Genomic DNA, 115,343 nt, shown 5'->3' on the forward strand with positions numbered 1-115,343 from the left:
TATGAGAGATATCCTTGCTACAAGGGGCATTATATCGTCTTCAATCATTTCCAACCTTGATTTTTCGGTCCTCGAATAGCATGATATAGACATTCAACCCAACATGGTTTGCGGAGGGGAATGCTTTTGAGTAATGCATATTTGAGATGGTTTACCTCGGATCATCAACAATTTCCGTTTTTTATTCAGTACGGTGGACATGTTGAGGACATGGAGCTTCATAATCATATGGATTTTACGGAACTTGTGATTGTTCTGAATGGTCATGCAACCCATGTGGTGAACACCGAAGAATTTTTTATTAAAAAAGGGAACGCATTTGTGATTAATGGCGACACCCATCATGCGTATAAAGACCCTCATGATTTTAGGATCTGTAATATTATGTTCAGTCTCGAGATGCTTGCTTCGGCCGGTCCCGATCTGAGAAAATCTAACGGCTTTCAGGCGTTGTTTGTTTTGGAACCGTTTTATCGTAATATTCAATCATTTCCGAGTAAACTTTCGTTATCCATTTCCAGTCTGGAGTATGTGGAATCACTGATATCGTTCATGATTGAGGAGTATCAGAGTAAACAGCAAGGGTATCAGACGATGTTGATCTCACGTCTTACGGAGATGGTTGTTTATTTATCGAGACAATATGATACGCAGGAGAAAGGGATTGAAGGTAATAATCTGATGCATCTGGCCAATGCCATTTCATTTATTGAAGATCATTATCTGGAGCCACTGTCGTTGGAGGATATTGCGGGGAAGTCGAATATCTCCATAAGGCATCTGAACCGGATTTTTCGATCCTATTATCAGATGACCCCGATCTCTTATCTGCAGAAGTTGCGTCTGGAGAAGGCTTGTCATTTGTTGAAAAACGGGAATCTGTCCATCACGGAAATTTCGTATGAATGTGGATTTAACGACAGTAATTATTTCACCCGCCAGTTCAAGAAAGCCTTTGGTAAGTCTCCCAAAACATACAGGCAGAATCATTAACACCCGAATGAATATGATGTGTGAGCCGGGAGAGGTGAACAGAAATTCTGGGCCGAGATTCGCCAACGTATAAATCCAAAAAAATAAGCAGGACCATCTTACGAGGAGGTCCTGCTTTCGTATTTTCAAGGGTTTTTAATAATCCAGAAGCCGTCCGTGATCATGCCACTGACCGTACATTTTATTTTCCTTTGTGTTGGTTATGAACTTATCTAATCTGCTCTGGAATAATGCTGGCTGATTCTTAACACTTTGGATCGTATCGATCCGAACGTTTTGATACAGGTTAGGGAAGGCCATGAAATTTGCATAAACCTGATGGTCTTCTTTCAGCCTTTGTTCGATCACACCATCAATTATGAAAGCATTTGGCTCCATAACAGGAAGAACCTCTCTACCCTCGTCATGCATGAAGCCCAACTTTTCAAGTCGACGGACACGTTCCTTGTTCAATTCTGTCCATGAGCTACGTTTGCTTCGGGGAGATAATCTCTGTGCCAATCGAGTCTCGGATATTTTCTTTTTGACCCCATCGATCCAGCCAAAGCATAGCGACTCCTCAACCACATCCAAATACAGCAGAGTATCCGGAGTGGGTTTCAAGCTAACCATGACCCAGCAAGATTTCTGGACTTTTCCATGCTCCTGCAACCAACTTCTCAATTCTTCCCTCGATGTCACGGGGATACAATGTACATTCTCCATCGCATCGTTGTCTATACTTGAGCCGGTTCTTGATACCAGAAGAGAGAATAGTCGTTCATGACGGAGGCATGCCCCAACTGACGCAGCATGGTAGACACATTGCCTCGGTGGTAGGTCCCGTGATTGACCAGATGGAATACCATTTCCGATAAGCTGGTTTCGCGGACGCCGGCAAATGGATTATCGAGCAGCACGGTTTGTTCAAGATTAGTTTGGCCTTGGAGCCATTCGCTGTATTGTGCCGACAGATCGGCAAACATTTGCATGTACTCATCTATTGAACCGTGAATTTCACCATTGAGAGGCATGCATGCCTGGAGTGCCTCGGGCATACCGGTGCCCGTTAACACCAGATACCACATCTTATCCACTGCGTAGATATGGCTGAGGGCATGGGCGATGGTTGGAAATGAACTGTTCACTTCCTGACTCAGCACAGAAGAGGGAAGTTCTTTGATTCTGTTCAGGATGGTTTGATTAGCCCATGCGTTGTAGTTATACATTTGTTCCGGATGATTCATGAATGATCGTCTCCTTTAATTTGGCGAGGGATGTGGTTACTTACTAAAATGATTATAAAAAAAGAAGTATGACAACAGCGTGTCATACTTCTTCATAGAGTTTAAGTGCGTCTCGAAGCTGTTCTTTCAGAATACCTCGTAATTCAATCGGTTCAAGCACCTCAGCGCCACTTCCCAAACTAAGCAGAAACGACCATAACCACTTGGCTTGTAACGGTTGATAAACCGAGATGCGCATCGTCATACTTCCATCCTCGTGAAATTGCTTATCTGCCTGTTGAAAATGGTCCATGGCTTCCGCTAGCGCTTCCGGGTTCACCCGAAATACAACATCACTTACCTGATCTTGCCATGATGGATCTGACACAACATTCTCTTGGGGAAGCTCAAGGTGGGGGTGGAAGTGTTCCGATGTCAGTTGCACGTTCATCATCCGGGACAGTCGGAACTCGCGATAATCCTGCCGTGTCTGGCAAAATCCGTATACATACCAATTACGATATTTAAAATGAAGTCTTAAAGGTTCCAGATGGCGGGGTGTATGTTCATTCTTTGTATTGATGTAGTCAAAACGGACAACCTGATGATCCGTAATCCCTTTACGCAGATGAGGAAGGGCGTCAGGTTCTGTTCGGCGAGTCTCCAGATCCACCGACAGACTTGAGGTTTGATGCTCCGGTCCAATCGTTTGCAGACGTTCAATCGTGCCTTGTGCACGTGCATCTTCGAATACTGTGGATAGACTGCTCAGGACCGTGATCAGGGAATCCACATCATAAGAACCGAGCAAGCTTTTATCCATCTTGTATCCGTCCATCATGCCGTAGCCGCCTTTGAGTCCCTGATGGGAGACGACCGGGAAGCCGGCGGCACAGATTACATCAATATCCCGATAGATCGTTCTTGGGGACACCTGAAACTCTTCCGCCAAGGTGGAAGCAGACAATACTTCGTGGTTCAGCAGTTTATATATGATTGAGATTAATCGCTCCAATTTCAAAAGGTATCCCCGCCCGTTATTCCATTTTGTCATTACAGGCCATTATTATATCACAACAAAAAAAGAGTGCTGGATAGCACCCTTTCGAAGACACATGATTGTTGTTGTGTTGAACAGTTACGTTAGCAGATCGGTCGAACTTCATATCGAGTGAATAGTCAGAGATGGCTCTACTCTTCTTGCACGTTATAGAGAACCCGAGCGAGCAGATTCTGTCCATAGTTTCCAAAGTTTTTGCCAAAGATTGTTAAGCCCCGTTTGTTCAAAGGTCCGTCGGTAACCGCAATGCGGAAGTGAATATCGCTTTTGTAATCCAGCCCAATCTGGTCCAGCGTTACATCCGAGATACGACATCCGTCGATATAGCTGCCCTCTTGCGTAATCCGAATCAGCTTCAGCATGCCGTACTGATTCAAGTGCGGAGGCCACCATTCAGGATTAAAGGTACCGCGTGTATTGCCAAAATCCCCCGGACTTGTCCAGCAGCCAATCTCAATCCCATTGACATAGAAGTAAATATCCGAAGGGTAATTGTCACAAAAGCCAGGGGCCTCCGAACCCAGTTCCATCGACAACTGAATTTCGCTAAAGGACTGATTAGGTTTGAGATAGTTTGGAATCCGATACTCGAGATAACCTTCGGCCAGCCAGATCATCTCCGCATCAATTCGTAGTGGATCAGCAAAGTACCGCGGATCATCGAACTCTCCAACAATGCTGTCCCGGGTAGCGAGACCACATGTAGGTGCGGCCTGATAATCGCTGTAATGACCGACCTGAATTTCCACCTCATAACGATTGTTAATCTCTTGTGAACGCAGATCAACCATCAATTTTTCCTCATTGAGATAACATATCTTCTGGATTCCATGTTTGCCAACAGCGGTGTTGATCTCGATCAATCCGCTCTCTTCAAGCTTCTTGATGTGCATTGTGATGGCACCATTGCTCAGTCCCAGCTTGGTTGCAAGATCATTGAGATTAAGGCTTTGGTTCTTGGCCAGCAGCTCAATGATCTGAATCCGGATTTCCGAACTGAGCGCTTTGAAGATATTCACACCCGACATCAGATCTTTAATATAAATCATAGGTGGATTTCCTTTCCCCGTTCTGAACAAAGTCTTCGACACAGACATTTGCACATTTATATGTTTTATTTCAGATAATTATAAATCATTCCCTCATGGAAGGGAAGGGTGGAGAAATAGAAGCCAAAACCCTTGTGTATAGCGCAAATACGAATATATAATCTATATTTAGTTCACTATTCCGGTTAAAATAAGTGTTAATCAGTTCACATATATTTGAAATATACCATTGAAATGTCATGTAACCGCTTTTATAATCCTATTATACCTAAATTGATTCATTACTTCATGAACCTAATTAACCATTTGATCGGAAAGGTGGAGTTTGGTTTGGAAAAGTTAAGCAATGTGAAGAGGGTTATGTGGAAACGGTTGGCGTTACCGGCATTACTTGTGATGGTATTACTGCTGGCAGGTCAGTCAAAAGCTTTGGCGGCGTTCTGGAATCTGACCGGAGATACCGCTGTTCATGATCCGTCGATTATCAAAGAGGGCAGTTCCTGGTACACTTTTTCAACCGGCCCGGGTATTCAAGTATTGAAATCCGATAATGGATCGTCCTGGTATCGTGTTCCACAAATCTTCTTAAGTAAGCCATCCTGGTGGGCTTCTGCCGTTCCGGGACAAAGCGGATTGGATGTATGGGCACCGGACGTAGAGCAGTATAACGGAAAAGTGTGGCTCTATTATTCGATCTCGACCTTTGGCTCCAATCGGTCTGCGATTGGTCTTGCGTCTGCGAACAGCATTGGAGCAGGGCAATGGAAGGACGAAGGATTGGTGCTTCAAACCACGACCGCCAATAATTACAATGCCATTGATCCGAATCTGGTCATTGATGCTTCAGGCAATCCATGGCTGGCTTTTGGTTCGTTTTGGAGCGGTCTGAAGATTGTCAAACTGGACAAAAATACGATGAAACCGACAGGAAACATAACTTCCATTGCGGCGCGCCCGAATAACGGAGGTGCTATTGAAGGACCAAGTGTTGTATATCGTGGCGGCTATTATTACCTGTTTGCTTCCATCGATTCTTGCTGCCAAGGGGTGAACAGTACCTACAAAATGGTCTATGGACGTTCGACCAGCATAACAGGCCCTTATGTGGACAAAAACGGAGTCAATATGCTGAATGGTGGCGGGACGGTACTGGATACAGGCAATGTGAAATGGAAAGGTCCAGGTGGTCAGGACGTGTACAACGGCAATGTCATTGCACGACACGCCTATGATGCAGAGGATAATGGCAATCCGAAATTGCTGATTAATGACTTGCTTTGGGACTCGAATGGCTGGCCGAAATATTGATTTATTTTAGATAAATATAAAATGTTTTATAAAAGTATTGACTAAAGTGATCTGGATTTGATAAATTTAACAACAGAAATCTTATTTCATCCAATTGAATACGGTTACAAGTCCAGATCAGGAGGGGTTCAGATGGTAAAGAAAAAGAGTTGGGTCACATTTATGCTTCTTATGCTGGTAAGTGCACTGGTACTTGCGGGCTGTGGAGGAGGCAGCAGCGGTGCAAATGGGGACAAGGAGTTAACGTTTATGTTCCGTGGGGGGACAGATGAGCAGAAAGCATACCAAGCGGTGGTCAAGAAATTCGAAGAAGATCATCCGGGTGTGAAAGTCAAAATTATCGTAACGGCTGCGGATCAATATGCAACCAAGCTGAGAGCGGCAATTACCGGCAACAGCTTGCCTGACGTATTTTATATCAATCCGGGCGACGTGAAGGCGTATGTGAACAGCAATGTGCTGATGAACCTCACTTCGTATATTGAAAACAATCCGGATGTGGATCTCGATAATATCTGGAAATACGGCGTGGACCTGTACCGTTATGATGGCCAAATGGCAGGACAAGGTGACATCTATGGTATGCCGAAGGATCTGGGGCCATTTGCACTGGGTTACAACAAAACGTTGTTTGAAAAAGAGGGCATCCCACTCCCTGACAAGGATAAACCATACACATGGGAAGAGTTCATCAAGGTGAACCAGCAAGCGACCAAGGATACCAATGGAGATGGTAAATCGGATGTATACGGTACTGGATTCAACGTACAGTGGGCCCTGCAATCCTTTGTATGGAGCAACGGTGGGGATTGGTTGGATGAGACCAAAACAAAGGTAACAATTGATGATCCAAAATTCGCTGAAGCCTTGCAATTCTTCGCGGATATGCAGAACGTATACAAAATTACACCTTCCATTGAGGAAGCGCAAACATTGGATACGTATCAACGCTGGATGAAAGGTGAAATGGCTTTCTTCCCAGTAGGCCCATGGGATATGAGTACATTTGAGAAATTACCTTTCGATTATGATTTGCTGCCATTCCCTGCGGGATCTACTGGTAAATCGGCAACGTGGATCGGATCTCTGGGAATCGGAGTATCCGCGAAAACGAAACATCCGGAAGAAGCGGCAGCATTGGTGAACTACCTAACGGCTTCGAAGGAAGGCATGCAGCAACTGGTAGATGCCAAGGTACAGATTCCGAACTTGCTTGATATGGCAGACGAGTGGGCCAAAGATACATCCACGAAACCAGCCAACAAACAGGAATTCATTGATATTGTTGAAGATTACGGCCGGGCACTGCCAGGTAACTACACGTACAATGCAGAATGGTATGACCTGTTCTTTACGGACATCCAGCCGGTATTGGATGGCAAGATTACAGCCGCAGACTATGTGAAGCAGCAACAACCAAAAATGCAAAAACTGCTCGACAAAGCGGTTGAACAAGAAAAGAAATCTCAGAAATAGTAGATAGGAAAGGGTGATGCCGGCAGCCTGCAATCATGCTGCTGGCATCATTCGTATTGGAACTTATTGGATTCCATACGGGCATGTGGCATTCGTTGATCGGCAAGGTTCAATCGAAGAATGCCACATGCTGATACTAGAAACAGGGGTGAACGCCGTGATTACGAAATCGAGTTTGTATCGCAAAGAGATGCTGTACGGATATCTGTTTATTTTACCTCCGATTCTTGGATTGCTGATCTTTGTCATGTTCCCGTTCCTCTACTCCCTTTATGGTTCCTTTACGGATTGGGACGGACTGGGACAGATGAACTTTATCGGTTTGGCCAACTTCAAGGATTTGCTGACGGATGACCTCTTCTACAAAGCGATGTTTAATACATTCTTCCTGATGCTCGGTATTCCGATTGGATTGTTGCTCGCATTGTTGCTGGCAATGGGTCTGAATCGTAAAATTCCCGGCACCACGACATTCCGAGTAATCTATTACATCCCGGTCATTTCTTCCCTTGCTGCCGTGTCCATCATGTGGAACTGGGCGTACAACGGGGATTACGGTCTGGTGAACCAGTTCCTTGACCTGTTTGGGATTAAAGGGCCTAACTGGCTTGCGAACAAAGACACGGTCAAACCAGCTCTGATTATTATGACAGTGTGGAAGGGTCTGGGATACACGATGTTATTGTACTTGGCGGCACTGCAAAGTGTATCACGTACATACTACGAGGCGGCTGAGCTGGATGGAGCCAATGGGTTCCAGATCTTCCGCAATATCACCTGGCCTATGGTGAAGCCAGTTACCTTTTTCCTCATTGTTACAAATATTATTGGGGGTTCCCAGATCTTCACCGAGATGAACATTATGACACCTACGGGTGGTCCCGAATATTCTTCGGCATCGATCGTTTTCTACATCTGGCAGAAAGCCTTCAGTAACTTGCAGATGGGTTATGCCTCAGCGATGGCCATGATTCTTGGTATTTTCATTTTTGTCATTACCCTGGTGCAATTCAAAATGAACGAAAAATCAGCCTATGATGGGGATTGATTGTCAAGGAAAGGAGTGAACCGGAGATGTCTTACAGTCAAAAGAGGAAATTAACAAACTCGATCATTTTTATCGTACTCGCGATTGGTGCGATTGCGATGATTGCACCACTGATCTGGATGTTGTCCACGTCATTGAAGGAGAAGCAGGATGTGTTCGCGCTTCCGCCTGTATGGATACCTGAAGTATTCCAATTTGGAAAGTATAAAGAAATCTGGGAAGCAGGCCCGCTGCTCAGCGGGATCAAAAACAGCCTCATCGTTGCGGTGAGTGTAACTGTGGTGGGTACGTTTACGTCCAGTATCGCTGCCTTTGCTTTTGCCAAGTTAAGATTCCCACACAAAAACAAACTGTTTCTCGCATTGCTGGCATCCATGATGATTCCTTATCCGACAGTCATGATCCCACAATTCATCATGTTTGCAAAGCTGGGCTGGGTGGATACGCTGTTACCACTGATTGTTCCTGGCCTGTTCGGTAACGTCATCATGATCTTTTTCCTGCGTCAATATCTGCTTAGTGTGCCTGATGCGATTATTGAAGCAGCAAAAATCGATGGAAGTTCCTACTTCCGGCTGTACTCCAGTATTACGTTTCCACTCATCAAACCGGCGATTGCTGCACAGCTGATTCTCTGGTTCATGGGCATCTGGAATGATTATCTGGCACCGATTATCTATCTGAATTCACCGGAGAAGCAGACGTTACAGCTCGTTATCGCGAACTTCAATGCCACGTATGCGATTCAAACCGATTACCCACTTATTATGGCGGCGTCGATTGTAGCCCTGTTACCGGTATTAATCATCTTCCTGATCTTCCAGAAACAGATTATTGAATCGGTTGCCATTTCGGGAGTCAAGGGATGAACCAGCGGAAGAAATTCCGGCGGTGGTCGAATTCAGGAAAAGGAGTGGTTGCTTCCATGTTGTTATTGATGGTTGTTGGAGCTACGGGTTGTTCAGGAGAAACGGTGTCCCGTCCGGTCTTTCCTGAAGCTCCTCAAGATACTCAGTTGTATGACACCTCCATTTTGGACGATGAATCACGCTGGACGGTGAACAATGCGCATGATCCGGCCATTATCAAAACAGACCAGGGATACTACGTCTATTCCACAGACGTTCGTGTAGCAGGAGAAGCGAAACCCGGCGTCATGGTACGCAAATCAGATGATCTGATCCTCTGGAAGTGGGTAGGTCAGGCTCTGCCGGGTATTCCGCAAGAAGCGCTGGACTGGACAGGTGCAGTCAATCTGTGGGCACCCGATGTGATCCAAGTTGGCGATACCTATCGGATGTATTATTCGGCTTCTTCTTTTGGCAGTACCCAGTCGGCCATTGGTCTTCAGACATCCTTATCTCCCGAAGGTCCATGGACAGATGAAGGACTGGTTGTAAAAACTTCTGCGAATGAACAGGACAAATTAAATGCCATTGATGCCAATCCCATCGTAGATGCCGAGGGCAATTCGTGGATGGTATATGGTTCGTTTTTTGATGGAATCTATATTGCCCCACTCGATCCGGATACCGGGAAATTCAAGGACGAGGGTTATGGTACTCGCATTGCTGCTCGGGATCGTGCAACTGAAGAGGGCGCAGTGGAAGGTCCATACATTGTGTATAACCCGGAGTTCAAAAAGTATTATCTGTTCGTCTCCTATGATTCCTTATTCGAGGACTATAACGTGCGGGTTGCGCGTGCCGATTCAATCACAGGACCGTATACGGACATAAACGGCAATAACATGCTGGATACGGAGTATCTGCCGCAATATGAGATCGGCACCAAAATTCTCGGCAGTTATCGCTTCACAGAAGGTGAAGGCTGGGTTGCGCCTGGACATAACTCCGTGTTGAAGGACGGAGACGATTATTACATCGTGCATCATGCACGGGGTGAGACGGATAAAAACTGGCCATATCTGCATGTACGCAAAATGTTATGGACGAAGGGCGGCTGGCCTGTCGTTTCACCTGAACGGTACGCAGGTGAGACCACACAGGATATTCCGAAGTCCATGATTGCCGGGGCGTGGGAAGGAATGGCACTTGATCCGTCCGTGGAAGGGCAGATTCAAGCCGTGCCTTATACCCTAACAAGCAACGGTAAAATTAAAAGCGAAAAAGGTTCAGGAACCTGGACCCTTGATGACAAACAAACACTGACACTGAAGTGGAAAGAAAGCCCATGGGGCGGAGCCTCCACAGAAGAGCTGAAACTGCTGCCGTCCTGGGACTGGGAGAGAAGCCAGCCCGCGCTGGTGGTGACAGGTCTTAATGACAGCGGTGTGGCGGTCTGGGGCAAGCAGATCAGCGCAGCGGAGGAGTAAGGGGGCGAGCAGCGAGCGCGGTAAGAGCGAGCTGCCGCTCTAAAGGTGCACAAGCAGTGAGGGGGAGGAAGGAGCCGCAGGAGCGAGTTTGGCATCCGATTTCAACCGCCAGGAGCGGTGATAAAAAGAAATCGGAGGACAAGAGAGCGCCAAGGTCCTACCACCCCCGAACGTCCGCTGTGCATGACAAAGTTGGCCTATGTCTGAGGCCAATAATGCACTAAATATGGGGAGAGTTGACCCTGCGAAGCGGTCAACCCCATAAGACCGAGCCAACAAAAAGGCTCGAAGTGAGGTTGTAACCCAGCGAGCGCGGTAAGAGCGAGCTGCCGCTCCGAGGGTGCACAAGCAGTGAGGGGGAGGAAGGAGCCGCAGGAGCGAGTTTGGCATCCGATTTCAACCGCCAGGAGCGGTGATAAAAAGAAATCGGAGGACAAGAGAGCACCAAGGCCCTGCCACCCCCGAACGTCCGCTGTGCACCACCCAAAAAGGTTTTCGCTTTTTTCGCAATTGGGTTACATTCCCCAACTTCGAGCCAAACAACATTTGAAAGAAAGGGGAGCATTCCCATGACTGATTCTATTACATTTACTAATCCCATCCTGGAGCAGCGCGCTGATCCGTGGGTGTACCGTCATACAGACGGGTACTATTATTTCTCCGCTTCCGTACCAGCCTTTGACCGGATCGAGATCCGGCGAGCAGAGACGTTGGAAGAGTTAAGAGATGCTGAGCCGGTAACGGCTTGGACCAAGCGTGACACGGGGCCGATGAGTGCCAACATCTGGGCACCGGAGATTCATTTTATCGATGGCAAATGGTACATACACTACGCTGCGGCTCACACCAGTGAGACCAACGAAGGACTGTTTGATCACCGGATGTATGTTCTGGAGAACGATTCCGCGAATCCACTCGAAGGAGATTGGGTAGAAAAGGGACAGATTTACACACGGTGGGAATCATTCGCGCTGGATGCAACAACCTTTGAACATAAGGGGATTCGCTATCTGGTCTGGGCGCAGAAAGATCCTGATATTGTGGGCAACTCCAACCTGTACATTGCCGAAATGGAGAACCCATGGACGCTACGCGGCGAACAGGTTATGATCTCTACGCCAGAGTACGATTGGGAGATCATCGGCTTTAAAGTGAATGAAGGCCCAGCCGTGATGCATCGGAATGGGCGGTTGTTTATCGGCTACTCGGCCAGCGCGACCGATTACAATTATTGTATGGGTCTGCTCACCGCAGATGAAAATGCCGACTTGCTTGATCCGGCTAGCTGGGTGAAATCACCCGAGCCTGTATTCCAGACTTGTGAAGCGAACGGCCAATACGGTCCGGGGCATAACAGCTTTACGGTGTCACCGGATGGCAAGACCGATATTCTGATTTATCATGCGCGTAATTACAAAGACATCGAGGGTGATCCCTTGTATGATCCGAACCGTCACGCCCGTGCTCAAGTGATTCATTGGCGTGAAGATGGCACACCTGATTTCGGTGTTCCGGTTCCAGATGGCAGCGCAGTAGCTGAAGCAAAATAAGAGGTAATGAAACCTTGAATACGAGAACCCTTAGTTAGCGAGTGATGCTGATTAAGGGCTCTTTTGTATGTGAACGATAAGATAGAGTGCCTGAACATATGTATCCTGGACACAAAACAAAGCAACCACAACGATGATTTCTGCGTATGAGAAAGATACAGATTACGATGCAGAACCTATTAGGAGGATCACATATGGATTCACGCGAGACGTTGGACTTGGAGCTTGAACAGATTTTGAAATGGGAGAAACAACAGAAAGACTTGTTTATTTGGGATAAAATCGGGCGTTTGCCCTTTGCGATGTTGGATAGAGTGATGCCTAAAGCGCTGAAACAGAAGATCGGCGATTCCCTGAATGACGTGGGTCAGTATGTGCAGAATGGGGGCAAGTTCCTCGTACAGAAGAAAAAAGTAGCCAAGTTGCTGCAAGAGGAAGCCGAGAAGTCCGGTTATTCCATGATAGATACGTCCTATCGTCTGGAGCAGGAAGCTGAAGCGGAGGGGACAGCGAAGATTCATAGTGTGGAGAATCTGCCACTTCAAGTGCTGGACCAGGTGGCTGATAACATTACCGAGAGCCGAACCAAATTTGCTGCGGCGCAGGGAGCAGCTACAGGGTTTGGTGGCATTGTAACTATTGCAGCAGATATTCCGATGGTGATGGGGCTTTCTCTGAAGGTACTGCAGGAGATGGCTCTATGTTATGGTTATGATCCGGATGAACCGCTGGAGCGTATCTTTATCGTCAAATGTCTGCAATTCTCTTCCGCCGATATTGTAGGCAAGAAAGCGATCATTGAAGAACTGGCCGCCTACGACGATCCGGACAAGCCAATTGAAGTGGTATCGCAGATGCAGGGCTGGCGGGAAGTGTTTAACTCCTACAGTGAATCCTTTGGTTGGAAGAAGCTGTTCCAACTCGTGCCTATTGCCGGCATGGTATTTGGTTCAGTGAGCAACAAAAATACGATCCGTGATGTAGCCGAAGCAGGTAAAATGTTGTACAAAAAACGGCTGATCCTTCAGCGTTTGAAGTAACATTACAGAAGAATATTTATATTGAAAGAGTTGAATTTGATATGTTAAACAAACAGGGTTTCTATGATCTTTTGGATCGCAATAATATCGTTTACGAAAGTATTGAACATCCCGCAGTATACACGATGGAGGAAATATTCTCTTATCAAATTCCACATACAGAACGTATCGTTAAAAATCTGTTTCTGCGTGATGACAAGAAACGCAACTATTATCTGGTGACGATTGCTGGAACGAAGTCCGTTGATTTGAGAAGTTTAAGCGAAAAGATACCTAGCCGCAAATTAAGTTTTGCCAGTGAAAAGGATTTGTTGGAATTCCTCGGATTGGAAAAAGGGCACGTCAACCCTATGGGGGTTTTTAATAATATTCAGAAAAACGTGACTGTAGTTTTTGACAAGGATCTAGTTGGTCAGAAAATCGGAATTCATCCGATGGAAAATACGGCGACGGTATTCCTTGAATTTGAAGATGTGAAGGAACTAATTACAGCTCAAGGCAGCAACGTTGTCATGTGTGACGTGGAATAAACGGTTGAACTAAATACGAGAACAACAAATATAAAAAAGGGTTCCTGCCAGTCTGTGAATACAGAGTTGGCAAGAACCCTTTTGTTATGGTTCAAGCATTTTATTCATACTGCAAATGTAAATGACTAAAGTGAAACCTAAAGAACTCAGCAGACGTTATTCGGCGATATTTTACTAATTCCAATTGCTAAAGAATCTCAGACACGCTATTTCTGCATTTCACGCGCACATTCCAAGGTTTTCGGCCTTTTTCTCTGGAATAGCGTTGCTTAGATTCTTTAGATTGCGCAACCGGCAGTAATCGTTCAAATAAGTGCTGTCAGGTTCGTTAGCGCAAGATAACGTCTTATAAGGACGATGCTGCCACGTAAGGATTGGATCTAGTATAGAATAAAAAGTGGACACCTGTTGATGTATTTTTTACTCTTCACTGCCGTTTTCTTTCGCCCAGATATTGAGTAATTTATCGGATGGAAGCAAGAACGTGAAGATCCCGAGCAGGGGCAGGAAGCTGCACATCTGCATTACGGGTGATACACCGAAAACGTCAATCCAGTTGCCCAGCACGAGTGCGCCCAGGCCTCCCATTCCAAATGCCAGACCTGTGATCAGGCCGGAGACCGTTCCGATTTTGCCCGGAATCAGCATCTGTGCGTACACAACCGTAACCGAGAAGCTGGATAACATGATAAAACCAATAATGGTTAGTAGTACGCCTGTCCAGAACAGATTCGCATAGGGCAGCAACAGAGCCAGCGGAGCAGCTCCAGCCATGGACAGGAAGATCAGGTTACGTTTGCCGAATCGATCTGCCAGTGGGCCTCCGAAGAATGTACCAAGTGCTCCAGCAGCCAGGAACAAGAAGATATAGATCTGCGCGTCCTCTGTGGATAATCCAAAGGTATCTTTCAGATTAAACGCGTAGAAGCTGCCAATGGAAGCGATATACCAGGAACGAACAAAGACAAGCAAAATCAATAGCGTAATGGCGGCAGTAATCTTTTTGCGTAAAGCAGGATTGGGTGCACGACGGGCAGCAGCCTGTCTACGCAGATATCCTCCCGATTGCAGCATGCGTCCATACCAACGGGCTATGTAGATTTGGACTGCAATCCCCATGGCAGCAATGCCTGTAAATCCAATGGCACCGAACAGTCCAAACGGGATAAAGATCCAGCGTGTAAGCAATGGGGCAAGGGACTGCCCGGCGTTACCACCAACCTGGAAGATGGACTGTGCCAGCCCACGGCGCTGACCAGCAGCCATATGGGATACCCGTGAACCTTCCGGATGGAAAGCAGCAGAACCTAGACCGACAAAAATAACGGAGATTAGGACAGCCATATAACTGTCAGCAAAGGCCAACAGCAACATGCCAGTAAATGTAAAACCCATGCCAATGGGCAGGATAGATGGCGTCGGTTTTTTATCTGCAAACCAGCCTACGACAGGCTGCATAATGGAAGCGGTAAAGTTGATAGCAAATGATATCCATCCGATCTGAGTATACGTGAGATGCATGGAATCTTTCAAAATCGGAAAAATGGCTGGAATAACCGACTGGATCGAATCATTGAAAAGATGGACCAAACTGATGGCAATAAGTATCCGGTATACGGTGCTTTGGGCATCCGATCCGGGTGGGGCTTTCGAACGCGCTGTGGCGTCCTTGGTTAAAGTGGATTGAGTAGACATGTACAATTCTCCTTTGGTCGCGGTCACGAGGGATCAGCGCCTGATGTTGTAATATATGCGTGTAAGCATATTGTTACATAATAGGATAGATTGATTGGACCGACAAGGGGAACAAGGGAAAACATTGATGAATTCAACTCTATTTCCAAGGTGTTTATTAATAGCATTGCATTTACAAAACAAACGTATTACTTTAGCATCTACTGTAAGAAGACCCATATTTATGTATAAGAAGGATAGAGGAGGGATGTATATGAAATCCTTATCACCTTATAAATCCGCCAAACGTGAATTGGTGATGACTATTTTGTATATGGCTGTAATAACGTTTCAGGTTATCTATGTAGCACCGGAATCTCTATCTGCTGCTATCGTCATATTTATCATTTTTCAGTCAATTGGTGTGCTGATGTTGAGACATTACATCAAAAAAGTCAAAGAACTAAAGAAAGATCAGTCTACTTGAACGCATTGCGATCCCATTGTATTGAGAGACTGAGTTTCTAAAGGTTTATACTAAAAAGCCGAACTCCTTCAGATTTGAAGAGTTCGGCTTTTCTGTGACCAATAATTTATTTTAGTTATAGCAGAGTTGATTTACCCGCCAGTTTAACGATTATCAATCGTCTCCGGATACATATCATGATTCATCATACGGTGGTCGGCCATCTGCTCGTACTTCGTTCCCGGCTTACCGTAGTTTGTGTACGGGTCAATGGAAATACCGCCGCGCGGTGTGAATTTGCCCCATACTTCGATGTAACGCGGGTCCATCAGCTTGATCAGGTCATTCATGATGATATTCACACAATCCTCGTGGAAATCACCGTGGTTGCGGAAGCTGAACAGGTACAACTTGAGTGATTTGCTCTCCACCATTTTGATATCAGGAATGTAGCTAATATAGATCGTTGCAAAGTCTGGCTGACCCGTAATCGGGCACAGGCTGGTGAACTCCGGGCAGTTGAATTTTACAAAATAATCACGGTACGGATGTTTGTTATCAAAGCTCTCCAGAATGCCCGGATCATATTCAAACGTATATTTTACGTTCTGGTTGCCCAGCAACGTCACATCTTGCATCTCATCAGGTTGTCTCATCGGTTATTAAACGCTCCTTGTTTCCGTCAAAGCCCGAAGCTTCGCGGTATATATGAATAGGCCATTTTGCCTGTTGAATTCTCTTATTTTCCAAGGACATTTCGTCCTCATCCTTACATCATGCTGCCCATCACACGCCGCGTTTGTTGCCCCATACCAACGTATGTAGCTGCGGAAGAACACGAACATCATTCAGGTCATCGGAGGCGCTAACTTGGTCGATCAGCCACTCATAACGAGCAAGCAGTGAGGACGCCAGATCTGGCGTATCGGCGGAAGTCACATCCGGGTTCCCGGTTTGTAAAAATAAATCCGTGCCCGGATACCGCGCATGCACACGGCGGGCATAGTCCAGGTCTGTCTCATCGAAGATCACGATCTTCAGACTGTGACTTCGTTCTACCGGGTCAGCGGCCAGTCTTCCGATCAGATCATCCAGCACGGCCCAATCGGTGTCCATGCCAGAGCTGGGTGGCTTAGGCGAGATGGTGACTTCGTCAATGTCCGCCAGCCAAGGCTGCCAGCGGGAGCCCTGCGTCTCCACCGCGGTGCGGATGCCGTTCTCCCGCAGCAGGGCAACCAATCCGCCCAGCGAAGCAAGCAGGGCGGGATTACCGCCAGAGATGGTGACATGGGAGAAGCGGGTGCCGCCAACGCGGCGCAATTCTTCCCATACATCCTCTGGCGTAATCATTCGAATCTGGTCCTTGCCACTGCCGTCCCAGGTAAAGGCCGAGTCGCACCAGGAGCAGCGATAATCGCAGCCCGCGGTGCGAACAAACATTGTTTTTTGCCCGATGACCATGCCTTCGCCTTGAACCGTCGGACCAAAAATCTCCATCACAGGGATGCGAGCTTCTTGGTTACGTTCGCGCGACTGTCTATGTTCTACAACACTACTCATCGATCATCCACTCCCGTCTCGCTTCCGCGTAACTGGTTGGTGTCTCGAAGAGTCGGACAAACTCCGTCCGCCCACCGTCTGTCAGGCCGGCATAGGGTTCCGTCTGGAGCGCATGTTCCATCTGTTCGAACAGCCAAACGACCATATTTTCAGCCGTTGTATTCATTAAAGGAAGTGTCTCGTTGAGGTACTGATGATCCAGATATCCCTCAATCTGAGTTTTCCATATATCTTTGATATGTCCAAAATCAACCGTCAGCCCGGTCTCACCCGGATAACCGCTGATGCCAAAAATAACTTTATACGTATGACCATGCAGGTTTTTGCACTTGCCTTCATAACAATGCAGGTGATGTGCTGCGTCAAAGGTGAATTCTTTGCTTACAAGCACACGTTTGCGGTGATAGCGCAGCTGGGTGGGTAGAATATCTTCTCCGATGCGTTGCAGATGCTCTACAATACGGAATGTTCCTGGCTCTCTCATCGTACATCCACTCCCGTAGATCCGGCAGCACGTTGCTGTATATAACGATCCAGTCCGGCTTTGCGCAGTTTGCAAGCAGGGCATTCTCCGCATCCATCGCCGATCACGCCGTTATAACAGGTCAAGGTACGCTCGCGTACATAATCAAAAGCACCGAGATCATCGGCCATCTTCCACGTTTGGGCTTTGTCCAGCCACATGAGCGGGGTGTGAATGACAAATGGATAGTCCATCGACAGATTAAGTGTCACATTCATCGACTTTACAAATGAATCCCGGCAATCTGGGTATCCGCTGAAATCCGTCTCGCATACACCTGTAACCAGGTGACGAGCTCCTTTTTGTTTGGCCATAATGGCTGCAAAACTAAGGAACAGCAGATTCCGTCCATCCACAAATGTACTTGGCAGTTCGCCTTCTTCATGTGTAATTTCCACATCCGTGCGAGTGAGCGCATTGGGTGCAAGCTGGTTTAACAGGCTCATATCGAGTACGGTTTGTTGTACGCCCAGATCACGAGCAATCTCGGATGCACATTCAATCTCCAGCTTGTGACGCTGACCGTAATCAAACGTAACAACCTCGACTTCGGCAAACTGTTGTTTGGCCCAGAACAGACACGTGGTACTATCCTGACCGCCGCTGAATACAACGACTGCTTTTTCTTCGTTCAACATAAAAAAACCTCTCTATCTTCTTGAGATCAAACCATGCGCTTAGGCATAGAGTGTCGGAAGAACAGAGAAGTTCATGAACTGGCATCCATCAAAAAACACACCTTCTCGATAACCGCTTCAAAAAAGCAGGCAAGAGTAAGTGTCCTTAGTTTTTTACGTACATGATTGCATGGTGACCGCAACGTGTACGCAAGACTTATACTGACCATCACATCGTCAAGTCTAGTCTTATAGAGGGAGTTCGCGAACCTCTCCCATGCCACAGGCATGGATTTTCTTCTTCAATTGTCTGAATCATTATAACATGAAACCGCGCGGTGACCACCCCACTGGAGCATAGTGGCAGCTAATCGATCGGCTCCACCAACTAGCAGCTTATTGGATCCGTTTATTTGATCAATACATTGCCGAAAGGGATAACTTCTTTCAGAATTCGTTTGAACAGTCCCTCATCGTTAAGATCCTGTTCCAAGCGGCGATTCTCACGTCCAGCCTGAAAGAGTACAGATCCATGTCCTGTCATCTTCCAATGATAATTCATATGCTGACTGGCAAGGTTGTTACCATATACGGTGAGTTCAAGATGTGCATTTTCGGGATAGGCAATAATGCTGCCAGCATCCACATAGAGCGGCGCTGTAGGATGAAGTTCCTGTTGGCAGACTTGGCCTTGGGTGAGCAATCCGATCTTGCCTTTGCCGGAAAATTTCATTTTCACTGCATCACGGGTGATCAGCATGTTTTTGATTTTCTGGATTTTGGTATGCATGGTTACACCATCAGAGTAGAAGAACAGGTGGCGGAAGTCATAGAGCAGATCACTGTTCTCCGTGAGCTCCACTTCCTTCATCGTGAATCCGGGAGGCAGGGCAGCCACAAATTGGCAAGGTCCGGTGATTTCGGATTTAATCAGCTTTTTTTTGCGATATATGCCCGTGATATTCATGAATTTGTCATTGCGACTCCCACTTGGACCGCGGAAGGCCACAATTTGCTGCGGATGCAAAATATGAAGGCGGTCATCTTTAATCAGTGAAAATGTAACGACTTGTCCTGCTCCGCTTGCTTCAGCATTGTTCAGGTGTATGTTCATGCAGTTGCTCCTGTTCTTTTATACTCGGCCGGAACGGCGACGCATTCCCCAGCGCATCACACGAATCAGAACAAAGTAACCCAATATGAGCGAAACGACAGTGATGATCGTCGTCTGAATTCGTTTGGTAGTAGCTGCTTTGGCATCCTGGTCCTCCTGTAATTTACTTACCATTTCAGTGAGTTTCTGGTTCTGAGCCAGCAGTTGTTCGTTCTGGGTCTTAAATGCTTCGACATTGGCCTGGGCTTGTCCCAACTGAGCAGACGTTTGATTTAATTGCTCCATTGTTTGCTTATAACTTTCCTGCAGAGCGTTCACTTCTCCGGGCAATTCGGAGACTCGTTCCCATCCACTGTATATATCCGTAAAAATATTGGCACTGGCAGCACTTACTGTCGAAGCGATCGAAACGGTAAATAGAATGCATGTGGTGAATAACACCCGAATGAAATAACCCTGAATGGATTTTGGCATCGTTAACACCTCTTTCTTCGGTTAGATAGATCAAGCGCCGAATTCGTCGTCTATTGTTGAAATACGGCTCTTACATTATACGTCAAAACCGGGACGATGGGTTCAAGATGATATCGTTTTATTACCCGAAATATTTAAAATGATTTAGGAACAAGGCTGTTTAACTTACAAATCTGCCGGGTAATAGAACGATAGGCAAGCACACCGGACCGTTTAACAGATCTTTTACTTCAGTTCCGGGTGCATGCTATTCACAAATGCGCAATTTAATGAACGATACCAATATATCCGATTGAATATAAGATCGTGAACATGAAGGAGTAGAAACATATGTATACAGCAGATCAGAACACATCAACCAAAACAATCATGATCACTGTTAATGGAGAGCCAGTAGGGCGTAAGCTGGTCATTGACAGTGTCACCTATGCACCGGTAAACGAAGTAGATGGAGTACAATATTTACACAAAATGGGAAACGATCATCCTACTGTTTAATTTGGGACTTGTCATAGATAAGTGATTGATAAGCTTGGCCTAGTGCCAGGTTTTTTCGTCGTTTATTGTCGTATTGAGACGGATTTAGGGATATAAAACTAATATATTGGAAAAATTTAATGAGAACATGTGTTCCGTGACAATATAGTGTCCATTCACCCTGATAACTTAGAAGATAATACATATAAATCGGGGGAGAGACTACCAGTGAACTCAGTCTTTGAAGTATCTTATTCGTGGAATAAAGAGGCCATACCGACAGGGGGAGCCGACCCCGTATATATGATGGTAGAGTGGCGTAACGGTGCCCCTGCCAAAAGACTTAGGAAAATAGCACCCAAAATTGTATCAAGAGATTTGGAACTTTTGCTCAAACCGGAATATGGAGTACAGCTAAAAGGCATCTATGGATGTCGTTCCAAGGAAACGGATATTGGCTGGTTATTGAGGCTTGGGGATATGTACAAGGGAGAAAGTAAACAAATTTTGCTTGAATTCGTCATGGGACCCCGTGTATCAGGAAAAGCTGCCGTATGTTCAGCCTACTGGAGCACAAGGAAGTTGAAGCAAAGTCAACGTGTGTTGTTACGAAGAGAACAGTTGTATATTCAGTACACCAGTCATCTGGGCATGTTGCGACAGCCGGAAGATCCCAAGGTGGAGAAGACGATCAAATTAAGTGAAACCGTGCCCCTGATCAAACAAGCCCTGCGCGCCTACGAAAGAGGCCGGGTTCAGGAGGGAAGTAATATGTTGCGTCGCCATGCTGATGCGTTGTTAATTGAAGCTGCGCGGAAGCAAGATTTGGACTATTACGCGGAAGCCGAGATCGTTGAAAAACTACGTTATCACTATGAGATAACGTTTACAACGGGATATCATGATCGTGAAAAAAAGATATTAGGAGAATAGGGTTGATTTCAGATGGTGACGGTATAGAGAGAGTCTACATATTTGAAGGTGAAGTTTAGGAGAAGGTCGAATGTATGTATCAATATCATATTAAACAATGGATGGAGTTGTATCAAATTTATTGAAACAACATCGTGGAGGGTCCGGCAAAATGACAGACCGACTAATCCGATTAATGCGCATTATCACACTGGTGCAGGCCAAGCCGGGTATACTGGCACGTGAGCTCGCCCAGCGATGCGAGACGACGGAAAGGACGATATACCGCGACATGGAGGCCCTCAGTGCAATGCATATCCCGATCGCCAATATGGGACACGGACAAGGGTACATGTTTATCAGCCAATTTGCCATGTATCCGCTAAATTGGTCTGATGAAGAAGCCCAAGCTTTCATGCATCTTGCTGAAGTTATGGAGAATATTCGTCCTTTGCTAAAACCTGCTTTTGAGAGCGCTTATGAGAAAGTGGTTGCTGCGAGTCAGAAAAACAAAACAGAACGAGTGGAATGGTCGGAGCAAATTAGTGGATTGTTCAAAGCGGGATTGCCAGCATGGCAAAATGAAAACAACGATTCGCAGAATCAATCCCTGATTACCCTGCTTCAGTCTGGCATTTCACAGAACACCATTGAAGGGGAGTATCTGTCTCAAGGTAAAAAAGGGATCGTACGCATAGATCCTTACTGTCTTATCCCTCGTGAATACAGATTTGAGCTGTTAGGGTATTGTCACCTGTCGGAGAAACTTCGAATATTTCAGGTGAGCCGGCTGCAAAGGATACGGATATTGCCACGCACGTTTCGCAAAGAGGATTATCTGATGCAATCGCACTTCCGCATTCCTTGGGCATACGAGGGAAGTGCGGAGTGGACTGCGTTCAAAATTCGATTTGCACCCCATGCTGTGGAGCGTGTGATGCAGGAGCAATTTTTTATGCGACCCATCCTAACCATTGAACCGGAAGGTAGCCTGTTATTTGAAGCCATATTAAGTGATGTTGACGAATTTCTCGTATGGATATCTAAATATGGACCTGATGCGGAAATTCTCGAACCTGAGATCTGCCGCATCAAGATGAAAGAACGCCTAAACTATTGGCAACAAATGTACAATAAAAATTGAGATTAGAATGCCACCTATCCTAAGGCAAAACACGATTAAGTACTGTGCTGTAGACGGTTACTCTTTGGTTTTGAAAAGGCTTGCCAGATTGCCAAAAGGGGATTCTTTCTCTTCATCTTCTGTGGAGCTGGAATAGACAACCTTGGATGTAATGCCCTCATCATCGGCTGCACAGTTGTTTTCGAGAGTGAATCGGTCAAATTGATGCATAAACACCTTGGCTGTATTAATGGCATCATCCAAAGCACGGTGCTGGGTACCATCAAATTCAATTCCGCAGATTTCAAGAGCCTGAGCGAGACCGAGTTGACGGAACTTGCCTTCTTTGCGAACGGTACGGGACCATTGCTGCTGAAGATCGTTATGATTGGTGATCCAGGCCACATCAAGTTGATGGGTGCGACAATGAGAGATCAGTTTGCTGCGGTCATCGGGTCCCCAGGAACACATGTAATAGGGGTCACTTCCCATCCAGGCGATGAATTGATTCAGTGCTGCCGGAAAAAGGGGGGCTGCATCAATATCTTTCTGTGTGATACCTGTAAATTGAATTGTGTCAGTGGACAGAACAGACTTATTGGAAGGACGAACATACGTATGGAACGTATCCGTTACAACCAATCCATCCGCACTCTCCGTAACTTTGACGGCACCGATATCAATAATTTCAGAAGAATAGCGAGTATTGCGGCTTACCGTGAATTCAAGATCATATATGATATATGGCATAGGACAAGCTCCTTTATCGATTAATACCTGTGATAGATTTCTATTTCTCTATATTACAGGGAACGTGCTGCCATGTCAGCCATCGCCAGAGAATTCATTGTAGTCAGGATGAAGGAACAGTCTGAGTGTTTAATGATCTTTCTGATGCATTTCCGTTTTTGGTAAGTCTTTACTTCGCAAAAAGTGGTCGTTATAATGAGGAAAGTTAGGGACTTCCCTATATTTTGTTTGTATGTATGGCAACATAAAAGTAGAATTTTCCGTCTTATTATCAAAACTTCCTAACACCGTTTGAAGTGTTGGGGAGTTTTTTATTGTTTATAGCATACTCATGTAGAAAAGGAGAAAAAGTTAGTCGGTTGTTGCTATAACATAGGAAAACTACTCACGAGTTAGTATTATTGAATTTAAAGTACATATGGAGGTTTGTGTCTTTGATTAGTAGAAAATTGAAAATAACAGCAATTACAGCTAGTGTGTTTATTGTTTTAATGAGCGCTGCATATGGTGCATTTTATATTTGGAACAAGAATTATAAATTTAATAATAATTATGTATGGCAGCCTTTGGAGGAAGTGCAATCTACACTAAACCTGAAAGATTCCTATAACGTTATTGTAGCTGGAACGGATCCGGAAGGTATTACTGCAGCCTTATCAGCTGCTCGTAATGGGATGCGTGTATTGCTGGTGGAAGCAAGAGATCGCAACATGTTGGGAGGATTGTTGACCGAGGGAGGCCTTAATACGCTGGATCTAAATTATTCCCCTGAACAACCGCAGTTATTGAGTAGTTTGCGGCAGCCTGACTTTTTGAATAAAGGCATTTTCCAGGAATGGTTTGACCAGATCGAGGGTAGTTCATTTGATACCAATACAGCGGCTAACATTTTCTATCGGATGGTTCGTTCTGAACCTAATATTGACCTGTTGATGAATGCTAAGGAATTAGTTCCCCTTACTGAACCATCTACGGGAGATCACACGACAATAACGGGTATGAGCATTACTAAAGAAGATGGAACAACTGTTCAGGTCTCAACCCGCTCCATCATTGATGCAACGCAAGATGCGGATATTGCAGCCGCTGCAGGAGTTCCATATTCCATAGGTAGACAAGATATTGGAGACGGTAAATCCAAAATGGTCTCTACGCTTGTATTCAAGCTAAGCGGTGTTACTGATGAGGTATGGCAAAAGTTTAGGGAAAGAGAGGGAACCGGGGTTGATAAGATGAGTGCTTGGGGGTACGGTGATGCTAGAAAATATGAATCCTCCAATCCACAACATATTAAGATTCGAAGTCTGAATATCGGAAGACAAAATGATGATACAATCTTGATTAATACGATGCAGATCTTTGGGGTAGATCCGTTAGATCCGATATCTGTGAAAAAAGGTCTGGAAATCGGGCGTAAAGAAGCCCCACTAATTGTTGATTTTCTGAAGAAAAATTATGATGAATTTGCAGGGCTACAATATGCTGGAACAGCAGACGAGCTTTACGTGAGGGAGTCACGTCATATCTATGGCGAGTACCGATTAACATTAGCTGATGTCATGGAAAATCGTGATCATTGGGATGCCATTGGATACGGCTCATACGATATTGATATTCAGAGCACGAGTGTTGGAAATCCCGGCACGATTATGTTGAGTCCGATTCAATATGGTGTACCCTTTCGCTCGCTTGTACCGCTAATGGTTGATGGTTTGCTCGTCGTTGGACGTGCAGCAAGTTTTGATACAATCCCACACGGTAGTGCAAGAGTTGTCCCACTGGGAATGGCAGAGGGAGAAGCAGCAGGAGCGGCGGTCAAGCTGGCATATATCCATAAGGAGTCCTTCCGCGAACTCTCAGCTTCTGAAGAGCGAGCATCTGAACTACGTAAGATGCTGGAGAATCAGGGTATGGATCTGAAAGTTCATCGTTTCGAGCAGCCTGATTATATGGAACATAAGGATTACAAGGGATTGCTGGCTGCAGCGAGTATGTACATGACTTCAGGCAATTATAATAACGATGGTTGGGAACTGGATAAAGGAATGAATCCAGAACGATTTTTAAGTAAATTGAAGAGAATGCAAGCGATGTTTCCAGAAGCCTACACAGGCAGTGCCGACCAAGCTCTAGCAAATATGGAGAATGCCGTGACCCTACCTTTATCGTTGGATCAGGCTGCGTATATGTTATGTCTGGCAATGGGATCTTCAGAAACGGAAACTTCACTTGAACAGGCACTTGCTCAATTACAAACGCAAAACTTTATAAGTGCCGACACGCTTGCTGGCATTGCTGACAAGAACAATCTTACAAATGGGGATGCGTTTATGCTCATTCGTGATGTAGTGGAGTATTATTCTGGAGTTGTATTCGACTAATTGGTTGACAATTACTTGTAAATGAACTAATGTGGTCAAAAATGATAACAGCGTTATAACGAGGACATGATTGTGCAAGCCAGCTTCAACAGAGAGGGAACAGTGTGGTGCAAGGTTCCTGTAGCTGCTTCATAGATTCCTACCTCGCGAGCTGCGGAAGGAATGCCCATACAGGGTTGCAACTTCCGCCGGCAGGGCCCGTTATGCCCCGTAGGACTGCATGTTACAGATCGCATAGGTTGCGAACGGATTAATTTGCAGTTAAATAAGGGTGGTACCACGACACATTCGTCCCTTGACGGATGTGTCTTTTTGCTGTTTATGCGCCGTATTTGATAAGTAAAAGGAAGATTAGGAGTGTGTTATGATGCGTCAAAGTGAAATGCTTGTCCCAACATTACGTGAAGCGCCAGCGGAGGCAGATGCAGCGGGACATCGCTGGTTACTGCGTTCCGGTATGATTCGCCAACTGGCTGCGGGAATTTACAGTTATCTGCCCCTCGGACGGCGTATATTGTTAAATGTTGAACGGATTGTTCGAGAAGAGATGGATCGTGCCGGGTGTCAGGAGGTGTTGCTGCCGATTATGCAGCCTGCGGAGTTGTGGGAAGAATCCGGAAGATACACACAGTATGGTCCCGAATTGATGCGTCTGAAGGATCGTCATGCACGAGAATTTGCTCTTGGACCAACACATGAAGAAGTTGTAACTGCGTTAGCGCGGGATGAGGTGAGTTCGTATCGTAAGCTGCCATTCACGCTGTACCAGATCGGAACCAAGTTCCGGGATGAACGGCGTCCTCGATTTGGATTGCTGCGCGGTCGTGAATTTATCATGAAAGATGCGTACTCTTTTGCTTCCGATTGGGAAGAGCTTGATCGTACCTATCAGGCGATGAACACAGCTTATAGTCGCATTTTGGAGCGTTGTGGTCTGGACTATATCCGTGTTGAGGCGGATGCAGGAACGATTGGCGGTCAAGGGGAAACACACGAGTTCATGGCTCTTGCTGATGTGGGTGAGGACACGATTGTAACTTGCAAACATTGCGGATATGCTGCGAATCTGGAAAAAGCAGATTATCAGACTTCTGGAGATATGGAGAAAAAAGAAGGAAGTTCGGATGTTCCAGCCGACTATGCGAGTGCAGACTCCGCGCTTCAAACGGATGAATATTCAGGAGCGGAAAACATGGTACGTATCTCGACACCTGGCGTTCGTACGATCGCAGAGTTAACCACTTTTGTGGGCAAAGGTGCTGAACATATGATCAAAACGCTGCTTTATGTGGCGGATGGTCAGCTCGTCGCTGCGCTTGTGCGTGGAGATCATGAACTGAATGATATCGCATTGAAGCAGGTGTTGGGGGCAGAGGAACTGATCCTTGCAGACGATGCAACCATTGCGGCACATCCAAATCTGAAGGTAGGATTCCTGGGTCCGATTGGACTAAATCTGCCGATGGTGGTGGACGCTGACGTGGCAGTGATGAAGAGTGCAATTACAGGAGCCAATGAAGTGGATGTGCATGTTTCCGGTGTACGCCCAGGCATTGATTTTGCATTGGAGCGAGTAGAACGAATCCGCTTTGCTGCGGAAGGGGATGCTTGTTCAACATGTGGATCACCACTTGTGTTTACCAAAGGCATCGAGGTTGGCCATATTTTCAAGTTGGGGACGAAATATAGTGATGCCATGGGCGCTTCATTCCTGGATCGTAATGGTCGCCAGTGTGCGCCTGTCATGGGGTGTTACGGCATTGGTGTATCCCGCCTGATGGCCGCTATAGCTGAACAGTATGCAGGAGATGATGGCATAAAATGGCCTGCCGCTGTTGCACCTTATGATGTGCATCTGATTACAGTAAGTTGGAAGGATGAGCAGCAGCGTCATCTCACCCTCGAACTGGAAAAACAATTGATCGATGGCGGATTCACTGTATTGGTTGATGATCGGGATGAACGTCCAGGTGTGAAATTCAAGGATGCGGAGCTGATCGGATTGCCTGTGCAGATCGTTATTGGCCGAGGAGCAGCAGAAGGACAGGTCGAACTGGGATCACATGCACTTGCAGCATCAGGTGAATTGAAACGAATCGGGTTGACTGCACAGGAAGCTGTGCTTTATGTGAAGGAACAGCTCACTTTCTAAATTCAGGGGATTCGTTAATTATATGAGTTCATATAATAGTACCGAATATGATGCGGTAGCTGATTTTGATTGCTGAAATTCCAATATGAGCATGAAAAAGAGGGCTATAGGCATGCAATTTGGTAGGATTTTATGAGTGATATCATACGAAATAACTATATTTGGACATATGTCTTCAGTATACAAGTGATTTTATGATTAAGGATTTGAAGATGATCATACGCAGGTGGATCTATGTGCAAGTATGCAATGTTGAGAAGATAGAGATGTCGAAATAAAAGTACAATAACCGCATGAACACGGTCATTCCGGAGAGTTTTTATATAGTTCGGTGTGGAAGGCACATGATGAAGTTGGTCCGTAAAGGCCGGGCTGGGGTTTATTTTTGCCTCAGATGATTGTCAGGATCAGCAGGATATGTCCACAGTAAATGTTCAATTATCTGATGTGGATTGATGTTTAAGAACGGAGATACAAAAGGGTGTCCCCTCAACCAGTAATCTGGCTTTGGGGACACCCTTTTGGTTATGACAAGATTAATCCGTTATGTTGTTGCACCTTATAAGTGATCATGCCTATATGCACTTTGCTTTGCTGAGCTTAAGAAGCTGCAGGCAATTTCAATTGTTGACCTGGATAAATCCAGTGTGGATTTTTGATATTGTTCAGCTTTTGCAATGCCTGCCAAGTTGTGCCGTATTGTTTGGAGATGGAGTACAGGGAATCTCCGGATTTAACAACATGCAGTTTGGCTGGAGCTGGTTTACTTGGTGTTGGTTTAGACGGTTTTTCCGGTTTAGGTGTTTCTGGTTTTGGCTTAGTTGGAGCCGGTGTTTCTGTTGCCGGAGTTTCCGGCTCTACTGCAGGTTTCTTCGCTTCACTGATCCGACCATCTGTTTTGATGTCTACAGCGCCAAGCTTCTGCATGTAATTAATCAATGCTTCGTCCAGCGCGCCATACATACCCGTAATTGGATATTTGGCAAACATGGTGTATTCGTCACCACCAACAGCTGTGAAATCATTGGTTGCGAGTGTATACGTTGCTTCCGGATCAAGAACTTTATCGCCAACGGTTACGGAATGTACACGGCTACCTTCTGCAGCGGAAGTGTCGATTTTGAACTTGATACCAGATACTTGCGGGAATCCACCGCTTGGTTCCGGGTAGGAAGCTACACCGACTTCAAGGGCTGCCAGAATATCGGACCCTTTCACTTCTAGGGTTACCACTTGATTACCAAAAGGAAGCACTGTGATAACATCACCTTTGGTTACGATCCCTTTTTCGATGGAAGCACGGATACCACCACCGTTAGTCAGGGCGATATCGGCTTTGCTGACATCACGAATGGCATCTGCAAGCAGGTCACCCAGGTTAGTTTCACCTGCACGTACTTGTTCACGTTTACCATCCAGCAGAATAGCTGTATTTGCTACTTCTTCTTTCAAGATAGGTTCTTGTTCTTTTTGGATTGAGTTCACGAGAGTTGTAACTTTCTCATTTGGTTTGATGTCTTTTGCTTCGGTTTCATCAATTAATGTTGCTTGTTTCTTCGTTACTTTACCACTGTCTACCCACAGATCGATGACACCGACGTAGTTAGTGTATTCTCCTGCGCTTGCAATCAATGTTCCGTTATCGGATACAAGGCCATCTTGCAGTACAGTGTGGCTGTGACCATCGATGAATACATCGATGCCAGGGACTTCTTTAACAACTTTAAAGCTAGTATCCGTGCTGGATGCGTCTTGTCCAAGGTGTCCCAGGACAACAACAACATCGACTTTGCTGCGAATTTCGTTTACCAGAACTTTGGCTTCCGCAGATGGATCAGTAATATCAAGACCTTCTACGTTTTTGGGATTCGTTTTGTACAACGTTTCCGGTGTTGTCAAAGCGATGATACCAATTTTCACGCCATCTACTTCTTTAATGAGGTAAGGATCGAAGAGACGTGTTCCGTCTTTTTTCTTCACATTGGCACTCAGCATGGGGAAGTTCATCATGTCTGCCAGTTCGATCAGACGATCCGAACCATAGTTGAATTCGTGGTTACCCGGTACGATGGCTTGGTATCCCATTTCATTCATGACTTTCACGATGCTCTCACCATTCACAAGAGTGGCAAAAGTTGTACCATGTACAGCATCTCCAGCATCAAGCAAGAGTGTGTTCGGGTTTTCGCTACGATATTTGTCAGCGATTCCAGCTACTTTGGCAAAACCCATAGCAGGTGAAGATTCAACTGCACGGGCATGCGTATCATTCGTATGTAGAATGGTAATGTGTTTGCCTGTTCCCGGAGTGGTATCCGTTGCAGCCGCGGCAATACCTACACTGCCAAACAGCAAACAGACCGTTAGCAGAAGTGATACGTAATTCTTCCAGATTTTCATATGAATCCGAAACCTCCCATAATAATAATCTACTTGAGCGTTTACACAGCTCAAATAGTATTTTAACAGACTATTATTAGGAAATCTCGCGAATTACGTAAAAATAAGTAACCTGAAAGTGACATGTAATCTGCTGTTGGAAAATATAATCTTTGGAAAGAACGTATGTTCTTAAAGAGTGTAAAAAAAATGCTGCGCTTCACGCGGCAGTCCGGTACGTAAACAAAATTTCTCCAAAGATTCATCCGGTTCAGGCATCACTCCGGAGGTCAGCAATTGAATGGCAAAACGGTTAGCCTGTCTTTCCAGCTTGCCTGGAGCAAAATAGGAATGTTCCTCCAGAAAGAATCGATTAATCCCTTTATGAAGCCGGTCATGACCAAGCTCATGGGCGCACACGAACCGTTGCCATTCCGGCGGCAAATCATTGTGTATGACGATAAACCTGCGCCGGAGCTTGCGAAAGTACAGTCCCTTAGTGGACTTCCCCAAATTGGTGAAACGAATCTGTATTCCAACCGCGCGGGCAATGCTGAACGGGCAGTTGGTCCGGTGTTTTCGAATCAGCTTTGTTACGATGTCATCCATATGATCTCACCTGCTGCCTCATTAAATTCAGTGGGTCATGCCTCATGGGCGATTGTCCGGTTCGTCTGTCTTTTTGCGTTTGTTCATCTGTTTGGCTTCCCAGAACAGACCTGTCAGTACATCCTTGATTCGTTTCTTGTCCTCTTCATCGAGTGGAATGCCGTCAAACATCAGATCATCATCGTCCTCCAACATCTTTTTGAAATCACGACGGTCTTTGTATGTAGCCCATTCCGGTACGTCCTGAAGTTCAGCAGTACTTCCTGGTTCAATATAACCAGCCTGCTTCATCATCTCTGTATAAGGCACTGAGAGTGCATCTGAAATCTTGCGGATGGTCGCTGGTTTCGGCACACCCCGGACCCCATTTTCAATACGTGAAATCTGTGAGTTGCTTATTCCGGCTGCTTCGGCGAGCTGATTGATGCTGTATCCCTGTTGCTCGCGCAGTTGTTTCATATAAGGACCAAAAGCGTGCTCCACCATGTATGCCAACTCCTTTGATTCGTACAAGTGCTTGAAATTAATATTAAGAAGGAAAGTTGAATGCGACAACCCTAAACCTTTGCGGGTGCGCCGTTCCGGATTCGGATCGTTCTTTTGATCACTGTTATCCCCGGATTTCCTATTTCCCTTTCCTAAAGGGTGAAATCCGTTGATAAAGGCGAACGCTTTGCTTCTTCAGAATCGATTCCGTCTCCTTCACTACGTATGCGCGTGATATGTACCTTAGCGGCATCAAGGAGTTCAAGGGGAGCTTCTTAATATCAAAAATCAAATGACTTATACGGAAGTTCATTAATTAAACAGTACTATAACGTATATATACCATTAGGTAAAGGGATATGAAACAATTATGCCAAAAGGCATAGGAAATGAGAGCGAAGGTTTTATTTTATCGTCAAAACGAACCAAAATGAAGGTTTACTCCGATCTCCAGAAAGTGGTATCCTCAAATAGAAATACGAACACTATACAAACAAAATGTAACGTTTAGATAGGGTAGACTTGTTGGGATGACCTTCTGAATAATGAAATTCCCCGGATTATAGCGGTTTGGAGTTATTCCAAAAGGCAACAGGAGAAATTTAAAAAATGTCGTTATTATTTCAGAGATCTGGATAACTCTAATAAAGATGAGAGCATGAGGGTTTAACTTTTATAGAATGAATTTTAAGGTACGCAAGAACGAAGAGGGCAGAAAAAAGCTGGAGAAGCGAAGTGTTCGCCTTTATCACTGGATTTCCACTTTGGAAAATATAATCAAAGAAATCCGGGGATAACAGCGATCGGAAGGTTATTCTGTCATCAGAGTGAATATGCGAAGCTACTAGACTTTCATTCTATACCTAATGTTAAAGGAGGAAGATAAATATGGAATTGATGCTGCCCGAATTGGACCGACGTAAAACGCAAACAGCTGTTGAGGCTGCGCTGGAAAAATACCGCATTTATAAGACCATTGCATTTGAAGAACGAGAGGTTATGGTGACGGCAAGTTATGCCGAGCGTTTCCACGGTGCAACCAATGTGACGGGGGATTCCACGGCGAGAACGGCAATTCACAATGTGGACGTGCAGCGCGCACGTCAGGCATATTGCGATACGATTGATTTTGTGGTGTCCCGTCTAAGTGAAAAGGAACGTGTTCTCGTCTGTGAACGATATCTGAAAGACGATGATGTGTTTGACTATAAAGTGTATAACCATGTGTTTGATCCGCCTGTCAGCAAGGATACGTATACGAAGATTCGTACACGTGCTTTCTACAAAATGGCGCTAGCTTTGTCAGATCGAGGTCTGATTAATATGGAGCCTTTGTCTGTGTCCCGCAAAGAGCGACAGAAGCTGGGCTGAGTGAGCGATTGAAGAAGTTGATCCTTTAATATCCAAGGTGGATTGGTTACAATAGTTGAACAAACCACAGTTGGCACAGCCAAAGGAGAGAAGTCTGCCATGTCGGAAGAAGTCGGAATGCAGGAAATGGTCACGTTGAAGACAATCGCGGAAACACTCAATACGTCCAATGATCTGAACTTAATGCTGGATACCGTGGTCGGCAAATTACTGGAGTTGACCGGATTAACGGCAGGCTGGATGTTTCTGATTAATGAACGTGGAGACTATACCTGTGTTTCGGATTACAATCTGCCTCCGGCATTACTGCGTAAAGATAAGGAGCCCATGCGAACGGGGACCTGCTGGTGTGTGAACCGCTTTAAGGACGGTGAACTCAATCATGCGGTCAACATCATTAACTGTAAACGGTTGGAGGATGCGGTGGAATTCCAATGGGGAGATACCCATGATATTACCCACCATGCAACCGTCCCGTTAAGGTCAGGTGAGAAGATGCTCGGCCTGCTCAACGTGGCTGCGCCAGCCAAGGAACATTTCAGCGACAGTGAACTGGCGCTGTTACAGGGCGTGGCGTACCAGATTGGTAGTGCGGTAGAGCGGATGAGATTGTATCGCGCGGAGCAGCGACGAGCTGATCTGTATGCCAAGCTGGGGGAGTTCAGCACAGCTTTGGGTCTTGCAGTGAACGAATGCAGCAATTCGGATGCTTTTTCTTTAAAAGTTGTACAGCTGCTTGGGCAGCATTATGATTGGCCTTTTGCTACAATTATTCAGCAGAAAAACGGAATGTTCGTCTTGCAGGCAGCCTATGCGGATGATAAGGTTCGAACGTTATCAATTGCGCTGGGCTCTTCAGAAGCGGCGAGCCACATTAACCAACTAATCAATTGTCATCGTGTAACATCACTGTCTGGGACAGAGATCGCTGAGATATTTAACCTATGCAAGCCTGACGAGGCTATGAATTCCATTGCCTCGGGAATTGCTGCTCCCCTTCCATACCATACGCCAGGGGAAATGGGAATTCTGGTGATCGGAATAGGAACATCAGGTCCTGCGCAGGAGGACCGTGAAGTGCTGGAGGCATTGGCCGAACATATTGCTGCCTCATGGGAGAGTCTGAAGCTGGCGGAGAATCGCCGCGAACTTGCACGAATGGAAGAGAGAAACCGTTTGGCTCGCGATCTGCATGATTCGGTTAATCAGATTTTATTTTCACTATCGTTAACTGCTAAAGGCGCGGAAAGTATGTTATCCGGCTCTGAGCAGTTGCACCCGGCAACGGAAGCGATGAAGGATATTCGGGCTTTGTCTCAGGAGGCGCTCAAGGAAATGCGCGCATTGATTATGCAGCTCCGTCCCGCGGGACTGGAAGCAGGGTTGCTCCATGCGCTACAGGAATACGGCACCAGCCAGGGGCTTCAAGTGGTGATGAATCGGACGGGAATGCGGTCTTTACCGCGTAATATAGAAGAAGCATTGTGGCGAATCGGACAGGAAGCGCTGAATAATGTACGGAAACACGCTGATGTTCCTTCTGCTGAGGTCACCCTCAAGTTAAGTAATCATGAAGTGGTGTTCACCGTCACAGATCAGGGAAAAGGTGGTGCGAACAGGCCAAAAGCGTCGTCTGGAAGCTCCCTGGGCCTGTCCATTATGAAGGAACGGGCTCAATCGCTCGGAGGCAGCTTAGAAATAGTGAGTTCTTCCCGTAAGGGAACAACGGTAACGGCAGTCATTCCACTTCCGTTCGAATCTGTATAAAGTCAGGGGGAAGAAGAGATGCCGATTACGATTTTGCTCGCAGATGATCATGCGATGGTGAGAAGAGGTTTGCACGTTTTTTTGACCACACAGCAAGACATGAAGGTTGTGGGCGAAGCATCGAACGGGCAGGAAGCACTATCGCAGGCGGAAGCGTTAAAACCTGACGTGGTATTAATGGATCTGCATATGCCGATTATGGACGGAATCGAAACAGCCAGACGACTGCGCACATTAATGCCAGCAACGCGAATTATTGTACTCACATCGTTTTCCGATCAGGATCATGTGGTTCCTGCTGTGCGTGCAGGGGTGAAGGGGTATCTGCTCAAAGATATTGAACCGGAGGATCTGGCTGTGGCCATTCGCAATGTGCATGCAGGTCGGGTAGAATTGCATCCCGCCGCAGCAGGTCAATTGATGCATGTGATGGCTTCATCCGATTGGTCTATAAATGAACAGCAACCACAGTATATACCGACAGATCGGTCAGCAGATAGTCAATTCCAAGAGCTTAAGCAGACGAAGAAATCCACTGAAGCATCCCTAGGTGGTCTGGATATGCTCACTCGCCGTGAACAAGAGGTTTTGGGACTGATTGCTCAAGGGCTGAGCAACAAGGAAATTGCGGTTCAATTGGTCATTACCGAAAAAACGGTCAAAACCCATGTTAGTCATCTGCTCGACAAACTGGGTCTGGCGGATCGGACGCAAGCGGCTCTTCACGCCGTAAGAAACGGTTGGGTCGTCTGACCATTTCCGCCATATCTTCATACTTAAGTCGTATAAACTCAACCTAAAGGTTGAGTTTTTTGGTATTTCAAGTTAAGTCTATCTGCTGACGATTTGGATGCAAAAGAAAGGTAAGATAAGAGTAGAAATAACAGATCGGTTGAAACATGAGAGTTTGAATTATTAAAAACCAAGGAGAGTGACATGAATGAATATTGTTATTTTGGCAGGAAGCAATCGGAACAATGCAACCAGTACACGTCTGGGAGAGTATGCTGTGGAGATTATTCGAGGTCAGGGACATCAGGCCAGCCTGTTTGATCTGTATCAGACACCACTTCCATTCTACGCGCCAGATGAAAAACAAGCGGATCATGAACATCTGGCAGATTTGAATACACGTATGCTCGCGGCTGATGCAATCATCCTGTCTACACCAGAGTATCACGGCAGTATAAGTGGTGTGCTCAAAAATGCACTGGATCACCTGAGTCAGGCTCATTTCAGCGGTAAGCCGGTCCTGTCCATCAGCTCCTCTGGTGGAGCGGTGGGGGTAAGTTCCCTTTTACAACTGCAGGCAATTGTTCGCAATCTGCATGGCATTAATGCCCAGGAGTGGATATCCATTGGTGGTGCGCAACGCAGACGATTCGAAGCGACCTTTGACGGATACGAAGAGTACGAAGGCAGTCAGGATATAGAGGACCGGGTGCAACGGGTCATTGGATCGTTTTTAAATCTGGCCCAGACGTTAACGAATGCGCGGAATTCAACCATGAGTTGAGAACAAACGAAGATGAAAAATCGGAAAAGGAAAAGAGGTTGAGCATGATGATTACAGGCATATTTGAAACACATCTAAACGTGACGGATCTGGAGAGATCCCATCATTTCTATGAAACGGTCCTGGGTTTACGCCATGCCTATGGGCAGAAAGAACGCGGAAACTCCTTCTACTGGATTGGTGGAAAAGGCAACGCCATGCTGGGATTGTGGCAAAAGGAACCTTCCGAGGTGAAACGTCAACACTTTGCTTTTCATGTATCTCTGGAGGATATGAAACATGCGGTGGCTCACTTGGAGAACAAAGGGATCAAGACACAGAACTTCCTGAATGATGATATCGGTGAACTGTACGTCTTCGGCTGGATGCCTGCGGTATCTGTATATTTTAACGATCCGGATGGTCATTTGCTTGAATTCATCGCCATGCTCCCGGATGAAGCGAAGCCTGAACTTGGCATGGTGCCGTGGAGTCAGTGGGAGGAGATGCAGGAGAAGACTGTATGATGATTGAAGAATTACAGTTATATACAACACGGCTGGAGGACCTCAAGCATTTTTATCGTGATACGTTGGGAATGGAGGTGTCCAATGCGACAGATCAGGCTTTCAACCTGGAGGTTGGAGGGACAAAGATGATTTTCAAACCGTGTGAAACAGATCGTGAGCCCTTTTATCATGTGGCCTGGTCGATTCCGACGAATCGGTTCAAGCAAGCGAAGCAGTGGGCTGCATCACGTGTTGTTTTAAGCAGAGAAGGAGATCGGGATGAGACGTACTCTACTAACTGGAACTCTCATTCTCTCTATTTCGAAGATCCGGCAGGCAATATTATTGAGCTGATTGCTCATCATCGTATTCAAAACGAGAGTGACCATGACTTCTCGACTCAAGATATATTACAGGTGTGTGAGATTGGCCTAGTGACGGAGGATGTTCTGTCTACGGTGAATGAGCTTCAGCGGATTGGACTCACGCGCTGGGGTGAGGTTAGTGATACCTTTGCTCCTGTAGGAGATGTACATGGTTTATTTATTGTGGTGAAGAAGGATCGGACGTGGTTTTTCTCTACGCAAAAAGCAGAGATTTATCCGCTGGAAGTATCCATCCGTGGGGTGGGCAAGCTTCGAATTGGCTAAACTTTGCATTCCGGGGCAAAACGGGCATATGTGGAGCAATTCCATCATGTTATAGAAGTAAACGCTTTATTTATTCATTCCAGGGTAGTTTCTCTGATGGGCTTACATATGATGAAGGGTGGTGGCAAGCTTGGATCGACGTTTGTTGGAAGATGGACTTGCGATTATCGTTTCCAGTCGGGAACGTACAGGAGATCTGTGGCACGCCCATTATGGAGCGGGTGCAATTGCGGCATATTTTTGGGTACGGGAAAATCGTCTCACTGCCCTTGCCGCTGGCAGTGTTACGGCCGAAGCAAAAGCCATGCTTCGCCAGCATGGAATCAGCCCTGGTCAGACCTCTCCGATTGGTGAGATGATGCCCAAGAAAGATGCCGAAGCGCGTATTACGGACGCATTGGATCGAACGATTGGAGAACTGCACTGGATTGGACACCAGGCCATCTACGGGGCAATCAGTCTGAAAGCTATTCGCGAACTGGATGGATGGGGCACTGCGGAGGATATTGGTCGGCTGGTTGAACTGATCGATTCATTCGATCGAACCATCCCGGGAAGATCTTGGATGAACACAACGATGAAAGAAATTCGCAGTCTCAAGCCGGAAAAAAGCGATGGTTTCCCTGATATTGAAGATCCAGTTCAGTTGTCACGTCTGATTCTGGATGAGCTTGTTGCTTTCCAGACTATCTATCACGCGGAAGCGCATCATGATCTGATCGGTCATATGCTGACCTATGGACATGCGCTTAACATATTATATGAATTGGGTTATCCGGCATTATTCCACAAAGGCATTCCGCCTTTCCTTACCATGGTGAAGGCACTACGCTTAAGCCGAGATGTGGATATTGAACAGGCGATGCCGACATTGCAATCACCCGTAGATCTGCTGCCATTAGCACGAGCGGAACGATCAGTGGCGCTTCCTCATGAACTGGAATACTGGCTGACCGACAGACGTTCCCGTGACTGGAACGGAGGTCATGTGTTCAAATTCCCGTTCAGCTTCTATCATCATGCCAAGAACGGGGAGCCCGTACCGGAAACATGGGAGAACTTTCGTTATATCATCGCGTGAGATAAAACATACATTTCAGAAGGGGTGTCCGTCATGACGGACACCCCTTCTAGACATTATTCTGGTCTACCGAATTGTGGGCATCCTGTACCTGTTTAACGGGGCCAAATTTCAAGGATAAACAGGATCAGCATGACTCTGGACACCAGCATGTATGGTGATTTTCGTACGGGCTGACGCGCTGCCCATATTCCCCAGGAGCTCATAAGTGCAATACTCCCCCAGAACATCCATAAGGAGATGCCTTCGGGTGTAAATAGAAAGGACAGCTTGGGCAGTCCCCTGTTGCCAGCCCCAAGAAGAACAGTGGTCATATAGACGAGGACAAGGAAAAACAACTCGAAGAGCAGGGTTTGCAGCCAGAAATAATAGATGTTGAACACTCGTAGCATGATGACTGTGATCAGGATAAACAGGATACCAACGGATAAGAATGTTGCCGCGGTCCATCCAATGAGAGATGTTGTTACAACATCTGTTTCCTGATATAAGATGTACATCGCCAACGCATACATAGCGGGGCCCGCCATATAACTGGTGACAGCAATCCAAAGATAGAAGAAATACCTCTTTTTCATGGTCATATCCATCCTTTATTGTTCGTAGGATTTGAAAGCTACTTATGTCATATAAACATCATCAGGATGGGTTTGGTTGGACTATCGATAGGAGTTTCTCGCGAGAAATCGGCATTTAACCGCCATAGAGACGACCACATTCAGGCGTAATTCATCCCGTTTACCATCAGCACGAGTGGGCAAAGGAGGTAAAATGGTATTATCGGATCAGCAGCAAGGCAGACACACCGACAGCTCATACGCTAACGTACAGCCGGCCAGGGGACCGGTTTTTTAATTCGGTGATTGCATCCTTGCCCTGATCGGGTATTAAAGACTAAACAGATAACAGGAGGCTACGTGATATGAAAACAGTATTGTATGTTCCACTGGATGATCGTCCAGCGAATCTGGATGATGTGATTGTGCAAGGGAAAGCAGCCGGTATCCATATCGTTACACCGAACCTGAGTGATATTAAGAATCGTCTGGACTCGGAGAAAACCGTAGATGGCACAACGCTGCTCGGCACCTCCACGCCGGTTTATGGCAAACCGTCCAAGATTCACGACTTTATTCTGAAACATGCTGCCAAGGTCGACGGATTCATTATCTCATCCGATATGCTAGCTTATGGCGGTCTGATTGGCAGTCGTCAACTCCGCGAAGATGGAGGAGGCGCCTATCCTGAATATGATGATGAGACCACTCGTTTGCTGGACGTGATCCGCGTGATCAAGCAAAAATATCCACGCAAACCCGTATTTGTAATGGATACTATCATGCGTTTGGCCACAACCTCGTTTGCAGATGGCTTGGCGCTAGATGCATATAATGAGTCCCGTGCGTTGACGCAACAGCCACGTCAGACATACACCGAGTTTGAGGATATTATCGAAGGTTATAACCTGTCCCCAGATGGGGTGGAATATGGGACAACGACCTATTTTGATAAAGAACAGTATTACAACACAAGACAGCATAAATTCAAAACAAACCTGTACATTCTGGATCAGCTGGCTCGCACAGGTTATATCGATTTCCTCGCAGTTGGAGTCGACGATGCCAACACGCAGGGTGTTCAGATCAATGAAATCAAATATGTAGAAGCGCGGATCAATGAATGGCTGGGTGGAACCAATGGACAAAATCCGGATCGTGCTATCATTTTGCCGGATGCAGATGGTCTGGGGCACGCTTTGGTCGCTCGCATGGCTAACCAGTTGTTCCGAGGTGGGGCGAGGACACGTTACGGCGTGAAATATTTTGGTCCTCACGGCAATACGATCATTAACACGTATGAGTACATGGATGTACACGAGAATGTGGTTCGTCACGTGGATATTGTGGGCGGTGTGCTTGTGGTGGATTCGGCATATCCTGAACCGGAGGTGGTGACGGATCCGATGACTAGTGTGGATAATGAACAGCTGGTGGCTGTATCAGTCGAGCAAGTTGTTCCATTTGATATGGCTTCCGAACTGGATCGTATGACCAAGGGTCACCCGGGTAATTCCTGGGAGAACACAAGCATCGACATTGAGATTATTGCGATTACGGCTCTGGATCAGGTGCAGGCTGCATTGGAGCAGTTGACGCTGAATAGTGAGCAAGGTCTGCCTTCGGTATTGATTGATTTTGTGGGTAAAGGGCCAGCCAACGTTGATGTTGCTGAAGCGTTGCTAGACAGTCCATATACCGGACGGGTTCTGGGTTACAGTGCTTGGAATACACCAGGTAACAAAATCGGTATTGCTGTAGGCATGGGACAGTCGAGGTACGCGTTGATCACAACAGAGAAGCATGACCATAAGTTGCGCGATGCGATGAACGCGCATGGCTCACTGTTATTTAAGCGTTTCCTGAAGGATTATTACTACAAAGCGGTAGCCATTGCAGAGATCCGCACATATTCCCGAGCCCATGCGCTGTATACCAACGTGGCTACCCTTTCGGATCAGAATATGTTGCTGTTCAACTCGGAAGAAGACTATGCCCAGCTGCAAACATTGCTGCGTGATTTGATGCAGACTTATACCACGGCGCTTGCGAATAAGACAGCCTTCCAGACAGGAAATGTGGCGATTAAGCAGATCTGTAATGACGAATTGTCCTATGCCACGTATGGCAGTGCGCTGCTGGAATATGCGAATCCGGATTTCATCTGGGGCCGTGCATTTGAGATCACATTGAATCCGAAGGTTACGCTAAACTAAACTGTTATCTCACCATGGGCTCCTCATGTTTGGGATCATCACTGGTATGACTGTACTGCTTAATCTCGCCGTTGTTAAAAATGATATATTGATACTTCGCTTTGAGTTCATCCGCGAATGTTACGGAGGCACCGTAAGGTGCTTCAGAACTTTTTGAGGAGTAAGTCCCTTTTACTTCGATAAGCTGTTCGGGGGAGTAACCTTTCTGTTCGATCAGGTAAGTGGTTACCTGTTGTTCAGCATCATTTTTCTTGAGCGGATTACCAAGCAGTCCGAAATAAGCCCAGCAGGATATCCCGAGTATAAATGATAAGACGACAAGTGAAGTGATCTTGAATGTTTTACTCATTGGCATTCCTCTCTGTTTTAAGTAAGCGACAACGAATTTGATAATGAAATATTAATATATTTGGATAAATTTATCAATTATTTGTTCTTAATTTTAATGCTTACTTAGGTATCCTTTTAAGGGATTCAAGTATCGTCTTTTTTCCACCCGAACGACTCCCTTAATCGCACCGAAGTCGTACGGAACACCATCCGCGCTAGGGATGAAAGGGTGTAAGATTGTATTATCGGATCAATAACAAGGGACGCACCGAAAGCACATACGCTAATGTACAGACCGGCCAGGTGGCCGGTCTTTTTGATGCGGTGAATGTAGCCCCTGTAATGGTTCGATAGCATACAGACTCTGAGTTAAAAGGGGGAGTCTACTGCTGCTGCACTGTCGCTGCATCGTGTGGGCAGATCTCAAACTTGCAGCCAAAGGGGGCGAAATGAATGTGTCTATGAGAAATGAAATTAGCACTGCCGTGAGTACTAGTAAAGTGAGTACGCTCATTAAAAAAACGCTGAAACAGAAGCTCGCGGTACTTGTTCCAGATTGGGATGGTCGTGTGCTGGATGTACCTGCGTCAGGCGAAGTGTTGGCGGGCCCTTGTGCAGTGGTTGCGTTTGCTGAAGAAGTGCCGAAGTCTGCCTGGGCGGGATATCGACGGATCATTAAAATTTCACCATACGTTCGTCCGGAAGATGGCGGCGCAGAACAAGTGGAAGCTTGGTCAGCCCAGTTAATCGAAGGGTTGCATCAGGTAAGGTGGATTGACGAAGAAGGTGGAGCCTTCACTTGCATCTATCTGGGTTCTTCAGATAGCGATCGGGTGGATGCAGGATCTGGCATGCTTACGCGTAGTCTGCGATTCGGAGTGTATGTTCCCGAAGACTCGGGAAATACTCTCGTTGAAACAGAGGACGCGTGGTTAGCTACGCTTCAACGATGGACACAGCACGAGCTTGGCTCGGACTGGTCGGTATATGGTGATGTCTGGCCCGGTGGATACGATACGCCGTCTGTATTATGGCGATTGGCCGGATGCAGCACGTCTGTGGCGGGCACTTCAGCATTGGAGGTTCGGCAACAGTGGATTGGGCATGTGCTCACCGATCATCCAGTACTAACACGTCAGACCGTTACTCGGTTGGCCCGGCAACTTGCAGTGCAATCTCGTCTTGCCATCACTGAAAAGGATGGCGAAGAGCACGAAGGTAACACACGATATATCACAGTGGATGAAGTCACAGCAGATTTACAGGCGGATGCCTATCTGAACGGACAGATTCGTCTGACACTACAGCAGCGGATTCGTCGTCCGGGTACAAATGTGCCTTTGATTCGTGAGATTCACCATAGCAAAGGCATGGAGTAAACGTTAGTCGAGAGGAACCCTCTATTAAGAGTGGTTCCAGATTATAGCTTTGAGTAGATTGGTATAGCATCAATAATGTAGCTTCAAATTCATAGGTTCTTAGGATCGAAAATTCATAGGTTAAGCTTAAAGATCAACGATTCACGAAATCAGTAGTCCAACAATGAGGTGAGATGGCCATGGCAAGCTCAGTGAAAAAAAGCAAACAGGCAGCCCCGCGGTATACACGGGCAGAATTGATGAATCATGCAGAAGCCCTCTTTGCCGTTAAGGCAGAGGTGCTGTACGGTGCGCTGTACGAAGCGGCGCAAGAGACGTTTTCCATTGAAGAAACGCAAGAACGAATTAACCAATTTATGAAAGCGAAGGTGAAGGGATAATGGCAGGTGGAACTTGGGAGCAAACAAATCGTCCGGTCCTTCCGGGCTTATATATGAATTTTCAGGCGGCAGCATCCTCGGCCATTCAAGCGGGTACGCGGGGGACGGTCGTTGTGCCAATCAAGGCCAACTGGGGTCCGGTAGGGACTTTTGTTGAGGTAGGAAGCGAAGCGGCGATTGAACGTATTTATGCGGCGAATGTGCTGGATAACGGTACGGCGTATACGTCCTTGAAGCTCGCCCTGTTGGGTGGGCCGAAGAAGTTGCTCGCTTATCGGGTAGCAAGTGCTGCGGCCAAAGCAGCTACGCTATCTTTGAAGGACAGCAGTGATGCCAATGTGCTGCAACTGGATGCGAAGTATCCGGGGGATCGTGCAAATGGATTCTACGTCACCATCCAGCCAGGTGTGATTGATAATACGAAACATGAAGTGCGCCTTTTTGAAGGTAACCGGATGTTGTATGCGCTCCTGACAGCGGATATTACAGCAGCTTCTCTGGCAAAAGAGATTAACGCGGATGAACGAAATGTCTGGGTGACAGCGCAGGCGATTGGCGATGGTGCAGGTGTAGTTGCAACTGTTGCGGGTGCGGCACTCAAAGGCGGCGTAAGTGGTAACGATGACTTGACCAATGCAGAGTACATTGCTGTACAGGGTGAGTTGGAAGGGGAGCAATTCGACGTCTTGGCTTTGGATCAGGCTGCTGATGCACCTCTGCTTGCGAGCTTTGCGGCATGGGTGAAACGTGTGCGTGGTGAAGGCAAGCCGGTGATGGCTGTGTTTGGCGGTTCCGCAGCGGATGATACCTCTGCTACAGCAGCACAAAAAGCAGCAGCACGTTCGCTTGCGCTCAACCATGAAGGTGTAATTAACGTTGGTACAGGCGTGCGTCTTGGAGATGTATTCTACAGCTCGGCGGAAACGTCCGCCTATGTCGCGGGACTGATCGCCGGACAACGTCTGAACCAATCCACCACTTACGCAGCTACACCGTTCGATGATGTGACACGTCGCTGGACGCGTGCAGAACAGGAGCAGGCAGTACAGAATGGTGTATTTATTTTCTTCCATGATGGACGTCAGGTGAAAGCACTTCGCGGTGTAAACACACTAGTAACGCCGGCCGCTGGACAGAATAATGCGTGGAAAAAAATTCGTTCCATTCGTGTGTTGGACGCCATCAACACGGATCTGCAACGCTCCGCGGAAGATACGTATATCGGTAAAGTAAACAATACCGAAGAGGGTCGTCAGGCACTGATTAGTGCCATGAAGGCCTATTTGGCGCTGCTCGCACAGAGCAATGTGATTGAAGCTGACGGTTATGATGTCATTCTCGATCCGGCGTATTATGGCACTGCTCCAGTTCTCAAACCGGAAGCGGATCAGGTATTCCTGCAATGGAATGTGAAGCTGACCGATGTGATGGAGCAGTTGTTTGGTACATTTTACGTGCAATAAGGTTGTGTGGAAGGAAAACGCGATTTTTAAATTTTAAGGAGGAAAAAATATGTTGGATGCATCAAGAGTGATTCTCGGTACCCATGGTCAGCTGCATATCGATGGTGTGTGGCAGACAAACATTAACAAGTTGGAAGCGAGTGTGGAGATTGAAAAGCGTGAGCTGAACCTGGTCGGGAACGACTGGAAGGTGCACAAAAACGGTGCGAAAAAAGGAACAGGCACGATGACGGGCTACAAAGTCACTTCGGATATGATCCAGCGCGGCTTCACCAAATTCGAGATTATTTCCAAGCTGAACGACCCTGAATCGTATGGACATGAGAGTGTATTGCTGAGAGGTTGCATGGTGGACAAAATCCAGCTTGCCAACTGGACAGCGGGTGAGGAAGTACCGGAGGAAACGGGCTTTACGTTCGAAGGATTTGAGTTACTGAATCCAATTGTGGCAAACTAAAAAGGATTTTAATGGAGGCCGAGATGATCTCGGTCTCTTTGTTGTCTACTTAAAGAAAATTTAGTATCTACACGGTAACGGAGAGGACAGAAACAACGTGAAGAAGCGGAGCGTTCGCCTTTATCCCCGGATTTTCCCTTGAAGAGGGGAATCAAAAAAATCTGGGGATAACAGCGATCGGAAGGTTATTCTGTCATCGGAGTGGCTAGTGTAACATTATGATTGCCAAATGTGAACAAGAAGGAGATAACGCCAGATGAGTATGAATGAAAATATGTCCGAAGAACAGATTTTGGATCAGTTGTTTGAAGCAGCAGAACGTTTGCCAGAGGAGAATGTGCGCATTCAGCGTCTGGATCTGCTGTTGACCTTGCGTGGACTGACGTCTTCCAAAGTGGATCACATTCGCGAACGCTGTACCATTCGAAAAACGACCAAAGGCCGCACCGAGGAAAAGGTGGACACCGAAACGTTTAACGCGCTGCTCATTTCTGAAGCAACCGTGAAATTGAAGGTCCGCAGCTTGGAACTGTCTGGCTGGGGAGACACTCGCATTACCGACCGCATGAAGCTGTCTGGTGGCGAACAGGCAGTACGTCGTATGTTGCTGGCTGGTGAATTGGATGCCGTAGGCGATAAAGTGCTGGAGCTGTCCGGCTTTGGTGTGGAGATTGAAGACCTAAAAAACTGATTCACTCCGGCGGGATGACCACGTTCCTGTATCACATGTGGGTGCGTCATCATCTCCGGCCCGGAGAGTTCTGGTCTTTGCCACGCGGGGAGCGCTCGCTGTTAATTGCGTTCTCGGAAGAGGAAATGTCAGCGATAACTTCGCAAATGAATCGATAACGAAATAGGACAGGAGGTGAAAAAATGGCAGAAATGATTGTAGGTTTGTCCAAATCCAACACACAAATGAAGACGACACTTCGTTACCTCGATCAAATCCAGCGATCCACTGACCGATTAAACCGGGTTCGCTATCAGGGACTGATCAAAGTAAACAATGAGCTGAGAATGACTGGGCGCAGACTGGAAAGTATCTATAGTACCGCTGTACGCTTGAGTCGATTGAGAATCACACCAACGATTGGTCTTAATGATCAAGCTACTCCAGTACTCCATGGTTTGATTGGGAAAATGAAACAGATTCGTTCTAAGCTGTTGCACGCTACAGCCAAAGTACAGTTTAAAGTCAGACATCAAATCTCAGGAGTATCCGCTAATGTAAATTCTCAGCCACTGATGGATGCTTTAAATACGAATACGATATCAATTCTTAAGCTTAGTGCCAAACTGGATTCTCTTAATATTGCAGCAGGAGGAAAAGAGGAGAAACCGAAAACTTTTTTGCAGAAGATGAAAGGTATGTTTGATCGTGGGAAATCAATCTCATCTGGTGTGGGGAAAGTCTTTGATGCAAGAAATAGTGGGAAGAAGCTATGGAAAGAAATCACAACACCTGCCACACCGGGGAATAAATTGAAAAAGGCGTTCAAGGTTACAAAACGTGGGGCAAAGTTTGTGAATGATTTCTCGTCCGCAGGGTCCGATTTGATCGGTGGATTCGATGGATTGTGGGGCGATGTAAAAGGTCTCTTTGGTGCAGGTGGAAACGGAAGTGGGGCAGGAGGCAGTGGTGGGTCTGGCATCATAAGCAAGCTTGGTGGCAACCTCGTTAAAGGAGCGGGAAAATTGTTCGCACCACTCCGTATGTATAACAATATTAAAGAACTTGCAAGCGCCCCACCTGAGGATCGTGCTCGTGCGGTGGGTTCGGTTGCTGGTAATGCAGTAGGAACAGCTATTGGTACCGTACTTGGCAGTGTAATTCCAATTCCGGTGGTTGGGAACATGCTGGGCGGTTCAATAGGCGGTTGGCTGGGTGAAAAGGCAGGCGGTTGGCTGGGTGACAAGGTAGGTGGATTCCTAAAAAACAACGCGGAAGACATCTCAAAAGTAGCAAAATTTGCTTCTGAGGGAGCGAGTTACGTGGCGGAGAAAACGACGAATTTGTTCAATGGGGTTGCAGGTTTTTTTGGTTTCGGTTCTAAAAAGGAAGAGCAGACCGCCCCAGCCGCAGCGGTCATAACGTCACCCTCAACACCTGTAGCAACGCAGACACCACCCCCTCCACCGATAGCACCTCAGATGCCGCCTCCATACAGGCCGGCAGTTCTATCGATCACCGGTCCAGAAGCCTACATGAACAATCGATTTGGTTCACCTACGGCTGCGGGTCTTATGGGAACAAGTGTGATGCAATCCCAAGCGGTAGCAATGAATAACGCAGGTCAACCCAATGAGAAAGCTTCGCCGCTCACAGTGCGTATTTCCGAAGATCAGATGAGCAGTCTGTCCGGATACTTGAAGGATTTCAAAACGGAAACGACGAACCAGATTGCTGTGAATATTGCACCGGGTACGGTACAAGTGACCGTTCGGGAGAACGCTATTGATTATGACGCAGTTTCTCACCAGGTGGGGCAACGGATCTCTAACGAGTTCCGCCGCGCGATGCAAAATCGCAAAACGATTATGGCCTAAGCAGAAAGGAGGCCGCAGATATGTCTGTACTTGAAGATAAAGTTGGTCCTAACAAAATGTCATTTACGTTGAAGGATGGCAATACTCCATTTCAATTTCCGGTAAACCCTGAAGAAGTTAATATTTCCAGATCTAAGGGATATGAAACGGTCAATATGTTGGAGCATGGCGAGTTTGATTTTGCACAAGGGGAGAAGGTGAAGGAGATCACCTTCTCTTCTTTTTTTCCAAAACGATATGATCCTTCCTATTGCATGGATGAAAAATATTTTCTGGATCCACGCGTGGCGATGAATGTGTTGAACACTTTTCTCATATCCAAAAAGCCACTGCGTTTCATCATCTCCGAAACCGGAGTAAACGTTCCTGTATTTCTTGTTTCGCTTAATTCGAGCTTTCGCGGCGGGGAGACGGGAGATATTTATTTCGACCTGACCCTGCGAACCTGGCGGGATTCCAAAGTGGAAAAGGTGGGTTCAGGGGCAGCCGCAAGCAAGTCCGGTTCACGTACCGATCTGAAAAAAGGTAGCAAGACGTACACCGTCAAAGCCGGGGATTCTTTGTCCAAAATAGCTAAGCTAGAGCTGGGCAGTAGTTCCAAATGGAACGAGATTTACAAGCTCAACACAAAGATCATTGGCACTGATCCGAACCGGATCAAGCCCGGCCAAAAGCTGGTGATGCCATGACCTACAAGGTCATTGTCGACGACAAATATGACATCACCAATCTGGTCGAGACGATTACGCTGAAGGACTCGCTCGACCAGATTGCGTATCAGGCCAACATCCGGCTGGCGGTGTCTGCATCTTCGGGTCTGCCTGCAATATCACCGGGTATGGTGGTACGGATTAGCGGGGTTCCTTTTGGCGAAAAATCCATGGTCCATCTGCTGCATCCTGCGGTCATCTGGGAGGTGGAAAGCTCGAACAGCGGCACCAAGCGGCTGTCCCTCACGGTGTACGACCGGATGATCTATCTGGAAAAATCAGAGGACGAGTTCCTGCTTCCGAAGGACCAGACGGCTACGCAGCGACTTAAAACCTACGCCAAAGAGTGGAAGATTCCATACGCCACGCTACCGGAAACCAAGACCAAACTGGGCAAAGCCGTGTATCGGTCACAGACGATTTTTTCGATGATGTTTGCAGATCTGAAGGAAACGGCGAAGTCCGGCGGGGACATGTACCATCCACGGATGACGCCCGGCGGGTTGCAACTCTTCCAGGTAGGAAGTAATGCAAAGGTGTATGAGTTGGATCGACTGATCGATCTGACCCAGATGCGTACGCTTGAAGGGGCAGTTACCAAAGTTAAAGTAATGGCAGCGTCGGATTCACCGAGTGGCAAAGAAGTTCCTTCCAAAGTGCTTGCGATTGAGCAGGATCGTGTGGAAGAACTGGGCACATTACAAAAGCTGGTAGAGGACGATCAGGTGAAATCCACAACCGCCGCGAAAAAACTGGCGAAAAGTCATCTGACGGGTATTCAGGAGACCTTTACGATATCGGCACCGGATATCAATACGATTCGCGCCGGGGACGCAGTGTTGTTGAAAGGACTGAAGCTAATCGTCATGTCGGTCAGCCGTGATCTGTCTGTCGGGCCTGGAACGATGACGTTGGAACTGGGTACAGCTGAGATGGTGAAAAGGAGGTATTACCTTGAATAAAGATGATCCGTATGGGCATTTTGCCGACGTCATGCGGGGAGCGATGAGTACACATTCTCGTCAGGCCGTGAGAGGCATGGGCGCGGTATTGGGTACGATGACCTCATCCGGCGTGAAGTTGGATGATTTCAAGCACGAAGTGCAGGATTATCTCGTGGCCGAGTTGCCGGGCACGCTTGGACTGCCGGAGCGCGAGGCTGCTGGCGCGATTTCCGGTATACCTGACGTGGCAAACGGCGGAACGACGGGCACGGGACGGTTTCTTTTGCAAGAAGAGGAAGTGGAAGAAGCGGTGTGGTCTCTTGGTAAAGGATTGAAAGCGGGAGATCGCGTACTGGCGATGCGGGTGAATGGCGGTAACGACATTGTGGTGCTGTGTAAGGTGGTGAGTGCGCATGCCTAGTTTGTTCCCGGAAACGGGTGTGATCTGGGGAGATGAGGAGGATCTGTCGGGGGCGGCTTCGGAAGAGGTACGCTTTGGACGGAGCTGGCGATTCGATTATGATGCAGGGGATTTTGTGCTGACCCCAAGTGGCAAAGTCGCTGCGGCTGGTGGGCATGAAGCCTGGGTGCAGTGGTGCATTAAGGCCGTGAAAACTCCACGTTACAGACATGTGATCTATTCCCGGAACTATGGTTCGGAGCTGGAGGATCTGGTGGGTCAGGGTGATAGCCGAGGTGTAATGGAAAGTGAGATTACCCGGATGGTGACGGAAACGTTGCTGGCTGATCCGCGCACGGAATCGGTAGACCAGTTCACGTTTGATTGGAATCGGGAGCAGTGCATGTTCTCGTGCCGAGTGGCGAGTGTGCAGGAAGAGATGTTTATTCTGGAAAGTGAGGTGATCTGACGGGATGGCTGAGATTCCGCGTTATTTGGAGGACCAGACGGAGGAACAGATTATGCAGCGTATGCTGGATCGTCTGCCCGCGGATCTGGATAAGTCGGAAGGATCGTTTCTGTGGGATGCTGAGGCTCCGGTAGCGTTTATGCTGTCTGAAGCGGCTTTGTGGGCACAGGAATTACTTCGGCGGGGGTTTGCAAGTACGGCTGCGAGCAGTGATCCGAATTTTCGTTCGGAAGAGCTGGATCTGCGGGCGGGAGAGCACGGCATCACACGGCGAGCTGCGGTGGCGGCACAAGGTGCGGTGAGGTTCGTGGGTACTCCGGGTAAAGTGGTGCCTGCGGGTACGGTCGTGGCTACGCTCGCGGATGAAGTGTCTGCTGAAGCTTCGCTCGAATATGAGACAGTGGGACGTTTCGAACTGGATTCAGATGGTTCCGGGGTGGTAGGCGTGCGAGCGCTTGTTGCTGGAAAAGAGAGTAATGTGCCTGCGGGCACGGTAACTGTGCTCTCTACACCTGTAAGTGGCGTGACTTCTGTCACGAACGTTGAGGTGATTAAAGGCGGTGCGGATATTGAGGCCGATACGGCACTGCTGGAACGCTTTTATGCCAAAGTCCGCAACCAAGGAACCAGCGGCAACAAGTCGCAATATGTGCAATGGGCCAGTGAAGTACCAGGTGTAGGTGCAACGCGGGTTATTCCGTTATGGCAGGGGCCAGGCACGGTGGGATTGTATCTGTTAGACACAGACAAACGTGCTGCGGGTACCGATCTGGTAGCAGCGGTGCAGAAGTACGTTGACCCAACGCAAGATGGACAGGGTGAAGGCGTGGCACCGGCAGGGCCAGTGGTGTCCGTGATGCCAGCCGAGGAAGTGCCGATGAACATTCAGGTGAAGCTAACGCTGGCAAGTGATGCGACGTTGGTCGATGTAAGGGCATTGATCGAACGCGGGGTGACCGCGTATTTGAAACAGCTGGCTTTTGCCGATCCACTCGTTCGTTACACTCGCATTGCCGCGATTCTGTTGGATATTCCGCCGATTATTGACTATTCGGAACTGACCGTGAACGGTGTGAGTGACCAGAATATCGAGATGACCGCGAGTCAGGTCGCCGTTCTGGGGGCGGTGGATGTGCATGAGTAGTGTTGGGCAGATGGTGGATGAGGAAGTAGTTAGCGAGTGCAGAGACCGAGGAAGATTGGGAGAAATACGCCGATCTGGGTTGGATCTGGTGAGCGAGACGCTCCATGATGATGTGCAAGGAAGGGAGGGGACAGGGCATGAGTGCTCCTTCTATTGTAGATGTTGGACTGACGAGTGAGAAAGGGCGGGAATTGTTCTCGTATTTGCCAAGGTACTATGAGACTTCTCGTGTAATGCAGGCCGATATGCAGGCCAAAGGCACCGAGATGGATCTGTTGTACCAGGCGTTGGATGAGACGCTGGAGCAGTTTTTTGTCCGCACGGCGACGTGGGGGCTGGACTTCTGGGAACAGGAGCTTGGCATTGAGACAGATCGTCTCAAACCTCTGGAGCAGCGGCGTGCGGTGGTGGAGTCGAAGTTGCGCGGGGCAGGAAAGTTTTCGGGCAGGCAGGTTGCGAATGTGGCTGAGGCGTATGCCGGGGGCAAGGTGGATGTAACTTTTCAGCCGGAAGCGTGGAGTTTTACGGTGAGTTTTGTGGATACGATGGGCATCCCGCCCAATATCGATGATCTCAAACGTGCGATTGAAGAATTGAAACCGGCCCATATGTCCGTGGAATATGAGTATCGCTATCTGATCTGGGACGATCTGGACAAGAAGCAGAAAACATGGGATGAACTGGACGCCGCGTCCTTGACGTGGAATGAACTGGAGGTGTGGGCGTAATGCCAAAAGAAACGGATCGACTGAAATTGCCTCTTCCCTTGGGGAACGAGAATGTGACTCGGGAGAGCATTAACGGGATTTTTGAAAAGATTGATGCAGGTGTTGCGACGCAGGCGGATCTGGATGCGCTTCGTGAAGCGGTGAGTCAGATGGAGATTCCTGATGCATCTTTGACGCAGAAAGGGAAAGTGCAGTTGTCGAGCAAGACGGACGGTACGTTCGAGACGGTGGCGGCGACGGAGAAGGCGGTTAATGATGTGTTAAAAAAAACTATGACTTATGTAGAGCAAAATCCCGTTAATTCAGTTTCATATACAGCAAAGAATATATCATATTATGTTGATGCAGTTAATGGGAGTGATGATAATGATGGACTATCCAAAAGTAATGCATTCAAGACCACTAGTAAAGTTACGAGATCAATACCTGATATTATAAATCACCAAGTTAGCATAAAGTTGATGCCAGGGACTTATGCCCCAATATACATTTCATATAAATCAGGTAAGGGAGAAATTTTTATTTCAGCTGAGAGTAATAACCCTTCAGAGGTTTTAGTGAGTTCAATAGAACTATCAAAAGTTCAATTGGCTGGGACAATATCTATTCGAGACATAAATGTAATCGAAAATGTTCATTTTCAAAGCACTTCACGGGGAAGCGTTCTTAATGTAACTGCTACCGGAGTTTCTCGTGAAGGGATATATGCCACCTACTTCTCTAATATTGAAGTAACCAATTGTAATATAAATAACAAAAATTTAGCTATTGGCGCTGCATTCGGCGGTCGTATAATGGCTATGAATAATTCAGGACAAAATAACTCTACAGCATTTAGTACACGCTACGGTGGAATTATTCATCGGACTGGAACCATACCAAATGCGTCATCAACTCAAAGTTCTTACGAAGGAGGGGTAGTGTTTTCATAATAGAAAAACCTATTTTTAAATTAGATTGTTTAAAAAGCAATTCAATCAAAGGAGGTGAAACTATGAAACGATACGACACGACAAACTATGAAAATGGGAGTCTGCTAATAAGCAGTTCAGCAATCTAATTGTATGGAGACTGGTCAGGAAGCTCCTCGTCATCCTTGAGTACCTAATCAGCATTGTAAAAAGGATATTTATATTGCTTATGGTATCGGTGGCTCATCTGGTGGACGGTGTTCTGGGAGACGGACATTTAACAGAGATGTGGTCGCCTTTTTTATATCGTCAATGAGCTGCTTTCCACTAAAATCCGGTACTCCCTCCCCGATCTGAGAACCTAACACTCCTTTTACCATAAAGATAGGAGATTAAGTAGCACTGGAAATTATAGAATTAAAAAGCATTAATTCTGTACTAAAGAAGTCTATTAATTCTTTGATCCATATACAAGGAGGTGAAGCATGATCACAATCAAACTAACCAACTCTATCGCCGCGACACTATCACGCCACCTCCCCAATATCCCGATCCATCCTGCATCAAGAATTACCCCAGAAGATCAAGGTTTAACCTACCGCTTACTTGCTGCCAAACTCACTCGTGAGCGAAGTGATCGGTTTGTACAGTCTCATATCTTCGAAATCCACTGGCTGGATGCAAGAGAGGTTCCAGACAACTTCCCAGACACGCTTTTCGAAGCACTGGAAACAATCGAAGTCGATGGAACACCGTATCGGGCTACGGAACTGCGATGGAAAGCTTGGGGAGAGGCACCCAAACTGTGGGTGTATTACACGATGCGAACTACCAAAGTGTCGGAGCCCTCCAGTACAATGCAACAGATGGAGCAGCGACCGACAGAACTGAAATCGACACAGGAATAACTTTAACGTTCAGACTGAATTTCACACAGAGTTGTGTTGCTTTAGCTGAACTTATATAGGGGGATCTGATATGAAAGGAATGGGAGGCTCACTCGCGATGTTCAGCAAGAAAGAAGCGGATCGCAAGAATCTCGAAGCAGAAGAACTGCATAACAATCCAAAATACAACAAAGCACAGTTCGCTGAATCCCGGCAACTTAGCCGGATCGAGAAAGACATTTTGGCAGCTGTGCTGCTGGAACAACAGACATACACAATGGAAGAGGCAAAACAACATATCCAACAATTTATGAATGGGGAGGCACAATAATGGCTGGAGGAACATGGACGACACAAAACAAGGTACGCCCCGGCGTATATATGAATTTTGCATCGGAGGGCTCATTGCCGGGTACGGTAGGGGAACGGGGAACGGTGGCTTTGGCACTTCCATTGTCATGGGGACAAGCTAGCACAATCCTGACGGTACAAGCAGGTGAAGATGTACAAGCCAAGTTGGGCTATGACTGGACAGCACCTCAACTGCTGCTCATCCGCGAAGCTTTGAAACGGGCACAGACCTTACTTCTTTATCGACTGAATGCAGGTACCAAAGCCAAGGCAACTTTGGATAAACTGACAGTCACAGCCCAACACGGCGGCGTACGTGGTAATGATCTGGCTGTTGTAATCTCCGCAAATATCAATGAACCGGAAAAATTGGATGTCTCGACTTTGCTTTCGGGTAAAGAAGTGGACAAACAAACTTCGTCCACCATCGAAGCTCTGGAATCCAACGCATACGTTACCTTTACTGGTGAAGGTGCTCTCACAGCTACAGCGTCACTTCCACTAACAGGTGGATTGGATGGTACAGTAACGAACCAAGAGCATGCTGATTTCCTCACCAAGCTGGAAGTACTGGATTTTAACACGGTTGGTCTGGTCTCAGACGATGCCACACTCAAGTCAGTCTACACAGCTTACATCAAGCGTTTGCGTGATACCGAGGGCAAGAAGGTGCAACTGGTTCTGTCCGATTATCCCGCAGCAGATCATGAAGGTATTATCAGTGTGAAAAATGGTGTTGTGCTTGCAGACGGTACCGTTCTTACGCCGAAACAAACGGTAGCTTGGACTGCTGGTGCAACAGCGGGGGCTAATCTGAATGAATCCCTGACGTTCCGTGCGTATGACGATGCCGTGGATGTGAATGGCAGATTGACACACAGCGAGACAGAAGCAGCCCTGCGTAATGGTGAGTTTGTGTTTACAGCGAGCAGCAACCGCGCAGTGGTAGAACAGGATGTAAATACATTCCGCTCCATTACACCGGATAAGGCACGGCATTTTGCCAAAAACCGTGTTGTCCGTGTTCTCGATGGTATCGCTAACGATATGAAACGGATCTTCGAGTCCTACTACATCGGCAAAGTGAACAACAACGAAGATGGGCGCAGTCTTTTCCGTTCCCAATGTGTCACTTATCTGAAGCAACTTCAGGATATTGGTGCCATTCAAAATTTTGATTCCAAAACAGATATTACTGTTGCTCCGGGTAATGAGACGGACAGTATTCTGATCGAGATTCAGGTCCAACCTGTGGATTCCGTTGAAAAAGTATATATGAAAGTGAAGGTGGTTTAAGATGGCATTTTTGAAAGCAAGCGACACGATCTCCGGACAGGAAGGCCGCGCATACGCAACGATTAACGGACAAACGGAAGAAATGTTCTATGTGAAGACACTCGAAGCAACGGTGGAGAAACAAAAAGCAGAGGTCAAAACCTTGGGCCGCCGCGGCGTACAGCACAAAGCAACCGGTTGGTCCGGTTCGGGTTCCATGACAATCTTTTATACCACTTCCCGTTTCCGTGAGCTGATGCTCCAGTACATGCAGAATGGTGTGGACACGTACTTCGACATTGAAGTGACCAACGAAGATCCTTCCTCTACGATTGGCAAACAAACAGTGACCCTCAAAGGCGTCAACCTCGACAGTGTGATCATGGCATCCCTGGATACCGAGGCGGAGGCGTTGGAGGAAGAAGTGAGCTTTACCTTTGAAGATGTCGATATGCCTGTATCGTTCAATCTGCCGAAGTAATGTAGAAGTGAAAGCATAATGATTTGAGATTTATAAAGCGTATTAATTAGCAGCGGGTTTGTAAAAGAAACCTGTTCAACTTGCCTGTGTTACGGGCTATTTGGCGTGTCATATTTCTGCTCTTCGCCGCTTCATGCGGCGGGGAGCCTAACTTTAGAGGAGGAACAATATATGAGTGGATTGAGTATGTTTTTTGCCCAAAATGCAGCAACGGATACAACGGAGGAGTTTATCGTTTCCCCCCGATTCAAAGATGAAAAAGGCGAACCGGTTGCCTGGAAACTGCGCAGCATGACCGAGGACGAAAACCAGGAATGCCGCAAAGCGGCTACCCGCAAAATTAAGGGTAAGAACGGTGTCTACACACCCGACATCGATGCGAATGATTACATGGCTCGCCTGATGAGCGCAAGTGTAGTATTTCCCGATTTGAAAAACGCAGAACTCCAGCGGTCATATGGCGTGATGGGGGCGGAATCGCTTTTGCGGAAAATGCTGTTGCCTGGGGAATTTGCTTCGCTTGGCGAACAGGTCCAGAAGTTGAACGGCTTCAATCAGGATATGAACGAACTGGTGGATGACGTAAAAAACTAATTAAAGAGGGCGATTCCGAAGCCAATCTGGCTTATTACGCTCTCCATGAATTGAACATTTTGCCGCATGAGCTAATGGCCTTCTCCATGCGAGAACGAGCGGCCATCTATGCAATGATCTCCATCCGGGTGGAGGAAGAGAAGAAAGAACGGTCCAAGAGCCGCGCCCGGAAGAAATAAAAAGGAAAGGAGGGAGAAATGAATGTATGCCATGTTTGCAAGACTGTATATCATGTCAAACAATATGGTTCAGCAATTTCAAAATCTGCCTACCGTAATCAATTCGGTATTCAACCCTGGAAATCTGAGCCGAATTCAGTTGGCAGGCAACTTACTCCAAGGTGTGTCAGAAGAACAGGCTAAGGTAAATGCTGCCTTTACAGAAGGTGCCCAGCGCGTGCGAGCCTGGATCAGCATGATGAAATCAGCAGGACAAGCGGTTCTTGTACCAGCGGCGCAGGAAGAGGATCTGAAGCATCGCTATATGGCTGCTACGGGAGATGATGCTCAGGGGGAGACGATCTTTAATCGCTATCGTGCGGAAGCTTTCAAGAGCGGACAGAATGTTACGGATGCCTTGAAAGGTACACTATCACTCATCCCCTATGCACAGAATACGGATCAGGTTGACCAACTGAGAGATATGACTAAACGGTTGAGCATGCTTTCTCCAGATGGAAAAAGTATGTCAGATGCATCCAGTGCCCTGGTTGCTGCCATGAACGGAGACAATGGTGATCTTGCCAATTCTTTTAACATTCCTGCTGAAGCTCTAAACGGAGCAGGTCTGCAACAAACCATTGATTCATCTAATCTGGATGGATTTATAACAAAGCTTGATGTTATTTTGCAAAAACAAGGCTATACCCAACAGGCTTTTGACACCATGCTGGATTCACCGTTGCAGAAGTGGAATGCACTAGTTAATCAGTTTAATGGGGTTCTCGGTCAGATTGGACAGGCAGCCCTCGTTGCCTTAACACCTTTACTGGATCGATTAAATGAAGCCTTTGCAAATGGGGATTTCACGGTCATTATTGAGTGGATTAGCAACGCATTTACGGTTGCAGCAAACGCGTTAACGATGCTGGTAGACGGCATTTTATACCTTGCAGCCGTGATTCAGCAGAACTGGGATATCATTCAGCCTATCCTGATGGCATTGGCAATTGTTGTACTGGCATTGGTCATCGCACAAGTCTATAGTCTCGTTGCTGCGTGGTTATTGCTAAATTGGCCGATTCTTTTGGCAATTGCTGCGATTGCGGCAGTTATTGGAATTTTGAACATGATGGGGATGTCTGGTACAGAGATTTTGGGAGTCATTATAGGTTCTTTTATGATGCTTGGAGAAATCGTACGAGTAGTAGTGGCCACAGTGTGGAACCTGTTTGCTTCGCTGGGGGAGGCTATTGTTAACTTTTTCATAGACCCAGTATATGCCATACAGAAGTTATTTAAAGACATGGGTATTTTCATTCTTGATATATTCTATAACGTCGTAACTGTAATTGAAGATGCCATGGGACGAATTAATGGCGGACTTAACAGTCTGATCAAACTTGTTAACAAAACCTTTGGTTTCAATATTGGTTTGTTTCAAGAGTCAGATATTAATTTAGGTGGCAAGCAAATAAAGGAGTGGAAGAAAGGCCTGGAATCCTGGGAGCCTACGAGTGACAAAGATGTGAAGACATTTTTCAAAATGGACGGAGAATACAATCCTAAAGCTTTTGAAGGTGGTCAGCAGGTTGCGGAGGATTTACTTTCTGGTTTCTCTTCAACTTCGAATGCAGATTCCAAGGATAAAGGTCTACCAGGCGGTAATTTTGGCAAAGGCTTCACACCTGAAATTCCCAAAACACCTCCTATGCCTTCCATACCCACTGCACCTACTCCCACCGTTGTTCCCAACAGCAACATGAGTAACATCAACAAAATCAACAATATCGGACAGGTGGACAAGATCGGTGACGTGGATGGCACAGTGGATGTGACGAGCGAGGACCTGAAACTGATGCGTGAGCTTGCGGAGATGCAGGCGATTCAGCGATTTGTCAGTCTGACGCCAACCGTTCAGGTCACCACGGGGGATATCAACAGCGGAAATGATGTGGACAGCATCATCAGCAAGATTACCGATGGACTGAACAGTCAGATCGTCTCCAGTGCTCAGGGGGTGTATGGATAAGTGGAATATTATATTCAGCTAAGCTTCAATAACCGCTCTGAATACATGTTTTTCCCGGTGACACCAGAGAGTATTGAGTTTTCGGATTCGGGAGACGGCAGTTCGTTTAACGTTAGCGCTTTGGGTGAAATTAACGTAATCAAGTCGCCGAAGCTACGAGAAGTCAGTTTCAGCGGAATCTTTCCGGCAGACTACAGCCCGTATCATCTGAACTATGATGCAAGGCATCCGGCAATTCAGAAGCAGTTTTACCGTGATCCCTATGAATATGTGAAAAAGATCATCCGTTGGATGCAGATGGGCAGACCCGTCAGACTGTTCTTTTCCAGTGCAAGGTATACCATTAATATGGCGGTTTCCATTGAGAGCTTCGACTGGAAGGAGACAGCGGGTACAGTGGGGGATATCCAGTATGATATCAAGCTGAAGCAGTTCATTTTTTATGCCGCCAAAAAAGTAGTGCCACTCAAGGACAGCAAGGATACTGCTGCTTCGAAAACAAAAACCAAAGCCTCCCGGCCCAATGAAAAAATCCAGCCCAAGACTGTCTCACTTAAAGCTGGAGAATCCTTGTGGTCTGCAGCCAAAGCCCATCTGGGAGATGGAGCTCGCTGGAAAGAGCTGCAGAAGCTGAATGGCATCAAAGATGCACAACTGAAGAAGCTGCCGATTGGACTTGTGATCAAGCTTCCGTGAAAGGAGTAGGAATATGCAAGAGCAGATCAGGTTGGATGATAAGCTGGCAAACATGAAGGAACGGTTATTACTGGATGACAAGCAGGGCAACATCTGGGACATTAGCGAAATTGCCGGTGACATTACGTACAAAACCTCCCGTATCGGCAAACCTTCCTCTCTGGAATTCACGTTGATCAAGGGCAGTCTGTACCAAAACAAGAAATTCACCTATGAGAATGGATATATCGTGAAATATATTAGCAACGAGGTAGGAATATTTTACGGATATATCTTCTCGGTGGATAGTGGCAAGGACGAAAGTGTCAAAATCAAAGCCTACGACCAGACTCGTTATCTAACCGCGAATCAGACGTACAAGTTCGTTAACGCAACCGCTACGGATGTGATCAAACGAATTGCCAAAGACTTTCTGTTGAAAACAGGTGATCTGATCCAGCCAAAATACGTTATTCCGCGCATGGTATTTGATAACAAAAAGCTGATCGACATGATCTGTGAGGCGCTCGACCGAACGCTGATCTATGGCGGCCAAAACTACATCTTCTACGATGATTTTGGCAAGCTTGTGCTTCGGGATGTGGAAGAGATGCCTTACGGCTTTGTTATTGGGGATAACAGTCTGCTCACGGATTACAGCTATACGCGATCGATTGACGACCAGACGTATAACAAGATCAAGCTGTATCGGGATAACAAGGATACGGGAAAAAGAGAAACCTATGTTCATCAGGATTCAGGCAGCATCCGTCAATGGGGGCTGCTTTTTTTGTACCAAAAAGCGGATGATGGCCTGAACGAAGGTCAGATTGATGAAATGCTCAAGACCCTGATGACCCTCCGCAATCGCGAGACGCAGACGTTGAAGGTGGATGCGCTTGGTGATTTCAAGGTGAGGGCAGGCAGTTTTGTCAACATCCAGATCGATGAACTGAAGATTAATCAATATTTTCTGGTAGACGAATGTACGCATAAGGTACAGGGGGGCGTGCATACGATGTCGCTGGATTTGAAGGTGGTGTAACGATAAATGATGCTGGATGTGATTAAAAAGGCGGCGGTGGCCGCTGTAGATGCCAAGTCTCCCGTTCAGGTAATGTACGGAAGCGTGACAAACACACAGCCGCTGGAGATAACCGTTGAACAACGGTTGGCATTGGCCGAGCCTTTTCTGGTACTGCCGGAGTCCGTGGCGAACAAAGCTTGGACCGTGGGTGACCATGTCTTGTTGTTACGTGTTCAAGGCGGAGACAGCTTTGTGGTGCTGGATCGGCTGGTGAATCCATGATTCCACAGGGTGCGCAGATTAGTGCAGAAGATCAGGAAGAAGCTGCTGTGCTTCCAAGTCTGACGTATGTGTTTCAAGCTTCGGGACAGCGAATTGGAAGGTTGCAATTGGATGGAAAAGATGCAGTAAAACAGGCGGTGTATAAAGCGTTGTCCACACGCCGATACGAGCATCTAATCTATTCTTCGGATTACGGCATGGAATGGTCCTGGGAAGGAATAGCCGGGAGATCCATGGTTGAATCGGAACTAGAACGCTGGATTCGCGAAGCGTTGCTTCCAGATGATCGTATTTCGGATGTAACCGAGTTCGATTTTGTTCACGAGGCCGATGGGGTACGGGTGTCTTTTACCGTGGAAACGGATTTTGGCAGCTTCAGGGAAGAGACGGAGGTGAACATGGATGTATGAAGAGCAGACGTTTGAAGTTATTTTAAACCGAATGCTGGATAGGGTACCAGATGGTGTGGATAAACGTGAAGGCAGCATTATCTATGATGCGCTTGCGCCTGCGGCTGTGGAAATGGCTCAAATGTATATCGAGCTGGATGTGAACGCCAATCTTAAGTTTGCAGATACAGCATCTGGAGAATATCTGGATCGCGCGGTGGCTTGGTCGGGCATTCAACGTAAAGCGGCCACGAAGGCACGTTGGGTTGGTAGTTTCCGGGATAATGAAGGTAAGCCTGTTGAGGTTCCTGTGGAGAGTCGTTTTTCCACGGGGGATCGGGTGTATGTTGTTGTGGAGCGCGTCGCGGCAGGGCGATATGTGTTGGAATGTGAAGTCGCGGGAGCGGAAGGTAATGAATATACGGGGGCCCTGCTGCCCATCGATTATATTGCTGGCCTAACGACAGCTGAATTGACACAGTTGCTGGTTCCTGGCGAAGACGAGGAAACAGATCAGGCCTTATATGATCGCTATCAGGATAAAGTTTCCCGTCCGGTCACGAGTGCCAACAAATATCAGTATGAGTTATGGGCACGGGAGAACTCCGGTGTGGGCAAAGCGAAGGCTTTTCCACTATGGGACGGACCAGGTACAGTCAAGGTGGCATTGCTGAATAATGAGATGCAAACACCTGCTGAGGCGGTCATTGAGGCGGTGCAGGAATATATCGATCCAACCCAGGATGGAATGGGCGAAGGTACTGCTCCAATCGGACCCGTGGTCACAGTCGTGGGGGCAGAAGAGATACCTATTGATGTGGAGGTACAGGTCACGCTTGCTTCCGGTTCAACGTACGAGGGCGTGAAGACACTGATTGAAACGGGAGTTACTACGTATTTGAAAGAACTGGCTTTTGCCGATCCGTTGGTTCGTTGGACACGGATTGCGAATGTCATTCTGGATATCCCGCCTGTGATCGATTATAGCGATCTGCTGGTGAATGGTGGTATGTCCAATCTGGAGATTGCCCCCGGCGCAGTAGCCGTTCTTGGGACGGTGAAGGTGACATGAGTAAAGCAGAGGTATTAATGACTCTTTTGCCCCCATTTTATGAAAATGTGCTTGAGATGCAGCTTCTCACGGAGACCGAAGGTGTAGAACTGGACAAGCTTACGGTGGGTTTGGAAAGTGTGCTGGACCAATTCTACCCGGAGTCTGCAACCTGGGCATTGGAACGTTACGAGCGGGATTTGCAGATTCAGACGAATCAAGCCAAGCCAGACGACCAGCGGAGATCCGTGATCATTTCCAAGATGCGCGGCAGCGGCAAAGTCTCTGGCTCCATGCTCAAGAACGTGGCGCAGGCCTACGAAAGCGGCGGGATTGATGTATCCGTATCGCCAGAGGAGTACTTGATCCGAATCCGATTCATCGACACATGGGGCTTGCCGCCCAATCTGGATGATCTGAAGGCAGCGATTGAAGATATTAAACCGGCACATATGACCGTAGAGTACCGTCTGCGGTATTTGACGATTGCGGAGGTTGAAAGCATGACGCTGGAGGAGATTGAGCAGACAGGGCAGGATAAATTTGCAGGAGGTGGAGCATAGATGAATGAACCAAAAACACCGAATTTGGGATTGAATAAGATTGACCGTTCCTCGCCATCTACGACCTATTTTGATCTGGATAAGTATTTGGATCAGAACTGGGAGAAGGTTGATGAAGGTGTAGGGCAAGTGGAAGAAAAGGCTGAGGAAACCGCAGCACAGGTGAGTAGTATTCAGGAGCGGTTGGATACCGAGAAGCGTAGATCGGTGACGTTGGAGCCTGGATTGCAGATCATTAATGCGGAGCGTGCCTCGGCGTTTAAGTTGGAAGGGTTGAAGGGCCGAACGCTTGTGAATTTGTTGGGGCGTGATGGTGGGTGTGAAAGTACCGTTCGGTGGCTGTTGTTTCAAGGCGCAGCCTCAATAGATCAAGCAAACAAGACCGAAGGCTCCAACGGAATTAAGTTAACGGTTACCTCGGGTGCTTTTGCTACGGCGACAGCTGTAAGTAAGATCAATGCCAAAGCAAATAAGTTCTATATTGCTGTAGTATACACCAAAAACGGCAATGCGACGAACGCATCCTTTTATGCCAGTGGCTTAACGGCAACTAAAGGCGTCAATTCCACTGCCAATGCTACTAAATTCGTCCCTTTGTGGAGGGCATATGCGCCTACATCGGATGTCGTTGCATCAGTTATTGTACAAACCAATGGCAGTGCTACAGGTCAATACGCTTATTTTGATGGTGTGAGATTTTATGAAATCACCGCAACTGAGTACGCTGCACTGGACAGCATGACGCCGGAACAGGTAGGTGCAAAGTACCCATATGTCGATAGCGTTCAGCCAGTTCGAAATCCTTACGCGATTCGTTACGGCGAGAATTTGCTGCCACCGTTTTATGAGGCTACTTATAGGACTAAAGAATCCAATATTATCGGTCCTTATACGTATGAACAAACGGCAGAGTCGACAGACGGGTGGACGCGTCTGTCGGTTACTGTCCTCCCACAAACGGACTATTGCCTGTCATTTTCAGGCTTGAATGGTAAGGGGAAGTTAGCCGTTTTTTCGGCTGACGAACAGACTCTGCTCCTTAGTTACGGACAGGGAGAAAGAACGTTCAATAGCGGTAAGCTAACGCAAATTGTTGTGTACATTAACGGGACAATCGACGGCGCCGATACAATCCTTAACCCGATGCTCAATATCGGCAAAACAGCCAAACCGTTCAAACCACGTGAGGACGTCATGTTCGCGTTGCAAACTGATCTATTCGCCGATCCAGTAACAGGGGCGAATGCTGACGAAGTATTCGAGAAGGACGGGCAGTATTTCAAACTGGCGAAATGGAGGCGGGTTGTATTAGACAGCACACTCTCTTGGAAACCGGGGCAGTTAATGACCGGGTATAAAAAGGTTTATATCACTCCGTATGACGTAACAAACACATTACTAGTAAGCAAATTCGATGGTAGTTTGTTAGGTAATGCTGCTGGTAGTGAAATTGACTACGGCGGCGATAGGTTCTTTGTTAACCTTGCGACTAAAGTATTTGAGGTTTCAATACTCAACGCAGATAGTGGATGGGGGAACGACTATCTCCCGACAGCCGACGAGGTTAAAGCGTATTTCATGGGTTGGAGGATGTTTCCTTACGAACAAGGAGGTAGCGTTCCAATTCCTCCGTACAATGGAACTGGAACGAAGGCGTGGGTACAATTAGATCCAACTTCTTCAACAGGAGTTCAATCTGGGGCGTGGACTATGACATTACCTCAATCTCTTACAACAAACGTGGCATGGAGTCCATATCAACTCGTCTATCAACTTGCAACGCCGATTGTCGAGCCGATCATGTCAGAGGGACAATTGACGTTTATTGAGGGCAATAATCAGATTGAGGTCGGAACGGGGAATGTGTTGCGTGAAGCAACAAAGCCTGCATTATCGACTCAATGGAGCACTTACGAAATAAACTCATTGAATGCGGGCGGAGGAGTTGCGTCAAACCCACTAAAATACAAAGCTAAAAAGGTTATGACGATTTATAAAAATGGTCTGTCGGACAAGTGGGAAAGGTCTAAGGATGCGAACAGTTACGGACTTGAACGTGCATATCAATCAGTTCCATTGTTCGATTCGTTAGCAGCCTATAGAGTTACATACCTGATGATGGACACATCTCCGGTAGCGTCATTTGTCGGCTCAGTCGCAGACAACGAAAAGGCGTTGCTTATGAATCTGACTGATACCGTGCAGCAGAATGTGGCAGCCCTATCCATGTTAAAAATTGCTATTCCAAATGGAGATACGCTTAAAAACTACGTAGACAATAAGCCATGGCAGAAGTACAAAATTACACAGGATAACGGTAGCGTTATTCAACTCGCCCACAGTTCTGACTTAAATAATATCAAGACTGGTGGACAGTACGATTGTTTCAACGCTATAAATGGACCAGGTGGTGTGGCTAACGCTTGGTTTTACGTCGAAGTCCTTGTGCATTCAAACGCACCAACTCATGTAATTCAACGTGCATCGAGATTGGATACGCATAATACACCAACGTTATACATGCGAACATGTATGGATAATATATGGAGCGCATGGAGTCCTGATGTTTTTCAATCTGGCGTTAATGCTAAAAATGGGATCGTGGATGCCGTTAACGCCATGGGAGGTAGTGCATCCATAAATGACACATGGTCAACATTAGCAAACAAGATAAAGCAAATTAAAACTGGTAAGCAATTTGCGACAGGACAATTTGTTATAGGCTCGAATGGAACTGGTTCAGTGAATGGATTGGCATTTAAGCCGCGCCATATAACATTTGCAAATGCTACTAATACTCCAAACTATATTTATTATGGTATCTACAGTGAAGAATCACCAAGGAATAACTATAGTACTGGTGATACACGTGTTCTTAACAGAGTGGTTGGTTTAGATAACGGCTTGTCTGTTGATGATAAAATCATACCCACTGTAAATGGTTTTAATGTGAGTGGCACAGGAATAACAGATCAAAGGACATACAACTATTTTGCAACAGAGTAGCGGTCTCCCAATAGTTTTATAGTTCGGCATATGAAGAATTTGCCAAAAGAAATTAAAGTCTTAGCTTTATAAGTTCACCGACTAGAATTACAATCAAAGGAGGTGAAACCATGGAACGATGGGATATCCTATGGAAATGGGGAATTGCACTCATGAGTAGCTCGGTAACCTACTTCTTCGGAGGTTGGTCAGGCGTACTCGGCGTATTGCTCGTATTCGTCATCCTCGACTACCTAACCGGCATCGCGGCAGCGGGTATGAGTGGCAAGTTAGAGAGTAATGTTGGCATGTTCGGCATCGCACGAAAGGTATTTATATTTGCAATGGTATCGGTGGCTCATCTGGTGGACGGTGTTCTGGGAGACGGACATTTGTTCAGGGATGCGGTCGCCTTTTTTTATATCGCAAATGAGTTGTTGTCCATTATCGAAAACGGGGGCAAGTTGGGCGCTCCCATTCCGCCAGTGATCCGACAGGCCATTGAAGTGCTTAAGGGAAAAGGGGGAACCGGGGAACTCCCCGGTAACTTCTCCCCCAGTGCCAAGGACTCTTTTTCACAGGCTGATCCGGACGACATAGATTCACAGGCTGGAGATAGTAAGAAGTAATGCGACTATAGCAAGCTAGCACGTGAAACTACACATAACTCAACACATCAGGGACACGCACACAAGCAACCCCTGATCCCTCCGCATTAACTATATACAAACGGCAATTTGCCGCATAAAGGGTGTGAGAAACATGCAAACGAGAAGTTCGAGCAACACACAGGGCATTGACGTCTCCCGATACCAGGGCAGTATTGACTGGGCGAAGGTGAAGGCAAGTGGCATGACATTTGTATTCATCAAGGCAACCGAGGGGCAGACATATACCGATCCGAATTACCAGAAAAATGTAACGGGTGCACTGGCGGCGGGCATGCTGGTCGGAACGTATCACTTCTTCCGCGCGACATCTACCGATGGTGCCAAAGCAGAAGCAGCACATTACGCCAATACACTTAACAAAGTTGGAGGAGCCAAGGCTTTACAACTTCCACCTGTTATGGACTACGAGAACAACCCAGGCAACCTGAGCAAAGCGCAGATGAATACGGTTGCCAAAGCTTTTTTAACCGAATTACAACGTCTGACAGGTGTAAAACCGATCATATACACGGGCAATTCATTTGCCGGGAATTTTGACACATCACTAAGCTCATACGATCTGTGGATCGCGCGTTACAGCAACACCCGTGTACCGGAAGACCAACCGGCATGGAAGCGTTGGACGTTCTGGCAGTATACGGATTCAGGCAAGGTGAATGGCATTAGTGGCAACGTGGATATGAATGAATTCGAGGGAACAGCGGCACAGCTCAGAGCAAGATACGCAGCAGCCACTCCGAACCCCCCGGAGCCATCCAATCCGACGAATCCAAGTCATCCGAATCCACCAACCGAACCACCGAAAGGGGGCGAACCGATGACAGCCGAAGAGAAAGCAGCGTTTGATGCGCTCAAATCCCAGGTCGACAAACTGCAGGCGCGTCAGCAAATGGAAGTTCCAGTATGGGCGAAAGCTGCTGTGGATGCAGCACTGGCATATGACACCAAAAATCCATTGTTCAGCATCGATAATGGGGCGAGTTATGATTTTTACCGTTTTATTACCGTGATGCATCGCAGAGGTTTGTTTAAAAAGTGAGCTGATTCTTAGCAAATTAAAATTTTTATTTTATATAAATGTGGATTGAGTGGAGAAGGAACACGAGACGCTTTTTGTCGAACTGTGTTCCTTTTTTGTGCTTTGTGTAAGTAATATTGACGCATATAATAAAGTTGAAGACTTATGTCTGTAAATCTCTTGTCTAATTGATTAATGTGATGTAAAGTAAGTTACACGAAATTGTTTTTCACCACAGTTTATTTACACAATCCTCCTCATCATGACAAAACCATAACATATGAAGTTATTGTAATGTCTCTCTGTTGTACAATCCAACATCTCAAGATCTCGTTCATACGTTATACACATCCAATCTGCAAGAGATAACCACCCTAATAAACAACTCACACATCAAAACTACCTAGCCTATGTAGAGTTTCTTTCGTCCGTATTGCAAACGATACCTAGTCCAGCTCCCACACTGCATACTCAAAACGACCCGCACCCGCTCAAGGGATAGGTTTGATTGCAGAGCTAGCAGCGTAGTATCTATATGCCCATCTGTAATTTTAATCTACTGATTTGATCTGTCTAACAGTCCGTAACCGTTTGCTATTACTTATTGACCTAAGTTCAAATAAATCGCAACAAACTCATTTCATTACATTACATAGAGTCATCTCACAAGGCAATTTGTTCGTTGCACGTCTTCTTTTTCTATAAAAGTAATCGTCCATATCCGTAATCCATGTGCAGGATGATCTGGCTTTTACTTATATCCATTATTCATCTTTCTCCCATACGTTTTTTACGTTTCATATACATGCCTTATTTTTCCCGGAACTTTAATTCAGGTATCACAGGCACCTAAAGCCTTTCATTGATACAAGCAAGCACCGAACCAATGGCTATCATTGAAGTTTTTTCATGCCAGCATCACACACATTATGAGACAGGGAAGGGTGTTGTACGTATGCGAATGAGAAAGAAATGGATGTCCGGTTTTTTGACTCTGGCTTTGAGCACCGTCTTGGTGTTGTCAGGCTGTTCGAGCAATGAGGGGGCTGGGAATTCGCCTGCTCCGGCGGAAGGCAGCGAGCCACCAGCCGAAGTGACAGAAGCGCAAGATACGATGATCATGGGCCGCGGGGGGGATTCGGTGGCATTGGACCCGGCAATTGTGACCGATGGAGAGTCACTGAAGATTGGACATCAGGTATTTGATTCATTGCTGGACTACAAGGAAGGCGGAACAGAGGTCGTTCCTGGACTGGCAGAGAGCTGGGAGATTTCGGCGGATGGACTCAAGTATGTGTTTAAGCTGAAGTCCGGTGTGAAATTCCATGATGGAACTGATTTTAATGCTGAGGCTGTTGTGTTCAACTTCAACCGCTGGGGTGATCCGGCGAGTGAATATAAATTCGAGGGAGATTCCTTCGATTATTACGACTCCATGTTTGGTCCAGAGGACGGACGTGTGATTAAGGAAGTGAAGGCAACGGACGAGACTACGGTGGAGTTCACATTGAACCAGCCACAAGCGCCTTTCCTGCAAAATATTGCGATGACGCCATTTGGCATTGCCAGCCCAAAAGCGATTCAGGAGAAAAAAGAAAACTTCAAGAGCGAGCCTGTGGGCACCGGCCCATTTGTATTCAAAGAGTGGAAACGTAACGACTCCATCACCCTGGAGAAAAACGTGGATTATTGGAAAGAAGGACTACCGAAGCTGAACAAAGTAATCGTGCGTTCGATTCCGGATAATACCGCTCGCTTCAATGCCCTGCAAAACGGCGAGATTGATGTCATGGAGGACCTGAACCCGGACGATCTGTCCATCCTTGAAGGCAATAGCGAGTTGCAGAAGATTGAGCGTCCACCGTTCAACGTGGCGTATATCGGCTTTAACTTCAAGAAGAAACCATTTGATAATGTCAAAGTCAGACAAGCCCTCAACCATGCGGTAAACAAGCAGGCGATTATTGATGCGTTCTTTGCTGGACAAGCTGAGCCTGCTGTCAACCCGATGCCGCCAACGCTGTGGGGATACAACGATACCATTGAGGATTACCCATATGATCTGGAAAAAGCAAAAGCTCTACTCGCCGAAGCTGGCTTCCCTGACGGTTTGCCTGATCCGGTAACCTTCTATGCCATGCCGGTATCCCGCCCGTATATGCCTGATGGCAAGAAGGTTGCGGAAGCGATCCAGGCTGATTTTGAGAAAATCGGCGTGACCACGAACATCGAATCCCCAGAATGGGCGACGTATCTGGATGATGCCAAAGCCGGAGAGAAAGACGATATCTACATGCTTGGCTGGACGGGTGACAACGGGGACCCGGATAACTTCCTGTACACTTTGCTCGACAAAGACGCCATTCCGGGCAACAACCGCAGCTTCTATGTCAACGAAGAGTTGCATGTGTTGCTGACCGATGCGCAGAAAGAAACAGATCAGGAGAAACGTGCCGAGCTGTACAAACAAGCGCAGGCAATTATCAAGGAAGACGCACCGTGGATTCCACTTGTGCACACGACGCCAATTCTGGCGGGTAAATCGAACCTGAAAGGTTTTGTACCATCTCCGCTGGGCAGTGAATCCTATGCTAGTGCCTACTTCGAATAGAGTAGAGGTAAGTTGAATCTGAATATGCATCTAACGCAATAACCATTCTTTCTATTAAAGCGCTGGTGAGACGCAATGCTTGGCAGAACCCACATCCGGACGTAACTATCCAAAGCATACGTGTCTGCCAGCGCTTTTTATTTTGCACGATATGTCGAAGGCAGGTGAACAGGATTGAACAGCTATATTGTCAAACGTGTGCTTGTGTTGCTGCCCGTACTGCTGGGCATGACCCTGATTGTCTTTTCCATCATCCACGCGATTCCGGGTGACCCGGCCGAGACCATACTTGGGCAAAAGGCAACCGAACAATCCAAGCAGGCCCTTCGTGACCAGCTCGGTCTGGATAAACCTTGGTTCCAGCAATATTTCGCTTACTTGGGCGATTTGCTCAAAGGTGACCTTGGAACGTCCATCCGCACCAAGGTGCCTATTGCCCAGGAAATTGTGCCTTATCTGACAGCTACCCTTGAATTAACGATGGCAAGTATGTTGTTTGCTGTCATTATTGGGGTGAATGCCGGGATTGTCAGTGCATGGAAGCACAACTCCTGGTTTGATTATTGCTGTATGGTCATTGCTCTAGTGGGTGTATCCATGCCAATCTTCTGGCTCGGCCTGATGGAACAATGGCTGTTTGCGAACAAGTTGCAGTGGCTGCCGTCGATTGGACGCATGAATGCACGTGATCCGGTGGAAGCCATTACGGGCTTGTATGTGTTGGATACGATGATCGCTGGACAATGGAATCAGTTGTGGACCGTAACGAAACATTTGTTGCTCCCAAGTATTGCGCTTGGTACGATCCCGATGGCCGTTATTGCAAGGATGACCCGTTCCAGCATGCTGGAAGTCATGAGTTCCGATTACATTCGTACAGCAAAGGCGAAGGGACTGGGTCCGTTTTTTGTCGTATATGGACATGCACTCAAAAATGCGTTTATCCCTGTGCTCACGGTTATCGGCATCCAGACCGGATCGTTGCTCGGGGGTGCGGTGTTGACCGAAACGATCTTTGCCTGGCCGGGCGTGGGACGTTATATATATGAAGCGATTAGTTCGCGGGACTATCCAGTGATCCAGAGTGGCATTCTGATCGTGGCCTTCTTTTTCGTGGTAATCAATCTGATTGTGGACTTGCTCTACGCCGTGTTCGACCCTCGTATCAGTTATAAATAGGCAATTCATCATTTGGGTTCACACGACACGAAGAGTGCAGAACCAATTTGTAGAAGCGAAGCTAAAAACTTTCTGAAAGAAAGCTACATCGGAAGCAAAGGCTGCGCATTTATCACCGGATTTTCACCTTTAAATAGGTGGACCAATATAATCTGGGGATAATAGCGATCAGAAGATGGTAATGCAATCGTAGTGCTTGAGTGTAATAGAACGCGTTGATCTTTTGTTATATTCATATCCAAGAAAGGAGACACTGCATGGCCAAATTATCGACCAATACCGGACCATCCATTGACGCTGCGTCGGCGAGCACATCCGGTCCATGGCGGGAAGCATGGAGAACGTTTCGGAAAAATCGGCTTGCGTTTGCAGGTCTGATTATTATCGTATTTTTTATACTGTTGGCCTTCCTCGCGCCATACATTGCACCTTACGATTACAAGGAACAGGTGCTAGTGGATCGGCTTCAGGCCCCTTCGGCAGAGCATTGGTTTGGTACGGATGATCTGGGGCGTGACGTGTTTTCCAGAGTGCTGCATGGGGCGCGTATTTCCTTGTGGGTGGGGTTCTTCTCCGTCATTGGTTCCATTATCGCGGGTACGCTACTGGGGCTGATTGCCGGATTTTATGGAAAATGGGCGGACATGCTTATCTCGCGTCTATTTGATATCTTGCTCGCCTTTCCGGGGATATTACTGGCCATCGCCATTGTGGCGATATTGGGCCCGTCGTTGCAAAATGCACTGCTCGCCATCGCCATCGTGAACATCCCGACCTACGGAAGATTGGTGCGTTCACGGGTACTCAGCTTGAGACAGGAGGAATTCATTACGTCGGCACGGACACTTGGAGCGGGCAACGGTCGAATCTTGTTTCGCCACATCTTGCCCAACAGCCTTACTCCTCTGATCGTGCAAGGTACACTCGGAATTGGGACGGCGATCATCGAAGCTGCTGCACTCGGATTTCTAGGCATGGGTGCACAACCACCCGACCCGGAGTGGGGTAAAATGCTGTCGGACTCCCGTCAGTTTATACAAAAAGCACCGTGGACACTGATCTTCCCCGGCGTTTCCATCATGTTGACCGTTCTCGGCTTCAACCTAATGGGTGATGGACTACGCGATACCCTTGATCCGAAAATGGCCAAAAAGTAGAAGTTTCTAATTCTAACCGTAATTGTTTCTTCTATGCCGGTTCGAACTTTGGTTCGAGGCGGCTTTTGTTTTACCCGCGGGATTACGTTAGAATGATTGGTGATGTGTCAAAGTTGAAGGGGTATTCGATCTTTTTGTTAAAATAACCGCCTGCGTATTGACACCCAATTTTCCCATATGTTATATAAAAGGAAGGGTTTAGCACTCCGATCATTAGAGTGCTAACAAATGATGTTTTTACTATACGCCTACATATGGAATGATTCTGTTTTTGATAAGTAGGTAAAGTTCACCTTGGGATATGACATGCGTGTGAAGTGGCTAGAAAAGTTTTTTTGAAATCGAAATGCGTCCCTGACGTTTTTCCATTTGTAAATGTCTCGCATCATTAAGTTGTTTGTCGGAACACCTCGGTAGTGAAGGGGACGGAATCGATTCTGAAGAAGCGAAGCGTTCGCCTTTATTCCCGAATTTCTACCTTTTTAAAGGGAATCAAAGAAATTTGGGAATAACAGCGATCAAAAGAACGATCCGTAACCGGAACGGCCATTAGATAGCAAAAATAACTGAGGTGCTGAGTTCTGAAATGGGGATCTAAAAATGATGGGAACAATTTGATTGGGATATTTTCTAGCGTAACATTTTGCATGTGAGTTCAGAGGTTTGCTTCCTATTGTTTAACTGAATCATTCGATATCCAATTTGAAAGGAGTCCAACCACTCATGGCTAAAAAAGAATTCCAGGCAGAATCCAAACGTTTGCTGGATATGATGATCAACTCCATTTACACCCAAAGAGAAATCTTTTTGAGAGAATTGATCTCCAACTCCAGTGACGCCATTGATAAAATTTACTACAGAGCACTGACAGACGATACGCTTGTTTTCAACAAAGAGGACTACTTCATCAAGCTTACGATCGACAAAGAAAATCGCACGCTCACACTGACGGATACCGGTATCGGGATGACGCAGGAAGAGCTGGAGAACAATCTGGGCGTTATCGCGAAGAGTGGCTCCCTGGCGTTCAAGAAGGAAAATGAAGCCAAAGACGGCCATAACATCATCGGACAATTCGGGGTTGGTTTCTACTCGGCATTTATGGTGGCGGACAAGCTAACAGTAACGAGTAAAACGCTGGGCAGCGACGAGGCGTGGAAATGGGAGTCCGAAGGCGCGGATGGTTACACGATCACACCAGCTGAGAAAGATTCCGTAGGTACAGAGATTGTGCTGACGATCAAAGAAAATACCGAAGAAGATTCGTATGACGAGTTTTTGGAAGAGTACCGCCTGAGATCCATCATCAAGAAATACTCCGACTTCATTCGCTACCCGATCAAGATGGATGTGACGGGTCAACGTCCGAAAGAGGGCACAGAGAACGAGTTCGAAGAGTACCAAGAAGAACAAACCGTGAACAGCATGGTGCCGATCTGGCGTAAAAATAAAAGCGAACTGACCGAAGAAGACTACAATAACTTCTATATGGAAAAACGCTACGGTTTTGACAAACCGCTCAAACACCTGCACATCAGCGCAGATGGCGCAGTGGTATACAATGCAATCCTGTTCATTCCGGAGAACACGCCGTTTGACTACTATACTAAAGAGTATGAAAAAGGCCTTGAACTCTACTCCAACGGTGTATTGATCATGGATAAATGCGGGGATCTGTTGCCAGATTACTTTGGATTTGTCAAAGGTATGGTGGATTCGGAAGACCTGTCCCTGAACATCTCCCGTGAGATGTTGCAACATGACCGTCAGCTTAGCCTGATCGCGAAGAACATTAAGAACAAAATCAAGAGTCAACTGCAAAGCCTGCTGAAGGACGAGCGTGAGAACTACGAGAAGTTCTACCAAGCGTTTGGTCGTCAATTGAAATACGGTGTATACAGCGACTATGGTGTGAATAAGGATACATTGCAGGATCTGCTGTTGTTCACGTCTTCCAAAGAGAGCAAACTCGTGAGCTTGGACGAATACGTCTCCAGAATGCCGGAAGATCAGAAGTACATCTACTATGCATCTGGTGAGTCCATTAGCCGTATTGAGAAGCTGCCACAGATCGAGGGTGTTCTTGAGAAAGGGTACGAAGTATTGTACTTTACCGATGACATCGACGAGTTTGCAATCAAGATGATCACGAACTACAATGAGAAAGAATTCAAATCCATCTCCAGTGGTGACCTGGGCATCGAAGATAGCGCGGACAAAGAAGAAACGGACGCTCAGGACAACGACAACAAAGAGTTGTTTGAAGCGATGAAAGCTCAATTGGCGGGTAAAGTCAAAGCCGTTAAAGCTTCCAAACGTCTCAGAAGCCACCCGGTATGTTTGTCTACTGAAGGTGAGCTGACGATTGAAATGGAGAAAATCCTGAAAGCTATGCCGAACAGTGAAAACGTACAAGCCGACAAAGTACTTGAAATCAACGTGAATCACGATGTTTTCAAATCGTTGAAAGACGCTTTCGCGCAGGATCAGGAAAAACTGAACCTCTACACAAGCTTGCTGTACCATCAAGCATTGTTAATTGAGGGATTGCCAATTCAAGATCCAGTAGAGTTCACAAACGATATTTGTAAAGTTATGGTGTAAACTTCTGCAATATCGCATTGATGTAATAACGGTGTACTGAATCAAAAGTAATGGAATGTTCCATGCAGTTTCCGGGTGAAAGGCTCAGAGCTTATATAGCATGGAAACTACAAGATATCTTTGAATTCACCATCTCCACCCCGACAGGGCGTTTCAGTCCTGTCGGTTTTTTTGTTTTTACCCACAACGGGTAGGAGCGGGGGAGGCAGACCATCATTGCAGCGATGGATGAAAATCGTAATGAAATTCTTTAGCTTTTCAAAGTTTTGAAGAATTCCCCCTTATAGAGAATATGATGTCATTTAGATTTGGTGTGAAAACAGCAAAAGTAGTGAAGGGGACGGAATCGATTCTGAAGAAGCGAAGCGGTCGCCTGAAAGCTTTCTGCAAGAAAGCTGCATCGGAAGCATACGCTCTTCCCGAATTTCTCCCTTTATAAAGGGAATCAAAGAAATTTGGGAATAACAGCGATCATAAGAACGATCCGTAACCGGAACGGCCACCTGCTGGCACCGTGAATACTTAGGGTTGTTCTGCCATGTGAGCAAGCATATGTGAATAATGAGTTCAATATGAATCATTGTCATTTAGATGCACGGATGATAGTCTGGCAGGGTATAATAAGAGAAGATGACTGTTCATTACAAGTTGATGTAAGAAGAGATGACAACCGCAGACAGGTTTCACTTTTCGAAACCACAGATGTTGTGTATAATCACTCAAAATAGAGACAGTCGGCTAGGAGTGATCCCCATGCAATGGAACGATCTGAGAGAACATAGACAATATCCTGAATTAACCAAATTGGATGGATCTCGTGCAGCGTATGAACGGGACTATTCGAGACTCATTCATTCACCGACCTTCCGTCGGTTACAGGGCAAATCGCAGGTGTTTGGCGCAGGAACGGGCGATTATTATCGTACTCGCTTGACCCATTCCCTGGAGGTGGCACAGATTGCACGAGAGGCTGCCCGCAGTTTGATTCGCCGTTTTCCTGAGGTAGACTGGGACCGCGCGGACAACCCCGGCCTTATTATTGATTCAGAAGTGGTGGAGTGTGCTGCAATCGCACATGACTTCGGTCACCCGCCGTTTGGACATAAAGGTGAAGAAGTATTGGATGGTATTCTGGATGACCTCATTAACACCGAGGCTAAGAAAATCATGAAAAAAAGCCGCAGCGCCAAAGTCCCCAAGGTGGAGTCTGAAGTCCGTGCCGAGCTAAAACGGAAATACGAGCATTTTGAAGGCAATGCACACAATTTCCGTCTCATTATGCACTTGGAGAAGCGTGAAGATATCGACGGACTGAACCTGTCTGATGCGGTATTACTAGGAATCAACAAGTATCCGTACCCCGGGACAGAGAGCAAGAAAGGCATGTATCATCATGAGTGGCAATATATTCGGGAGATCCGTGAACGCTGGAACGTGCCGGCAGGCAAGAAGACGCTGGAAGCACAGTTGATGGACCTTTGCGACGATATTGCGTACTCCTCACATGACCTGGAGGATGGCATCAAAGCAGGCAAAATTGAAGTACATGAGCATTTCCTGCAAGATCCGCATGTGAATCGACTGATTGTGGATAAGATTACAACGCTGGAGGATCTGTTCTGGAACGGATGGACCCGAGAAGCGATTGGGCAAAAGGTAGAAGAGGTCCTCGCTTCGTTCCTGCGCATCTGGAATGAGAAGATGCCGTTCTGCGAGCATGATTACTCACGTACCCGTCGTGAAGTGAAAGCCTATTGGGTGAGCTTTTTTGTAGGTAGCCTGGGCGTTATTGACGACGGCGACTGGAAGAAGGTAACTTTTGTCCGTGAAGGGGCTGAAGACCTCGATATGCTGCGTACGGTGAGTGTGCTCAAGAGTTTTGCCTGGGTGACGATGATTCGTGACCTGCGTGTGCAGCGGCTACAGAAGCGAAGTGAATGGATGATTAAGCGATTATGGGATGCATTTCTTGATCCAGAAACGTCCAAATCCATTATTCCATCCGACTGGCTGCAGCGTTATGAGAAGGATCAGGCAAAAGCCCAGCCGATCTGGACTTGGGAACACATGGTGATCGATTATATCGCAGGAATGACGGATGCATTTGCCGAGAAAATATATAATGAACTCTACGGTCTGAAGGTGGGTTCGATCTACGATCTGGATTAAAATGAACCGATATAAAGGGAGATGAGACGCGTGGCTAAGCGAATGAGTGAGACGTTCAGTCTGGGCGTACTTGACCTTGTTCCAAGGTTAAACGATGCCACAGCGGAACAGGCACTTCAACAATCGGTTACACTTGCGCAACATGCCGAGTCTTGGGGATACACCCGATACTGGACATCAGAGCATCATGATATGGCTGAACTGGCATCGGCCTCTCCCGAAGTACTGTTATCGCACATCGGAGCAAGGACAACAACGATCCAACTTGGCTCTGGTGCGGTCTTGTTGCCGCATTATAGCCCACTCAAGGTTGCGGAGGCGTTCCGCCTGCTGGCTGCGCTCTATCCGGGGCGCATTGAGCTTGGGCTCGGACGTGCTCCTGGCGGTGGACCTCATGCCACGATGGCACTCAGTGGCAATTACTTGCAGCATGTGTCCAAGCTGCCCGAATCACTTGCAGCACTCACAGAATTGCTCGAAGACCGCTACATGTACGAGGATCATCCTGTGACAGCTCGTCCGATTCCCAAGCTTCCGTTATCACTCTGGATGTTGGGAACTAACGTGAAGAGTGCAGAATTTGCGGCACGGTTTGGCATGGGATATGTATTTGGTCAATTCATGAGTGATGCCGATGGTACAGAGGCTGTAAAGCGATACCGGGAAGGATTTATCCCTAGTGCAACGATGAAGGAGCCTGAGGTTATGGTGGCAGTCAGCGTATTGTGTGCCGAGTCGGAGACGGATGCTATGGCCTGGAGTCGTGACATGATGGAGAGACGCGAGGCAAATGGGAAAGAGTGTTCAACTGAGCCGAATTCAAGTGGTATCACGGTCTCTAACACGAATGATGCAGCCGTTATTGATCATAAAGAATCGGTGCGGCACTATGCAGGTACACCTGAACAGTTATGGGCTCGATTGCAACAGGTGAGTAGCAGGTTGGATACGGAGAGGTTGCTTCTGGTTACGGCAGGACCAGATTACGAGCGTAGGCTGGATTCATATCGATTGCTGGCTGAGCATAAGACAGCAATACTGAACTAGGCTGATCGCTTTATGATGTTAGCCGTTGAAATCCGAACAAACCGAAGAGCTGCAGATCGGGACTTTACCGTATGCTGCAGCTCTTCGGTTTGAACTTTGTCAAGATTCAACAATCTTTTACAAAACCAAGCATCTTAATGACAAAATAATGTTATAATACTTTACGTCTATTTTCCTATCGATATAATATAGATAAGTTCTTTTGACAAGAGGTCAAAAGAAGGGGAAAACAATGACAAACGCACCTGCATTCGGGATGACCGAAGAGGTCAAGGGGGAAATCATATGTTCAGCAGATTCAAGATCAAGAGTATCGGTCTGCGTATCAGCATCGCGTTCTACTTGTTAATCCTCTGTTTAATTGTTTTGAGTGTCACGATTGTCACCCGGATGAATTCAATTGAAACCAATACCAATGAAATTACGAACAATTGGATGCCATCAATCCAGCAAATTAATCGGTTAAACTATACCACAGAGCATGTCCTGTCACTAAGTTATCGTCACTTTGACGCGGAAGAAACAGACAAGGCATTTTTGTCAGAAGAGCGTACCAAGTATATTCGTGAGACGACGCAGGCGATTAAAATCTATGATCAGCAGGAGAAGTCCGCGGAAGAGCTCGAACACTGGACTGCGTTCAAGAACAAATGGGAAGCATATCTCAAGATTAATACGCAATCGATCAAGCTGAGTGATGAGGGTCAGACACAGCTGGCGAAGGAAGTAGCTGATAAAGGTGCTGATTCCTTTGACACTATGCAAGTCGATCTCGATTATCTCGTGGAATACAATCAGGAACAGTCCAATCTGGCGGCGGCCCAAACGATCCGATCGGTGCAGGATGGTAGGTTAATCATCATTATCGGTGTTCTTGTCATGATTGTCATTACAGCGATCAGCATTCCGATTATTCGTTCACAGGTCGTGAAACCACTGCTACGTGTCATTAGTGCGGTGAAACTGATTGCAGAAGGCCAACTGAATGTTCAGGACATACATACCAAACATGAGGATGAAGTTGGTGTTCTGGCCAAAGCGGTGAATGACATGAAAGGTAACCTGACTTCCATGGTTCTGAGCGTCAGACGAATTGCGCAAGCTGTCAATCTGCAAAGTGGAGAACTGGCAATATCCTCAGAAGAGGTTAAGATTGGTAGTCGCCAAATTGCTGTGACCATGGAAGAGTCAGCCAAGGCCGCGGAGAGCCAGGCAGAGACAGCCGTGGAATCAGCTCGTACGGTTGAAGTGTTGAATGATCACATTCAGAATCATACGGAACAAGGTAGCCAGCTGCGCGTCATGTCGGATCTTGTACTGGAGCAAGGGCTGAATGGTCGCAAGGCGATGGAACAGTCGGTGCAGCAGATGCAACAGATTTCCGGTTCGGTCTCGGCTTCCATGAACAAGATGGAACGGTTGAATCGTAAAAATGAAGATATCTCCAAGCTGGTTCAGGTCATTCATGACATTGCACGTCAAACCAATCTGCTGGCATTGAATGCCTCCATTGAGGCAGCACGTGCGGGAGAGAGTGGACGCGGATTCGCTGTAGTTGCATCAGAAGTGCGGAAGTTATCTGAGGCTGTGCAGACTTCGGTCGAAGAGATCACAGCGATTACCGAGGATATTCAGCAGGAGTCACAAGGGGTAGTTGTGGAATTACGTACGGGCGTTCAGGAGACCGAACTGGGTCAGGAACATGTGCTTGCTTCAGGTCAACTCTTCCGTACAATTAACGAATCGGTGGAAGGCATGGTTGGTGTCATCAGCACAATGACAGATGGTCTCGCAGGCATGCAGGAGGCAAGCGGACGAATGAATGATTTCAGTCAGCAGATTTCCGCTGTTTCGGAACAATCGGCAGCGAGTGTGGAAGAAGTTTCTGCATCGGCGGAAGAGCAGGTAAGTTCCATGGAAACGATTAGCGGCAACATTCAAAGTCTGAAAGAATTATCGGAAGATTTGCTTACATCCATTGAAAAATTAAAAATATAACCTTCTTCTTATAATAGAAGAAGCTGGAATCAAGCAGGCGGCGATTGGTGAGAAATCAGTATGATATATGAGCTGTTGGCCTATAACGTTTGCCAGCAAGAATGATTAGGTTTCCAAAGTTATAATCTCAAAATAAAGTAAGGCGTTCCTAAACAATGGGAACACCTTATTTTTTTCTTTCCAAATAGATACGTGCAAGGAAATGGATAGTTGTCTAGGGGCCTAACATTGTATACAATGACTACCTGAAGCAAACGTATGAGTCGTATTTGATATGTCTTCAATGAGCTTACTATTTATATAGAAGAAACATGATTAATGAAGGAAGGAGAGGGGGATTTTGCCTGATGAAACACTTGGTATTTACGCTACTTCTGGAAAACACCTCTACACCTTTGCTTGCCACGAGAACGAGCAAGAATTATGCATGCTGGAGCTGAATACGCTGCTTGAACCGAGTTCGGAGATCCCTATGGATATGGGGTCGTATGTGTGGTCTGAACGATGTATTCCACCTGGACGTAGTCCTTTTATCCATGGCAGACTTGACGTGATCGGCGAAGGGGATACCGTGACTGATTTGCTTCCTCTTGCCAGAGATATTCATCTGTTGCCTGAAGAAACATTTAAGGTGGTTTGTCTGAAAGAAGGGGACCATACACCTGATTATGCACAGTCTCGTCAACTGGAAAAAGAAATCGGCATGTGCATTAAGGGCAAGGCACAGATGAAACAACCTAAGGTGACTTTCGGCCTAATCCAAACAGGAGAAAAATGGATCTTGGGCCAGTGGACAGAAGCGGATCGATCATGGCAGATTCACCGGCAGAAGCCGCAAAATTACTCGACTGGATTTGGCATCACGCTCGCCAGAGCGCTGGTTAATATTGCTGTTCCGAGAGTAGAAAACCATCTCTTGCTTGATCCATGCTGCGGTATGGGAACGGTTGTAATTGAGGCTTTATCCATGGGAATTGATGCAAAAGGTAACGATCTCAATCCGCTGGCTGTCCGAGGTGCACGTATCAATCTGCCGCATTATGGGTATGATTCGGATCGAATCACACTGGGGGATATGAATGAGCTGCAAGATTTGTATGATGCAGCAATTCTGGACATGCCCTATAACCTCTGCTCTGTACTTCCGGATGCTGAGCAACGAGCCATGCTGGAGAGTTTGCGCAGATTGGCAAAACGGGCGGTGATTGTTTCCACAGAGTGGGTAGAAGAGCACTTGTTGGAAGCGGGATGGGCTGTAAAAGAGTACCGAACAGTACACAAAGGCACGTTTATACGTCATATTTGGCTTTGTATGTAAGCGTAAAAAAACAAAAACTCTACCTCTAGGGAAATTTCCAGAGGTAGAGTTTTTTTACTGTGTACATTTCAATTGAACTAATGATTTACACGAGAACGTAGAGGACAGAAATAACCTGAAGAAGCGGAGCGTTCACCTTTATTCACAGATTTTAACCTTTCTACAAGTCAATTAAAAAAATCTGGGAATAACAGTGATCGGAAGGTTGTTCTGTCATCGAAGTTGCAAGTGTAAATATTTTTTAGTTCTATTGAAATCGGTGATTTGATTTGCACAATATTGCATGGGAACGGGTGTTTGTGTTAATATTTATGACTATAATCCACAAGGTTCACCGGCAGGGTATCGCCAGCGACGTAAGCTTCCAGATTTTTGACGAAAATATCGACTGCTCGATCCGCGTATTGCTCTGTACTTCCTGCGATATGGGGCGTAATTAACACGTTATCCATGCTCCATAGCGGGTGGTCTGCAGGAAGAGGTTCTTCTTCGAACACGTCCAGTGCAGCGAAAGCAACTTGACCGTTTTGGAGTGCATTCAGCAACGCTTCCGTTTTCACACTAGGGCCACGGCCCACATTGACGAAGCAGGCACCGGATCGGAACTGCTCAAATGCAGTTTGATCATATATATGTTTGGTTTCATCAGTAAGCGGTAAAATGTTAATTACATAATCGCCTTGGCTCAAGGCTTCATGTAAACCGGTCATGTCGTACATTTGGTCCACATTGGGGACATCCTTACCTGAGCGGCGAACTCCGATTGTGTGCATGCCGAGTGCTTTGAGAATACGGGCTGTTTCCGTACCGATCTCACCTACACCAACGATGACCGCTGTTTTGCCATGCAGTTCCGGTAGTGGTTTGGCAGGAGCTTTCCATTCGGCCTGTTGTTGATGCAGCATAGCTTGTCTCAGCCAGCGACTGTGGGATAACATCATGCCCAGAATAATTTCGGTGATAGGAATCGCGTGAACTCCATTTGCACTGGTGACCTGAATGTTCTTTTGTTGCAAATCTGCGAAGGGGAGATTGTCTACACCAGCAGACCAGACCTGAACCCACTTCAACAGGCTGTCCTGTTTCAATGCATGCTCTGTGACGAGTGGGGACCAACCTAAAATAACCTCAGCTTCTTTCAACTCAGCGGGATCCAATTCCTTGGCTTTTCCGAATTTCAGGGTGTATCCCGGTGCAGCATTCTGAATGCGCTCTTGCTGTTCTTCGGATAGAGATGGAAAACATACAATTTTACCCATAATGTGTGGTCCTCCTGAGATAAATAGTTTGATGAGTTTGATAATTAAAGTGTATCAGATTTGGTGTTGGATGTGCATTAAGGTGGGAAATGCAGGAATCTAGCCTTATTTGCAAATGGTTATATTTGTGTCACTCTATACTTACCCAACTTGAAACGATATGTATAGTTATGAAATAATAGAGCGAACTTTAGAGAGGTGTATGCAATGAATAACCAATCACATCAGGATCATTCCTCCCGACGGGAAAGATTGTTTGTAGCCATTCGTCTTCCTGTTGCTGTTCAGCAGTCTCTTCAGATGGATGCGAGGCTTGTACAGAACAAGCTGGATTTTCGTAAATGGACAGATCATAGAGATTATCATATAACCTTGCAATTTCTGGGGGATACGTTAGTTAGTGACATCGGACACCTGCGAAAAGCATTGCGCTCAGCAACAAGCGGATTCCAGCCGTTTGAACTTCAGCTTTCCGACTGGGGCACATTTGGGCTTGAAGAAGCACCTAAGGTGCTTTGGAAAGGTGTTAGCGGAGAGATAGAGCGCTTGTTTTCATTGCAAAAACAAATCGTGCAGGCGACTTCGCCCCTTGGGTATGAAGCTGAATTAAGACCTTATGCTCCCCACATTACCATTGCCAGAAAATATCTGGGACAGGTTCCAGGTAATGAGAATAAAGGGGTATCTGGAGTGCTTCCGGAACATTCCACAGGTGTTAATTCATGGATGGTGGAGGACATTGTACTTTATGTGACAAGGCTTGGCCAATCGCCAATGTATGAGGTAGTGGACACGTTCACTTTTTCCTGATAATCATTTTTATGCCATAAAATCACATTGACATAACGTTTATCCCTATGTAATATTAGCCATCGTTATTCAAATTCTTTTTTTTGGGTTACTTAGTTAAGGGAATTGTTTCGACAGGAGGAATCTTCGAATGAACATTATAAGCAAAAATCGTTGGGTAGCACCGATGTTATCAGTGCTGCTTGTATGTATAGTGGGGGTAAATGTCGTTCAGGCGACGGGGAAGTGGAATGAAGCTAGTGATAGTAAACAGATGACCGAACTTGCGGCTTCTGGGCAAAATGATCAAACATCTACGCAAGAAGAGAGGCGCATGATGGAAGATGGGACAAGTCTGTCCTCTAATCTGTCTGCCCAAACTGTAGCGTGGACTGAATCTCTGCCAGCGAAGAACTGGCTTACAACTGCTCAAGAAGAGCAGGAATTGCAAGAAGCCAAGGCCAAGAACAAAGCTAGAGCGGTAGCTGCGGCCAAAGCCAAAAAAGAAGCTGCACTGAAATTGGCCAAAGTGAAACGTGCCAAAGAAGTCGCTGCTGTAACAACTCCCCCCCAAAAACTATACTTTACACGGACCAAACTTCTGAACCAGGAAGACTCGAAACTTGCAACCTGGTCATACAGTGTGTCCGATAAAGAACTGCATCTGCTGCAAAAAATCGTCATGGCAGAAGCGGAAGGTGAACCGTACGAAGGCAAAGTGGCAGTTGCCAATGTTGTCTTAAACCGGCTGCGGTCAGCCAATTTTCCCGATACCATTTACAAGGTCATCTATCAGAAATCCCAGTTTAGTCCTGTAGCGAACGGACGCATGAAGCGTGTGGTTCCCAACGAGGACAGCATCAAAGCAGTGAATGCTGCGTTGAACGGGAAGAAGGAAGTTGCCGATGATACGTATTATTTCTTATCATTGACGCTTGCCGACGATCTGACAGTTGCTCGTTCGCAGAAAAAAGTAAAAACGATCGGTCATCATACTTTTTACAAGTAATCGACCCGTAAATTCTGCAAACAGGCAGGGTAGTTAACTGTGTGTGCATCACACGGCCCTTGAAAAAGCCTGAATAGTAGTTTTATTTCGTTATTTAAAAATATCGTTATACTCTAAATTACCCTTTTTTCTGCCAAATCATACGGTGGAATTCGTGAAAATAAAAGAAGGTTCCCTTCCAAAAATGCGGAAGGGAACCTTCTTTGTATATCGTGAGCAATTGTCTTGTCCCCTATAACACCTCGTGAGAGCTGTTCTATAGGTCCGTAGAGGCGTCAGAATGGTATTCTGGTACCTGACAAGGACGTGGCAGTAATTCCGGCTGTGAAGCGCTCCAAGGAGGTTGTTGTGACATCGGCTGTCGTCGGAAACAATAAGTCATGAACAGCTTGAGCACAGCACTTCGGATCATAGACCGAATAATTACCTGAATGATGCGCTACGTTCAGCGGGCTTTCAGTTTGAGTAGATGCCTGCTCAACTAGTTGTCTGAAACGATTGGTGATCACGTCGGCAGAGTGAATGACCTGGCCGTATCCGGCTTGTACAAAGTATTCACAGTTCTCTTCCTCTTGACCTGCAATTGGAGGGATGAACAACATCGGTAGACCCTTGGCCAATGCTTCAGTGCATGTCATGCCACCTGGCTTCGTAATCAGCACATCGGATACATCCATCAGTTTGCTTACTTCCCGTGTATATCCCAGAATACGAATATTCGGATGCTGGAAGCAAGGCATTTCCTTCATTTTTGCAATCATTTTTTCATTGCTTCCTAGACAGAAGACCAATTGAACACGATCTGCCCAAGACGTGAGAGCTTTCATATGATCCTCATCAAACGAAAGTCCCCATCCGCCACCCATAAGTAGCGCCGTAGGCATGTTCTGAAGCCCCATCTCTTCCCGTAGCTTCACCTTATCACCTGCTTCCCAGAAGTCTGGATGCACAGGAATTCCCGTGATCTGAATATGGGAGGGATCGACACCCCGGATCTCAAGCAATGCTTTGACCTGAGGGGTAGAGACCAGATATTTGTTCACTTCCGGATTAATCCATGTTCCGTGCACGTCATAATCCGTCACGACCGTATAGAGCGGGATATTCAGACCCTGGCGTTTAAGCCGGGAGATGACAGCATTCGGAAAAGGATGGGTACAGATCACTGCATCGGGTTTCAGTTGGGATACGACCTGTGCCGTCTGTGTATAGAAAATTCGGTGCAACGCCAGCTTGGTAAAACCATTTAATGATTTATTGTACTGTGTGCGGTACAACAGGCTGACCAGTTTGGGTTGAACCGATAGTGTCTTTCGATATGCAGAGAAAATTAGTGGAGCTACCGTTGGGTTCAAAAATTTGCCTAGTTCAATGACACGACTGTGAACATGTGGACTGACTTTTTTGATGCCATGTGCCAGCGCATGAGCGGCCTGAGTGTGACCGGTACCGAAACCTTCCGATAATAAGAGCACTCTTGGTTTTCGCATGAGTTCACCTTTATTCATAAGTTTTAATTCAAAAAGAAGATATTCATTGTTTATTCTAGCTATGGAATGCGTTACTACATGAATATACATTGAAGCACAAAATCATGTTTCTTCTATGAATATTTACACCATATATCTTACAATGAGACAAACTAAACTTCATTATATACACGTATTATCTGAGTCATCTTACACTATAGACGACGACAGAAGGAGTTTCCACTGCATTTAGGTTAAAAAATATTAACACAATTTTTAAAATGTTAGGGTTGCAATCTGTTTTTGAAGGTGGTATTGTAGTTTTTGACCGAATGACTGAATTGTATTTTTGGTCATTTATGTAGAGCGATTGAACAATGAACGTGATTAAAGGAGGGATACGATGGCTCCGATTGACAGGAGACAGCAGGTTATTCATGCAGCAGCCCAGTCGTTTGCCATGTTTGGATACAAAGCAACGACGATGGATCAGGTCGCCAAGATTGCGAACGTTGGCAAAGGAACGATCTATACGTTTTTCACCAATAAGGAACAATTGTTTGATCAGATCCTGGTAGAAGTGATTCAGGAAATGAAAAACATCGCGCATCGTGAAGTACATCAGGAAAGTGCATTTTTCGATAATCTGTTTCGGGTACTGGATGCCTTGTTGGAGTTTCGTCGTGATCACGATCTGCTCGTTAAGTTATCTCAGGAGCTGAAGGACTTTGGAACGCTGCAGGCCAAGGAAGGATTGGACAAGGTGGAGAAAGTAATCTCCGACTTTCTGGCTAAGGAGCTTGAGAAAGCAAAAGACAATGGAGAGATTCGAGATTGTGATCCGCAAGTCGTCGCATTTATGATGATTCGCCTGTACATTGCACTCACTTCAGACTGGAGCAAACAACATCAACCGCTGAGCAAAGAGGAAATTAAGACTTACTTTCGCCTTTTCTTAATGGAAGGAATTGCTGCTGTAACGTAATCCGAATTTAATCTACTATAATATAAGGATTTTTACGCGTATCAAGCAGGGAGGCTTGTCGGAAGACAGGTTGTTTTTTTGTCCTAAAGTGACCGTTTGAGGAAAGTGGTCACTTCGTGTTTCAGTATGTTTTCTGGAATGCGACATTGTATTTCATTATGGTTATTCCTGCTCATGGAGCAGAGAGATTAAGGGGAGAAAATGACATGAAATCTTTATCCGTGTTTTTCAAGGATGTGGGATCGGCCGTGAGAAACCCGAAGGTGTTGATCCCTGTTATTGCAATAATGTTCATACCGATCCTATATAGTGGCATCTATCTGGCAGCCTATTGGGACCCGTATGGTCATGTGGATGAGATGCCGGTTGCCGTTGTCAATCTGGATAAAGGCGCTGAGCTGGAGGGCAAATCCCTCCATGTGGGTAGTGATCTGGTGGATGAACTGAAGAAAAATGCCGATTTCAAATGGGATTTTGTCAGTGCGAGTCAAGCCAAAGAAGGCATGAGTAATGACAAATATTATATGCAAATTACGATTCCGGAGAACTTCTCATCCCAAGCAACAACATTGCTCGATGACAAGCCGGAGCCGGCTGATCTGATCTATGAACCAAACGGCAATTACAGTTTTGTCGGTGCACAGATCGGTAAGACCGCTATTAAGGACCTGAAAGCAAAAGTCTCAGCCAAAGTAACGGAATCCTATGCAGAAACATTGCTCGACAAGTTCTCCGAAGTATCGGATGGCTTGGCTGAGGCAGGTGATGGGGCGGGTGAACTGAATACCGGCGCAGGCAAACTGGATGATGGTGCTGTTAAGCTTAAGGATAACCTGGCGAAGCTTGCATCAGGAACGCTTGAACTTCAGGAAGGACTTTCTCCATTAAGTGATGGTGTTAACGCGCTGCACACTGGGGCAACCAAGCTTGAAAGTGGAACATCGAATCTTGTATCCGGTCTGCAACAGCTTCAGGCAGCTGCTTCGAGCCAGCTTCAGAGTGGAGCAGATCAGTTGAAGGATGGCAGCGCCAAGTTGGAAACCGGACTCCAGTCTTCACTGGATGGCACAAGTAAGCTGCAGGCTGGCCTGAAATCGTCAGAACAGGGCAGTGCGAAGCTGTCGGATGGTCTGCAAAGTGCCGTTCAGGGCAGCGGGACACTGGCAACAGGCTTGCAATCGGCTGTAGATGGCAGCTCCAAGGTTGCTGATGGTGCACAGGGCGTAGCCGCCGGATTGAAACAGCTTGCTGCATCGAACCCCGAACTGGCCGAAAATGCGGATGTACAGAAGCTGCTTGCGGCTAGTGAGGCTGTTGCTGACGGCAGTGCACAACTGCATGAGAGCGAGCAGAAGCTGGCACAAGGTGCAGATCAGCTGCATCAGGGTAACCAGCAACTGGCTGCAGGTGCAGCCGAGCTTCATGGAGGTCAGGAGCAACTTCTTGCTGGTGCAAACCAGCTGGTGGATGGTCAGCAGCAATTGCTAGCTGGTGCCGGACAGCTTAGTCAAGGAGGAGCGAAGCTCTCCGATGGTCTGAAGCAGTTCAGCGGCAAACTGGGCGATGCTGCAAGTGGTGGTACATTGCTTGCAGATGGTGCCAAGCAGCTGGGCTCAGGGACAACGGCTTTGCAAACGGGTGTGGGTAAACTCAGTGGTGGTGTTAATTCACTAACCGATGGTTCCAAGCAACTGGGTGATGGCGCTGGCAAACTGGCTGACGGTCTTACCGAGCTAAAAGATGGCTCAGGTGAACTGGCAACCAAGCTGAATGATGCCGCTCAGAAAACATCTGAAGTTAAGAAAACGGATGATGTGGTGAACATGTTCGCTGAACCTGTAAACTCCTCGGAGAACACAGCAGAGAACGTGAGCAATTATGGTACAGGATTGACACCGTTCTTCCTGTCGATTGGTCTGTTTGTGGGATCATTGATTTCCACGATTGTATTGAAAATGCGGGAAACGTCCGTACCGGGTGCAACAGGCTGGAATCGTTTTGTCAGCCGGACACTGGTATTTGGCTCCGTGAGTATTTTTCAATCGGTTATTGTGGCAAGTTTCATGTTATATGGTCTTGGACTGGAGACGCACAGCGTAGGGCTGTTCTATCTGTTTACCATTATTACAGGGCTGACCTTCATGTTGATCGTTCAGGCACTTGTAACCTGGCTGGATCTGCCTGGACGTTATGTTGTCATTCTGCTTCTGGTCTTCCAGCTTGCGGCTAGTGCAGGGACCTTCCCTGTAGAACTGATTCCATCATGGCTTCAAGCATTTAGCCCTTGGTTGCCAATGACACACAGCATTATGGGCTTCAAAGCCGTGGTATCGAGTGGTAATCTGGATGTGATGTGGCATCAGGCAGGAATTCTTAGCATCTATGCAGGTGTATCCATCCTGCTGACGCTTGCTTACTTCCTTTGGAATGGCAGACGTCCGAAAAAAGAAGTCGAACAGGCTGATTCTGGTCAAGTTGTGACGGCATAAGTCGAACCTGATCTTCAGCAGGGTCATATTTTTGAAAAAAAACTTTATTTTCTTGTAGTGAAATTATGCAATATAGTAGTCAAATAGTGCAAATAGCCTGCAACCCCAAAAAGGGGTTGCAGGCTATTTTGTATACAAATGCATAGAGAAGTAAAGTTTCGCTGGCTTAAGCAGTGAAAATTTGGTGGAATTATGGATAAACCTAGGCTGTACATGGAACGATTTTCTTCTGTCAGCAATTTAATTCAGTTGTACTCTGGCTTAAAAAGTGTATAATTATTCGAAAAAGAGATGAATTTAAACGTCACTACTGTAAAGCTGTACTGCAAAACATTTCTTATCAGAGGTATTAAAAAGTTTAAATTGCGCTGATGTTAGGTCGGTGTTAAAATAATAGAACTATATCAAAAAAACGTCGCTCCATTTCAGTAGTCGTGCCAGCGGCTGCGTGTTGATTTATACAGGCTGTTTGCCGGATCGTCCGGATCAGCTCATCTCATCTAATGGCTTCTGCCCAATAGCAGGCATTATTTTTGACAGTCTCATGCTGTCACCTCTTCTATCTAGCAGGCTCTATCGCAAGCGAAAGGCCAGCTCCTCCCGTTTCATTGTTGCCTGTTGCCTATGTTCTTGATCTTTCCGAAATACTTCATTATAGAAAGGTTGCGTTCCATGAGACACATCGGATTACCTCCAAAACAGGGTCTGTATGACCCGCAGTTCGAAAAAGACGCATGCGGAATGGGTTTTGTTGCCAACATCAAAGGAGTACCTTCACACGATATCGTTAGTCAGGCACTGACCATGCTTAGTAACATGGAGCACCGTGGAGGACAGGGAAGTGAACCAAATTCCGGTGACGGAGCAGGTATCCTGATTCAGATTCCACATCGCTATTTTGCAACGGAAGCGAAACGTCTTGGTTTTGCATTGCCTGAACAGGGTTTCTATGGCGTAGGGATGTTGTTCATGTCCCAAGACCCTGCCATCCGTAGTGCGCACGAAGAGAGCCTCAAGAAGATTATTGAAGAAGAAGGACAGACGTTCCTGGGTTTCCGGGATGTTCCTACTTTTGATGAAATGCTTGGCCGTTCTGCACTTGCAGCGAAACCTTATGTACGTCAGGTGTTCATTGGAAGATCAGCAGATGTGAAGGATGAGCTTGGATTCGAGCGTAAGCTGTATGTTATTCGCAGACGTGCTGAGCTGGCTATTCGTTATTCGGCAGATGAAGCAGAAGGCGGTTCATTCTACCTTCCAAGCTTGTCTTGTCGCAAAATTGTATATAAAGGCATGCTGACAACGGAACAGGTGGGAGAGTTCTATCTGGATCTGCAGCAAGACCTTGTTGAATCGGCTATTGCACTTGTGCATTCCCGTTTCAGTACAAACACCTTCCCGAGCTGGGAACGTGCCCACCCGTATCGCTTCATGATCCACAACGGTGAGATCAACACGATGCGTGGTAACGTGAACTGGATGCATGCTAGACAGTCCTTGTTCGAGAGCGAGTTGTTCGGTGACGACATCGCGAAAGTAAAACCGGTCATCAATCCAGACGGTTCGGATACAGCCATGTTTGATAACACACTGGAGTTCCTGTATCTGAGCGGCCGTTCTCTGCCACACGTGGCCATGATGATGGTTCCTGAACCTTGGAGCACGGATGAGGGAATGGACCCTGCCAAAAAGGCATTTTATGAATATCACAGCACGATGATGGAGCCTTGGGATGGACCAGCAGCAATGGCCTTTACAGATGGTTTGCAAATTGGTGCAACACTTGACCGTAACGGCTTGCGTCCAGCTCGTTATTATGTAACCAAGGATGACCGTATTATCCTGTCCTCAGAAGTTGGGGTACTTGATATCGCACCGGAAGATATCCTGTACAAAGATCGTCTGCGCCCAGGTCGGATGTTGCTTGTGGATACACAAGAAGGCCGCATCATCGCGGATGAGGAAGTAAAAGCAATCATTGCAGCCGAGAATCCGTATCAGGATTGGCTTGATGAGCATTTGATGGATCTGAGCGAGTTGCCGGAAGCACCGGAACTTCCTGATCCAAAACATGATAACGTGACCCAGCTTCAGCTGGCATATGGTTATACATTTGAAGAATTGCGTAAAATCCTGGAGCCCATGGCAACAACAGGTATGGAAGCTACGGGGTCGATGGGTTATGATGCACCGCTGGCTGTGCTGTCGGATCGTCCGCAGCGTCTGTACAACTACTTTAAACAGATGTTCGCCCAGGTAACCAATCCGCCAATCGATGCAATCCGTGAAGAGATTGTAACGTCTACGGCAACAACCATTGGACCTGAGCGCAACTTGTTGAATCCAGAACCGGAGAGCTGTCGCCAGATCCGTCTGGATACACCGGTATTGTCGAATGAAGACTTTGCGAAGATTCGCCATGTGCGTCGCCCAGGCTTCCGCTCCATGACGATTCCAATTTTCTTCACCGCTGCGGAAGGAGCAGAAGGACTGCGCAAAGCAATGGATCTGCTCTTCGAAGCTGCGGACCGTGTCATCGACAAAGGTCATAACATTCTGATCCTGTCTGACCGCGGTGTGGACGCAGAGAATGCTGCCATTCCTGCATTGCTTGCTGTAGCAGGTCTGCATCACCATCTGATTCGCCAGGGAACCAGAACAAAAGTCAGCATTATGCTTGAATCGGCAGAACCGCGTGATATTCACCACTACGCGTTGCTGCTGGGTTACGGTGTAAGTGCGGTGAACCCTTATCTGGCCTTTGAAACGCTGGATGACATGATTCAGCAAGGGTTGCTGCGTGGTATCTCGCATGAGAAAGCAGTGAAAAACTACATTAAAGCAGCTACCAAAGGCGTTACTAAAGTGTTGTCCAAAATGGGAATTTCTACGATTCAATCGTATCGTGGGGCTCAAATATTCGAAGCGGTAGGTCTGAAATCAGACTTCGTTGACCGTTACTTTACCTGGACACCTTCCCGTATCGGTGGAATTGGGTTGGAAGAAGTGGCAGCCGAAGCGTTGACACATCATAACCGTGCCTTTACGGAAAAAGACGGTAACGATAAAGTATTGGATTCCGGTGGGGATTATCAATGGCGTAACGACGGAGAAGAGCATCTGTTCAATCCGCAAACCATTCATACTCTGCAACATGCGGTACGCACTGGGGATTACAAGCTGTATAAAAAATATTCCAAACTTGTGCAAGGTGAGAATGATCAACTGTTGACCATTCGCTCCATGCTGAAACTGAAACCAGTTGGAGATTCCATTCCACTCGAAGAAGTTGAATCCGTAGAAGATATCATGCGTCGTTTCAAAACAGGTGCAATGTCCTTCGGTTCGATCAGTAAAGAGGCGCATGAAGATCTTGCCATTGCTATGAACCGTGTTGGAGGTAAATCCAATACCGGTGAAGGTGGAGAAGATCCGGCTCGCTTCATTAAAGATAGCAACGGGGATTCCCGTCGCAGTGCGATTAAACAGGTCGCATCCGGACGTTTTGGTGTTACATCCAACTACTTGGTTAATGCCGATGAAATTCAGATCAAAATGGCTCAGGGAGCTAAACCAGGTGAAGGCGGACAACTGCCAGGACGTAAAGTGTATCCATGGGTTGCTGAAGTCCGTGGTTCAACACCAGGTGTAGGTCTGATCTCGCCTCCACCGCATCACGATATCTACTCGATCGAAGATCTGGCAGAGTTGATCTATGACTTGAAAAATGCCAATCCGCGTGCTGAGATTAACGTGAAGCTTGTATCGGAAGTGGGCGTGGGTACCATCGCAGCTGGTGTAGCCAAAGGCCGTGCCGATATCATCCTAGTCAGCGGATATGACGGTGGTACAGGTGCATCACCGCAAGGTTCGATTCGCCACGCAGGTATGCCTTGGGAACTAGGTCTTGCAGAGACACATCAAACGTTGATGCTGAACAATCTCCGTGACCGTGTTGTCCTCGAAACAGACGGTAAAATGCTTAACGGCCGTGACTTGGCGATTGCAGCCTTGCTTGGAGCAGAAGAGTATGGTTTCTCTACAGCACCGCTCGTTGCACTTGGCTGTATCATGATGCGTGTCTGTCAAATGGATACCTGTCCGGTTGGTGTAGCGACACAGAATCCGGAATTGCGTAAAAATTATATGGGTGATCCAGCTCATGTGGTTAACTTCATGCGATTTGTTGCTGAAGATGTGCGTGAGATCATGGCTGATCTTGGTTTCCGTACGATTCAGGAGATGGTCGGACGTACAGATTGCCTCGAAACGGTAGAAGCCGTAGATCACTGGAAGAAAAAAGGTGTGGATCTGTCTGTATTGCTGCACGTGCCTGAAATGCCGGAAGGCTCTGCACGTTACCGCACACAGCATCAGAATCACCAATTGGAAGAAACGCTGGATATGCAACAATTGCTGCCACTGGCACAGTCTGCTATTGAATCCGGTCAACCGGTTGAAGCGGTGCTTCCAATTACAAACGTTAACCGTGCAGTAGGTACCATTTTGGGTAGTGAGATCACACGCAAATATGGACTCGCAGGATTGCCTGAAGATACGGTTAAATTCAAATTTGTCGGCTCTGCCGGACAAAGCTTTGGGGCCTTTGTACCTAAAGGTATGACCTTGACCGTTGAAGGGGATTCCAATGACTACGTAGGTAAAGGACTGTCCGGAGGTAAACTGATCGTGATGCCTTCTCCGAAAGCAACGTTTGAGGCGGAAGATAATATCATTATCGGTAACACGGCTCTCTACGGAGCAACAAGCGGCGAAGCGTATATCCGTGGTATTGCGGGTGAGCGATTTGCTGTACGTAACTCGGGCGCCAAAGTAGTCGTTGAAGGGGTAGGCGACCATGGTTGTGAGTATATGACAGGTGGACGTGTCGTTGTACTGGGCGATACAGGTCGTAACTTTGCAGCAGGGATGTCCGGAGGTATTGCCTATGTGTATGATCCGGAAGGCACATTCCTGAAACGTTGTAATCTGGAAATGGTTCTTTTGGAGCGTATCGAAGATGTGGCAGAAAGTGCAGATCTGCGAGGCATGATTCAACGTCATGTTGCCAATACAGGAAGTGCTGTCGGTCAGCGCGTTCTGGATAACTGGCAAGATGCGCTGAATCAGTTCGTTCGGGTTATTCCGAAGGACTTCAAACGTATGACAGAACAGATCGAACGGATTCAGGCAACAGGTTTGACTGGAGACGCAGCGCTGCTTGCAGCGTTTGAAGCGAATATGCGTGAACTTGCACGTGCTGGAGGTTAAGAACTTCCTTGTTCAAACGTATAAGTGCATGAACAGGTTGTATTAAGAATAATAGGAGCAATATGGTTGCCATCCCGGCACCATATTGCTCCTATTTTGCTTTCGACAAAATTAGAACCCCTTCAAAAAACGTTATCGCCATGAGACGACAACATCAAGGAACTTTCTCAAGTATAATAAGGCTAGTTTTGGAGGGCAGGGAAAGTATAAAGATAAGAGAGGTTAGCGGAATGAATATGAAGCATCCAAACAGGGACGATCGTAGGCCGACAGGTAAACAAGTCGAAGCAACCCAGATGGACATCATGAAGGTTTTACTGCAATGCGGAATCGACCCGGAGCGTTGGAACCATTTCGTATCCTCCGTCAACAACAAGCGTCCTTGACACAATAGACAAGCATGGAATGAAAGGGAATTAAGACACAAAAAAAGCCCAGAAGCCAGAGATGTTATCTCTCGGGAACTGGGTCCTCTTTTCGGGTTTAGTCCATACTGCGTTCCATTCGGACAAACGCAATAAAACGACGTGCCTCTTCTTCTGTTAAAGACTTCCCATCAATCATCAGATCGAAGCGTTCCAACACTTCCTTATCCGACAACTCCAAGGTATCAACGAATTCACGTACATCTTCATCCATCACAACATCGCTTTGCTTTGTACGTCCTATAAGATAATCAATAGACACCTCAAAGATGTCAGCAAGTCTCGTTAACACTTCGAAATCCGGTTTACGACGGTTCTTCTCGTAGTGGGAGAGAGCAGCTCTGGTAATATGAATGGAGCTCGCAAGTTCTTCTTGAGTAAGTCCCCGCTGTTCCCGTAATTCAGCAATGCGATTTCCGTAGCTCATAAGCTATTTCCCCCTGAACGACATCAAATATATATTGAAACAATCCTGAGCCAAGTGTTTGATCAGGGCAGCTTTCCTGCAAAAGAGTAACTCCTCATGTGTTTCCTTTAACTCATTTCCATTTGTAAATAGGTCTGTCTAAGGACATCTCAAATTGTCGTAAATCAAAAGAACCATGTCCAAATACCGCTTGACATGATACGTATTGTATCGTAAATTGGACGTATGGAGTTACAAAATGTATCATTTGGAATATTTTAAGTATCTCCTTGTTGCCTGGACCATATACCTGTGAGAAGGAAGTGGAGGCAGTCCATGTAGGCTAATCCATTCTAAAGGAATGAAACCATGTATTCAATAATTCAGGAATGGGCTGATATGAAATTAAATGTCCATATGTACATTCAGGAGTTTCAAGGGAAAATGGTAGACCGCAAAAGACGCCCTGTTCTGTTACTTGGAATGGACACTCAAGCAATCACCTTCCTGAGCGACCTGAACTTGCCGGTATCATCAGAAATGCTCATTGGTTTGGATGTTGAAGATCAACATGTATGTGTACGACTTCACGCAAGGTTGCAATGGAAACAGCCCTTCGGAGAGCTCACAATGTATCATTCAAACTTGCATATTCAGCACGAACAGAAACTATATATAACTGGACAGTTAAACACAATGCTTACTGAAGTTCAGTTTCCCGCGGTTTCCCGTTTTCAGTATGAAAAGGCAACAGAACAAAAGGCTCTGCAGGAACCCTATCATTACATTGATTTCACCATATAATTCCAAGTCGATTCTTAACATTTTCTGAACAAAACATGTACTTAACGCCATTTTACTATATTTCATAGCGTTATGCATTAGTTCTTTAACACCAAAAGCATTTGCGCAATGAATAAAGGGGCGAGGGGGCTCATACTATTTCAGGAAGTTTGGATATGGTTGAAATGCACTGCCACATATTATCCGGCCTGGATGATGGTCCTGTTCGAATGGAGCAGTCCGTTGCGATGGCTGAGAAGGCGACAGCCTCAGGAATTACCTCCATTATTGCTACTCCGCATCACCTGAACGGGCAATACAACAATGAACCGATGGTGGTCAATCAGGCCGTGAACCTGCTTCACGCAGAACTTCGCAAACGTAACATTCGCCTGGAGATCCGTCCCGGACAGGAGATCAGGGTGCATGACAACCTGATTGGAGACTTATATGCAGGAAAGTGCTGCACACTCGCCGGAAGTCGTTACATGTTGCTGGAACTGCCCTTTGGTCATATTCCCTCACAGTTCCCCAGGATACTGCATGAATTACGAATAGCGGGAATCACCCCTATTATTGCTCATCCGGAACGTAATCGTGTCATTTTGAAGAAGCCAAGGTTGTTGGCTGATTACTTGAGTCAAGGCGGACTATGTCAGCTCACAGCTCAATCTTTCACTGGGCTTTTCGGACGGAAAGTTCGGCAGTGGTGTTTTCATTTTTGCAAAGAAAACGGGTTTCATTTCATTTCATCAGATGCACATGATACGTGCAAAAGGACATTTGCTATAAGTGAAGGAGAGCGGGCTATCGAGCGTCGATTTGGAGCTGAAGCCGTTAAGCGGCTGGCAGAGAATGCGTCGCACATTCTATCGAATTCGTGTCTGGTCACAGAACGCTGGAAACCTCGCAAATGGCTACTGTCCATCTGGTAGTTACATAGGATAGATCACAACGTATAGGAGGAATGAAAGTGGAACTGAAAGGATATTTTCGACTCTTACAAAAGAAACTGTGGTTGATTGTTGCAATTGCTTTGATAGCCGGTGTGGGTGCAGGGGTCAAAAGCATTTTCTTCACCCAGCCCATCTATGAAGCAAGTTCCAAACTGATCGTGAACCAGACTTCTAACGTTCAAGGTCAGGCGATGATGGACTTCAGCATGATCCAAACCAATATCAAACTCATTAACTCATACAGAGAAATTATTAAATCTTCCGCCATTATGGATAAAGTCGCTACTACGTATCCAGACCTGGGCTTAACCTCTGCTCAGCTCATGAACAGCACCTCCGTCTCTACAGCCAGCGAATCCCAAGTGATGAGCATAACTGTACAAGGGACTACCTACGAAAAAGCCGCCAAAACGGTCAATGCCATCTCCAACGTGTTCCAATCTCAAATCCCCCTAATCATGAAAATCGATAATGTGGCTATCCTCAGTGAAGCAAAAGTGGATAGTAACGCATCTCCAATCAATATGAAAACCACATTAAGCATCATTGTCAGTCTGTTCGCAGGTCTTGTGCTCGCGATTGCACTTGTATTCCTGATGGATTATCTGGATGACACATTCAAATCCGAAAGCGAACTTGAAAAAGAACTGGGCCTGCCTGTGCTTACGGTTATATCCAAAATGAAAAAAGATGATCTGAAAAATACGAAAAATTACGTATCTCAACAGAAAGTGGGGGATGGCAAATATGTCGCGGCTAACCAATGAAAATAACAGTCTGGTGACCTATTTTAACTCCAAATCTCAAATCTCGGAGGGATACCGTAAATTACGGACCAATATTCAGTTCTCCTCAATCGATAGTCATATCAAAAAGATCATGGTGGCTTCAGCCGAAGCCGGCGAAGGCAAGACCACAACCATTAGCAACCTGGCGGTAACCTATGCCCAGGAAGGCAAAAAAGTTCTGCTGATCGATGCGGATCTGCGTAATCCTTCCTTGCACCAGGTGTTTTCCGTACCGAATCATATCGGTCTGAGTAGTGTGCTGTCTAATCAGTACAGTGTGGAAGACGTGCTTAGAGAGAGCTATATCGATAATCTCCAATTATTCACTTCTGGCCCAATTCCACCGAACCCTTCCGAGATGATTGGTTCCAACCGGATGAAAAGGCTCATTGAGAAGTTAGAGGATCAATATGATGTCATCATGTTTGATACACCGCCAGTGCTCGCGGTAACGGATGCACTCATTGTGAGTTCGCTGTGTGATGGCGTGCTTCTGGTCGTGAACTCGGGCAAGGTCAAGAAGGAACTGGTGAAGAAAACCAAGGCTGCTCTGGAGCATGTGAATGCACGAATCCTGGGCGCAATCCTGAACAATATCAAAAACGTTGCAGTTCCGGTGGGCTACGGAGAGAAGTAAACCTTCCATCCAATGCTCCCAAGTAAACAGGTAATGTCTACTGTACCTTTATCACTGTAGGCACTCGGTCATGCTGTGGGTTCAGTTCAATGAACCTTAGACGTTAATCGTCGAAGGTATGACGTGAGGACGGGTTAGATGCCCTGGTTCAACTTTTACCAAACTAAAAAAAAAGAGGATAGGGTGGTATTTATGAAAAAAGTGAGAAAAGCAATCATTCCTGCAGCTGGACTAGGTACACGATTTTTGCCAGCCACAAAAGCGATGCCCAAAGAAATGCTCCCTATTGTGGACAAACCAACCATACAGTATATCGTTGAGGAAGCCATTGCCTCTGGAATTGAAGACATCATTATCGTAACCGGTAAAGGGAAACGGGCAATTGAAGATCATTTCGACAACGCTTTTGAATTGGAACATAACTTGCTGGAAAAAGGGAAGCTGGGCCTGCTTGAAGAGGTTCGCAAATCCTCTAACGTGGATATCCACTACATAAGACAAAAAGAGGCCAAAGGACTTGGTCATGCTGTCTGGTGTGCACGTAACTTTATCGGTGACGAACCTTTTGCCGTGTTGCTCGGAGATGACATCGTCGTATCGGAAGTTCCATGCACCAAACAATTGATTGATCAATATGATCAGGTTCAACATTCCATTGTTGGCGTACAAACCGTACTTGCTGAACAAACAGACAGATACGGCATTGTGGACCCGCTTCAATCGGATGGCCGTTTGACAGAGGTTCTCAGGTTCGTAGAGAAACCTGCCCAAGGCACAGCGCCTTCCAACCTGGCGATTATGGGGAGATACGTACTGAGTCCAGAGATTTTCGAACATCTGGAGCAACAAGAGATTGGTCAAGGGGGAGAGATTCAATTAACAGATGCGATTCAGCGCTTAAATGAGACACAAGGAGTGTATGCTTACGATTTCGAGGGAGTACGTTATGACGTGGGCGAGAAACTGGGATTCATTTTGACAACCATCGACTTTGCTCTTCAAAAACAGGAACTTAGAATTCCAATGCTGCAAGCTCTGCAACAGATTCTGGAAAAAGAGTCGGTAGAACATGTAGCCGGGGGGGAGTTTGAATGAGTCCATCTCCCCAAACGAAGGAAGCGGAGATCGTTATGGACCCAAGTCTGGGGTACAATGCATCAACGATGTCAGGACAAAATGCGGATAAAGTGTATCTATTTATGAAAAGAATGCTCGATTTGCTGGGTTCTTTCATAGGTTTGATCATTTTGTGCCCCTTGTTTGCGGTCATCGGATTACTTATCAAAATAGAGGCCCCGCAGGGGTCTGTTTTTTTTCGTCAGGTACGGGTCGGACAGAATGGAAAAGAGTTTCATATGTACAAATTCAGGTCCATGGTTGCAAATGCAGAAGATCTGTTGGAACAGCTGATTGATCAGAATGAAGTGAACGGGAATATGTTCAAAATGAAAAATGATCCCCGCATTACCCGCATTGGCAAGTTCATTCGGAAAACCAGTCTGGATGAGTTGCCACAGTTGTGGAACGTGTTCAGAGGAGAGATGAGTCTCGTTGGACCTAGACCGGCTCTGCCCAGAGAAGTGAAGAACTACACTTCCTACGACAGACAACGCCTTCAGATGATCCCGGGATGTACGGGATTATGGCAAGTTAGCGGACGAAACAGTGTTGGTTTTGAAGAAATGGTAGAGCTGGATCTGACGTATGCCCGTGAGCGCAGCATGATGGTGGATATCAAAATTATCTTCAGAACGTTCAAGGTGCTGGTAGGTTCGAAGGATGCGTTTTGAAACACGATTCTGGCTTTGAGGTGGCATAGCAGATATGCAAAAGACCGGTATACTTGCTGCATTAAATATGAAGTCGTTTAATATCATTCTTTTTTCGCTGGTAATTGTCTTCGCAGCAATCTATCTTCCGCTAGTCTCGGTTGTTGCACTCATAGCTGTGATTCTGCTGGGCGTTTATATTAAACAGCCCAGCTGGATTTTTATGATTCTCATCGTAAGTTTTTCTTTGTCCATTGACAAAATATTTAGCATTCATATGGCAGGACTGGATTCGCTGTCCTTCTACAAGCTGGCGATTCTGGGTTTTGTTGTCTCTCTTTTTTTACGCTTTGGAATTCGCAAAGATCTGATATATCCTGCACTGGCGATTGGTTTTTTATTTGTGGAGAGTTATTTTCTATCTGATCTGCCCAGTAAGGTTAGTCCGCTCGATCCATTCAAGGCCTTTCTGGGGGTCATTGTTCCTTTTTTGTTGCTGATGCCCCATTTTTCAAGAGAGATCAGTCAACGAATTATACGTGTACTCGCATGGTTGCCGCTGTTCAGTCTGGCTGGTGGTTATATTCTGCAACTCGCCGGCATATTGTCCATTACTAACCTGGAGATGTCGGGTGTAACCCGGTTACAGGGAGCCAACATCGCCGCGCATCTGGCCATGTTGTGTTTTATCTCCATCTGTGTCTGTCTGATTCAGATCAGGCAAGGCCATCATGTTGTTCTGTATTACATGCTTACCTTGACACATCTGGTCATTCTGGTCCAGACGGGAACAAGGGGGCCACTTATTGCGCTTATTCCGATTATTCTGGTCTATCTTTTTGATCAACTGAAAGCCTTCATCAAAGGCAGAGTCAGTGCCATTATTCCTCTCATTATGTTCGTTGTCGCTGTGGCCTATATGGTAATTGCGCAGTGGGACAATTATGAAATGAGGTCAGAGAGCAAAGGCCTGTCGGGAAGGGATGTAGCCTGGAATTATTTTATTGGCAAAGCAAATGAGTATCCGATCTTTGGACGTGGACTCGGCTCAACTCTTGTAGCAAATGATGGAAGTATTTTTTCTGGATTCGTTGTTCCTCATAATGAATACATTCGTTTTTATTACGATGGCGGGTTAGTTGGAGCCATCCTGTTATTTCTATCGCTGCTGCTGGTGTTTCGGGCTGTTTACTTCCGATTGGGCGGCATGATCAGGTTGTATTTTGCCGGTATGATTATCGGTTTCCTGACCTATTCCTTTTTTGACAATACCCTGTCCACGGTTCATCTGATTGCTCCATTCTGTATCTTCCTGAACGCGTTATATGCTACGGGAAATGGAGTTCATTCCAAGTCAGGGGCTGAAGCAGAAGTGGATATACAGATACAGCGAGCCAAGGACGTATCCTTTTCAAAGGAGATTAGAACATGAAGGTCTGTTTGATCAGTTCTACAGGCGGTCATTTTGATGAATTAACCAAAATTATTCCTGCGGTTGAAGAACATGATTATTTCCTGATTACCGAGAAGAATAAAAGCAGAAAAGTAGATTCTGCACAGGGCAAAGTATACTTCTTAATGCAGCAAGAGCGTAAAAATGCGATGTTCTTGCTAATCTTTGTGGCTAATATTATCAAGTCGTTCTTTCTATATCTGCGTGAGCGTCCAAAGGTGATCATTACAACAGGGGCCGGTGCTACCTACCCTTTTTGCCTTATCGGTAAAATCTTTGGTGCCAAGCTGATTTATATCGAAAGTTATGCCAAAATCTATTCCTCCAGCGCAACCGGGAGATTGATGTACAAAATCTCGGATGAGTTCTTCATCCAATGGGAAACGTTGCAGGATAGCTATCCCAATGCTAAATACAGGGGGGCTTTATTTTGATATTTGCTATCGTTGGAACCCAGCGGTTTCCCTTCAATCGGATGTTTGAGCTTATTGATGAGGCGATTGAGGCAGGAATTATTGAAGAAGAGGTTGTTGCCCAATCTGGATATACCGAGTATCAGCCGCGAAATTTCACTGTGATTCCTTTCCTCACGCAGGAAGAGATGAATGAATATGTGGTGCGAAGCAGATGCATTATTTCTCATGCGGGTGTTGGCTCCATTACAAATTGTCTTGAACGTGGCAAGCCGGTTATCGTCATTCCACGCCGGAAAGAATGGGGCGAGCATGTGGATGACCATCAGCTTGAAATCTCCAAGGTTTTTCAGGAAAACGGCTATGTGGCCGTCGCGGAGAGTCGGGCTGAATTGCAAAAGTTGGTTCCTTGCATAGAAGAGCTGACGTTCCAGCCCTATGTGAGAAAACAGTCTGATCTGATCTCATCCATTAAAAATTACGTGAATAGTCTGTAAGAGGTATGAAGATTAACCATGAAAAAAGGAGTCTATCATGAAACCAAAAGTATTGGTTGTTGGATCATCCTTGAAGGATATGGGCGGAATTGTGAGTGTCATCAAAAACATTGAGGATTCCTCCATCTCTGAAATGTATGCCATGCAGCGGGTCGAAACGTATATCACGGGCAGCGTGTTCTCGCGGCTGCTTATTTTTATACGGGGATTCATTCAATTCTGGATGAAACTGTACACGTTCAGGCCGGATATCGTGCATATTCATATGGCGAACAACGGGAGCTTTTATCGGAAGTCACTATTTCTGCTAACCGCACGAAAGTTGTTTCGAAAGTCAGTTATTCTGCATATTCATGCGGCCAGCTTTGATGATTTCTACAATCAATTTGCTCTGCAGCGCAAGTATTGTCACTACATTCTGAATCAGGCAGACAAGTTGATTGTCTTGTCCCAGACGTGGAAAGAATACTTTGCTACGATTGTGCCGGAGACAGCGATTGAGGTTCTTTATAACGGGGTCTTTGTCAAAGAACCGTTTGTGAGAGAACAACAAACAGCTGTTAATGCTCTTTTCATGGGCAGACTGGGTGAGCGAAAAGGAGTATACGATCTGCTTCAGTCCATTCAGCAATTGAAGGCGCTAGGCGTTACAGCTACCTTTAATCTGGCAGGGGATGGTGAAGTCGAAGAAGTCAAAGCAATCGTGCAGCAGTATGGAATAGAGGATCGTGTCAATGTACTCGGCTGGATTAACGGAGAGCAAAAGGAAAAGCTCTTGCGGGAAGCGGATCTACTGGTCCTGCCTTCTTATCATGAGGGATTACCTATGGCCATACTTGAAGCAATGAATTGTGGCTTGCCCATTATATCGACCACCGTCGGAGGCATCCCCGAAGTGATTACATCCGGTCATAATGGGCTGTTAATCGAGCCGGGAGATGTGCACGGGCTGACATCAGCGCTGGAATATCTCATTACAGATGAAGAGGTTAGAGCGAGAATGGGTTCACATAACAGAGAGATTATATCGGATAAGTTCGATATGAATCTACTCGTAGGCAGATTGTCAGGAATATATGATGCACTTCAAGTGAAGGTATCCTAGTGAACAGGAAAAGGTGATGAAATGAACCCCTTGGTATCTTGCATCATTACGACCCATAACCGGGCCGATTTATTGAAAAATGCGTTGAAAAGTGTACGAGAGCAAACACATCCGTATCTGGAAATTTTCATTGTGGATGATGGATCAGAAGACCAGACGCCAGAGATCTGTCAGGCATGGACCCGGGAAGATTCACGGATTCGGTACATCCGGGTTCCATATCCCAAAGGAGCCAACCATGCACGGAATGTAGGGATATCCCAAGCCAATGGCAAGTACATTGCCTTCCTGGATGATGATGATGAATGGATGCCTGACAAAATAAAAACCCAGGCGGAAGTGCTGGAGCGTACACAGGAATCGTTTACCTTTTGCAGCAAGTATCTCGCATACACGAATGAGCAGCATCAGGTGGTCAAGCGGAAATTGTCGGTGGAACCTCGCGATGTTGTGCGGTATGAGGATCTGCTTACATTCAACTGGATTGGGGAAACGTCCAAAATCATGGTACTTACCTCACTGGCTCGTGAAGTTCGATTCGATGAAAATCTGACATCCGCTCAGGATTATGACTTTTATCTGCGCATATTGAAACGAGGCTACATCGCCGTGAACGTGAAAGAACCGCTGGTGGATATCAATATCCATAGTGGTCCACGAATTTCAACCTCTACAACGGCCAAGTACAAGGGCCAACGCAAGATTATATTAAAATACTACAATGACATGTCCAAGGAACAGAAGCGTCGTCAGTTACACCATTATCGAATGCTCGAATGGTCGAGAAATACACTTCGCAATAATGTTTATTTGAAAAAAGCACTGTCGCTGTATCCCTGGTGGAAAGATTGGGTGCTGCTCAAGCGTAATACCAAAATTATGATGCAAGGATTTTTAATGAGATTTCATGCAAGGCGCGCAGTTGGAACGTATACAGAGGAACCTGTGCGAATGAAACTAAAGTAAGAGGTGTCTGGATGGAAAATCCGACGGTGTATATGCTGCCCAAGATGATTGAGAACAATAAATTCAATGAGCTGTTATCCGATTCCATTGAGAACAAGGGATGGGAAGTAAAACAGTTTACCAAAAGAGATCTACTCAAACTGAAAAAAAATGATGTGCTGCATTTTCATTGGCCCAGCTTCTATTACAGAGGTTCATCCGTGCTGACAACAGTGATCAAATCGATTCTATATGTATTGATGATTTGTTTTGCACGTTTGCGCGGGGCCAAATTGTTTTGGACGGTGCACAACATCTGGCCTCACAACAGCGGTAAGACGCGCTTCGATTATTGGATGAGAAAAATACTGGTCCGAAACTGCTCCAAGCTGATTGTCATGGGCAAACCCCTGATCTCTGAGATTTGTTCGACGTTCGGGATTGACTCCAGCCGGATCGAGGTTATTCCGCATGGACATTACAAGGGAGTGTATCAGGGAAAAGGCGTGAATATCCGCTCCCGGTTTGGCATACCGGAGGATAGTTATGTGTATGCGTTCTTTGGTCAGGTGTCACCTTACAAGGGCGTGGATGATTTGTTGGAGGCATTCAAGGAGTTGGATTCGGATCAGGCCCATTTGTTGATTGCCGGTAAAAAAGTGAAGGACTACGATCTCGGTGAAGAATTTCTCGAGAGCGGACATATTCATACCCATTTTCATTTTATTGAAGATGATGAATATTCGGACTATTTTGATGCGGTCGATTCCATCATTCTTCCATACAAGCAAATTGCAACTTCTGGCAGTGCGATTCTGGCATTGACCTTCTGTAAACCGGTGGTGGCACCACGGATTGGCTTATTGGAGGAATACCTGCCCGACGATTGTGCGGTACTCTATGAACCTTCCGATCCGGATGGATTGCTTAAAGCGATGAATATGATCCGTTTAAAACAATCGGAGTTTCAGGAAGGCAGTGGTTTTGTCAAAGCGTTAGAGCGGCTGGATTGGCCAGTGATTGCCCAAAGGACACTCACCCTGTACTCCAGTTAGTACAGATGAAAGGGTGGACCTAATTGAAAAATATGGGGATGAAATGATGAAGGTAACCGTCGCGATCTGTACGTATAACCGTGCACATGATGCGGTAGAGGCCATACGAAGTGCAATACAACAGAATTACGCAAGCAGCGACTATGAGATCATACTCATTGATAACAATTCAAAAGACAACACACGGGAAATCGTGCTTCAAACCATCTTGCAGCATGAGAACCATTCGATCCGGTATGTGTTGGAAGAAAAGCAAGGCTTGTCTGTAGCCCGTAACCGGGCCATTCACGAGGCGCGCGGCGAGTATATCCTGTTTCTTGACGATGATGCCTTTGCTTGCAGGGATTGGATTCGCCAGATCGTTAGTGTGTTTGAGATGAGTGAAACTATCGGGTGTGTCGGTGGCAAGATTGATCCGATCTGGGAAGTGCCTGAGCCAATGTGGATTCCACCGGAGAACAGGTCGCTATTCACCATTCTGGATTTTGCAGATGAAGTCACTGAAATGAAAAGCCCCTATATTCCATTTGGTGCAAATGTGGCTTTTCGTTTATCCGTCTTTGATCAACTGGCTCCCTTCCGTGAAGACCTTGGAAGAGTGGGAAACAATCTTCTCTCCAGTGAAGAGAGTGAGTTAATTGCAAGAATACGGACAAAGTTCAAGGTATATTACACGCCGTATGGGGCGGTACAACATAAAGTAGCCAAAGAGCGAACAACGAAGAACTGGTTTCTGCGCCGAATCTATTGGCAGGGTGTGAGTGATGCCATTCGTGATCAGGATCGTGGTGTTGTGCGTACGGCCAAACATGGCATCAAGCTGGCACAGGGGATCACAACTTCTCTGATCTACATTTATAATGCAGATCGGTTCACACGTCAGCTTGCCAAAGTATGTTACCGAAACGGCATGATTGTTGGGTCGCTTCGTCAAAACAGTAAGGGATGAGGATCGCTATGGCGCAAGTTGCACTTCGCAAAGTATTCAGAGGAAACGGCTTAATGAGTGCCATATTTCAGACAAGTGGAACCAATCTGCTGGTCATGACACTGACGATGCTGTCTTCCATTTTGACGTCACGCATGTTCGGCGTAGAAGGAAAGGGCGCATTCTCAGCCATTCTGTTCTGGCCTGCGCTCTTAACCGGATTGGTTGGATTTGGACTACCCACTTCTATCATCTATAACATCAAACAGAGCGCAACCGAGAAGAGTGCACAGTATGTGCGGTTAAGCTTTCTTTTTCAAGTTCCGGTGTGCATCATCATTGGCATTGTGGCCTGGTTTGGATTACCTTTCTGGCTCTCCAGCTTTCCGCCGGAGGTCGTGCAGATATCCAGATGGTACACGATTGCTACGGTTCCTGTACTTATTGTCATCAATCTCATATCAGCCCTCTCGCAGAGTCGGGAGAAATTTGCTGTATATAATGGCATCCGGTTAATGATCCCCCTGTTTAATGTAGGTGGGCTTTTTGTGTTATGGGGCCTGGGCATGCTGAGCATTCAGCTCGCGGCTGCGATCTATTTTGTAACCAGCTTCTCCGTGGTGGCGTGGGCCATCTATGCCAACCGTAATGAATTGAGACTGAGATGGTTCAAGGATCGGGTGGACCGGAGCTCAGCCAAGAAGCTTTTTGGTTATGGCAGCAAGGTGTATGGCGTTGAATTGTTAGGAACGCTGTATACCCAGTTCGATAAAATCATTATTTTGGCTTTGCTCACCCCGCGTGATTTTGGACTGTATTCCGTCGTATTTGCCTTATCCCGAATCTATAATGCCGTTCAGACGGCGATTAGCAATGTTGTTTTCCCGAAAGTGACCGGATTGCCTCAAGAGCAGATTATTCGCACGGTTGGCAGAGCCTTCCGCATCTCGCTCATGGTCATGATGATCATTGTAATACCCACCATGTTTGTAGGGAACTACCTGATGGGTCTTCTGTTTGGCTCCGAATTTTTGGAAGCAAGCGTCGCATTTTATATTTTGGCTGTGGAATGCATCATTGGTGGTGGCTCCTGGATTCTGGCATCCGCATTTAATGCACTGGGTCGGCCAGGGCTTGTGATGATCAGACAGTTGATTGCTTTATCGGTGACGGTGGCTTTGTTCTTTGTATTCACCCCGCTGTGGGGGCTCAACGGAATTGCAATTGCCTTATTGATCGGGTCCATTGTACGAATGGTGGTTACTGTGGCTGCGATGAAGATTGTATTTAAGGTGAAGTTTGCCGCCATGTTCTATGACAAGGAAGATCTGACGTTTCTCTATGAACGGTTAAACAAAAAAAGAAGAAGAGTCACCCAAGGAGGAGATGGAGATGCTGGGCACTAACAATATTCATCCAATGGAAGAGTTGAAGGGACATTTACGTCAGATTTTGAAGGTCATTCCACCGCGTACCGAAATCTATTATCTGGATTACCCGGTGCATAGCAACGGTGGCGACTTGTTGATTATGAAAGGTACTGAGGCTTTCTTCCGGGACAATGATATTCATGTACGTGCCAGATACAGCATTCTGGATTGCCCTTTGTCCCTCAAGGTTCCGGAAGGTATCACGATTGTGTTGCACGGGGGAGGTAACTTTGGTGATCTGTACCCTGCCCATCAGAAATTGAGAGAACGAATGATTGCCCAGCATCCGAATCACCGGATTGTTATTCTGCCACAGACGATGTTTTACAAAAGTGATATTGAATTGAAAAAGACAGCCCAAGTATTCAATCGTCATAAGGATGTGCACTTTTTTGTCCGGGATACCTTATCTTATGAGATAGCCAGTAAAGAATTTCAACAAACAAATGTCTATCTGTCTCCGGATATGGCGCATCAGTTGTGGCCTCTTAAGTCCAAGAGCAAGCCTAGTGCAGAGATGTTGTATTTCTTCCGTAAAGACATTGAGAAAACTCAGAATCAGGTGCATTACGAATCCGTCAGTGGACCTAAGGCCACGTTTAAAGACTGGGAGACATTGTACAACCGGGTAGACCGGAAGATCATTCGCATGATTACATCCCGGTTAAAGTCAGGAAAAGGCAGCTCTTTCGCCCGCTGGTTGTGGTACAAATACTCTGATCGGATGGTACATACGGCCATTAAGGAATTCAATCAATACCAGACCATCACGACATCCCGTCTGCATGGACATATCCTGGCCTGTCTCCTGGATCAACCGAACATCCTGCTGGATAATTCATACGGCAAGAACTCAAATTATTATGCAGCCTGGACCAAGAGCAATCCGGCAGGCAGACTGGAGTCCAATCAGACCAGCACATATAACAAACCAAACGAGACCGGCAAGGGAGCAAGTACGGTTGTGTTGTCGGATGGTGCAGCCCTATGAGAAGTATTCTGTTATCCGGCGGTTCTGGCAAGCGTCTTTGGCCGTTATCCAACGATTCCAGATCCAAGCAATTTCTTAAAGTTCTTCATGGGCCAGAGGGAAATCCGGAATCCATGGTACAGCGGGTATGGCGACAGCTGAATCATGCCGGACTTGCATCAGAGGCGCTTATCGCGACCAGTTTGCCACAGGTGGAGATTCTGACTTCTCAGCTGGGAGACGATGTCAGACTCGTTGTGGAGCCTGAGCGCAGAGATACATTTCCTGCGATTGCGCTGGCAGCCTCCTATCTGTATTCCGTAGAGAGTGTGAGTCTGAATGAGACGATTGCAGTGTTGCCTGTAGATCCCTTTGTTGAAAAAGAATTCTTCGAAGTGCTGGCAACCTTACCGGAGATGCTTGATAAGTCTGGTGCTGATCTGGCCTTGATGGGAGTTGTGCCGACGTACCCGTCAGAGAAGTATGGATACATCATTCCGCAATCCCTATCTTCCAGTGAAAATAACAATGAATACGTGAATGTAGCGAAGTTCCAGGAGAAACCCTGCGAATCCGATGCGGTCCTCATGATTGAGCAGGCCGCATTATGGAATTGCGGGGTTTTTGCTTTTAAGCTGGGGTATTTGATCAATCTGCTCATTGAGATGGAACTGCCGATCCAGTATGACGAAATGCTGAAGCAATACGGTAGATTGAACAAGATCAGTTTTGATTACCAGGTTGTCGAGAAGGCAAATCAGATTATCGCTATTCCGTATAACGGCTTCTGGAAAGATCTAGGCACGTGGAACACACTCACGGAAGAGATGGGGAGCTCGGTAGTAGGAAAAGGGTGGATTACGGGAGATTCCCTGAATACCCACTTGGTCAATGAATTGAACATTCCGGTTGCCATATTGGGATTGTCGGATGTGGTGGTCGCCGTGAGTCCAGATGGCATTTTGGTCAGTGACAAAGAAGCCAGCCCACGGATCAAGGAAATCTTGAAGAATGAGGATCAACGCCCCATGTATGAGGAGCGTAGGTGGGGGTGCTACCGGGTTCTGGATTACACAAGAAACGAAGCTGGCGGCGAGGTTCTCACCAAACGAATCTGCATCAGTGCCGGGAAAAACCTGAGTTATCAATACCATTTGCTTCGCAATGAGGTATGGACGGTTGTATCGGGAACAGGGGAATTGATTCTGGATGGGCAGAGCCGAATGATCGGGCAAGGAGATACGGTGATCATTGACCGGAGTATGCTTCATTCCGTCAGAGCCGTTACGGAACTGGAGATCATTGAAGTACAGATCGGCAGCCAGCTGATTGAGGAAGATATCGTTAGAGTGTCTACCGAATGGCAGGATATTGTTCAGACATATGTGAAGCACGCGTAACCAACACATTAGAACATGGGGGAGATTATGGAATGAATATTACGGTGATTGGCACAGGGTATGTGGGTTTGGTATCGGGCGTATGTTTTTCGGAACTGGGAAATAACGTGATCTGTGTCGACAACAATGTGGAAAAAGTGAATATGTTAACGGACGGTCATGTTCCGATCTATGAACCGGGTCTGAAGGATATCATGAATGCCAATATGAAAGCAGGAAGGCTGTCATTCACCACCAACATTCAGGATGCTATCAGTCTTTCGGATATCATCATTATCGCGGTGGGTACGCCATCCCTGCCTAATGGCGAAGCAAATCTGAGTTTTATTGAGCTTGTCGCGCGAGAAATAGGTTCTTATATGGATAATTATAAAATAATAATGACTAAAAGCACTGTTCCTGTCGGAACCAACGATCGTATTCAGGAATGGATCAGCAGTTTGACGAATCATCCATTCGACATGGCATCGGTACCGGAGTTCCTGCGAGAAGGTACCGCTGTCCAGGATACGCTCTATCCTGACCGGATAGTCATTGGGACACATAGTGAGCGGGCAGTCGCCACGTTGAAAGAGCTGCATCAGCCATTAACCGATCAGATTATTGTTACGGATATTCGTTCGGCCGAAATGATTAAATATGCATCCAACGCTTTCCTGGCAACCAAGATCTCATTTATCAACGAAATCTCTAACATCTGTGAAAAAGTAGGAGCAGATGTCAGCCGCGTTGCCGAAGGCATGGGCTATGACAGACGAATCGGTGCCTCCTTTCTCAAGGCAGGCATTGGTTACGGAGGTTCCTGTTTCCCTAAGGATACACAGGCTCTGATTCAAATTGCAGGTAATGTGGATTATGACTTCAAACTGCTGAAGTCCGTGGTGGAAGTGAACAAAGATCAACGCTTCAACGTCATTCGTAAACTGGAAGACGCACTAGGCTCACTCGAAGGAAAGGAGATTGCCATCTGGGGGCTTGCTTTCAAACCGGATACCGATGACGTTCGTGATGCTCCGGCGATTGAGATCATTCAGCGTTTGCTTGAGCAGGGAGCAGTGATTCGGGCATATGACCCCATCGCTACCGAGAACTTCCGCAAAGAGGTGGATTCCCCATCCATTACGTGGGAAGAGCGTGCCATGAAAGCGGCGGAAGGTGCTGATGCACTCTGCGTTCTGACGGAATGGAAAGAGTTCATGGAGGTTAATCTGACTGATTTGGCAGCACATATGAATCAACCCATCCTGATTGATGGAAGAAACATCTACGGAGAAGATCAGATTAAAGATACATCCTTCCAATACTACTCCGTTGGTCGTCCAGGTCTAACCAATATCGATGGAAGAAAAACGGCAGTCATCTAACGGAGGCCATAACATGAGACGCGGGATCAAAATAACATTAGGTGCCATTTCCCTTGTTGCAGTTGTCATGATTGGATATTCTGTGTACCTGTATTCGCATGTTAAATCAGCGGCGGATCAAATGTATGAACCCCGGGAACCCATCAAGCAGGTATCTATTGTCGACCAGCGGGGTGGGGGCGATTTCCCTGTGGACATGGAGAATGAAGAACCTTTTAATGCTTTGATTCTGGGTGTGGATGAACGTTCCAATGATCGGGGGCGCTCCGACACCATAATTGTATTAAGTGTTAATCCTGCGAAACAATCCGCACTTATGTTTAACATCCCCCGAGATACCAGAACGAATATTGTTGGTCACGGCACGGAGGATAAGATCAACCATGCCTATGCTTTTGGGGGCGTTAACATGTCTGTGCAAACGGTGGAACAATTGCTTGATGTTCCCATACATTACTACATGAAAGTGAATATGGAGGGCTTTGCACAGGTCATCGACATGGTGGGTGGAGTGGATGTGAATAACCCGTTTGCATTTGACTATGAGGGTTACCGGTTCGAGCAAGGCAATATTCATCTGGATGGTGAAGCTGCTTTGGGATTTTCACGGATGCGTTATGATGATCCGAAGGGAGATCTCGGGCGGAATGATCGCCAGCGGGAGATCATCAAACAAGTGCTGAAGAATACGGTCCAGGTATCTAACGTGTTGCAACTGGAGACGTTGCTGGACGAAGTCAGTGCTCACGTTAGAACCGACGTTACCTTTGATGAGATGAAGCAGATGTTCTCCAAATATCGTTCGGTACTGGATCATATTGAATCCGTTGAGATTAAAGGCACGGGCAAAAAAATAGACGGAGTGTATTACTATATTGTGGATCAGTCGGAACGAGACAGGATACATCAGATGATTGAAGAACATTCAAAATGATCGGATAGGGCGGTGAACCAGATGCGTATCTCCAGGCTAATGAAATTGTCCCTGATTGTGCTACTAATGTATATGCTCATGATACCGGCAAGTACAAATTATGTTCAATCAGCTCAAAACTATCAATGGCATAATATACCTATTGGTGGTGGGGGGTACGTTACGGGGGTGGTCATTCATCCGACTGAGCCTGATCTGGTTTACGCTCGAACTGACGTTGGAGGAGTCTATCGGTTGGATGCAACTTCAGGAGATTGGATCCCACTACTTGATCATTTCGGAGATGAGGACAGCAATCTGTACGGCGTGGATGGAATTGCGCTGGATCAGCAAAACCCCAATGTCGTGTATATCGCTGCTGGGAAGTATGGGAACGTGGGGCCGAGTGATATTCTGAAATCCACAGATCGGGGAGAGACCTGGATTCGAACCGGACTTAATCTTCGGAATGAATCGAATGGAAATATCCATCGAGCCATGGGAGAGAGCATTGCGGTTAATCCCACGAATTCCAATTACCTGCACGTGGGTACACGATATGATGGATTGTACACTTCCAGTGATGGTGCAGCCACTTGGAGCAAGGTATGGGATGTACCTAGCGGGCTGTCCGGTGAGGGAATTCGGAGTGTAGCTTATGGATTGAATCCCGTGACCAAGCAAGGTCAAGTTGTGTATGCGGGGGTTCGCGGCATTGGTGTGTATAGCAAAGCACCAAGAAGCAATGGTCAGACCACTTGGCAACTTACCGGGAGAAGCCCCGAATATCCTGCGCGTATGACTGTGGCGAAGAACGGGACGTTGTATGTGACCACGGATAATCAAGGCGTTTACAAGTTCAATGGTGTGCAGTGGACGAATATAACACCCAGCCCCAGTTACTCATCTTATTATGGAATCACGATTGATCCCAATAATGATAATCACATCCTGGCAGCCGTTCGAACAGGCGGGGATAATCTGCCACTGTATCGTTCCGTTAATGGCGGACAGAGTTGGACAACAGTGAGCAAAACGCTGGTATCCAAACCGTCATGGTGGACACCCAACATGTTTTTCTCAGCGACATCCAGTATCAAGTTTGATCCGCATAATCCGGGTACCGTATATGCTACAGACTGGTTTGGCGTGTACAAAACGGAAAATATCAATGGTACCAATGGATTGACTGGCAATACAGAGAGTACTTGGGAAGCCATTACCGATGGTCATGAAGAAGTCGTCGCACTCACGGCATCCACACCACCTCAGGGTGTTTCATTCTTCAGTGGTTTAACGGATCAGGTCGGATTTAGACATGAAAATGTAACCGATGTTCCTCTTAATAAAATCCCGCTCGCGGGTATGCGAGAAATTGTAAGTATTGACTATCACGAAGCAAATCCGAATTACATGATATTTCTGGGAAGCAGCGACTGGTATGGTACGACCACACGTTTATTTGTCTCTTCCAATAATGGAGTTACCGTAACTCCAATGAATGTTCCGGCTGGCTCCAAACTGGGGAGGGTCGCCTACTCGGCCATTAATCCGAATGTAATTGTTTATTACCCCCAGACCGGTAATCCGGTCAGAAGCACGAATCGTGGCGCAACCTGGCAAAATATGAACGGTGCCCCTTTTCAGGCTATCGGGGGGAATATGGTCTTTGCCTATAATCATCCACTGGCTGCCGATCGCATCAATGGATATAAATTTTATATGTATGCTGCTGGTTATCTGTATCGCTCAACGGATGCAGGTGCCAACTGGTCCAAAGCCAATGCGGTTCGCCTTCCTGTTAATACGGATATCAATACAAGCTCCATTAAAGTCGAGGCTGCACCTGGTGTGGCGAATGCCGTATGGGTAAGCTTGGGAACTGATGGACTATATGCATCGACCAACTCGGGAAATACATTTTCCAAGATCCAGAGCGTACAGAATTCCAAATTATTTGCCTTTGGAAAGGCTCAGCCAGGCAAATTGGTTCCAGCCGCCTATGTATATGGCACCGTAAATAATGTGAAAGGATTCTTCCGTTCAGATGATATGGGGGCAACCTGGAACAATATAGGTCCTTTAGGTGATGGAATCGGGCTGGGCAATGAACCGCAGATTATGGCGGCAGACCGTCAAATCTATGGTCAGGTATATGTAGGTACAAATGGCAGAGGCATGTATGTTGGATCAATAGAATAACGATAGAGATATGAAAGTGGTGAAGATCAAAATGATGGAGGAGGGCTCCGGGCGTACGAGACAAAAGCATGTACGAAGAACGTATGGATTTCTCATTGCTCTGCTGTTGATTGTGATCTGGATTCTGGTCATCTGGTCCATGTCCACGCAATCCTCTCAACAGCAAGACATTCAGCCTTGGCTTCATAAATGGTCTCAAAAATTGCACATCGGTTTTACACTTCCTGATGTGCAATTCACTTATGGGGAGTATGAGTATTCGCTGAAGCAGCGGCCGTATGATTTTGCAGAGTTCGTCTTTCGCAAGAGTGC

106 protein-coding genes (1 of these 106 cut by a window edge) are annotated in these 115,343 nt (G+C 46.6%); 86 read left to right on the forward strand and 20 right to left on the reverse strand.

The window, feature by feature from the left end; all coding sequences use genetic code 11:
• Positions 1-120 precede the first annotated feature (120 nt).
• Positions 121-993 (forward strand): helix-turn-helix domain-containing protein, encoded by an 873-nt coding sequence (locus IFU39_RS12585; protein WP_445739028.1) that lies wholly within the window; start codon positions 121-123, stop codon positions 991-993.
• A 135-nt stretch (positions 994-1,128) separates the two neighbouring features.
• Here IFU39_RS12585 and IFU39_RS12590 read toward each other — a convergent pair whose 3' ends face one another.
• The 4 genes from IFU39_RS12590 to IFU39_RS12605 form a co-directional block, all read right to left on the reverse strand.
• Positions 1,129-1,698 carry a YdeI/OmpD-associated family protein gene (locus tag IFU39_RS12590; RefSeq protein ID WP_105600772.1) on the reverse strand — a complete coding sequence of 190 codons (570 nt, stop codon included), beginning with the start codon at positions 1,696-1,698 and terminating at the stop codon, positions 1,129-1,131.
• A gap of 11 nt (positions 1,699-1,709) precedes the next feature.
• On the reverse strand, positions 1,710-2,219 hold the full coding sequence (locus tag IFU39_RS12595; protein WP_105600771.1) for a DinB family protein: 510 nt from the start codon (positions 2,217-2,219) through the stop codon (positions 1,710-1,712).
• A gap of 82 nt (positions 2,220-2,301) precedes the next feature.
• The gene (locus IFU39_RS12600) at positions 2,302-3,219 is read right to left on the reverse strand and encodes a helix-turn-helix transcriptional regulator (protein WP_192132966.1); all 918 of its coding nucleotides are present in this window, start codon (positions 3,217-3,219) and stop codon (positions 2,302-2,304) included.
• 170 nt (positions 3,220-3,389) lie between these two features.
• Positions 3,390-4,307, reverse strand: coding sequence for an ArsR/SmtB family transcription factor (locus IFU39_RS12605; RefSeq protein ID WP_017690213.1), 918 nt, complete (start codon positions 4,305-4,307; stop codon positions 3,390-3,392).
• Between the two features lie 360 nt (positions 4,308-4,667).
• On the opposite strand from IFU39_RS12605, the gene IFU39_RS12610 reads away from it, so the two are divergent.
• The 8 genes from IFU39_RS12610 (at position 4,668) to IFU39_RS12645 (ending at position 13,594) form a co-directional block, all read left to right on the forward strand.
• Positions 4,668-5,615: a glycoside hydrolase family 43 protein gene (locus tag IFU39_RS12610; RefSeq protein ID WP_192133217.1), complete on the forward strand. Its 948-nt coding sequence runs from the start codon at positions 4,668-4,670 to the stop codon at positions 5,613-5,615.
• A 132-nt stretch (positions 5,616-5,747) separates the two neighbouring features.
• Positions 5,748-7,091, forward strand: coding sequence for an ABC transporter substrate-binding protein (locus IFU39_RS12615; RefSeq protein WP_192132967.1), 1,344 nt, complete (start codon positions 5,748-5,750; stop codon positions 7,089-7,091).
• A 157-nt stretch (positions 7,092-7,248) separates the two neighbouring features.
• Positions 7,249-8,139, forward strand: coding sequence for a carbohydrate ABC transporter permease (locus IFU39_RS12620; protein WP_036611613.1), 891 nt, complete (start codon positions 7,249-7,251; stop codon positions 8,137-8,139).
• Positions 8,140-8,165: 26 nt separating this feature from the next.
• Positions 8,166-9,008 (forward strand): carbohydrate ABC transporter permease, encoded by an 843-nt coding sequence (locus IFU39_RS12625; RefSeq protein WP_036611483.1) that lies wholly within the window; start codon positions 8,166-8,168, stop codon positions 9,006-9,008.
• A 56-nt stretch (positions 9,009-9,064) separates the two neighbouring features.
• Positions 9,065-10,474, forward strand: coding sequence for an arabinan endo-1,5-alpha-L-arabinosidase (locus IFU39_RS12630; protein WP_192133219.1), 1,410 nt, complete (start codon positions 9,065-9,067; stop codon positions 10,472-10,474).
• Between the two features lie 569 nt (positions 10,475-11,043).
• Positions 11,044-12,024 carry a glycoside hydrolase family 43 protein gene (locus tag IFU39_RS12635; RefSeq protein WP_192132968.1) on the forward strand — a complete coding sequence of 327 codons (981 nt, stop codon included), beginning with the start codon at positions 11,044-11,046 and terminating at the stop codon, positions 12,022-12,024.
• Positions 12,025-12,218: 194 nt separating this feature from the next.
• Positions 12,219-13,064 carry an EcsC family protein gene (locus IFU39_RS12640; RefSeq protein ID WP_192132969.1) on the forward strand — a complete coding sequence of 282 codons (846 nt, stop codon included), beginning with the start codon at positions 12,219-12,221 and terminating at the stop codon, positions 13,062-13,064.
• A 41-nt stretch (positions 13,065-13,105) separates the two neighbouring features.
• Complete coding sequence (locus tag IFU39_RS12645; RefSeq protein WP_105600759.1) at positions 13,106-13,594, forward strand: prolyl-tRNA synthetase associated domain-containing protein; 489 nt, start codon at positions 13,106-13,108, stop codon at positions 13,592-13,594.
• 420 nt (positions 13,595-14,014) lie between these two features.
• Here IFU39_RS12645 and IFU39_RS12650 read toward each other — a convergent pair whose 3' ends face one another.
• Positions 14,015-15,289, reverse strand: a complete 1,275-nt coding sequence (locus IFU39_RS12650; protein WP_036668794.1) for an MFS transporter — start codon at positions 15,287-15,289, stop codon at positions 14,015-14,017.
• A 253-nt stretch (positions 15,290-15,542) separates the two neighbouring features.
• Between IFU39_RS12650 and IFU39_RS12655 the strand changes: the two genes are divergently transcribed.
• Complete coding sequence (locus IFU39_RS12655; protein WP_192132971.1) at positions 15,543-15,755, forward strand: hypothetical protein; 213 nt, start codon at positions 15,543-15,545, stop codon at positions 15,753-15,755.
• Between the two features lie 143 nt (positions 15,756-15,898).
• Here the strand turns inward: IFU39_RS12655 and queF are convergent, their stop codons facing one another.
• From queF to IFU39_RS12685, 6 genes are all read right to left on the reverse strand, one after another.
• Positions 15,899-16,390, reverse strand: a complete 492-nt coding sequence (queF, locus tag IFU39_RS12660; protein ID WP_017690202.1) for a preQ(1) synthase — start codon at positions 16,388-16,390, stop codon at positions 15,899-15,901.
• Positions 16,391-16,520: 130 nt separating this feature from the next.
• Entirely contained in the window at positions 16,521-17,294 is a 774-nt protein-coding gene (queE, locus tag IFU39_RS12665; protein WP_192132973.1) for a 7-carboxy-7-deazaguanine synthase QueE, read from the reverse strand.
• Positions 17,287-17,778 (reverse strand): 6-carboxytetrahydropterin synthase QueD, encoded by a 492-nt coding sequence (gene queD / locus IFU39_RS12670; protein WP_036611465.1) that lies wholly within the window; start codon positions 17,776-17,778, stop codon positions 17,287-17,289. Before queD ends, queE begins: the two co-directional genes overlap by 8 nt.
• A complete protein-coding gene (gene queC / locus IFU39_RS12675) occupies positions 17,775-18,452 on the reverse strand; it encodes a 7-cyano-7-deazaguanine synthase QueC (RefSeq protein ID WP_091016197.1) in 678 nt (225 codons plus the stop codon). Before queC ends, queD begins: the two co-directional genes overlap by 4 nt.
• Before the next feature lie 391 nt (positions 18,453-18,843).
• Complete coding sequence (locus IFU39_RS12680) at positions 18,844-19,548, reverse strand: AIM24 family protein (protein ID WP_091015529.1); 705 nt, start codon at positions 19,546-19,548, stop codon at positions 18,844-18,846.
• Positions 19,549-19,566: 18 nt separating this feature from the next.
• Positions 19,567-20,022 carry a hypothetical protein gene (locus IFU39_RS12685; protein WP_192132975.1) on the reverse strand — a complete coding sequence of 152 codons (456 nt, stop codon included), beginning with the start codon at positions 20,020-20,022 and terminating at the stop codon, positions 19,567-19,569.
• A gap of 330 nt (positions 20,023-20,352) precedes the next feature.
• Between IFU39_RS12685 and IFU39_RS12690 the strand changes: the two genes are divergently transcribed.
• The 3 genes from IFU39_RS12690 (at position 20,353) to IFU39_RS12700 (ending at position 22,555) form a co-directional block, all read left to right on the forward strand.
• Positions 20,353-20,520, forward strand: a complete 168-nt coding sequence (locus IFU39_RS12690; RefSeq protein ID WP_165790126.1) for a hypothetical protein — start codon at positions 20,353-20,355, stop codon at positions 20,518-20,520.
• A gap of 207 nt (positions 20,521-20,727) precedes the next feature.
• Positions 20,728-21,432: a hypothetical protein gene (locus tag IFU39_RS12695; RefSeq protein WP_017690195.1), complete on the forward strand. Its 705-nt coding sequence runs from the start codon at positions 20,728-20,730 to the stop codon at positions 21,430-21,432.
• 151 nt (positions 21,433-21,583) lie between these two features.
• Positions 21,584-22,555 (forward strand): helix-turn-helix transcriptional regulator, encoded by a 972-nt coding sequence (locus tag IFU39_RS12700; RefSeq protein ID WP_192132977.1) that lies wholly within the window; start codon positions 21,584-21,586, stop codon positions 22,553-22,555.
• A gap of 57 nt (positions 22,556-22,612) precedes the next feature.
• Here IFU39_RS12700 and IFU39_RS12705 read toward each other — a convergent pair whose 3' ends face one another.
• Positions 22,613-23,284, reverse strand: a complete 672-nt coding sequence (locus IFU39_RS12705; protein WP_017690193.1) for a 3'-5' exonuclease — start codon at positions 23,282-23,284, stop codon at positions 22,613-22,615.
• A 434-nt stretch (positions 23,285-23,718) separates the two neighbouring features.
• Here IFU39_RS12705 and IFU39_RS12710 point away from each other — a divergent pair, with 434 nt between their 5' ends.
• Positions 23,719-25,665, forward strand: coding sequence for an FAD-dependent oxidoreductase (locus IFU39_RS12710; protein ID WP_244660964.1), 1,947 nt, complete (start codon positions 23,719-23,721; stop codon positions 25,663-25,665).
• Between the two features lie 367 nt (positions 25,666-26,032).
• On the forward strand, positions 26,033-27,817 hold the full coding sequence (locus IFU39_RS12715) for a proline--tRNA ligase (RefSeq protein WP_192132979.1): 1,785 nt from the start codon (positions 26,033-26,035) through the stop codon (positions 27,815-27,817).
• A 600-nt stretch (positions 27,818-28,417) separates the two neighbouring features.
• Here the strand turns inward: IFU39_RS12715 and IFU39_RS12720 are convergent.
• The 3 genes from IFU39_RS12720 to IFU39_RS12730 all read right to left on the reverse strand — a co-directional run bounded on the left by IFU39_RS12720 (position 28,418) and on the right by IFU39_RS12730 (position 31,291).
• On the reverse strand, positions 28,418-30,217 hold the full coding sequence (locus IFU39_RS12720; protein WP_192132981.1) for a 5'-nucleotidase C-terminal domain-containing protein: 1,800 nt from the start codon (positions 30,215-30,217) through the stop codon (positions 28,418-28,420).
• 171 nt (positions 30,218-30,388) lie between these two features.
• Complete coding sequence (locus IFU39_RS12725; protein WP_017690190.1) at positions 30,389-30,805, reverse strand: ImmA/IrrE family metallo-endopeptidase; 417 nt, start codon at positions 30,803-30,805, stop codon at positions 30,389-30,391.
• Positions 30,806-30,847: 42 nt separating this feature from the next.
• Complete coding sequence (locus IFU39_RS12730) at positions 30,848-31,291, reverse strand: helix-turn-helix domain-containing protein (RefSeq protein WP_105600746.1); 444 nt, start codon at positions 31,289-31,291, stop codon at positions 30,848-30,850.
• Between the two features lie 888 nt (positions 31,292-32,179).
• Between IFU39_RS12730 and IFU39_RS12735 the strand changes: the two genes are divergently transcribed.
• The 7 genes from IFU39_RS12735 (at position 32,180) to IFU39_RS12765 (ending at position 38,164) form a co-directional block, all read left to right on the forward strand.
• Positions 32,180-32,662: an ArpU family phage packaging/lysis transcriptional regulator gene (locus IFU39_RS12735; RefSeq protein WP_192132983.1), complete on the forward strand. Its 483-nt coding sequence runs from the start codon at positions 32,180-32,182 to the stop codon at positions 32,660-32,662.
• A gap of 42 nt (positions 32,663-32,704) precedes the next feature.
• Entirely contained in the window at positions 32,705-34,429 is a 1,725-nt protein-coding gene (locus IFU39_RS12740) for a GAF domain-containing sensor histidine kinase (protein WP_244660965.1), read from the forward strand.
• A gap of 18 nt (positions 34,430-34,447) precedes the next feature.
• Complete coding sequence (locus IFU39_RS12745; protein ID WP_091015515.1) at positions 34,448-35,182, forward strand: response regulator; 735 nt, start codon at positions 34,448-34,450, stop codon at positions 35,180-35,182.
• Positions 35,183-35,369: 187 nt separating this feature from the next.
• Positions 35,370-35,945, forward strand: coding sequence for an NADPH-dependent FMN reductase (locus tag IFU39_RS12750; protein ID WP_036611439.1), 576 nt, complete (start codon positions 35,370-35,372; stop codon positions 35,943-35,945).
• Positions 35,946-35,992: 47 nt separating this feature from the next.
• Positions 35,993-36,451 (forward strand): VOC family protein, encoded by a 459-nt coding sequence (locus tag IFU39_RS12755; protein WP_105601089.1) that lies wholly within the window; start codon positions 35,993-35,995, stop codon positions 36,449-36,451.
• Positions 36,448-37,083 (forward strand): VOC family protein, encoded by a 636-nt coding sequence (locus IFU39_RS12760; RefSeq protein WP_105600743.1) that lies wholly within the window; start codon positions 36,448-36,450, stop codon positions 37,081-37,083. Before IFU39_RS12755 ends, IFU39_RS12760 begins: the two co-directional genes overlap by 4 nt.
• 121 nt (positions 37,084-37,204) lie before the next feature.
• Positions 37,205-38,164: a hypothetical protein gene (locus tag IFU39_RS12765; RefSeq protein WP_192132985.1), complete on the forward strand. Its 960-nt coding sequence runs from the start codon at positions 37,205-37,207 to the stop codon at positions 38,162-38,164.
• A gap of 95 nt (positions 38,165-38,259) precedes the next feature.
• On the opposite strand, the gene IFU39_RS12770 is transcribed toward IFU39_RS12765, so the two are convergent.
• Positions 38,260-38,742 carry a hypothetical protein gene (locus IFU39_RS12770; protein ID WP_192132987.1) on the reverse strand — a complete coding sequence of 161 codons (483 nt, stop codon included), beginning with the start codon at positions 38,740-38,742 and terminating at the stop codon, positions 38,260-38,262.
• 344 nt (positions 38,743-39,086) lie between these two features.
• Between IFU39_RS12770 and IFU39_RS12775 the strand changes: the two genes are divergently transcribed.
• The gene (locus IFU39_RS12775) at positions 39,087-40,937 is read left to right on the forward strand and encodes a DUF4127 family protein (RefSeq protein ID WP_192132989.1); all 1,851 of its coding nucleotides are present in this window, start codon (positions 39,087-39,089) and stop codon (positions 40,935-40,937) included.
• A gap of 4 nt (positions 40,938-40,941) precedes the next feature.
• On the opposite strand, the gene IFU39_RS12780 is transcribed toward IFU39_RS12775, so the two are convergent.
• Entirely contained in the window at positions 40,942-41,286 is a 345-nt protein-coding gene (locus IFU39_RS12780) for a YfjL-like protein (RefSeq protein ID WP_192132991.1), read from the reverse strand.
• A gap of 466 nt (positions 41,287-41,752) precedes the next feature.
• On the opposite strand from IFU39_RS12780, the gene IFU39_RS12785 reads away from it, so the two are divergent.
• The 37 genes from IFU39_RS12785 to IFU39_RS12965 all read left to right on the forward strand — a co-directional run bounded on the left by IFU39_RS12785 (position 41,753) and on the right by IFU39_RS12965 (position 81,321).
• Positions 41,753-42,646 carry a hypothetical protein gene (locus IFU39_RS12785; protein WP_192132993.1) on the forward strand — a complete coding sequence of 298 codons (894 nt, stop codon included), beginning with the start codon at positions 41,753-41,755 and terminating at the stop codon, positions 42,644-42,646.
• Positions 42,647-42,825: 179 nt separating this feature from the next.
• The gene (locus tag IFU39_RS12790; protein WP_192132995.1) at positions 42,826-43,026 is read left to right on the forward strand and encodes a hypothetical protein; all 201 of its coding nucleotides are present in this window, start codon (positions 42,826-42,828) and stop codon (positions 43,024-43,026) included.
• A complete protein-coding gene (locus IFU39_RS12795; RefSeq protein ID WP_192132998.1) occupies positions 43,026-44,489 on the forward strand; it encodes a phage tail sheath subtilisin-like domain-containing protein in 1,464 nt (487 codons plus the stop codon). The genes IFU39_RS12790 and IFU39_RS12795 overlap by 1 nt, the downstream gene beginning before the upstream one ends.
• Positions 44,490-44,538: 49 nt before the next feature.
• Positions 44,539-44,946 carry a phage tail tube protein gene (locus tag IFU39_RS12800; protein ID WP_036611426.1) on the forward strand — a complete coding sequence of 136 codons (408 nt, stop codon included), beginning with the start codon at positions 44,539-44,541 and terminating at the stop codon, positions 44,944-44,946.
• Between the two features lie 256 nt (positions 44,947-45,202).
• Positions 45,203-45,637 carry a phage tail assembly chaperone gene (locus tag IFU39_RS12805; RefSeq protein ID WP_192133000.1) on the forward strand — a complete coding sequence of 145 codons (435 nt, stop codon included), beginning with the start codon at positions 45,203-45,205 and terminating at the stop codon, positions 45,635-45,637.
• Positions 45,638-45,819: 182 nt separating this feature from the next.
• Positions 45,820-47,493 carry a hypothetical protein gene (locus tag IFU39_RS12810; protein ID WP_192133002.1) on the forward strand — a complete coding sequence of 558 codons (1,674 nt, stop codon included), beginning with the start codon at positions 45,820-45,822 and terminating at the stop codon, positions 47,491-47,493.
• A 56-nt stretch (positions 47,494-47,549) separates the two neighbouring features.
• Positions 47,550-48,182, forward strand: coding sequence for a LysM peptidoglycan-binding domain-containing protein (locus IFU39_RS12815; protein WP_192133226.1), 633 nt, complete (start codon positions 47,550-47,552; stop codon positions 48,180-48,182).
• On the forward strand, positions 48,179-49,165 hold the full coding sequence (locus IFU39_RS12820) for an XkdQ/YqbQ family protein (protein WP_192133003.1): 987 nt from the start codon (positions 48,179-48,181) through the stop codon (positions 49,163-49,165). The genes IFU39_RS12815 and IFU39_RS12820 overlap by 4 nt, the downstream gene beginning before the upstream one ends.
• Positions 49,158-49,568: a hypothetical protein gene (locus IFU39_RS12825; RefSeq protein WP_192133005.1), complete on the forward strand. Its 411-nt coding sequence runs from the start codon at positions 49,158-49,160 to the stop codon at positions 49,566-49,568. The genes IFU39_RS12820 and IFU39_RS12825 overlap by 8 nt, the downstream gene beginning before the upstream one ends.
• Positions 49,561-50,016: a DUF2634 domain-containing protein gene (locus IFU39_RS12830; protein WP_192133007.1), complete on the forward strand. Its 456-nt coding sequence runs from the start codon at positions 49,561-49,563 to the stop codon at positions 50,014-50,016. The genes IFU39_RS12825 and IFU39_RS12830 overlap by 8 nt, the downstream gene beginning before the upstream one ends.
• A 4-nt stretch (positions 50,017-50,020) precedes the next feature.
• Positions 50,021-51,160, forward strand: coding sequence for a baseplate J/gp47 family protein (locus IFU39_RS12835; protein WP_192133009.1), 1,140 nt, complete (start codon positions 50,021-50,023; stop codon positions 51,158-51,160).
• A gap of 137 nt (positions 51,161-51,297) precedes the next feature.
• On the forward strand, positions 51,298-51,888 hold the full coding sequence (locus tag IFU39_RS12840; protein ID WP_192133011.1) for a YmfQ family protein: 591 nt from the start codon (positions 51,298-51,300) through the stop codon (positions 51,886-51,888).
• Entirely contained in the window at positions 51,888-52,820 is a 933-nt protein-coding gene (locus IFU39_RS12845) for a tail fiber protein (protein WP_192133013.1), read from the forward strand. Before IFU39_RS12840 ends, IFU39_RS12845 begins: the two co-directional genes overlap by 1 nt.
• A gap of 464 nt (positions 52,821-53,284) precedes the next feature.
• Complete coding sequence (locus IFU39_RS12850) at positions 53,285-53,707, forward strand: phage tail terminator family protein (protein ID WP_192133015.1); 423 nt, start codon at positions 53,285-53,287, stop codon at positions 53,705-53,707.
• Positions 53,708-53,777: 70 nt separating this feature from the next.
• Positions 53,778-54,017 (forward strand): hypothetical protein, encoded by a 240-nt coding sequence (locus IFU39_RS12855; RefSeq protein ID WP_192133017.1) that lies wholly within the window; start codon positions 53,778-53,780, stop codon positions 54,015-54,017.
• Positions 54,017-55,333 carry a phage tail sheath family protein gene (locus tag IFU39_RS12860; protein ID WP_192133018.1) on the forward strand — a complete coding sequence of 439 codons (1,317 nt, stop codon included), beginning with the start codon at positions 54,017-54,019 and terminating at the stop codon, positions 55,331-55,333. Before IFU39_RS12855 ends, IFU39_RS12860 begins: the two co-directional genes overlap by 1 nt.
• A 1-nt stretch (position 55,334) precedes the next feature.
• Entirely contained in the window at positions 55,335-55,793 is a 459-nt protein-coding gene (locus IFU39_RS12865; RefSeq protein ID WP_017690162.1) for a phage tail tube protein, read from the forward strand.
• A gap of 171 nt (positions 55,794-55,964) precedes the next feature.
• Complete coding sequence (locus IFU39_RS12870; protein ID WP_111620520.1) at positions 55,965-56,387, forward strand: phage tail assembly chaperone; 423 nt, start codon at positions 55,965-55,967, stop codon at positions 56,385-56,387.
• Positions 56,388-56,437: 50 nt separating this feature from the next.
• The gene (locus IFU39_RS33220) at positions 56,438-56,566 is read left to right on the forward strand and encodes a hypothetical protein (RefSeq protein WP_258166368.1); all 129 of its coding nucleotides are present in this window, start codon (positions 56,438-56,440) and stop codon (positions 56,564-56,566) included.
• A 22-nt stretch (positions 56,567-56,588) separates the two neighbouring features.
• Positions 56,589-58,577 carry a hypothetical protein gene (locus IFU39_RS12880; protein WP_192133020.1) on the forward strand — a complete coding sequence of 663 codons (1,989 nt, stop codon included), beginning with the start codon at positions 56,589-56,591 and terminating at the stop codon, positions 58,575-58,577.
• On the forward strand, positions 58,578-59,273 hold the full coding sequence (locus tag IFU39_RS12885; protein WP_192133022.1) for a LysM peptidoglycan-binding domain-containing protein: 696 nt from the start codon (positions 58,578-58,580) through the stop codon (positions 59,271-59,273). It abuts the gene before it with no gap.
• 13 nt (positions 59,274-59,286) lie between these two features.
• Positions 59,287-60,297: an XkdQ/YqbQ family protein gene (locus IFU39_RS12890; RefSeq protein ID WP_192133025.1), complete on the forward strand. Its 1,011-nt coding sequence runs from the start codon at positions 59,287-59,289 to the stop codon at positions 60,295-60,297.
• Positions 60,298-60,303: 6 nt separating this feature from the next.
• Positions 60,304-60,561, forward strand: a complete 258-nt coding sequence (locus IFU39_RS12895) for a DUF2577 family protein (protein WP_192133027.1) — start codon at positions 60,304-60,306, stop codon at positions 60,559-60,561.
• Positions 60,558-60,971 carry a DUF2634 domain-containing protein gene (locus tag IFU39_RS12900; protein WP_192133030.1) on the forward strand — a complete coding sequence of 138 codons (414 nt, stop codon included), beginning with the start codon at positions 60,558-60,560 and terminating at the stop codon, positions 60,969-60,971. The genes IFU39_RS12895 and IFU39_RS12900 overlap by 4 nt, the downstream gene beginning before the upstream one ends.
• Positions 60,964-62,022 carry a baseplate J/gp47 family protein gene (locus tag IFU39_RS12905; RefSeq protein WP_192133032.1) on the forward strand — a complete coding sequence of 353 codons (1,059 nt, stop codon included), beginning with the start codon at positions 60,964-60,966 and terminating at the stop codon, positions 62,020-62,022. The genes IFU39_RS12900 and IFU39_RS12905 overlap by 8 nt, the downstream gene beginning before the upstream one ends.
• A complete protein-coding gene (locus tag IFU39_RS12910) occupies positions 62,019-62,564 on the forward strand; it encodes a putative phage tail protein (RefSeq protein ID WP_192133034.1) in 546 nt (181 codons plus the stop codon). The genes IFU39_RS12905 and IFU39_RS12910 overlap by 4 nt, the downstream gene beginning before the upstream one ends.
• Entirely contained in the window at positions 62,565-65,570 is a 3,006-nt protein-coding gene (locus tag IFU39_RS12915) for a pyocin knob domain-containing protein (RefSeq protein WP_192133036.1), read from the forward strand.
• Between the two features lie 110 nt (positions 65,571-65,680).
• Entirely contained in the window at positions 65,681-66,178 is a 498-nt protein-coding gene (locus IFU39_RS12920) for a phage holin family protein (RefSeq protein ID WP_192133038.1), read from the forward strand.
• 133 nt (positions 66,179-66,311) lie between these two features.
• Complete coding sequence (locus IFU39_RS12925; protein WP_192133040.1) at positions 66,312-67,259, forward strand: glycoside hydrolase family 25 protein; 948 nt, start codon at positions 66,312-66,314, stop codon at positions 67,257-67,259.
• Between the two features lie 940 nt (positions 67,260-68,199).
• Positions 68,200-69,849 carry an ABC transporter substrate-binding protein gene (locus IFU39_RS12930; protein WP_192133042.1) on the forward strand — a complete coding sequence of 550 codons (1,650 nt, stop codon included), beginning with the start codon at positions 68,200-68,202 and terminating at the stop codon, positions 69,847-69,849.
• 174 nt (positions 69,850-70,023) lie between these two features.
• The gene (locus IFU39_RS12935) at positions 70,024-71,028 is read left to right on the forward strand and encodes an ABC transporter permease (protein ID WP_076209595.1); all 1,005 of its coding nucleotides are present in this window, start codon (positions 70,024-70,026) and stop codon (positions 71,026-71,028) included.
• Between the two features lie 257 nt (positions 71,029-71,285).
• On the forward strand, positions 71,286-72,185 hold the full coding sequence (gene nikC, locus IFU39_RS12940) for a nickel transporter permease (protein WP_192133044.1): 900 nt from the start codon (positions 71,286-71,288) through the stop codon (positions 72,183-72,185).
• Positions 72,186-72,908: 723 nt separating this feature from the next.
• A complete protein-coding gene (gene htpG, locus IFU39_RS12945; protein WP_192133046.1) occupies positions 72,909-74,789 on the forward strand; it encodes a molecular chaperone HtpG in 1,881 nt (626 codons plus the stop codon).
• Positions 74,790-75,542: 753 nt separating this feature from the next.
• A complete protein-coding gene (locus tag IFU39_RS12950; protein WP_105597648.1) occupies positions 75,543-76,958 on the forward strand; it encodes a deoxyguanosinetriphosphate triphosphohydrolase family protein in 1,416 nt (471 codons plus the stop codon).
• A 21-nt stretch (positions 76,959-76,979) separates the two neighbouring features.
• Positions 76,980-78,005, forward strand: a complete 1,026-nt coding sequence (locus tag IFU39_RS12955) for an MsnO8 family LLM class oxidoreductase (RefSeq protein ID WP_197997771.1) — start codon at positions 76,980-76,982, stop codon at positions 78,003-78,005.
• A 285-nt stretch (positions 78,006-78,290) separates the two neighbouring features.
• Complete coding sequence (locus IFU39_RS12960) at positions 78,291-80,003, forward strand: methyl-accepting chemotaxis protein (protein ID WP_192133050.1); 1,713 nt, start codon at positions 78,291-78,293, stop codon at positions 80,001-80,003.
• Between the two features lie 340 nt (positions 80,004-80,343).
• Positions 80,344-81,321, forward strand: a complete 978-nt coding sequence (locus tag IFU39_RS12965) for a TRM11 family SAM-dependent methyltransferase (RefSeq protein ID WP_192133052.1) — start codon at positions 80,344-80,346, stop codon at positions 81,319-81,321.
• A 302-nt stretch (positions 81,322-81,623) separates the two neighbouring features.
• On the opposite strand, the gene IFU39_RS12970 is transcribed toward IFU39_RS12965, so the two are convergent.
• Positions 81,624-82,580 (reverse strand): D-2-hydroxyacid dehydrogenase, encoded by a 957-nt coding sequence (locus IFU39_RS12970; RefSeq protein ID WP_192133055.1) that lies wholly within the window; start codon positions 82,578-82,580, stop codon positions 81,624-81,626.
• A gap of 207 nt (positions 82,581-82,787) precedes the next feature.
• Between IFU39_RS12970 and thpR the strand changes: the two genes are divergently transcribed.
• Together thpR and IFU39_RS12980 are read left to right on the forward strand one after the other, a co-directional pair.
• Complete coding sequence (gene thpR / locus IFU39_RS12975; protein ID WP_091015456.1) at positions 82,788-83,390, forward strand: RNA 2',3'-cyclic phosphodiesterase; 603 nt, start codon at positions 82,788-82,790, stop codon at positions 83,388-83,390.
• A gap of 130 nt (positions 83,391-83,520) precedes the next feature.
• The gene (locus tag IFU39_RS12980; protein WP_192133057.1) at positions 83,521-84,378 is read left to right on the forward strand and encodes a cell wall hydrolase; all 858 of its coding nucleotides are present in this window, start codon (positions 83,521-83,523) and stop codon (positions 84,376-84,378) included.
• Positions 84,379-84,653: 275 nt separating this feature from the next.
• Here the strand turns inward: IFU39_RS12980 and IFU39_RS12985 are convergent, their stop codons facing one another.
• The gene (locus tag IFU39_RS12985; protein ID WP_192133059.1) at positions 84,654-85,868 is read right to left on the reverse strand and encodes an MGDG synthase family glycosyltransferase; all 1,215 of its coding nucleotides are present in this window, start codon (positions 85,866-85,868) and stop codon (positions 84,654-84,656) included.
• Positions 85,869-86,250: 382 nt separating this feature from the next.
• Between IFU39_RS12985 and IFU39_RS12990 the strand changes: the two genes are divergently transcribed.
• The 4 genes from IFU39_RS12990 to IFU39_RS13005 all read left to right on the forward strand — a co-directional run bounded on the left by IFU39_RS12990 (position 86,251) and on the right by IFU39_RS13005 (position 94,978).
• On the forward strand, positions 86,251-86,832 hold the full coding sequence (locus IFU39_RS12990; RefSeq protein ID WP_036611349.1) for a TetR/AcrR family transcriptional regulator: 582 nt from the start codon (positions 86,251-86,253) through the stop codon (positions 86,830-86,832).
• A gap of 206 nt (positions 86,833-87,038) precedes the next feature.
• Positions 87,039-89,321: a YhgE/Pip domain-containing protein gene (locus tag IFU39_RS12995; RefSeq protein ID WP_091016185.1), complete on the forward strand. Its 2,283-nt coding sequence runs from the start codon at positions 87,039-87,041 to the stop codon at positions 89,319-89,321.
• A gap of 672 nt (positions 89,322-89,993) precedes the next feature.
• Positions 89,994-94,592 carry a glutamate synthase large subunit gene (gltB, locus tag IFU39_RS13000; protein ID WP_192133061.1) on the forward strand — a complete coding sequence of 1,533 codons (4,599 nt, stop codon included), beginning with the start codon at positions 89,994-89,996 and terminating at the stop codon, positions 94,590-94,592.
• 230 nt (positions 94,593-94,822) lie between these two features.
• Entirely contained in the window at positions 94,823-94,978 is a 156-nt protein-coding gene (locus IFU39_RS13005; RefSeq protein WP_017690128.1) for a hypothetical protein, read from the forward strand.
• Positions 94,979-95,075: 97 nt separating this feature from the next.
• On the opposite strand, the gene IFU39_RS13010 is transcribed toward IFU39_RS13005, so the two are convergent.
• Positions 95,076-95,444 (reverse strand): helix-turn-helix domain-containing protein, encoded by a 369-nt coding sequence (locus tag IFU39_RS13010; protein ID WP_017690127.1) that lies wholly within the window; start codon positions 95,442-95,444, stop codon positions 95,076-95,078.
• 378 nt (positions 95,445-95,822) lie between these two features.
• On the opposite strand from IFU39_RS13010, the gene IFU39_RS13015 reads away from it, so the two are divergent.
• The 20 genes from IFU39_RS13015 to IFU39_RS13110 form a co-directional block, all read left to right on the forward strand.
• Positions 95,823-96,227, forward strand: a complete 405-nt coding sequence (locus IFU39_RS13015; RefSeq protein WP_143786500.1) for a hypothetical protein — start codon at positions 95,823-95,825, stop codon at positions 96,225-96,227.
• A 155-nt stretch (positions 96,228-96,382) separates the two neighbouring features.
• Positions 96,383-97,141: a tyrosine-protein phosphatase gene (locus IFU39_RS13020; RefSeq protein ID WP_091015446.1), complete on the forward strand. Its 759-nt coding sequence runs from the start codon at positions 96,383-96,385 to the stop codon at positions 97,139-97,141.
• A 32-nt stretch (positions 97,142-97,173) separates the two neighbouring features.
• A complete protein-coding gene (locus tag IFU39_RS13025; RefSeq protein ID WP_197997772.1) occupies positions 97,174-97,929 on the forward strand; it encodes a YveK family protein in 756 nt (251 codons plus the stop codon).
• Positions 97,910-98,587, forward strand: a complete 678-nt coding sequence (locus tag IFU39_RS13030) for a CpsD/CapB family tyrosine-protein kinase (protein ID WP_091015443.1) — start codon at positions 97,910-97,912, stop codon at positions 98,585-98,587. The genes IFU39_RS13025 and IFU39_RS13030 overlap by 20 nt, the downstream gene beginning before the upstream one ends.
• A 192-nt stretch (positions 98,588-98,779) precedes the next feature.
• Positions 98,780-99,682: a UTP--glucose-1-phosphate uridylyltransferase GalU gene (gene galU / locus IFU39_RS13035; RefSeq protein ID WP_036611572.1), complete on the forward strand. Its 903-nt coding sequence runs from the start codon at positions 98,780-98,782 to the stop codon at positions 99,680-99,682.
• Entirely contained in the window at positions 99,679-100,377 is a 699-nt protein-coding gene (locus IFU39_RS13040; RefSeq protein ID WP_036668903.1) for a sugar transferase, read from the forward strand. The genes galU and IFU39_RS13040 overlap by 4 nt, the downstream gene beginning before the upstream one ends.
• Before the next feature lie 34 nt (positions 100,378-100,411).
• On the forward strand, positions 100,412-101,788 hold the full coding sequence (locus tag IFU39_RS13045; RefSeq protein WP_192133063.1) for an O-antigen ligase family protein: 1,377 nt from the start codon (positions 100,412-100,414) through the stop codon (positions 101,786-101,788).
• On the forward strand, positions 101,785-102,243 hold the full coding sequence (pssD, locus tag IFU39_RS13050; RefSeq protein WP_036611329.1) for a PssD/Cps14F family polysaccharide biosynthesis glycosyltransferase: 459 nt from the start codon (positions 101,785-101,787) through the stop codon (positions 102,241-102,243). The genes IFU39_RS13045 and pssD overlap by 4 nt, the downstream gene beginning before the upstream one ends.
• Positions 102,240-102,719 (forward strand): PssE/Cps14G family polysaccharide biosynthesis glycosyltransferase, encoded by a 480-nt coding sequence (pssE, locus tag IFU39_RS13055; RefSeq protein WP_192133065.1) that lies wholly within the window; start codon positions 102,240-102,242, stop codon positions 102,717-102,719. The genes pssD and pssE overlap by 4 nt, the downstream gene beginning before the upstream one ends.
• Before the next feature lie 37 nt (positions 102,720-102,756).
• Entirely contained in the window at positions 102,757-103,824 is a 1,068-nt protein-coding gene (locus IFU39_RS13060; RefSeq protein ID WP_192133067.1) for a glycosyltransferase family 4 protein, read from the forward strand.
• A 21-nt stretch (positions 103,825-103,845) separates the two neighbouring features.
• Positions 103,846-104,790, forward strand: coding sequence for a glycosyltransferase family 2 protein (locus tag IFU39_RS13065; protein WP_192133069.1), 945 nt, complete (start codon positions 103,846-103,848; stop codon positions 104,788-104,790).
• An 11-nt stretch (positions 104,791-104,801) separates the two neighbouring features.
• Complete coding sequence (locus IFU39_RS13070) at positions 104,802-105,824, forward strand: glycosyltransferase (RefSeq protein WP_091015436.1); 1,023 nt, start codon at positions 104,802-104,804, stop codon at positions 105,822-105,824.
• A 46-nt stretch (positions 105,825-105,870) separates the two neighbouring features.
• The gene (locus tag IFU39_RS13075; RefSeq protein ID WP_105597659.1) at positions 105,871-106,773 is read left to right on the forward strand and encodes a glycosyltransferase; all 903 of its coding nucleotides are present in this window, start codon (positions 105,871-105,873) and stop codon (positions 106,771-106,773) included.
• Between the two features lie 8 nt (positions 106,774-106,781).
• A complete protein-coding gene (locus tag IFU39_RS13080; RefSeq protein WP_192133071.1) occupies positions 106,782-108,158 on the forward strand; it encodes a lipopolysaccharide biosynthesis protein in 1,377 nt (458 codons plus the stop codon).
• Positions 108,145-109,173 carry a polysaccharide pyruvyl transferase family protein gene (locus IFU39_RS13085; protein ID WP_192133074.1) on the forward strand — a complete coding sequence of 343 codons (1,029 nt, stop codon included), beginning with the start codon at positions 108,145-108,147 and terminating at the stop codon, positions 109,171-109,173. The genes IFU39_RS13080 and IFU39_RS13085 overlap by 14 nt, the downstream gene beginning before the upstream one ends.
• Positions 109,170-110,552: a sugar phosphate nucleotidyltransferase gene (locus IFU39_RS13090; protein ID WP_105597661.1), complete on the forward strand. Its 1,383-nt coding sequence runs from the start codon at positions 109,170-109,172 to the stop codon at positions 110,550-110,552. Before IFU39_RS13085 ends, IFU39_RS13090 begins: the two co-directional genes overlap by 4 nt.
• 32 nt (positions 110,553-110,584) lie before the next feature.
• The gene (locus IFU39_RS13095) at positions 110,585-111,916 is read left to right on the forward strand and encodes a UDP-glucose dehydrogenase family protein (protein WP_091015428.1); all 1,332 of its coding nucleotides are present in this window, start codon (positions 110,585-110,587) and stop codon (positions 111,914-111,916) included.
• Positions 111,917-111,929: 13 nt separating this feature from the next.
• Complete coding sequence (locus IFU39_RS13100; protein ID WP_105597663.1) at positions 111,930-112,850, forward strand: LCP family glycopolymer transferase; 921 nt, start codon at positions 111,930-111,932, stop codon at positions 112,848-112,850.
• Between the two features lie 21 nt (positions 112,851-112,871).
• Complete coding sequence (locus IFU39_RS13105) at positions 112,872-115,031, forward strand: WD40/YVTN/BNR-like repeat-containing protein (protein WP_206759557.1); 2,160 nt, start codon at positions 112,872-112,874, stop codon at positions 115,029-115,031.
• A 10-nt stretch (positions 115,032-115,041) separates the two neighbouring features.
• Positions 115,042-115,343, forward strand: the 5' portion of a protein-coding gene (locus tag IFU39_RS13110) for a VanZ family protein (protein ID WP_091015422.1). Its footprint extends 283 nt past the window's final position; the window shows 302 of its 585 coding nt (coding positions 1-302); the start codon lies at positions 115,042-115,044; its stop codon lies beyond the right edge, outside the window.

Origin of the sequence: Paenibacillus sp. CFBP 13594 (assembly GCF_014842675.1) — a bacterium.
GTDB classification, from domain to species: domain Bacteria; phylum Bacillota; class Bacilli; order Paenibacillales; family Paenibacillaceae; genus Paenibacillus; species Paenibacillus amylolyticus_B.

What these genes read in the sequence shown, in the direction of transcription:
- IFU39_RS12585 (WP_445739028.1), top strand. Translation starts at nt 121, where the DNA reads ATGCTTTTGAGTAATGCATATTTGAGATGGTTTACCTCGGATCATCAA.
- IFU39_RS12590 (WP_105600772.1), bottom strand. Translation starts at nt 1,698, where the DNA reads ATGGAGAATGTACATTGTATCCCCGTGACATCGAGGGAAGAATTGAGA.
- IFU39_RS12595 (WP_105600771.1), bottom strand. Translation starts at nt 2,219, where the DNA reads ATGAATCATCCGGAACAAATGTATAACTACAACGCATGGGCTAATCAA.
- IFU39_RS12605 (WP_017690213.1), bottom strand. Translation starts at nt 4,307, where the DNA reads ATGATTTATATTAAAGATCTGATGTCGGGTGTGAATATCTTCAAAGCG.
- IFU39_RS12610 (WP_192133217.1), top strand. Translation starts at nt 4,668, where the DNA reads ATGTGGAAACGGTTGGCGTTACCGGCATTACTTGTGATGGTATTACTG.
- IFU39_RS12615 (WP_192132967.1), top strand. Translation starts at nt 5,748, where the DNA reads ATGGTAAAGAAAAAGAGTTGGGTCACATTTATGCTTCTTATGCTGGTA.
- IFU39_RS12625 (WP_036611483.1), top strand. Translation starts at nt 8,166, where the DNA reads ATGTCTTACAGTCAAAAGAGGAAATTAACAAACTCGATCATTTTTATC.
- IFU39_RS12630 (WP_192133219.1), top strand. Translation starts at nt 9,065, where the DNA reads ATGTTGTTATTGATGGTTGTTGGAGCTACGGGTTGTTCAGGAGAAACG.
- IFU39_RS12635 (WP_192132968.1), top strand. Translation starts at nt 11,044, where the DNA reads ATGACTGATTCTATTACATTTACTAATCCCATCCTGGAGCAGCGCGCT.
- IFU39_RS12640 (WP_192132969.1), top strand. Translation starts at nt 12,219, where the DNA reads ATGGATTCACGCGAGACGTTGGACTTGGAGCTTGAACAGATTTTGAAA.
- IFU39_RS12645 (WP_105600759.1), top strand. Translation starts at nt 13,106, where the DNA reads ATGTTAAACAAACAGGGTTTCTATGATCTTTTGGATCGCAATAATATC.
- IFU39_RS12650 (WP_036668794.1), bottom strand. Translation starts at nt 15,289, where the DNA reads ATGTCTACTCAATCCACTTTAACCAAGGACGCCACAGCGCGTTCGAAA.
- IFU39_RS12655 (WP_192132971.1), top strand. Translation starts at nt 15,543, where the DNA reads ATGAAATCCTTATCACCTTATAAATCCGCCAAACGTGAATTGGTGATG.
- queF (WP_017690202.1), bottom strand. Translation starts at nt 16,390, where the DNA reads ATGAGACAACCTGATGAGATGCAAGATGTGACGTTGCTGGGCAACCAG.
- queE (WP_192132973.1), bottom strand. Translation starts at nt 17,294, where the DNA reads ATGAGTAGTGTTGTAGAACATAGACAGTCGCGCGAACGTAACCAAGAA.
- queD (WP_036611465.1), bottom strand. Translation starts at nt 17,778, where the DNA reads ATGAGAGAGCCAGGAACATTCCGTATTGTAGAGCATCTGCAACGCATC.
- IFU39_RS12680 (WP_091015529.1), bottom strand. Translation starts at nt 19,548, where the DNA reads ATGAACATACACCTGAACAATGCTGAAGCAAGCGGAGCAGGACAAGTC.
- IFU39_RS12685 (WP_192132975.1), bottom strand. Translation starts at nt 20,022, where the DNA reads ATGCCAAAATCCATTCAGGGTTATTTCATTCGGGTGTTATTCACCACA.
- IFU39_RS12690 (WP_165790126.1), top strand. Translation starts at nt 20,353, where the DNA reads ATGTATACAGCAGATCAGAACACATCAACCAAAACAATCATGATCACT.
- IFU39_RS12700 (WP_192132977.1), top strand. Translation starts at nt 21,584, where the DNA reads ATGACAGACCGACTAATCCGATTAATGCGCATTATCACACTGGTGCAG.
- IFU39_RS12705 (WP_017690193.1), bottom strand. Translation starts at nt 23,284, where the DNA reads ATGCCATATATCATATATGATCTTGAATTCACGGTAAGCCGCAATACT.
- IFU39_RS12715 (WP_192132979.1), top strand. Translation starts at nt 26,033, where the DNA reads ATGCGTCAAAGTGAAATGCTTGTCCCAACATTACGTGAAGCGCCAGCG.
- IFU39_RS12720 (WP_192132981.1), bottom strand. Translation starts at nt 30,217, where the DNA reads ATGAAAATCTGGAAGAATTACGTATCACTTCTGCTAACGGTCTGTTTG.
- IFU39_RS12725 (WP_017690190.1), bottom strand. Translation starts at nt 30,805, where the DNA reads ATGGATGACATCGTAACAAAGCTGATTCGAAAACACCGGACCAACTGC.
- IFU39_RS12730 (WP_105600746.1), bottom strand. Translation starts at nt 31,291, where the DNA reads ATGGTGGAGCACGCTTTTGGTCCTTATATGAAACAACTGCGCGAGCAA.
- IFU39_RS12735 (WP_192132983.1), top strand. Translation starts at nt 32,180, where the DNA reads ATGGAATTGATGCTGCCCGAATTGGACCGACGTAAAACGCAAACAGCT.
- IFU39_RS12745 (WP_091015515.1), top strand. Translation starts at nt 34,448, where the DNA reads ATGCCGATTACGATTTTGCTCGCAGATGATCATGCGATGGTGAGAAGA.
- IFU39_RS12750 (WP_036611439.1), top strand. Translation starts at nt 35,370, where the DNA reads ATGAATATTGTTATTTTGGCAGGAAGCAATCGGAACAATGCAACCAGT.
- IFU39_RS12755 (WP_105601089.1), top strand. Translation starts at nt 35,993, where the DNA reads ATGATTACAGGCATATTTGAAACACATCTAAACGTGACGGATCTGGAG.
- IFU39_RS12760 (WP_105600743.1), top strand. Translation starts at nt 36,448, where the DNA reads ATGATGATTGAAGAATTACAGTTATATACAACACGGCTGGAGGACCTC.
- IFU39_RS12770 (WP_192132987.1), bottom strand. Translation starts at nt 38,742, where the DNA reads ATGAAAAAGAGGTATTTCTTCTATCTTTGGATTGCTGTCACCAGTTAT.
- IFU39_RS12775 (WP_192132989.1), top strand. Translation starts at nt 39,087, where the DNA reads ATGAAAACAGTATTGTATGTTCCACTGGATGATCGTCCAGCGAATCTG.
- IFU39_RS12780 (WP_192132991.1), bottom strand. Translation starts at nt 41,286, where the DNA reads ATGAGTAAAACATTCAAGATCACTTCACTTGTCGTCTTATCATTTATA.
- IFU39_RS12790 (WP_192132995.1), top strand. Translation starts at nt 42,826, where the DNA reads ATGGCAAGCTCAGTGAAAAAAAGCAAACAGGCAGCCCCGCGGTATACA.
- IFU39_RS12795 (WP_192132998.1), top strand. Translation starts at nt 43,026, where the DNA reads ATGGCAGGTGGAACTTGGGAGCAAACAAATCGTCCGGTCCTTCCGGGC.
- IFU39_RS12800 (WP_036611426.1), top strand. Translation starts at nt 44,539, where the DNA reads ATGTTGGATGCATCAAGAGTGATTCTCGGTACCCATGGTCAGCTGCAT.
- IFU39_RS12805 (WP_192133000.1), top strand. Translation starts at nt 45,203, where the DNA reads ATGAGTATGAATGAAAATATGTCCGAAGAACAGATTTTGGATCAGTTG.
- IFU39_RS12810 (WP_192133002.1), top strand. Translation starts at nt 45,820, where the DNA reads ATGGCAGAAATGATTGTAGGTTTGTCCAAATCCAACACACAAATGAAG.
- IFU39_RS12815 (WP_192133226.1), top strand. Translation starts at nt 47,550, where the DNA reads ATGTCATTTACGTTGAAGGATGGCAATACTCCATTTCAATTTCCGGTA.
- IFU39_RS12820 (WP_192133003.1), top strand. Translation starts at nt 48,179, where the DNA reads ATGACCTACAAGGTCATTGTCGACGACAAATATGACATCACCAATCTG.
- IFU39_RS12830 (WP_192133007.1), top strand. Translation starts at nt 49,561, where the DNA reads ATGCCTAGTTTGTTCCCGGAAACGGGTGTGATCTGGGGAGATGAGGAG.
- IFU39_RS12835 (WP_192133009.1), top strand. Translation starts at nt 50,021, where the DNA reads ATGGCTGAGATTCCGCGTTATTTGGAGGACCAGACGGAGGAACAGATT.
- IFU39_RS12840 (WP_192133011.1), top strand. Translation starts at nt 51,298, where the DNA reads ATGAGTGCTCCTTCTATTGTAGATGTTGGACTGACGAGTGAGAAAGGG.
- IFU39_RS12845 (WP_192133013.1), top strand. Translation starts at nt 51,888, where the DNA reads ATGCCAAAAGAAACGGATCGACTGAAATTGCCTCTTCCCTTGGGGAAC.
- IFU39_RS12850 (WP_192133015.1), top strand. Translation starts at nt 53,285, where the DNA reads ATGATCACAATCAAACTAACCAACTCTATCGCCGCGACACTATCACGC.
- IFU39_RS12855 (WP_192133017.1), top strand. Translation starts at nt 53,778, where the DNA reads ATGAAAGGAATGGGAGGCTCACTCGCGATGTTCAGCAAGAAAGAAGCG.
- IFU39_RS12860 (WP_192133018.1), top strand. Translation starts at nt 54,017, where the DNA reads ATGGCTGGAGGAACATGGACGACACAAAACAAGGTACGCCCCGGCGTA.
- IFU39_RS12865 (WP_017690162.1), top strand. Translation starts at nt 55,335, where the DNA reads ATGGCATTTTTGAAAGCAAGCGACACGATCTCCGGACAGGAAGGCCGC.
- IFU39_RS12870 (WP_111620520.1), top strand. Translation starts at nt 55,965, where the DNA reads ATGAGTGGATTGAGTATGTTTTTTGCCCAAAATGCAGCAACGGATACA.
- IFU39_RS12880 (WP_192133020.1), top strand. Translation starts at nt 56,589, where the DNA reads ATGTATGCCATGTTTGCAAGACTGTATATCATGTCAAACAATATGGTT.
- IFU39_RS12890 (WP_192133025.1), top strand. Translation starts at nt 59,287, where the DNA reads ATGCAAGAGCAGATCAGGTTGGATGATAAGCTGGCAAACATGAAGGAA.
- IFU39_RS12895 (WP_192133027.1), top strand. Translation starts at nt 60,304, where the DNA reads ATGATGCTGGATGTGATTAAAAAGGCGGCGGTGGCCGCTGTAGATGCC.
- IFU39_RS12900 (WP_192133030.1), top strand. Translation starts at nt 60,558, where the DNA reads ATGATTCCACAGGGTGCGCAGATTAGTGCAGAAGATCAGGAAGAAGCT.
- IFU39_RS12905 (WP_192133032.1), top strand. Translation starts at nt 60,964, where the DNA reads ATGTATGAAGAGCAGACGTTTGAAGTTATTTTAAACCGAATGCTGGAT.
- IFU39_RS12910 (WP_192133034.1), top strand. Translation starts at nt 62,019, where the DNA reads ATGAGTAAAGCAGAGGTATTAATGACTCTTTTGCCCCCATTTTATGAA.
- IFU39_RS12915 (WP_192133036.1), top strand. Translation starts at nt 62,565, where the DNA reads ATGAATGAACCAAAAACACCGAATTTGGGATTGAATAAGATTGACCGT.
- IFU39_RS12920 (WP_192133038.1), top strand. Translation starts at nt 65,681, where the DNA reads ATGGAACGATGGGATATCCTATGGAAATGGGGAATTGCACTCATGAGT.
- IFU39_RS12925 (WP_192133040.1), top strand. Translation starts at nt 66,312, where the DNA reads ATGCAAACGAGAAGTTCGAGCAACACACAGGGCATTGACGTCTCCCGA.
- IFU39_RS12930 (WP_192133042.1), top strand. Translation starts at nt 68,200, where the DNA reads ATGAGAAAGAAATGGATGTCCGGTTTTTTGACTCTGGCTTTGAGCACC.
- nikC (WP_192133044.1), top strand. Translation starts at nt 71,286, where the DNA reads ATGGCCAAATTATCGACCAATACCGGACCATCCATTGACGCTGCGTCG.
- htpG (WP_192133046.1), top strand. Translation starts at nt 72,909, where the DNA reads ATGGCTAAAAAAGAATTCCAGGCAGAATCCAAACGTTTGCTGGATATG.
- IFU39_RS12950 (WP_105597648.1), top strand. Translation starts at nt 75,543, where the DNA reads ATGCAATGGAACGATCTGAGAGAACATAGACAATATCCTGAATTAACC.
- IFU39_RS12955 (WP_197997771.1), top strand. Translation starts at nt 76,980, where the DNA reads ATGAGACGCGTGGCTAAGCGAATGAGTGAGACGTTCAGTCTGGGCGTA.
- IFU39_RS12960 (WP_192133050.1), top strand. Translation starts at nt 78,291, where the DNA reads ATGTTCAGCAGATTCAAGATCAAGAGTATCGGTCTGCGTATCAGCATC.
- IFU39_RS12970 (WP_192133055.1), bottom strand. Translation starts at nt 82,580, where the DNA reads ATGGGTAAAATTGTATGTTTTCCATCTCTATCCGAAGAACAGCAAGAG.
- thpR (WP_091015456.1), top strand. Translation starts at nt 82,788, where the DNA reads ATGAATAACCAATCACATCAGGATCATTCCTCCCGACGGGAAAGATTG.
- IFU39_RS12980 (WP_192133057.1), top strand. Translation starts at nt 83,521, where the DNA reads ATGAACATTATAAGCAAAAATCGTTGGGTAGCACCGATGTTATCAGTG.
- IFU39_RS12985 (WP_192133059.1), bottom strand. Translation starts at nt 85,868, where the DNA reads ATGCGAAAACCAAGAGTGCTCTTATTATCGGAAGGTTTCGGTACCGGT.
- IFU39_RS12990 (WP_036611349.1), top strand. Translation starts at nt 86,251, where the DNA reads ATGGCTCCGATTGACAGGAGACAGCAGGTTATTCATGCAGCAGCCCAG.
- IFU39_RS12995 (WP_091016185.1), top strand. Translation starts at nt 87,039, where the DNA reads ATGAAATCTTTATCCGTGTTTTTCAAGGATGTGGGATCGGCCGTGAGA.
- gltB (WP_192133061.1), top strand. Translation starts at nt 89,994, where the DNA reads ATGAGACACATCGGATTACCTCCAAAACAGGGTCTGTATGACCCGCAG.
- IFU39_RS13005 (WP_017690128.1), top strand. Translation starts at nt 94,823, where the DNA reads ATGAATATGAAGCATCCAAACAGGGACGATCGTAGGCCGACAGGTAAA.
- IFU39_RS13010 (WP_017690127.1), bottom strand. Translation starts at nt 95,444, where the DNA reads ATGAGCTACGGAAATCGCATTGCTGAATTACGGGAACAGCGGGGACTT.
- IFU39_RS13015 (WP_143786500.1), top strand. Translation starts at nt 95,823, where the DNA reads ATGAAATTAAATGTCCATATGTACATTCAGGAGTTTCAAGGGAAAATG.
- IFU39_RS13020 (WP_091015446.1), top strand. Translation starts at nt 96,383, where the DNA reads ATGGTTGAAATGCACTGCCACATATTATCCGGCCTGGATGATGGTCCT.
- IFU39_RS13025 (WP_197997772.1), top strand. Translation starts at nt 97,174, where the DNA reads ATGAAAGTGGAACTGAAAGGATATTTTCGACTCTTACAAAAGAAACTG.
- IFU39_RS13030 (WP_091015443.1), top strand. Translation starts at nt 97,910, where the DNA reads ATGTCGCGGCTAACCAATGAAAATAACAGTCTGGTGACCTATTTTAAC.
- galU (WP_036611572.1), top strand. Translation starts at nt 98,780, where the DNA reads ATGAAAAAAGTGAGAAAAGCAATCATTCCTGCAGCTGGACTAGGTACA.
- IFU39_RS13040 (WP_036668903.1), top strand. Translation starts at nt 99,679, where the DNA reads ATGAGTCCATCTCCCCAAACGAAGGAAGCGGAGATCGTTATGGACCCA.
- IFU39_RS13045 (WP_192133063.1), top strand. Translation starts at nt 100,412, where the DNA reads ATGCAAAAGACCGGTATACTTGCTGCATTAAATATGAAGTCGTTTAAT.
- pssD (WP_036611329.1), top strand. Translation starts at nt 101,785, where the DNA reads ATGAAGGTCTGTTTGATCAGTTCTACAGGCGGTCATTTTGATGAATTA.
- IFU39_RS13060 (WP_192133067.1), top strand. Translation starts at nt 102,757, where the DNA reads ATGAAACCAAAAGTATTGGTTGTTGGATCATCCTTGAAGGATATGGGC.
- IFU39_RS13065 (WP_192133069.1), top strand. Translation starts at nt 103,846, where the DNA reads ATGAACCCCTTGGTATCTTGCATCATTACGACCCATAACCGGGCCGAT.
- IFU39_RS13070 (WP_091015436.1), top strand. Translation starts at nt 104,802, where the DNA reads ATGGAAAATCCGACGGTGTATATGCTGCCCAAGATGATTGAGAACAAT.
- IFU39_RS13075 (WP_105597659.1), top strand. Translation starts at nt 105,871, where the DNA reads ATGAAGGTAACCGTCGCGATCTGTACGTATAACCGTGCACATGATGCG.
- IFU39_RS13080 (WP_192133071.1), top strand. Translation starts at nt 106,782, where the DNA reads ATGGCGCAAGTTGCACTTCGCAAAGTATTCAGAGGAAACGGCTTAATG.
- IFU39_RS13085 (WP_192133074.1), top strand. Translation starts at nt 108,145, where the DNA reads ATGCTGGGCACTAACAATATTCATCCAATGGAAGAGTTGAAGGGACAT.
- IFU39_RS13090 (WP_105597661.1), top strand. Translation starts at nt 109,170, where the DNA reads ATGAGAAGTATTCTGTTATCCGGCGGTTCTGGCAAGCGTCTTTGGCCG.
- IFU39_RS13095 (WP_091015428.1), top strand. Translation starts at nt 110,585, where the DNA reads ATGAATATTACGGTGATTGGCACAGGGTATGTGGGTTTGGTATCGGGC.
- IFU39_RS13100 (WP_105597663.1), top strand. Translation starts at nt 111,930, where the DNA reads ATGAGACGCGGGATCAAAATAACATTAGGTGCCATTTCCCTTGTTGCA.
- IFU39_RS13105 (WP_206759557.1), top strand. Translation starts at nt 112,872, where the DNA reads ATGCGTATCTCCAGGCTAATGAAATTGTCCCTGATTGTGCTACTAATG.